This is a genomic window from Microbacterium sp. W1-4-2, assembly GCF_058349885.2.
Map to the genome: position 1 here is coordinate 57,268 of NZ_JBYRJC020000004.1, position 90,277 is coordinate 147,544.

General features: G+C 71.2%; 67 protein-coding genes (1 of these 67 cut by a window edge). 40 read left to right on the top strand and 27 right to left on the bottom strand.

The annotated features are described in order from the left end of the window. Positions 1-863 carry the 3' portion of an amidase gene (locus AC3RX0_RS15590; protein ID WP_491506919.1) on the top strand. 823 nt of this gene lie to the left of the window's left edge, so only the last 863 of its 1,686 coding nucleotides appear in the window; its start codon lies off the left edge, out of view; the stop codon is at positions 861-863. A gap of 79 nt (positions 864-942) precedes the next feature. Beyond that, complete coding sequence (locus AC3RX0_RS15595; protein ID WP_491506920.1) at positions 943-2,340, top strand: APC family permease; 1,398 nt, start codon at positions 943-945, stop codon at positions 2,338-2,340. A gap of 31 nt (positions 2,341-2,371) precedes the next feature. On the opposite strand, the gene AC3RX0_RS15600 is transcribed toward AC3RX0_RS15595, so the two are convergent. The 10 genes from AC3RX0_RS15600 to AC3RX0_RS15645 all read right to left on the bottom strand — a co-directional run bounded on the left by AC3RX0_RS15600 (position 2,372) and on the right by AC3RX0_RS15645 (position 17,185). Then, positions 2,372-3,211: an EamA family transporter gene (locus AC3RX0_RS15600; RefSeq protein ID WP_491506921.1), complete on the bottom strand. Its 840-nt coding sequence runs from the start codon at positions 3,209-3,211 to the stop codon at positions 2,372-2,374. A gap of 355 nt (positions 3,212-3,566) precedes the next feature. Beyond that, positions 3,567-3,905: a cupin domain-containing protein gene (locus AC3RX0_RS15605; RefSeq protein WP_491506922.1), complete on the bottom strand. Its 339-nt coding sequence runs from the start codon at positions 3,903-3,905 to the stop codon at positions 3,567-3,569. A 2-nt stretch (positions 3,906-3,907) separates the two neighbouring features. After that, the gene (locus AC3RX0_RS15610; protein ID WP_491506923.1) at positions 3,908-5,344 is read right to left on the bottom strand and encodes an NAD(P)/FAD-dependent oxidoreductase; all 1,437 of its coding nucleotides are present in this window, start codon (positions 5,342-5,344) and stop codon (positions 3,908-3,910) included. Between the two features lie 45 nt (positions 5,345-5,389). Continuing rightward, positions 5,390-7,036 (bottom strand): amidohydrolase, encoded by a 1,647-nt coding sequence (locus AC3RX0_RS15615; protein ID WP_491506924.1) that lies wholly within the window; start codon positions 7,034-7,036, stop codon positions 5,390-5,392. Between the two features lie 3 nt (positions 7,037-7,039). Further along, complete coding sequence (locus AC3RX0_RS15620; protein WP_491506925.1) at positions 7,040-7,993, bottom strand: ABC transporter permease; 954 nt, start codon at positions 7,991-7,993, stop codon at positions 7,040-7,042. Further along, positions 7,990-8,880: an ABC transporter permease gene (locus AC3RX0_RS15625; protein ID WP_491506926.1), complete on the bottom strand. Its 891-nt coding sequence runs from the start codon at positions 8,878-8,880 to the stop codon at positions 7,990-7,992. The genes AC3RX0_RS15620 and AC3RX0_RS15625 overlap by 4 nt, the downstream gene beginning before the upstream one ends. Further along, on the bottom strand, positions 8,873-10,060 hold the full coding sequence (locus tag AC3RX0_RS15630) for a polyamine ABC transporter substrate-binding protein (protein ID WP_491506927.1): 1,188 nt from the start codon (positions 10,058-10,060) through the stop codon (positions 8,873-8,875). The genes AC3RX0_RS15625 and AC3RX0_RS15630 overlap by 8 nt, the downstream gene beginning before the upstream one ends. A 27-nt stretch (positions 10,061-10,087) precedes the next feature. Beyond that, positions 10,088-11,266, bottom strand: a complete 1,179-nt coding sequence (locus AC3RX0_RS15635; RefSeq protein ID WP_491506928.1) for an ABC transporter ATP-binding protein — start codon at positions 11,264-11,266, stop codon at positions 10,088-10,090. A gap of 200 nt (positions 11,267-11,466) precedes the next feature. Next, entirely contained in the window at positions 11,467-12,240 is a 774-nt protein-coding gene (locus AC3RX0_RS15640) for a DNA-formamidopyrimidine glycosylase family protein (RefSeq protein ID WP_491506929.1), read from the bottom strand. Continuing rightward, the gene (locus AC3RX0_RS15645) at positions 12,233-17,185 is read right to left on the bottom strand and encodes an Lhr family ATP-dependent helicase (protein WP_491506930.1); all 4,953 of its coding nucleotides are present in this window, start codon (positions 17,183-17,185) and stop codon (positions 12,233-12,235) included. Before AC3RX0_RS15645 ends, AC3RX0_RS15640 begins: the two co-directional genes overlap by 8 nt. Before the next feature lie 85 nt (positions 17,186-17,270). Here AC3RX0_RS15645 and AC3RX0_RS15650 point away from each other — a divergent pair, with 85 nt between their 5' ends. From AC3RX0_RS15650 to AC3RX0_RS15660, 3 genes are all read left to right on the top strand, one after another. Further along, positions 17,271-17,672 (top strand): GreA/GreB family elongation factor, encoded by a 402-nt coding sequence (locus tag AC3RX0_RS15650; protein WP_491506931.1) that lies wholly within the window; start codon positions 17,271-17,273, stop codon positions 17,670-17,672. 155 nt (positions 17,673-17,827) lie between these two features. Next, on the top strand, positions 17,828-19,675 hold the full coding sequence (locus AC3RX0_RS15655) for a PAS domain S-box protein (RefSeq protein ID WP_491506932.1): 1,848 nt from the start codon (positions 17,828-17,830) through the stop codon (positions 19,673-19,675). Continuing rightward, the gene (locus AC3RX0_RS15660; protein ID WP_491506933.1) at positions 19,672-21,348 is read left to right on the top strand and encodes an NAD(P)/FAD-dependent oxidoreductase; all 1,677 of its coding nucleotides are present in this window, start codon (positions 19,672-19,674) and stop codon (positions 21,346-21,348) included. Before AC3RX0_RS15655 ends, AC3RX0_RS15660 begins: the two co-directional genes overlap by 4 nt. A gap of 60 nt (positions 21,349-21,408) precedes the next feature. On the opposite strand, the gene AC3RX0_RS15665 is transcribed toward AC3RX0_RS15660, so the two are convergent. After that, positions 21,409-23,061: an ABC-F family ATP-binding cassette domain-containing protein gene (locus AC3RX0_RS15665; protein ID WP_491506934.1), complete on the bottom strand. Its 1,653-nt coding sequence runs from the start codon at positions 23,059-23,061 to the stop codon at positions 21,409-21,411. Between the two features lie 246 nt (positions 23,062-23,307). Next, the gene (locus tag AC3RX0_RS15670; RefSeq protein ID WP_491506935.1) at positions 23,308-23,994 is read right to left on the bottom strand and encodes an alpha/beta hydrolase; all 687 of its coding nucleotides are present in this window, start codon (positions 23,992-23,994) and stop codon (positions 23,308-23,310) included. Between the two features lie 85 nt (positions 23,995-24,079). On the opposite strand from AC3RX0_RS15670, the gene AC3RX0_RS15675 reads away from it, so the two are divergent. Together AC3RX0_RS15675 and AC3RX0_RS15680 are read left to right on the top strand one after the other, a co-directional pair. Then, on the top strand, positions 24,080-24,727 hold the full coding sequence (locus tag AC3RX0_RS15675; RefSeq protein WP_491506936.1) for an NUDIX hydrolase family protein: 648 nt from the start codon (positions 24,080-24,082) through the stop codon (positions 24,725-24,727). Positions 24,728-24,928: 201 nt separating this feature from the next. After that, positions 24,929-26,521, top strand: coding sequence for a DivIVA domain-containing protein (locus AC3RX0_RS15680; RefSeq protein ID WP_491506937.1), 1,593 nt, complete (start codon positions 24,929-24,931; stop codon positions 26,519-26,521). A 61-nt stretch (positions 26,522-26,582) separates the two neighbouring features. Here AC3RX0_RS15680 and AC3RX0_RS15685 read toward each other — a convergent pair whose 3' ends face one another. The 3 genes from AC3RX0_RS15685 to AC3RX0_RS15695 all read right to left on the bottom strand — a co-directional run bounded on the left by AC3RX0_RS15685 (position 26,583) and on the right by AC3RX0_RS15695 (position 30,113). Next, entirely contained in the window at positions 26,583-27,650 is a 1,068-nt protein-coding gene (locus AC3RX0_RS15685; protein ID WP_491506938.1) for a threonine aldolase family protein, read from the bottom strand. A 147-nt stretch (positions 27,651-27,797) separates the two neighbouring features. Continuing rightward, entirely contained in the window at positions 27,798-28,499 is a 702-nt protein-coding gene (locus tag AC3RX0_RS15690) for an SDR family NAD(P)-dependent oxidoreductase (RefSeq protein WP_491506939.1), read from the bottom strand. A gap of 192 nt (positions 28,500-28,691) precedes the next feature. After that, positions 28,692-30,113: a DUF6421 family protein gene (locus tag AC3RX0_RS15695; protein WP_491506940.1), complete on the bottom strand. Its 1,422-nt coding sequence runs from the start codon at positions 30,111-30,113 to the stop codon at positions 28,692-28,694. A gap of 101 nt (positions 30,114-30,214) precedes the next feature. On the opposite strand from AC3RX0_RS15695, the gene AC3RX0_RS15700 reads away from it, so the two are divergent. The 4 genes from AC3RX0_RS15700 (at position 30,215) to AC3RX0_RS15715 (ending at position 35,519) form a co-directional block, all read left to right on the top strand. After that, a complete protein-coding gene (locus AC3RX0_RS15700) occupies positions 30,215-30,706 on the top strand; it encodes an Lrp/AsnC family transcriptional regulator (protein ID WP_491506941.1) in 492 nt (163 codons plus the stop codon). Between the two features lie 108 nt (positions 30,707-30,814). After that, on the top strand, positions 30,815-33,616 hold the full coding sequence (locus AC3RX0_RS15705) for an aconitate hydratase (protein ID WP_491506942.1): 2,802 nt from the start codon (positions 30,815-30,817) through the stop codon (positions 33,614-33,616). 53 nt (positions 33,617-33,669) lie between these two features. Beyond that, the gene (locus tag AC3RX0_RS15710; protein WP_491506943.1) at positions 33,670-34,851 is read left to right on the top strand and encodes a sensor histidine kinase; all 1,182 of its coding nucleotides are present in this window, start codon (positions 33,670-33,672) and stop codon (positions 34,849-34,851) included. Between the two features lie 11 nt (positions 34,852-34,862). After that, the gene (locus tag AC3RX0_RS15715; RefSeq protein ID WP_491506944.1) at positions 34,863-35,519 is read left to right on the top strand and encodes a response regulator; all 657 of its coding nucleotides are present in this window, start codon (positions 34,863-34,865) and stop codon (positions 35,517-35,519) included. Positions 35,520-35,651: 132 nt separating this feature from the next. On the opposite strand, the gene AC3RX0_RS15720 is transcribed toward AC3RX0_RS15715, so the two are convergent. The 6 genes from AC3RX0_RS15720 to AC3RX0_RS15745 all read right to left on the bottom strand — a co-directional run bounded on the left by AC3RX0_RS15720 (position 35,652) and on the right by AC3RX0_RS15745 (position 41,098). Next, entirely contained in the window at positions 35,652-36,110 is a 459-nt protein-coding gene (locus tag AC3RX0_RS15720) for a hypothetical protein (RefSeq protein ID WP_491506945.1), read from the bottom strand. Between the two features lie 174 nt (positions 36,111-36,284). Further along, positions 36,285-36,764 (bottom strand): hypothetical protein, encoded by a 480-nt coding sequence (locus AC3RX0_RS15725; RefSeq protein ID WP_491506946.1) that lies wholly within the window; start codon positions 36,762-36,764, stop codon positions 36,285-36,287. Further along, a complete protein-coding gene (locus tag AC3RX0_RS15730; RefSeq protein ID WP_491506947.1) occupies positions 36,761-38,131 on the bottom strand; it encodes a dihydrolipoamide acetyltransferase family protein in 1,371 nt (456 codons plus the stop codon). Before AC3RX0_RS15730 ends, AC3RX0_RS15725 begins: the two co-directional genes overlap by 4 nt. Before the next feature lie 17 nt (positions 38,132-38,148). Further along, on the bottom strand, positions 38,149-39,171 hold the full coding sequence (locus AC3RX0_RS15735; protein ID WP_491506948.1) for an alpha-ketoacid dehydrogenase subunit beta: 1,023 nt from the start codon (positions 39,169-39,171) through the stop codon (positions 38,149-38,151). After that, positions 39,168-40,556 carry a thiamine pyrophosphate-dependent enzyme gene (locus tag AC3RX0_RS15740; RefSeq protein WP_491506949.1) on the bottom strand — a complete coding sequence of 463 codons (1,389 nt, stop codon included), beginning with the start codon at positions 40,554-40,556 and terminating at the stop codon, positions 39,168-39,170. The genes AC3RX0_RS15735 and AC3RX0_RS15740 overlap by 4 nt, the downstream gene beginning before the upstream one ends. Positions 40,557-40,603: 47 nt before the next feature. Beyond that, complete coding sequence (locus tag AC3RX0_RS15745) at positions 40,604-41,098, bottom strand: CBS domain-containing protein (protein ID WP_491506950.1); 495 nt, start codon at positions 41,096-41,098, stop codon at positions 40,604-40,606. A 156-nt stretch (positions 41,099-41,254) separates the two neighbouring features. Between AC3RX0_RS15745 and AC3RX0_RS15750 the strand changes: the two genes are divergently transcribed. From AC3RX0_RS15750 to AC3RX0_RS15765, 4 genes are all read left to right on the top strand, one after another. Further along, positions 41,255-41,701, top strand: coding sequence for a carboxymuconolactone decarboxylase family protein (locus AC3RX0_RS15750; RefSeq protein WP_491506951.1), 447 nt, complete (start codon positions 41,255-41,257; stop codon positions 41,699-41,701). Positions 41,702-41,820: 119 nt separating this feature from the next. Next, the gene (locus tag AC3RX0_RS15755; protein WP_491506952.1) at positions 41,821-42,714 is read left to right on the top strand and encodes an ABC transporter ATP-binding protein; all 894 of its coding nucleotides are present in this window, start codon (positions 41,821-41,823) and stop codon (positions 42,712-42,714) included. A gap of 38 nt (positions 42,715-42,752) precedes the next feature. Then, a complete protein-coding gene (locus tag AC3RX0_RS15760; RefSeq protein ID WP_491506989.1) occupies positions 42,753-44,135 on the top strand; it encodes an FtsX-like permease family protein in 1,383 nt (460 codons plus the stop codon). A gap of 120 nt (positions 44,136-44,255) precedes the next feature. Then, positions 44,256-44,849 carry an NADPH-dependent FMN reductase gene (locus AC3RX0_RS15765; protein WP_491506953.1) on the top strand — a complete coding sequence of 198 codons (594 nt, stop codon included), beginning with the start codon at positions 44,256-44,258 and terminating at the stop codon, positions 44,847-44,849. Positions 44,850-44,855: 6 nt separating this feature from the next. On the opposite strand, the gene AC3RX0_RS15770 is transcribed toward AC3RX0_RS15765, so the two are convergent. Next, positions 44,856-45,347 carry a hypothetical protein gene (locus AC3RX0_RS15770; RefSeq protein WP_491506954.1) on the bottom strand — a complete coding sequence of 164 codons (492 nt, stop codon included), beginning with the start codon at positions 45,345-45,347 and terminating at the stop codon, positions 44,856-44,858. A gap of 21 nt (positions 45,348-45,368) precedes the next feature. Between AC3RX0_RS15770 and AC3RX0_RS15775 the strand changes: the two genes are divergently transcribed. Further along, positions 45,369-45,998 (top strand): 2-phosphosulfolactate phosphatase, encoded by a 630-nt coding sequence (locus AC3RX0_RS15775; protein ID WP_491506955.1) that lies wholly within the window; start codon positions 45,369-45,371, stop codon positions 45,996-45,998. A 43-nt stretch (positions 45,999-46,041) separates the two neighbouring features. On the opposite strand, the gene AC3RX0_RS15780 is transcribed toward AC3RX0_RS15775, so the two are convergent. The 3 genes from AC3RX0_RS15780 to AC3RX0_RS15790 all read right to left on the bottom strand — a co-directional run bounded on the left by AC3RX0_RS15780 (position 46,042) and on the right by AC3RX0_RS15790 (position 48,106). Beyond that, positions 46,042-46,530, bottom strand: coding sequence for a SprT-like domain-containing protein (locus AC3RX0_RS15780; protein ID WP_491506956.1), 489 nt, complete (start codon positions 46,528-46,530; stop codon positions 46,042-46,044). Positions 46,531-46,569: 39 nt separating this feature from the next. Continuing rightward, on the bottom strand, positions 46,570-47,097 hold the full coding sequence (locus AC3RX0_RS15785) for a hypothetical protein (protein WP_491506957.1): 528 nt from the start codon (positions 47,095-47,097) through the stop codon (positions 46,570-46,572). A 142-nt stretch (positions 47,098-47,239) separates the two neighbouring features. Next, the gene (locus AC3RX0_RS15790; protein WP_491506958.1) at positions 47,240-48,106 is read right to left on the bottom strand and encodes a spermidine synthase; all 867 of its coding nucleotides are present in this window, start codon (positions 48,104-48,106) and stop codon (positions 47,240-47,242) included. Positions 48,107-48,367: 261 nt separating this feature from the next. Between AC3RX0_RS15790 and AC3RX0_RS15795 the strand changes: the two genes are divergently transcribed. The 8 genes from AC3RX0_RS15795 (at position 48,368) to AC3RX0_RS15830 (ending at position 61,973) form a co-directional block, all read left to right on the top strand. Then, the gene (locus AC3RX0_RS15795; protein ID WP_491506959.1) at positions 48,368-49,123 is read left to right on the top strand and encodes a 5-oxoprolinase subunit PxpA; all 756 of its coding nucleotides are present in this window, start codon (positions 48,368-48,370) and stop codon (positions 49,121-49,123) included. Between the two features lie 9 nt (positions 49,124-49,132). Further along, positions 49,133-50,722 carry a 5-oxoprolinase subunit B/C family protein gene (locus AC3RX0_RS15800; RefSeq protein ID WP_491506960.1) on the top strand — a complete coding sequence of 530 codons (1,590 nt, stop codon included), beginning with the start codon at positions 49,133-49,135 and terminating at the stop codon, positions 50,720-50,722. A gap of 305 nt (positions 50,723-51,027) precedes the next feature. Then, positions 51,028-51,537, top strand: a complete 510-nt coding sequence (locus AC3RX0_RS15805; protein WP_491506961.1) for a hypothetical protein — start codon at positions 51,028-51,030, stop codon at positions 51,535-51,537. 22 nt (positions 51,538-51,559) lie between these two features. After that, the gene (locus AC3RX0_RS15810; RefSeq protein WP_491506962.1) at positions 51,560-52,795 is read left to right on the top strand and encodes a sensor histidine kinase; all 1,236 of its coding nucleotides are present in this window, start codon (positions 51,560-51,562) and stop codon (positions 52,793-52,795) included. Then, positions 52,792-53,454 carry a response regulator transcription factor gene (locus AC3RX0_RS15815; RefSeq protein ID WP_491506963.1) on the top strand — a complete coding sequence of 221 codons (663 nt, stop codon included), beginning with the start codon at positions 52,792-52,794 and terminating at the stop codon, positions 53,452-53,454. Before AC3RX0_RS15810 ends, AC3RX0_RS15815 begins: the two co-directional genes overlap by 4 nt. A 303-nt stretch (positions 53,455-53,757) precedes the next feature. After that, entirely contained in the window at positions 53,758-57,252 is a 3,495-nt protein-coding gene (rpoB, locus tag AC3RX0_RS15820) for a DNA-directed RNA polymerase subunit beta (RefSeq protein WP_491506964.1), read from the top strand. Between the two features lie 44 nt (positions 57,253-57,296). After that, positions 57,297-61,208, top strand: coding sequence for a DNA-directed RNA polymerase subunit beta' (locus tag AC3RX0_RS15825; RefSeq protein WP_491506965.1), 3,912 nt, complete (start codon positions 57,297-57,299; stop codon positions 61,206-61,208). Positions 61,209-61,361: 153 nt separating this feature from the next. Next, positions 61,362-61,973, top strand: coding sequence for a hypothetical protein (locus AC3RX0_RS15830; RefSeq protein ID WP_491506966.1), 612 nt, complete (start codon positions 61,362-61,364; stop codon positions 61,971-61,973). A gap of 7 nt (positions 61,974-61,980) precedes the next feature. Here the strand turns inward: AC3RX0_RS15830 and AC3RX0_RS15835 are convergent, their stop codons facing one another. Further along, positions 61,981-63,456 carry a glutamate-cysteine ligase family protein gene (locus tag AC3RX0_RS15835; protein WP_491506967.1) on the bottom strand — a complete coding sequence of 492 codons (1,476 nt, stop codon included), beginning with the start codon at positions 63,454-63,456 and terminating at the stop codon, positions 61,981-61,983. 204 nt (positions 63,457-63,660) lie between these two features. Between AC3RX0_RS15835 and AC3RX0_RS15840 the strand changes: the two genes are divergently transcribed. Then, entirely contained in the window at positions 63,661-64,914 is a 1,254-nt protein-coding gene (locus AC3RX0_RS15840) for an amidohydrolase (RefSeq protein WP_491506968.1), read from the top strand. A 67-nt stretch (positions 64,915-64,981) separates the two neighbouring features. Here AC3RX0_RS15840 and AC3RX0_RS15845 read toward each other — a convergent pair whose 3' ends face one another. Further along, positions 64,982-65,557: a hypothetical protein gene (locus tag AC3RX0_RS15845; RefSeq protein WP_491506969.1), complete on the bottom strand. Its 576-nt coding sequence runs from the start codon at positions 65,555-65,557 to the stop codon at positions 64,982-64,984. Positions 65,558-65,721: 164 nt separating this feature from the next. Here AC3RX0_RS15845 and AC3RX0_RS15850 point away from each other — a divergent pair, with 164 nt between their 5' ends. The 15 genes from AC3RX0_RS15850 (at position 65,722) to AC3RX0_RS15920 (ending at position 89,873) form a co-directional block, all read left to right on the top strand. Beyond that, positions 65,722-66,819 carry a prolipoprotein diacylglyceryl transferase gene (locus tag AC3RX0_RS15850; protein WP_491506970.1) on the top strand — a complete coding sequence of 366 codons (1,098 nt, stop codon included), beginning with the start codon at positions 65,722-65,724 and terminating at the stop codon, positions 66,817-66,819. A 3-nt stretch (positions 66,820-66,822) separates the two neighbouring features. Next, a complete protein-coding gene (locus AC3RX0_RS15855; protein ID WP_491506971.1) occupies positions 66,823-67,323 on the top strand; it encodes a DUF6121 family protein in 501 nt (166 codons plus the stop codon). Between the two features lie 39 nt (positions 67,324-67,362). Next, the gene (locus AC3RX0_RS15860) at positions 67,363-68,007 is read left to right on the top strand and encodes a spermidine/putrescine ABC transporter substrate-binding protein (protein WP_491506972.1); all 645 of its coding nucleotides are present in this window, start codon (positions 67,363-67,365) and stop codon (positions 68,005-68,007) included. Between the two features lie 163 nt (positions 68,008-68,170). Further along, entirely contained in the window at positions 68,171-69,307 is a 1,137-nt protein-coding gene (locus AC3RX0_RS15865) for a serine/threonine-protein kinase (RefSeq protein ID WP_491506973.1), read from the top strand. 1 nt (position 69,308) lies between these two features. Then, positions 69,309-75,509, top strand: coding sequence for an Ig-like domain-containing protein (locus tag AC3RX0_RS15870; RefSeq protein WP_491506974.1), 6,201 nt, complete (start codon positions 69,309-69,311; stop codon positions 75,507-75,509). A 67-nt stretch (positions 75,510-75,576) separates the two neighbouring features. Beyond that, complete coding sequence (locus tag AC3RX0_RS15875; RefSeq protein ID WP_491506975.1) at positions 75,577-76,542, top strand: AAA family ATPase; 966 nt, start codon at positions 75,577-75,579, stop codon at positions 76,540-76,542. Further along, positions 76,539-77,996, top strand: a complete 1,458-nt coding sequence (locus AC3RX0_RS15880; protein ID WP_491506976.1) for a DUF58 domain-containing protein — start codon at positions 76,539-76,541, stop codon at positions 77,994-77,996. Before AC3RX0_RS15875 ends, AC3RX0_RS15880 begins: the two co-directional genes overlap by 4 nt. Then, positions 77,993-80,521: a transglutaminase-like domain-containing protein gene (locus AC3RX0_RS15885; RefSeq protein WP_491506977.1), complete on the top strand. Its 2,529-nt coding sequence runs from the start codon at positions 77,993-77,995 to the stop codon at positions 80,519-80,521. The genes AC3RX0_RS15880 and AC3RX0_RS15885 overlap by 4 nt, the downstream gene beginning before the upstream one ends. After that, on the top strand, positions 80,518-82,080 hold the full coding sequence (locus AC3RX0_RS15890) for a DUF5684 domain-containing protein (RefSeq protein ID WP_491506978.1): 1,563 nt from the start codon (positions 80,518-80,520) through the stop codon (positions 82,078-82,080). The genes AC3RX0_RS15885 and AC3RX0_RS15890 overlap by 4 nt, the downstream gene beginning before the upstream one ends. After that, positions 82,080-82,928, top strand: a complete 849-nt coding sequence (locus AC3RX0_RS15895) for a hypothetical protein (RefSeq protein WP_491506979.1) — start codon at positions 82,080-82,082, stop codon at positions 82,926-82,928. The genes AC3RX0_RS15890 and AC3RX0_RS15895 overlap by 1 nt, the downstream gene beginning before the upstream one ends. A 434-nt stretch (positions 82,929-83,362) precedes the next feature. Then, complete coding sequence (gene rpsL, locus AC3RX0_RS15900; RefSeq protein ID WP_116241735.1) at positions 83,363-83,731, top strand: 30S ribosomal protein S12; 369 nt, start codon at positions 83,363-83,365, stop codon at positions 83,729-83,731. A 5-nt stretch (positions 83,732-83,736) separates the two neighbouring features. After that, on the top strand, positions 83,737-84,207 hold the full coding sequence (gene rpsG, locus AC3RX0_RS15905; protein ID WP_275278761.1) for a 30S ribosomal protein S7: 471 nt from the start codon (positions 83,737-83,739) through the stop codon (positions 84,205-84,207). A gap of 109 nt (positions 84,208-84,316) precedes the next feature. Then, a complete protein-coding gene (fusA, locus tag AC3RX0_RS15910) occupies positions 84,317-86,431 on the top strand; it encodes an elongation factor G (protein WP_491506980.1) in 2,115 nt (704 codons plus the stop codon). A 195-nt stretch (positions 86,432-86,626) separates the two neighbouring features. Continuing rightward, on the top strand, positions 86,627-87,820 hold the full coding sequence (gene tuf, locus AC3RX0_RS15915) for an elongation factor Tu (protein ID WP_491506981.1): 1,194 nt from the start codon (positions 86,627-86,629) through the stop codon (positions 87,818-87,820). An 865-nt stretch (positions 87,821-88,685) separates the two neighbouring features. Then, complete coding sequence (locus AC3RX0_RS15920; protein WP_491506982.1) at positions 88,686-89,873, top strand: glycosyltransferase; 1,188 nt, start codon at positions 88,686-88,688, stop codon at positions 89,871-89,873. The last annotated feature ends 404 nt before the right edge of the window (positions 89,874-90,277 follow it).

The window sequence follows — 90,277 nt, forward strand, 5'->3', positions numbered from 1 at the left end:
ACCTGCGCGGCAAGCGGTTCGGCGTGCCGCGGATGTATATCAACGCCGACCCCGACGCGGGCACCGGCACGTCCATCGGCGGCGCGACCGGGCAGCGGATCGACACCCGCGACTCGGTCATCGCGCTGTGGCAGGCCGCGCGCGCCGACCTCGAAGCGGCGGGTGCCGTGGTGGTCGAGGTCGACTTCCCCGCGGTCACGAACTACGAGGGCGACCGGGCCGGCGCGCCGACGATCGCGACGCGCGGGCTGGTCTCGCCGGAGTTCCTGCACAGCGAGATCGTCGACCTGTCGGCGTGGGCCTGGCAGGACTTCCTCGCCGCGAACGGCGACCCGGCGTTCGACACCCTCGTCGGGGTCGACGGCGCGCAGATCGAGCCGGCGCCGCCGGGGGCCCTGCCCGACCGGTACACGGGCTTCGACGACGACATCGCGAGCTATCCGGCGCAGGTGCGCGAGCATCCGTACGGCTCGTTCACCGACATCCCCCACCTCGACCAGGTGCGCGGTCTCGAGCAGACGCGGCGCATCGACCTCGAGGAGTGGATGGATGCTCTGCAGCTGGACGCGGTGGTCTTTCCGGCGATGGCCGACATCGGCCGCGCCGACATGGATGTGAACCAGGCGTCGGCCGAAGCCGGCTGGCGCAACGGCGTGTGGGTCGCGAACGGCAACCTCGTTCCGCGGCACCTGGGGATCCCGACCGTCACGGTGCCGATGGGCACGATGGCCGACATCGGCATGCCGGTGGGGCTGACGTTCGCCGGCCGTGCCTATGACGACACGGCGCTGCTCGCGCTCGCCGCGGCGTTCGAGGCGACCGGCGACCGCCGCACGGCTCCGCCGCGCACACCCCGGCTGTGACCTGCCGCGCGCGCCGCGGCATCCCACTCATTCCGTCCCCGAGCGGGACGCACCTTTCGGAGAACGAGGAGGTCTCTCCATGAGCACATCGACCCCTGCGACCCTGCACCGGTCGCTCAAACAGCGCCACGTCGTGTTCGTCGGCCTGGCGTACATGTCGCCGTTCGCGGTGTTCGACACGTTCGGCATCGTGTCCGAGGCGACCAGGGGCCACGTGCCGATGTCGTACATCATCGTCACGGTCGCCGTGCTGTTCACGGCGTTCAGCTACGCCAAGATGGTGCGCGTGTATCCGTCGGCCGGCTCGGCCTACACGTACACGCGGCGCACGATCGCCGCCCCCGTCGGCTTTCTCGTCGGGTGGGCCGCCCTGCTGGACTATCTGTTCCTGCCGATGATCAACGCGCTGCTGGCGAAGATCTATCTGTCGGCGGAGTTCCCCGACGTGCCCGGATGGGTGTGGATCGTCGGGCTCATCGTCATCATCACGGCGCTGAACATCGTCGGCGTGCGCATCAGCGCGGTGGCGAACATGATCATGGTCGTGTTCCAGGCGCTGCTGGCGATCGTGTTCGTCGTGCTGACCGTGCGGGCGATCCTCTCCGACAACGCGCTGGCGTTCTCGCTTGCGCCGTTCTACTCGGTCAACGAGGACGTCGCAAGCCTGGTCGGCGGCGCGTCGGTGCTCGCGCTGGCATTCCTCGGGTTCGACGCGGTCACGACCCTGTCGGAAGAGGCGGTCGAGCCCCGCAAGACCGTGCCGCGGGCGATCATGTGGGTCGCGGCCCTCGGGGCAGCGTTCTTCATCAGCGTCACGTACGTCATGCAGACGCTGGTGCCGGATCTGGATGCCCTGAAGGCGATCACGCCCGACATCGAGGGCGCCTCGCCGTACATTGCGCTGTTCATCGGCGGGATCGTCTTCCAGACGATCTTCCTGGTCGGGGCGACCGTGTCGGTGCTGTCGTCGGGCCTGGCGTCGCAGCTGAGCGCATCGCGGCTGCTGTACGCGATGGGACGCGACGGGATCCTCGCGCGCAAGCTGTTCGGCTATGTGCACCCGCGGCTGGGCACGCCGATCGTCAACATCCTCGTGGTCGGCGCGATCGCGCTGACCGCGCTGCGGCTCGACCTGAACGCGGCGACCTCGCTCATCAACTTCGGCGCGTTCACGGCGTTCGCCTTCGTGAACCTGTCGGTCGTGGCGTACTGGCTGCGGCATCGGCGCAGCGAGGCGCTGCACGGCAGCGTGCTGGCCTGGACGGTCGTGCCCGGGATCGGGTTCTTGATCAACGTGTGGCTGTGGATCAGCCTGGATCAGCTGGCGATGACCGTGGGGCTCATCTGGGCGGGCCTGGGTGCGGTGTACCTCGTGTGGCTGACCCGCGGCTTCAGGCGCCCCACCCCCGAGGTCGCGTTCGACGAGACCGACGAGCCGATCCTCGCCCGCGAGCCGGCGGGTTCCCTGCCCGGGTGACGGCGGTGGATGCCGGGGTGGATGCCGGGGCTCAGCCGATTCCGATCAGGACGACGGCCGCGATCGCGCAGACGAGGCCGACCAGCTGCAGGCGTGCCCAGCGCTCGTGCTCGATGAAGCGGGCCATCAGCACCGTGACGGCGGGGTAGAGCGCCGTGATCACCGCGACGACGGCGAGCTGGCCGAACCCGGTCGCGAAGAGGTACGCGAGCGCGGCCCCGCCGCCGAGCACGCCCGAAAGCAGTCCCGGCCGCACCGAGGGGATCCACGCTTCGCGGGCCGGGCGGCGGGTGCGCGGGATCGCCGCGGCAACGACCACGACCACTGATACGGCCTGGGTGGGAACGAGCGGCCAGGCTCCGGCATCCGTCCCCGACTGTGCCAGGGCGATGAACAGCACGGCGAAGCCGATGCCGGCGATGATGCCCTCGGTCACGCCGCTGTGCCGGGCACGGCCGTCGGCGCCGGGATGCAGCGACACGAGCAGCGCCGCGGGCACGGCGATCGCGACGCCGACCCACGCCAGCCACGGCAGGCGGTCGCCCAGCAGGGCGCCGACCACGACCGGGATGGCGGCGGTGAGCACGCCCGACAGCGGCGCGACCACGCTCATGCGGGCCGTGGCCAGGCCCCGGTAGAGGGCGAGGGTGCCGATGCCGCTGCCGATGCCGGCGGCCGCGCCCCACCAGAGGGCGTGCGCGGTGGGGGCGGGCGGCGCGGCGATCAGCACCGCCGCCACGGCGGCGAACAAGGTCAGCGGCTGCGCGACGATCGCGACCGCGCCCGCGTCGCCGCGGCGCCCGCCGATGCCGGCCGCGAAGTCGGACGTGCCGTAGCAGACGGCCGCGACCAGACTCAGCAGCACCCCCACGGGCCGAGCTTATCGGGCAGCGGCGGCGGGCCCGGTTCAGAACTCATCCAATCCATCGGGGTGCGTGCACATCTGCCGCGTGTTTCCGCGGCTCCGCCCCGCTGCCGGCCGCTGCAGGCTGCGGAGTGGATGAGTTGTGAACACACCAATCGGCGGCCGGGCGGTGTTCGAGCGCCGAGTACCCCCGTCGGCGCAGCCCGTCCTCGCTTGACGCGAGGAGATCTGACGAAACGAGGGGCGAAAGCGCGACGCCGGCCCTCGCTCGGTGAGATCCCCTCGCCTCGAGCGAGGGCGGTCAGGGCGAGAGGCCGGGCCGTTCGTCGGGTCGCGGACTCTCGCCGAGCGACCGGGCGCATCAGGCGATGTAGACCTTGCGGAGGGTCTCGCGCACGGTCCAGACGGTGTGCATCCCCTCGGCCAGGCGCACGATGGTGCCCGGACGCAGCTCGACGGGCGGCAGCGCCGGCTCGGTGAACTCGAGCAGCCCGGTGCCGGCGACCACGACGAACACCTCGTCCGATTCCACGTCGGTCGAGGTCCCGGGCGAGTGCTCCCACACGCCGATCGTGCGCCCGTCGGCGTCGTCCAGGTCGACGAAGCCGGTGCGCGGCGATCCGGTGCGCACGTGGGCGGCGTCGATCGGCTCGTCGTCGATGACGAGGGATGCCGCGACGACGGCGGCTCCGGCATCCATTCTCATGAGTCGAACCCCAATCCCATGGCATCCAGCGTCTTCAGCAGCAGGTTACGCCGGCCTTCGCGATGGTCGGCGCGGTCCAGCGACCAGCGGGTCGCGTTGATGCCGATCGCGGCGGCAGGTTCGGGCGGGAACGGCAGCGGGCGCTTGCGCACCATCTCGAGCGACGTGCGCTCGGTGCGCGCGCCGTCGAGCAGGTCGAGCATGACCTCGCCGGCGAACCGGGTCGAGCCGACGCCGAGCCCGGTGAACCCGGCGGCGTAGGCGACCCGTCCGCGGCGCGCAGTGCCGAAGAACGCCGTGAACTGCGTACTCGTGTCGATCGCCCCCGCCCACTGGTGCGAGAAGCGCAGGCCCTCGAGCTGCGGGAAGGTCGTGAAGAAGTGGCTCGCGAGCCGGCGCCACGTCTCGGGCCGGTTCTCGTAGCGATCGCGCACCTTGCGGCCGTAGTGGTACACGGCGTCGTAGCCGCCGAACAGGATGCGGTTGTCTCTCGAGAGCCGGTAGTAGTGGAACTGGTTGGCCATGTCGCCGAGGCCCTGGCGGTTGCGCCAGCCGATCGCGGCGAGCTGCTCGCCGGTCAGCGGTTCGGTCATCAGCACGTAGTCGTACACCGGAACGGTCATCAGGCGGTTGCGCGACAGCAGTGACGGGAACACGTTCGTGGCGAGCACGGCGCGTTCGGCGCTCACGCTGCCGCGTTCGGTGATCACCCGCACCCCGCCGGCATCGGTGCGCAGATCGCGCACACGCGAGCGCTCGAAGATCTGCACGCCGCGCTCTTCGGCGACGCGGGCGAGCTCGGCGGCGAGGCGGGCGGGGTGCAGCATGCCGCACGCCCGCTTCTCCCAGATCCCGGCGAGGAACGTGGGCGAGTCCACCTCGGCGCGCACGGCATCCTGATCCAGATACACCAGGTCTTCGTGATCGGATGCCTCGTCCCGCCACTCCTCGAGCCACGCGACTTGGTGCGGCTCGAGGGCGGGGGAGAGCTCGCCGGTGCGCTCGAAGTGGAAGTCCATGCCGTACCGCGCCTGGGCCGCTTCGATCGCGTCGAGGTTCTGCATCCCGAGCCGGTCGAGCACAGGCATCTCGTCGGGCCAGCGCGACAGCCCGTTCTCGCGCCCGTGCGTGAGGCTCGCTTCGCAGAAGCCGCCGTTGCGGCCGGAGGCGGCCCACCCGACGCGCTGCGCCTCGACCAGCACGATGCGGGCATCGGGCATGCGTTCGGTGGCCAGCAGCGCGGTCCACAGCCCGGTGTAGCCGCCGCCGACGATCACGAGGTCGGCGGTGACGGCGCTCGTCAGCGCCCCGCGGTCGGGCTTCAGCTGCGCCGGCAGGTCGTCGCGCCAGAACACGGCGTGCGCGGTGCCGGCCAGGGCGTGGTCGACGACGGAGGGCGAGGGACGGTGCCGTTCGAAGACCGTGGTTCCCACGGGTATCACTTCCTGTTCGAGGTGGTGGGGCGGGCGGGTGCGCCGCTAAGGCGCCGCGTACACGCGCTCGCCCTCGACGAACGTCTGCTGGACGGTCGTCGCGCCGATCTCGTCGGCGGGGCCGGCGAACGGGTCGCGGTCGAGCACCACCAGGTCGGCCAGCTTGCCCTCTTCGATCGTCCCGGTCGTGGCGTCCAGATGGTTCACCCACGCCGACCCGGCCGTGTAGGCGACCAGCGACGTGCCGAGGTCGATCGCCTGCTCGGGCAGGAACGCGTCGTACTCGCCCTCCGCGTAGTCGGGCGCGGCGGTGCGGTTCACCGCGGTGTGGATCGCGGCGAGCGGGTTCGGACTCGAGACCGACCAGTCGCTGCCGGCCGCCAGCACCGTGCCCGCGCGCAGCAGGTCGCCGAACGGGTACTGCCACGCCGAGCGCTGCTCGCCGAGGAACGGCAGGGTGAGCTCGACCATCTGCGGCTCGAGCGTCGCCCACAGCGACTGCATGTTCGCCGCGACGCCGAGCTCACGGAATCGCCGGATGTCGTCGGGGTGCACGACCTGCAGATGGGCGATGTGATGCCGGTTGTCGTTGCGACCGTTGCGCCGCACCGCGTGGGCCACGGCATCCAGGCACTGCCGCACGGCACGGTCGCCGATCGCGTGGAAGTGCACCTGGAAGCCGAGGGCGTCCAGCTGCGGCACGGCCGCGTTCAGGATCTCAGGGTCGACGAACGAGATGCCCGAGTTGTCGGTCGGGTGCCCGTGCCCGTCGCAGTAAGGCTCGAGCATCGCGGCCGTGAAGTTCTCGGCCACGCCGTCCTGCATGACCTTGATGCTGGTGGCGGCGAAGCGCCCGGCGCGGTAGCGGTCGCGGCGCTCGAGGAGCGACGGGATCTGCTCGAGGCCCGCCGTGCGGTCCCACCACAGGGCGCCGACCACCCGGGCGGTGAGACGCCCGTCGGTGCCGGCGGTGACGTATGCGGGGCCCGGGTCGCCGGCATCGCCGTACGAGCCGACGATCGCGTCCTGCCAGGCGGTGACGCCGTAGGAGTGCAGATAGCGCTGGCCCTCGAGCAGCGCCTCGACCAGCCGTTCGGGTGGCTCGGTCGGCAGCAGGCGGTTCACGAGCGTCATCGCACCCTCGTGCAGCGTACCGGTCGGGATGCCGTCGGCGTCGCGCTCGATGCGCCCGTCTGCGGGGTCGGGGGTGTCGCGATCGATGCCCGCCAGGCGCAGCGCCACCGAGTTCACCCACGCGCCGTGTCCGTCGCGGTTGGGCAGGAACGCCGGCCGGTCGGGCACGACGGTGTCGAGGGCGGCGGCGGTCGGCGTGCCGCCGGGGAACGCCGACATCGCCCATCCGCCGCCGAGCACCCAGGCGTCGTCGAGATGCGCGGCGGCGTACGCGCCGAGCGCCTCGAGATACTCCGGCTGCGTCGAGTACGGCGACAGGTCGCAGCGCAGGATGTCCAGGCCGCCCCACAGGGCGTGCACGTGCGCGTCCTGAAAGCCGGGCACCAGCATCCTGCCCCGCAGGTCGACCACCTCGGTGCGCGGTCCGACCAGGTCGCTGAGGTCATGACCGACCGCGACGATGCGGCCGCCCGAGACGGCCACCGCGGTGGCGCGAGAGCGCACGGTCGTGGCGGTGAAGACCGGCCCGCCCGTGAAGACGAGATCAGCGTGGGTCATGGGTCAGCCTCCGGCCATCGTGCGGGCGATGTCGGCCGCCGAGTCGCCCGCCCGCTTCAGGACGATCGCGACCACCGACAGCGCGAGCAGGGTCACCACGAGCATGATCGTGGACACGCCGGCGATCTCGGGACGCAGCCCGCTGCGCAGCGAGCTGAGCACGTACACCGGCCACGGCGTCGAGCCCGACACCTGCACGAACGCCGAGACGATCGTGTTGTCGAGGCTGAACGTGAACGAGAGCAGGAGGCCGGCCAGCACGGCCGGCATCGCCAGCGGCAGCGTCACCTTGCGGAAGGTGCGCAGCGGCGTCGCGTACAGGTCGGCCGAGGCCTCTTCGAGGTTCGCGGGCAGCCCGACCAGGCGCGCCCGCACGATGTAGGTGACCACGGCCACCGAGAACAGCGAGTGGCCGATCACGAGACGGAAGATGCCGTTGTTGAAGAACGACATCCCCATGTCCTGACCGAGGAACACGAGCCACGGCAGCAGCGACACGGCGTCGACGATCTCGGGCGTGACGGCCACCAGCAGCAGCATCCCGACGAACCAGAGCGTCCACTTGCCTGGCCGGCGGGCCAGCGCGATGCCCGCGAGGGTGCCCAGCAGCGACGCGAGCACCGCCGCGATCGCGCCGGTGCGCACCGAGACCATGACGGCGTCGGCGATCGCGGGTTTGCGGAACAGCGCGAGATAACCGTCGATGCCGAAGCTGTCGAACGCGACGAGCAGCCGGCCGTTGTTGAACGAGTAGATGACGATCACGAGGATCGGAGTGAACAGGAAGACGTAGACCAGCACGCTCCACGCGGTCAGCAGCCGATCGCTCAGCGGCCGCCGCTGCCGGTGCTGCGGCGGGGCCGGGCGGTCGGCGGCGGACTGCGCGGCCTCGACGCCCTCCTCGAGATCGACGGCCAGCGAGGGCAGGGTGCCCAGTCCGGGCTCGACGGGCGTCATGACGCGAACTCCTCGACGGTGATGCGATTGCGCAGGCGGAACGGCAGCGACACGAGCCACAGCAGACACGCGAACACGGCGACCGAGGCGAGCGTGATGAGGATCAGCATCACCGCCATCGCCGAGCCCAGCGCCCAGTTCTGCGCGGTCTGGAACTGGGATGCCACGAGCTGGCCCACCATGTTTCCCTTCGCGCCGCCCAGCACGGTCGCGGTGATGTAGTCGCCCATCAGCGGGATGTAGACCAGCAGTGCGCCCACGACGATGCCGGGCCGGGCCAGCGGGAACGTGATGCGGGCGAACGTGCGCCAGCGGTCGGCGCCGAGGTCCTTGGATGCCTCGCGCACCGACAGCTCGACGCGGTCGAACGCCACGAACAGCGGCAGGATCATCAGCGGCAGATAGTTGTAGACGACTCCGAACAGCACCGCCGGGCGGGTGTAGAGGATGTCGAGCGGAGCGAGCCCGATCGCCTGCATGGCGTGCGAGATCCAGCCCTCGGGCGAGAGCACCACCATCCAGCCGATCGTGCGCACGAGGAAGTTCGTCCAGAACGGCACGAGCACGAGCGCCAGCAGCAGGCCCTTCATGCGTGCGGGGGCCTTCAGGGCCATCCAGTACGCGACCGGCGCGCCGATGACGAAGCACAGCAGCGTGCCGGCGACGCCGATCCACAGGGTGTTCCAGAACGTGTCGAAGAAGGTCGGCGTGAGCACCTCGGCGTACCGGTCCAGCGACAGCCTGTCGTTGGCGTGGGTGCCGAACAGTCCCGGCTTGTAGCCGAAGCTGTACCAGAAGACCACGAGCACGGGCGCGACGAAGAACGCCAGCAGCCACAGCCACGCCGGTACCGCCAGGACGAAGCCGGGCAGGCGCGCCCTACGCACCGGCTGCGGCCTTCGCCTTGTTGTAGATGTCGACGGTGCGCGTCTGCGCCTCGTTGACCGCGCCGTCCTTCATCGTCGCCAGCTGGTCGGGCGTGAAGAAGACCAGGTCGAGCATCTCGAGCCCCTCCTTGCGGGCGGTGGCCTCGATGTCCTTCGCGCCGGTGTGGTAGCCGATGTAGTCGACGTTCTTGATCTGGTTCTCAGGCGTGAGCACGAAGTTGATGAACGCGTGCGCGGCTTCGGGATGCGGGGCGGTGGACGAGATCGCCCAGTTGTCCATCCACAGCTCGGTGGTGGGCGAGCCGAGCACCCACTGCCACTTGTCGGGCTGGTCGGAGTTGAGGATGCCCTGGCGTGCGTCGCCGTTCCACACCTCGATGAGCGTGTGGGCGCTCTGCGGGATCGCGCCGCTGCCGGGGTAGGAGTCGAACGCGGCGATGTGCGGTGCGAGCTTCTTGACGATGAATTCCTCGCACTTGTCGATCTCGGCGTTGTCGGTGGTGTTCCAGTCGATCCCGTTCGCCCAGTAGTACATGCCGGTGATCTCGGCCGGGTCGTCGAGCACGCTGGTCTTGCCGCTGGCCTCGTTCTGAGCGCAGTCGAGGAAGTCGTTCCACGTCTTCAGCTCGCGCTTGATCTGGGTCTTGTCATACACGAAGCCGGTCGTGCCCCAGGCCTTGCAGATCGAGTAGTCGTTGTTCTTGTCCCAGTCGCGACCGAGGTAGGCGGGGTCCATGTGCTTCAGGTTCGGGATGAGGTCCTTGTTGAGCTTCATCAGCAGCTTGTTCTGGACCATCTGCGGGATGTACACGCCGGTGGGGACGATGATGTCGTAGCCACCGGTGCCCTTGGCGGCGACGAGCTTCGCGATGAGCTCTTCGTTGGATCCGAACGAGTCCACCGTCAGCTTCGGACCCAGCTGCTTCGTGAACGCGCTCAGCACCTCGGGGGCGTCGTAGTCGCCCCACGAGTACATCGACAGCGAGCCTTCGAGCTTTCCGCCGGTGGCCTTCGGCGCGGGCTGGCCGGCGCCGGCGCCACCGGGTGAGCAGGCGGCCAGCAGGGCGGTGCCTCCGACCACGCCGACGAGGGAGAAGAAGCCGCGTCGCGTCATCTCCGAGACGATGCGGTTCGCCGAGCCCTGGTCGGCCAGAACGCGGACGGTGTCGTGTACAGCCATGGGTGTTCCTCTCGCGGGGCCGAGTCGTCAGCGGGTGCGGACGGTGGCGGTGGTGGGTGGCTCGACGAATCCGCCGTGGGCGGCCGAGTCGTCGACCGGAAAGATCTGCACCGATTCGGGTCGCCACGTGCACCACACGGTGGCGCCGACCGCGACGCGTGGAGCGTCGGGGGTGGGGCGCCGCGAGATGATCGACATCTCACGACCGAACTGGACGAGGAACTGCATGGTCTCGCCCAGGTGCGAGACGCCGATGATCCGGCCTTCGGCGATGTTCGCATCGGATGCCGGGCGCTCGGCGGCGATGTCGACGAACTCCGGTCGCACCGCCGCGCGGGCGCGCATGCCGGGGGCGATGCCCGAGATCGGCTGTGCGGGTCGCAGCAGCGCGTGCGGGCTCTCGATGGCGCGGCCGTCGGCCGAGACCGACCCGTCGAAGAAGTTCTGCTGGCCGACGAACGCTGCGACGTACGCCGAGGCCGGGGCGCTGTAGATCGTGTCGGAGTCGGCGAGCTGCTCGATCCGGCCCGCGCGCATCACGGCGATCCGGTCGCTCATCGACAGCGCCTCGCCCTGGTCGTGGGTGACGAAGACGAACGTGATGCCCAGCTGCGACTGGATGAGCTTGAGCTCCAGCTGCATCTCCTCGCGCAGCTTGCGGTCCAGGGCCCCCAGGGGCTCGTCCAGGAGCAGCACGGCCGGGCGATTGACCAGGGCGCGGGCGAGGGCCACCCGCTGCTGCTGCCCACCCGACAGCTGCGTGGGCTTGCGGTCGGCGAAGCTGCGCATCTGCACCATGTCGAGCGCCGACGACACCCGCTCGCGGATCTCGGCTTTCGGCGTGCGCTTCTGCTGCAGGCCGTAGGCGACGTTGTCGGCGACGGTCATGTGCGGGAACAGGGCGTACGCCTGGAACACCGTGTTGACGTTGCGCCTGTACGGCGGGAGGTTCAGGACGGAGCGTCCGGAGATCCGGATGTCGCCCGCGTCGGGGTGCTCGAACCCGGCGATCATGCGCAGCGTCGTCGTCTTGCCGCAGCCCGACGGCCCCAGCAGGCTCAGGAACTCACCGGCCTGGATCTCCAGCGACAGATCGTCCACCGCGACCTGTCCGCCGTAGGCTTTGGTGACCCGATCGATCACGACGGTGCCGTCGTCCAGCGTGCGTGCGGCGGCTTCTGCCGGGCCCGTTGTCGTCAATGCCACCTGGGACCTCCGTATCGGGGCCGCTGCGCCCTCGGGCGGGCGGCGTCGCCCTCGTCCCGAGATTCAATCCAACCAGCGCCGCCAGAGCAAGACGAGCGGGCCGGAAACGGACGGATTCGCCTACCCGCCGCGGCCGGTCAGACACTCTGTCCGGCCGCGGCGGCGGTGGACTCGTCGGTCGGCTCCTCGCAGGATGAAGCTCAGCGCTGGCAGCGCGGGCACCAGAACACCGTGCGTGCGCGCGTCGGGTCGGCGCCCAGGTCCATGCGCCGGATGAGCGTGCCGCATCGGCGGCATGGCCGGCTCTCGCGTCCGTACACCCAGCGCTCCTGCCCGCGGCGGGTGTCGCCGGTGAACGTGCGGATCGGCCGGTCCCGGTTGGCGCGCAGCATCCGCGCCCCGGTCTCGACGAGCGCTGCGATGTCGGTGTCGGCGGCGGGCGTGGTCGGCAGGATGCCGCGGACGAACAGCAGTTCGTTCGCGTACTCGTTGCCGAGCCCGGCGAGGTTGCGCTGATCCAGCACGGCGACGTGCACCGGGCGGGTGTCGCCGGCGAGGCGCCGGGCGGCTTCGGTCGGGTCCCAGTCCGGCTGCAGCGGATCGGGGCCGAGGTGGCCGATGAGCTTCTGCTCGTCGGACGTGGGCACGACGGCGATGTCGGCGAGATCGAACCCGACGGTCTCGACGCCGGCGGCGCCCACGATCGCCCGCGCCGTGTGGGCGGGCCGCGGCCAGCGCGCGCCGGACCGCACCACGACCCACAGGCCCTCCATCTTCAGGTGCGAGTGCAGGGTCCACTCTCCGATGCGGTGCAGAAGGTGCTTGCCCCGCGGCACGACCTCGCGGACGGTCTGTCCGGTCAGGTCGACCAGCGCCTCACGCGGCACACGCAGCTCGAACCGGGTCAGCTCGCGCCCGGCCAGTGCCGCGTTCAGCCGGTGCGCGGTCTGCCAGACGGTGTCGCCCTCAGGCATGGGCGGCCTTGCGCAGGGTGAGCCCGCGCGTCGACTCGACGAAGCCCGCCGCGCGCAGGGCGCGCCCGACCGGGCTGCCGAACACGACCTGGCCGTTGACCTGCTGGATCGTGAGCGTGTCGAGCCGGCGCGTGCGCGACGTGTCGGCGAGGCTGCGGCATCCCGCAGCCAGCACCTCGTCGTCGTCGGTGAACGCGAGCGCGGTCTTGCCGCCGCGCTCGAGGTAGAGCACGAGCGCGCCGTCGACGAGCACGACGAGGGCTCCGGCCTTGCGGCCGGGCCGGTGCGTGCTGCCCTCGAGCGCGGGCCAGCCGAGGGCCGCGCCATACGGATTGGCGGGATCGGTGGCCGCGAGGGTGATCGCATCGCGCGGCGGCGGGTCGGCGAGTCCTGCGAACTCGCGCAGCCGGTCGACGGTGGCAGATGCCGCGAACTGCGCGGCCCCGAGCTTCTCGATGACGTAGCCGCGGCGGCAGTGCCCGGCCTCTTCGAATCCGGCCAGGATCCGGTACACCTGCGCGAATCCGCCCGGGGTCTGCTCGGCCTGCACCGAGCCGCGGGTGACGACGCCGTAGCGGTCGAGCAGCAGGCTCGCGTTCGCGGTCGCCCGGATCGCGGGATCGTCTTCGGGGTCGGGCAGCAGCGACCAGCGCCCGCCGATGGCGGGCGGTCGGGGCGGGGCCGCGGGGCGCGAGAGCGACATCCCGCGATAGAGGCGCGCGCGGGGGGTGCGCCGGCTGACCTTGTGCGCCTGCGAGCCGCCGCCCAACAGCGTGCGGATCGGCGCGAACGTGTCGTTCGTGACGCGGCCGGCCCAGGTCAGCGCCCACAGCGCCTCGATCACCGACTGCTCGTTCTCGGCATCGGCGAGCGTGCGCAGCTGCCCCGCGAAATAGGCGCCGCCGGCGCCCAGGATGTTCACGAGCCGCTGCTCGAGCGAGTCGGGCGCGAGCTCGTCGACCGGGTCGGGAAGGGTGAGGGATGCCGCGTCCGTCGGATGCAGCGCGATCCAGCCGTCGCGTCCTGGCAGCGCTCCGTGCCCCGACCAGACGACCTCTCCGGTCGCGGTCAGCTCGTCGAGCATGCCGGGGGAGTAATCGCGCACCCGCGCGGGGAGGATCAGAGATTCCCACGCGCTCGCGGGGATCGGCACTCCGGCGAGCTGCTCGACGACCGCGGCGACGCCGTCGATGCCCTCGAGCGGCCGGGTGAGGTGCTGCCACGCCGGCAGGAACCGCGCGAACGCCTGCGGCGAGACCGGCTCGACGCTGCCGCGGATCGCCGCGAGGCTGCGCATGCGCAGACGCCGCAGCACCTCGGCGTCGCACCACTCCGTCTCATCGGCTCGGCCGGCGGCCTCGGGGAGGAAGAAGCCGCTTGCCAGTCGCCCCTGGCCCTCGAGGCGCTGCAACGTGTGGCGGGCGACGGCCACACCCAGGCCGAGACGCTCGGCGACCGCTTCTGCGCGGAACGGGCCGTGCGTGCGGGCGTGGCGGGCGACGAGGTCGCCCAGCGGGTCGGCCACCGGCTCGAGGAACGCCGTCGGGATGCCGACCGGAAGGGCAGCGCCCAGCGCGTCGCGCAGCCGCCCGGCGTCTTCGATCGCCGCGACCCGCGCGGCGCCGCCGATCGTCACCGGGATCGCCCGGTGCGTCGCGACGAGCTCGTCGAGGTGGGTCTTCGCCGCGGTCGCACAGCGGGCGGTGTCTGCTTCGCTCGTTGAGCGTGCGGTGTCTGCGTCGCTCGTTGAGCGTGCGGTGTCTGCGTCGCTCGTTGAGCGAGCGGAGCGAGTCGAAACGACGTCGTCTGTCTGGTCGGTCCGTTTCGGCTCGGTCGCGCTGCGCGCCTCCTCGCTCAACGACCGGGGGTCGTCCTGGAGGCGGGCGGCGACCTCGGCGGCGTCGAGCGGGCCGAGCACGCGCAGCAGGTCGGCCACCCCCTCCACGCCGCGCGCACGGCGCTCGGGGTCGAGCCGTTGCACCTCGCGCTCGAACTGCGCGATCACGTCGGGGTCGAGCAGCTCGCGCATCTCGACCTTGCCCAGCAGCTCGCTCAGCAGCGCGGGGTCGACCGACAGTGCGGCCGCACGACGCTCGGCCAGCGGCGAGTCGCCCTCGTACATGAACGCGCCGACGTATCCGAACAGCAGGTCGCGGGCGTACGGCGAGGGCTGGCTCGTCGTCACCTCGACCAGGCGGATCCGGCGCTCGCCGATCGCCCGGATCACGCGCAAGAGGGCGGGCAGGTCGTAGACGTCCTGCAGCACCTCGCGCAGCGTCTCGAGGATGATCGGAAACGTCGGGTACCGCCGGGCGACCTCCAGCAGCTGCGCCGCGCGCTGCCGCTGCTGCCACAGCGGGCTGCGTCGGCCGGGATTCAGGCGGGGCATGAGCAGCGCCCGGGCCGCGCACTCGCGGAATCGCGAGGCGAACAGGGCCGACCCGCCGACCTCGTCGACGACGAGCTGGTCGATCTCGTCGGGTTCGAACACGAACAGGTCCGCCCCGGGCGGCTCGGCCGTGGCATCCGGAATCCGCGCGATGATCCCGTCGTCGCTGGCGACCGCCGACCCGTCGACCCCCAGCCGCTCGCGGATGCGGGCGTTCACCGCGAGCGCCCACGGTGCGTGCACCTGCATGCCGTAGGGGGAATGCAGGATGACGCGCCAGTCGCCGACCTCGTCGCGAGAGCGCTCGACGGTCAGCGTCTTGTCGGTCGGCAGCGTTCCGGTCGCCTCGCGCTGCTCGGCGAGGTAGGCGAGCAGGTTCGCGATGGCACGGGCATCCAGCCCCGATTCGGTCAGACGCGCCTCTGCCTTCTCGCGCGGGGCGGCTGCGACATCCCGCGCGAACCTCCCGAGCGCCTCGCCGAGCTCGGCGGGCCGGCCGATGCCGTCGCCGTGCCAGAACGGCACCTTGCCGGGCTGCCCGAACGCGGGCACGACGTTGACCCGGTCATGCGTGATCTCGACGATCCGCCAGCTCGTCGTGCCGAGCGTGAACACGTCGTTCACGCGCGACTCGTAGACCATCTCCTCGTCGAGCTCGCCCACGCGCGCGCCGACGGTCTCGCCTGCGACGAACACGCCGAACAGGCCGCGGTCGGGGATCGTTCCGCCGCTGGTGACCGCGATGCGCTGCGAGCCGGGGCGGCCGGTGAGGATGCCGGCATCCCGGTCCCACACGACCCGCGGGCGCAGCTCGGCGAACTCGTCGGACGGAAAGCGCCCCGACAGCAGGTCGAGCGTCGCCTCGTACGCCGAGCGAGGCAGCGTGCGGAACGGCGCGCTGCGGCGCACGGTCTCGTACCAGCCCTCGACGTCGAGCGGGACGAGTGCGCACGCGGCGATCGTCTGCTGCGCGAGGATGTCGAGCGGGTTCTGCGGCACCGCGATCGCCTCGATCTGCCCGGCGAGCATCCGCTCGGTGACCACCGCGGTGTGCAGCACGTCACTACGGTGCTTGGGGAACAGATCGGCCTTGCTGATCTCGCCGACCTGGTGGCCGGCGCGCCCGACGCGCTGCAGTCCCGAGGCGGCCGACGGGGGAGCCTCGACCTGGATCACGAGGTCGACCGCGCCCATGTCGATGCCCAGCTCGAGGCTGCTGGTGGCGACCACGCAGCGCAGTGCGCCGCTCTTGAGCTCGTCTTCGACCTGGGCCCGCTGCTCCTTCGAGACCGACCCGTGGTGGGCCTTCGCCAGCACCGGGGCGACCCCCGTGGTGGATCCCGCCTGCGCCATCTTCGCTGCCGGAACGGTCTGCGCGGGCACGTCGAGCCCCAGCCGGTCCGCGTAGATCTCGTTGAGCCGCCCTGTCAGGCGCTCGGCGAGCCGCCGCGAGTTCGCGAACACGATCGTCGAGCGCTTCTGCAGCACCCGGTCGACGATCGCCTCTTCGACGTGCGGCCAGATCGACCCGGTCATCTCGGTGTTCTCGCTCGGCGAGGCGAACCAGTCGTCGTCGGCTGCGGCATCCTCGCCCGGAGCCGCCTCGCGATCGCCCAATCCATAGGGATTCGGCGAATCAACATGCTCTGGGCTATGGACTCGCCCAGTCCCTGTGGATTCGGCGTCGGTGGTGTCGAGGGTTGAGCGGCGTGCGGTGGAGGAGCCGGCCGTCGGCGGCGGGTTCTGCATGTCGTCGACGGGCACGACCACGCTCAGCTCGAACGTCTTCGACGCGCGCGGTGCGACGATCTCGACCGGGGCTGCCCCGCCGAGGAACCGGGCGACCTCGTCGATCGGGCGCACGGTCGCCGACAGGCCGATGCGCTGCGCGGGGCGCTCGAGCAGGTCGTCGAGGCGTTCGAGGCTCACGGCGAGGTGCGCGCCGCGCTTGGTGGCCGCGACCGCGTGCACCTCGTCGACGATCACGGTGTCGACCCCGCGCAGCGTCTCGGCCGCCTGACTCGTGAGCATCAGATACAGCGACTCGGGTGTCGTGATGAGGATGTCGGGCGGGTCGGTGAGCAGCTTTCGGCGATCGGATGCCGGGGTGTCGCCGGAACGGACGCCCACGGTGACCTGGGGCACCGGCACGCCGAGGCGGCGCGCCTGCTGAGCGATGCCGACCAGGGGGGAGCGCAGGTTGCGCTCGACGTCGACGCCGAGCGCCTTGAGCGGTGAGATGTAGAGAACCCGGGTGCGGTGCGTGTCGGCGGGGGGCGTGCCGCGGCGCCGACCCTTCGTCCCGGTCCCCGTGCGGTCTCGCTCGGGGACCTCGGTCTTCGCCCGGGCTGCGGCATCCTGATCGTGGAACACCCGGTCGATCGCCCAGAGGAACGCCGACAGCGTCTTGCCCGACCCGGTCGGGGCGACCACGAGCGCGTGCTTGCCCGCGGCGATGGCCTCCCACGCGCCGCGCTGCGCGTCGGTCGGGCGCGCGAAAGCACCGCGGAACCACTCCCGCGTCGCGGCGCCGAAGCGGTCCATCACGTCGCTCACCCTCCCATCTTCGCCGGTGCCTGCGACATCCGGGATAAGCTGGAGCTTCTTTGCCACCTGCAACCGAGTGGGGAAGGAGCAGGTCATGAACCTGACAGGACCCGTGTGGATGACCCCGGCCGCCCTCGCGGCCCTCGAAGCCGAGCTCGCCGAGCTCACCGCGAACCCTGACGAGGCCGCACAGCCGCGCATTCTCGAGCTGCGCGAGCTGATCCGCCACGCCGAAGTGGGCACGAAACCCGACGACGGACTCGTCGAGCCGGGCATGCGCATCACGGTGAAGTTCCACAGCGACGACTCGGTCGAGACGTTCCTGCTGGGCAGCCGTGACCTGGTGCAGACCGGTGCCGACATCGACGTGTACTCGCCGACCTCGCCGCTGGGATCCGCGATCGACGGGCACCGCGTCGGCGACGAGGTCAGCTTCGCCGCCCCGAACGGCGCGACGCTCACCGTCACGATCGTCGCGGCCACGCCCTTCGCCTGAACCCCGCCGTTCCCCGCCGTCTGCTTGTAGAATCGGCGTGACCCGTTCCGGCGCATGCCGTCACGGGCCCGGCCGCTCGTCGCAGAGCGACCGCACGGGGGCGGCCGCATCCGCGGCACTCCTCCGACGTCTCGCGTCTTTTGGGGAGGACGACGATGGCCGCATCGGGACTGGGGCTCGAACGGTGGCCCGAAGGAGTGGCAGCCCAGCTGCTGAACCTGTCGGTCGACCTGACCTGCGTGGCGGGGTTCGACGGTCACTTCCGTGAGCTCTCCGACGGATGGGAGGCGCTGCTCGGCCGTTCGCTCGCAGAGCTGACGGCGCGCCCGCTGCTCGATTTCGTGCACCCCGATGACCGGCCCGCGACGATAGCAGCGCTCGACCACGCCCGTCGCGGCGGCGACGTGACCCGCTTCGAGAACAGGTTCGTCGCCGCGGACGGCACGACCAGATGGCTGCAGTGGACGGCGATCGGCGTGCCCGCCGAAGAGGGCTACCGCGCCGTCGCACGCGACCTCACGCCGCAGCGCTCGGCCGAGCAGGCCGCGGGCGACAGCGAGCGGCGCTACGCCGACCTCATCCAGTCGTCGCACGACATCGTGCAGTCGATCGCCCCCGACGCGCACTTCATGTTCGTCAACCGGGCCTGGCACGAGCATCTGGGCTACACCGCCGAGGAGCTCCCCGGGCTGACCCTGTTCGACATCGTCGTCGAAGCCGACCACGAGCACTGCTCACTGCTGATCGCCCAGCTGATGCGCGGGCAGTCGTTCGACCACATCGAGGTCACGTTCGTCGCCAAGGACGGGCGGACCTTCCCGGTCGAGGGCAACGCCACCGGGCGGTTCCGCGATGGGGAGTACGTCGCCACGCACACGTTCTTCCGCGACGTCACCGACCGCAAGAAGGCCGAGGCCCTCGCCGCCGCCTACCAGCGCGAGCTGGAGCACGACGTCGCCGAGCGATCGGCCGCGCTCGTGCGCAGCGAGAAGCTCGCGACCCTCGGGCGCCTGAGCGCCGGCATGGCGCACGAGCTGAACAACCCTGCCGCCGCCGCCCGCCGCGGCGCGGCCCAGCTGCGCGAGGCGGTCACCAGCACCTACACGGGCCTTGCCGCTCTGGCCGCCGAAGGCCTCGACGCCGACGCGGCGACGCGACTGGCCGGACTCATCCGGTCGGTCGGCGACGAGGTGGGGCCGGGCGCCGCCCTCGATCCGCTCACCCGCAGCGACCTCGAAGACCAGGTCGAGCAGTGGCTGAGCGCGCACGGCGTCGACGACGCCTGGGCGCTGGCCGGTCCCCTCGTGGCGCACGAACTGCGGCCCGAGACCCTCGCCGGGATCGCGGCATCCTTCCCTCCGTCCGCCCTGCCGACGGTGCTGACGTCGCTCGCGAACGCGTACTCGACGGCCGCGCTGCTCGAGCAGATCGGGCACGGCGCGCACCGCATCTCGCAGATCGTCGGTGCGCTGAAGGACTACAGCTACATGGACCGGGCGCCCGTGCAGGACGTCGATGTGCACGACGGCCTCGACAGCACGCTGGTCATGCTGCAGTCCAAGCTCAAGAGCGGGATCATGGTCGACCGGCAGTACGGCCAAGATGTTCCGCACATCGAAGCGCCCGGCAGCGAGCTGAATCAGGTCTGGACGAACCTCATCGACAACGCGATCGACGCGATGGGCGGCAAGGGCCGCCTCGTGATCCGGACCGCGGCCGCCGACGGCGGCGTCCAGGTCGAGATCGAGGACAACGGCCCCGGCATCGCGCACGACGTGATCGACAAGGTGTTCGACCCGTTCTTCACGACGAAGGGCCCGGGCCGCGGCACCGGACTGGGCCTGAACATCACGTTCAACATCGTGCGCGGCTGCGGCGGCTCGATCGACGTCGATTCGCAGCCGGGGCGGACCGTCTTCCGGGTGCGACTGCCGCTGCGATTGCCATTGCCATCGCAGGGCGAGCATGAAGAGGATGCCGCAGCCCAGGGAGATCCGGCGTGAACGCCGCAGCGCCCGAGGCATCCGCCGTCCGCCGTCCCGTGATCCTCGCCGTCGACGACGACCCGGCCGTGCTGGCCGCCGTCCGCGCCGACCTGCGCGGACGCTACGGGAACGACCACCGGGTGATCACCGCCGACGGCGGGCCGCAGGCCGTCGAGGCGCTCGGACAGCTGGCGGTGCGCGGTGACGAGGTCGCGGTCGTGGTCAGCGATCAGCGCATGCCGGATCTGTCGGGCACCGACGTGCTGCGCGAGGCGTCGCGCCTGTTCGAGGGCGTGCGCACCGTGCTGCTGACGGCGTACGCCGACACCGACGTGGCGATCGGCGCCATCAACGAGCTGCACCTGGACTACTACATCCTCAAGCCGTGGGATCCGCCCGAAGAGCGGCTGTTCCCCGTCATCGACGATCTGCTGGGCGACTGGCACGCCGCCCACCCGCCGAAGCAGCAGCTGACCCGTGTGGTCGGCAGCCGCTGGTCGCAGGCAACGCACCGGGTGCGGGACTTCCTGCAGCGCAGTCAGATCCCGATGGTGTGGCTGGACGTCGACACCGACGAGCAGGCGCGGGCGCTGCGCGATGCCGCCGGCGACGGCGAGCTGCCGCTGGTGATCACGCCCGACGGCACGCGGCTGTCGGCCCCCGGCATCCCGGAACTGGCCGCGGCCCTCGGCCATCCGGCCCCGTCGGACGCGCAGACGTTCGACCTGGCGATCGTCGGGGCCGGTCCCGCGGGCCTGGCGGCGGCGGTGTACGGGGCGAGCGAGGGGCTGCGCACCGTGTGCATCGAGCAGCTGGTCGCCGGCGGGCAGGCCGGGCAGTCGTCGCGCATCGAGAACTATCTGGGATTCCCGAACGGCATCGCCGGGGCCGACCTCGCCCGTCGCGCCCTCACGCAGGCACGCCGGTTCCTCGTCGACGTGATGGCGCCGCAGACCGTCGCCTCGGTCGACGTGTCGGGCCCGTACCCGCAGCTGCGGCTGGCCGGCGGGCAGACGGTCAGCTGCGGTGCGCTGATCCTCGCGTGCGGCGTGGCATACCGGAGCCTGGACGTGCCCGGCAGCGACCGGCTCGAGGGCCGTGGTGTGTACTATGGCGCGGCCCTGAGCGAGCGCGACACCGTCACGGGCGAAGACATCGTCGTCGTGGGCGGGGCGAACTCGGCGGGGCAGGCGGCGGTCTTCTTCTCGGCGTTCGCCCGGTCGGTGACGATCCTGTGCCGTGCGAGCGAGCTCGGAGCGAAGATGTCGCAGTACCTGGTCGACCAGATCGAGGCGCTGCCGAACATCTCGGTCGAGTGCGGCACCGTCGTGCGCGAGGTGGCCGGTGCAGATCATCTCGAGCAGGTGATGGTGGATGCCGTCGCCGGCGGCGCGGTGCGCACTCTGGCGGCGAGCTCCCTGTTCGTCTTCATCGGTGCCTCGCCGCGCACCGACTGGCTGCCGCCCCAGATCGTCCGCGACGAGCGCGGCTTCGTCGTGACGGGTTCTGCCCTGGGCGCGCAGCGCCACCGCACGGCCGACGGCGAGCGCGACCCGTTCCTGTACGAGACGAGTGTGGCGCGGGTGTTCGCCGTGGGCGACGTGCGCGCCCAGTCCGTCAAGCGGGTCGCCTCGGCCGTCGGGGAGGGCTCGGTCGCGGTGCAGTTCGTGCACCGCGTGCTGCACGAATGAGCCCCGATCGTCGTGCTGCGCCGCCCCGCTGAGGCCCTGCTCAGCGGCGCTCGGCTCTGCTCAGCGGCGCTCGGCCAGTCCCTCGTGCGTGAGCTCGAGCGTCGTGTCGACGCCGAGCCGGGCGAGGAACGCGTCGTCGTGGCTGACCACGAGCACCGCGCCACGGTAGACCGACAGCGCCTCGACGACCCGATCGACCGTGTCGAGGTCGAGGTTGTTCGTCGGCTCGTCGAGCACGAGCAGCTGCGGCGGCGGATCGGCCAGCAGCAACTGCGCCAGCGCCACCCGGAACCGCTCGCCGCCCGACAGCGACGCGACCGGCCGGTCTACGGCATCGCCGCGGATCAGGAAGCGGGCCAGCCGGTTGCGGATCGCGGCCGGTGGCACGCCGGGCGCGGCCGCGCGCACGTTCGCGAGCACGCTGGCGGTCTCATCCAGGCCGTCGACGCGCTGCGGCAGGTACCCGATGCGGTCGGTGTGCGCCTCGGCGTGTGCAGAACTCATCCAATCCGAGCCCGAAGGGCCGGAATCGGCTCGTCTCGTGCTCGAATCGTCGAGATCGACGGAGTTCTGAACGCCCGACGCGACCAGCCGCTCGAGCAGCGTCGTCTTCCCCGCGCCGTTCGGGCCGATCAGCGCCACCCGCTCGGGCCCCTGGACGATCCACGCGTGCTCGGCATCGCCGATCGTCGCGATCCGCCGCCCGGCGGGCACTCCCGGATCGGGCAGGTCGATCACGACCCTGTCGTCGTCGCGCACTCGCCGCTCGGCGACATCGAGCGCCGCTCGGGCCGTCGCCTCCTTCGCTCCGACCTCGGTGCGCAGCTTGCCGGCCGACACCTGGGCGGCGCGCTTGCGCCCGTTCATGATGATCTTCGGCTCGCGCTTCTCGGCATAGGCCTTGTTGCCGTACGCCGCCCGGCGAGCGATCTTGGTCTCGGCCTCGATGCGCTGGCGCTTCTCACGCGCGAGCACCTGGGTCGCGGCGCGCTCGGCCTGACGCGCGGCGGACTGCTCGGCATCCAGCCATGCGCGCCACTCGGAGTACGGCCCGCCGAACACGCTCAGCTCGTTGCCGTACAGCTCGGCGGTGTCGTCCATGAGCTCGAGCAGCGCGAGGTCGTGGCTGACGACGACCAGCGTTCCGCGCCATCCGCGCACCAGGTCGTACAGCCGCGCTCGCGCGTCGCGGTCGAGGTTGTTCGTCGGCTCGTCCAGCAGCGTGATGGGCGCATCGCGCAGCCGGATGCCCGCGACGGCCGCAAGCACCGCCTCGCCGCCGGAGAGCTCGCCCACGCGACGCCCGAGCGCCCCTTCGGGCAGCCCTGCCTCGGCGAGGGCGGCCGCGGCCCGGGCCTCGATGTCCCAATCGGCGCCGACCGTGTCGAAGTGCCGCGGGTCGATGTCGCCGGACTCGATCGCGCGCAGCGCGGCGATCGTGTCGGCCACGCCCAGCAGCTCGGCGACCGGTCGGTCGACGCCCAGGGTCAGCTGCTGGGGCAGCAACGCGATGTCGGATCCCGCGGACACGCGTCCGGCGGTCGGGGCGAGGTCGCCCGCGATGACGCGCAGCAGGGTCGACTTGCCGGATCCGTTGCGGCCGATCAGGCCCGTGCGCCCGGAGCCGAACGCGCCCGAGACGTCGTCGAGCGCGAGGGAGCCGTCCGGCCAGGCGAGCGTGACGCGGTCCAGGACGATGGGGGTGTCGTGCATGAGGTCCTCCTCGGTGTCGGGTGCGCCGACACCGATGCCCGAGGCATCCCGCACAGTGCGGGAGGGGAGATCGACGGTCGGCGCGCGAACGTGCTGCAGAGGCAGCGGATTGTTCGGTGACGGCGCGACACGTCGAAGGTTCGACGGATCAGCGCAACGTCAGCACGCGGCGGCGATCTCGGTCATTCCATTCCTCACACTCGGGACAAAGACGTCACACTCTAGCAGAGGGCGACCCCGACGGTGCTAGAGGTTCGCGATCTGCTTGTCGAGGAACGCGCGGACGTCCGCGAGCTCGTCGTCCGACACGCTGTGCGTCAGTCCCGCGTACACGCGGCCCGACAGCTCGCTGTGCGCAGGCAGCCACTCGGTGGTGTGGGCGATGAGCCCCGGCGGGATGACGTCGTCCTGCGCGCCTCGGCCCCAGAACACCGGCACGGTCCGCTCCGCCAGTTCGACATCGCGCGGCAGGTCGCCCGGCGTCGCATAGCCGCTGAGGTTCACGACGAAGGCGAACGCGTCGGGGCGCAGCCGCAGCGCCTGCACTGCGACGGACGCGCCCTGCGAGAAGCCGAGCAGCCCGATCGGCGCCGACGGGTCGGCCACGGCATCCAGCCACTCGAGAAAGATGGATGCCGCAGCCGTGACGCGCGCGGGATCGCGGCCGGCGAGATCCCGATCCATGACGTCTTCGATCGGGTACCAGGAGTACCCGGGCGCGGGCCACGGCGGCGCCTGAGGCGCGCGCAACGCCGCGACGACGAACTCGTCGGGCAGGAACGGCACCAGGGCGAACAGGTCGCGCTCGTCGGCGCCGTAGCCGTGCAGCAGCACCAGCAGCGGCCGGCCGGCGCGATCGGCCTCGGGCGCCGACCACAGCACGGCGTCGGCGTCGATGGGCGCGATGGGGGACGGGGCGTCTGCGGAGTCCATGGGCCCCATCCTGCCAGCGGCCGCCGACAGCGGGCGAGCGCGGATGGTGCGGGCGGGCGCGGGTGGCCTGGGGTATACAGGAGTCATGCCGGTCCGCACGCCCGACCCCGATCCCGAGCCCGACGACGCCTCAGGGCCGGTCCCGGGCGAGGGCGCGAACAGGGGCGGCCCGTTCGTGCCCGGCTCGCTGAGCGGGTTCGGCGGGCCTCCCGGGGCCAACCCGGGATGGCTGAGCGACATCGAGCTGGCCGAGGCGCGGCGCCGCCTGCCGATGCTGTACGTCGAGGCCGTGCCGGTGCGGGTCGACGGCATGGGCGTCGTGACCGAGGTGGGACTGCTGCTGCGCGCGACGCCCCTGGGCGAGATGACCCGCACGATCGTCTCGGGGCGCGTGCGTTACGGCGAGACGATCCGCGACGCGCTCTTCCGGCACCTCGAGAACGACCTCGGGCCGATGGCGTTCCCGCTGCTGCCGGCGCAGCCGACGCCGTTCACGGTCGCCGAGTACTTCCCGCTGCCCGGGGTCTCGGCGTTCCACGACGACCGGCAGCACGCGGTCTCGCTCGCCTACGTCGTGCCGGTGACCGGCACGTGCGACCCCCGGCAGGATGCGCTGGAGGTCACGTGGCTGACGCCGCAGGAGGCGGCGTCCGAGGCCGTCGCCGCAGACATGGAGGGCGGTCGCGGCACGCTGATCAGACTCGCGCTGGCCAGCGTCGGCGCCCTTCCCTGAGAGCCTCCCTGAGGACGCGCCTGAGAGCGGTGCTGAGACCCGTGATCACGGGTTAGAAGCGCACAGCCAACCGGGGTATCCTGCCATCATCTGAAGCATCCTGCGGCGACGCATTCTGCACGCCTACGCGCCGTCGTACCCCACGATCGTCCCATCGACGGATCGATCGCGTACGCCCCTCGCCCGATCCGAAAGAAGACGATGCCCGACACCTTCGGCTCCGCCACCGGCACCACCTCGTTCGACAGCCTGCTCGGCGGCACCGGCGCCACCGAGCAGACCTTCACCACCGCCTTCCGCGGCTACGACAAGGACGAGGTCGACGCCGCCCTCGACGACCTGCGTTCGCGCGCCGCCGCGGCGCAGGACGAGATCGCCAAGCTCAAGGACGACCGCCACCGCGCGGCATCCGCACTCACCGAGGCCAAGCGTCGCACGAGCGAGCTCGAAGAATCGCTCGCGTCCGCCCACGATCACGAGAGCGACGAGCTCGTGCAGCTGCGCGCGCAGGTGGCGGATGCCGAGGCCGCCCGTCGCGAGGCGGTCGAGGCGGCCCGCGCCGAGCAGGATGCCGCGCACGAACAGCTCGTCGCGCAGGTCGCGAAGCTGAACGACGAGCTGACCGCCGCGCACACGCAGACGGCCGAGGCGCACAAGCAGGTGCAGGTGCTCACGGACGAGCTGACCGGGGCGGGCGTCGACACCCCGAACCGGCCGCAGTTCGAAGAGATCCTGCGCGTGGCCGAAGAGCAGGCGTCGACCCTGATCCGCAACGCGTCGGTGCAGGGCGACCGGCTGCTGCAGGCGGCTCGGGCCGAGATCGAGAACAGCCGTGCCAACGCCCAGGCCGACGCCGAGGCGATCCTCGCCCAGGCCCAGCACGAGGCGCAGCAGGCCCGGCTGCGGATCGAGACCGAGCTCGCCGCGCACCAGGCGCTGCTCGAGCGCGAGGCCGCCCGTTCGTCCGAGAAGGTCGAGCAGGCCGAGCAGGAGGCCACGGCCATCCGCTCCGAGGCAGAGAAGGGCGCGGCAGCGCTGCGCGCCATGGTCGCCCGCGAGACGAGCCGTGACCGCGCCGAGGCCGAAGAGGCCGTGCGCGAGCTGCGGGTGCGCACCCTCGAGTTCGAGGAGTCGCTGACCCGGCGGCAGGACGACGCGCACCAGGAGTTCCTGGTGCTGCACAACCAGGCCGTCGCCCACGCCGAGCGGATCACGGCGGACGCGAACGAGCAGGTCGCGGCATCCCTCGAGCACGCCAAGCGCGTGTCGGGCAAGGCCGACGACTACGAGCGGCTCGCCCGCGCGCAGGCGCAGCAGATCGAGGCCGACGCGCGCGTGCGCGCAGCCGACCACCTCGACAACGCGCGCACCAAGGCGCAGAAGATCATGGACATGGTGACCTCGAACGCGCAGTCGGTGCTGCACGACGCCGAGGACCGCACCCGTCAGCTGCGCTGGCAGCAGCACCAGCTGACGAGCTTCATGGCCGAGGTGCGCGAACTCATCCGTCCCGAGGGCCTCGGCCCGGCGGCTGCCATCGAGACCGGGGTGGATGCCACGGCCGACGGTGCTGCTCCCGCCGAGGAGGCCGCTGAGGTCGAGGGTGACGCTGAGGTCGAGGGTGGTGCTGAGGCCGAGGACGACACTGAGGTCGAGGACGAGGCGTCGCTGGACGCGGGCGCCGAGGCTGATGTCGAGGCGAGTGCCGAAGAGGACGACGAGCCCGAGCAGCCGACCGACGGCGACATCGCAGCCCTCATGGATGCCGACGCCGACGAGTCCGTCAGCGCCTGACCCCTCACAGAGGCCGAAGCCCGGTGCGCTCTGCGGTCGCACCGGGCTTCTTCTCGAGGTCTCAGGCCGTGGTCTCACGCGCGATCGCTGCGACGAACGCGTCGATGTCGTCCTCGGTGGTGTCGAACGAGCACATCCAGCGCACCTCGTTGCGCGAGGCATCCCAGTCGTAGAACCGGAACGACGCGCGCAGCCGGTCGGCGACACCGTCGGGCAGCGTCGCGAACACGCCGTTGGCCTGCGTGAGCTGGGTGAACCCGACGCCGCGGATCGAGCCGTCGGCAAGTCCCGCCTCGACCCCCGAGCGCAGGCGCTGCGCCATCGCATTGGCGTGGCGGGCGTTGCGCAGCCACAGGTCGCCGTCGAGCAGCGCGACAAGCTGCGCCGAGACGAACCGCATCTTCGACGCCAGCTGCATGTTGAGCTTGCGCAGATAGATCAGGCCGGTGGATGCCTCGGGGTTCAGCACGACGACCGCTTCGCCGCCCATCGCCCCGTTCTTTGTGCCGCCGAAGCTCACGACGTCGATGCCGACGTCACGGGTGAACGCCCGCAGCGGGAGGTCGAGGGATGCCGCGGCATTCGACAGGCGCGCGCCGTCCATGTGCACGTGCATGCCGCGCTCGTGCGCGTGGTCGGCGATCGCGCGCAGCTCGGTCGGCGTGTACAGTGTGCCGAGCTCCGTCGACTGGGTGAGCGAGACCACGAGCGGCTGCGCGCGGTGCTCGTCGCCCCAGCCCCACGCCTGCCGGTCGATGAGCTCGGGGGTGAGCTTGCCGTCGTCGGTGGGCACCGTCAGCAGCTTCATGCCGCCGACGCGCTCGGGCGCGCCCTGCTCGTCGACGTTGATGTGCGCCGTCTCGGCGGCCACCACGGCGCCCCACCGCGGCAGCATCGACTGCAAGCCGGTCACATTCGCGCCCGTGCCGTTGAACACGGGGAACGCCTCGGCGCCCTCGCCGAAGTGGTCGACCATGACCTCTTGCAGACGGGCCGTGTAGGCGTCTTCGCCGTAGGCGATCTGGTGGCCGTGATTGGCCTGTGCGATCGCGTCGAGGATCTCGGGGTGGATGCCGGAGTAGTTGTCGGAAGCGAAGCCGCGGACGTTCGGGTCATGCAGAGTGGTCACGGATATCCAATCTAGTTCGTACGCGTTCGGTGCTCTGTCGCCGCGGGCGGGCGGCTCGTGTGCAGTGAACAGGCTGAGCTGGGCCGTGGGGAGGCGCCGGCCCCCTGCGCGCACCCTTGAGCAGGTTTTCGGCTCGCGTGCGCCGGCCTAGGCTGCGGTCAGGTCGACGATCGTGCCGTTGACGTCGGCGGCCTCGGCGTCCCAGAGGGCGACGAACCGGTCGGCGAGAGTCTGCTCCAGACCCGACAGGGACCTGACGCGGAAGACGACGGATGCCGCGGCCAGCGGCCGCTCGGCGTCCCGGGCGGTCTTCGCGAAACCCTGGCCCACGGCACGCGCCCAGGTCTCGCTCGCGGCCTTGACCGCCGCGTAGTTCGCCCCGCCGGCCAGCGGCCGCTCGACCGACACCGACGAGACGATGGCCAGACGTGCGGCCGCCGAGGCGTTCAGATCGTCGTCGAACGCGCGCGTGACGTGCCGCAGCGCCGCGAACGACTGTGCGAGGAACCGGAAGTCGTCGTCGGTCTGCCCGGCAAGTCCGCCGCCGCCGCGCCAGCCGCCGACCAGGTGCAGCACCCCGTCGACGCGGATGTCGTCGCCGTGCAGCCGCACGGCCATGTCGAACACGGCCTTCTCGTCGGACAGGTCGCAGGCTTCGACCGTCCACCCTCCGCCGGCGCCCGCCCGCGCGTCGTCGCGCAGCTGCTCGGCGAGCCGTTCGAGCTTCGCGGGGTCGTGGCCGACGGCGATCACGTGGGCTCCGGCATCCCGCAGCGTCTGCGCCGCGACCCGCCCGCTCTCGCTCGTGGCGCCCGCGACGAGCACCGTCCGTCCGTTCAGATCCGTCATCTCAGGTGCTCCTTCGCAGTGACGCGGCTCACAGGGTTCGGAAGATGAGACGAATCTCGGATCTTTCCAGCGAAATCGTCCGAGATTCGCGCGACCCTCCGAACCCTGTGAGCGTAGCAATGCCACCGCAGGTCAGGCCCGCTCGGCGCAGGTCTGGCTTACGCGGGGCAGGTCAGGCTCACGCAGCGCGGGTCAGGCGTCGCTCGCGCGGATGCCCGTGGTCGACTCGATCACGGCGCGCATCTTCTTCTCGAGCGCCTCGTAGAACATCGACAGCGGGAACTCGTCGTCCAGCACCTGGTCGGTGTAGCCCTTGGGCGGTCCGGCGAGGACCTCGTCCGACAGCCCGCGCGCCCACACCGACGCCGGGTTCGGCGTGAGCACCGAGCGGATGAGCTCGTACGCGGCGAGCCAGTGCGCGGTCTTGGGCCGGTCGATCGACTTCCAGTACAGGTCGTCGATCGCGTCTCCGAGCGCCACGACGGCGGCCGGGACCTCGGCCCAGTCGAACGCGAGCGCGGTGTCGGTCCAGTGCAGCACGCCGCGCTGGTGCAGCCACGCGAACAGCAGCTGGCCGCCCAGCCCGTCGTAGTTGCGCACACGGGTGCCGGTGATCGCGAAGCGGAAGATGCGGTCGAAGATCACGGCGTACTGCACGAGCTTGGCGTGCTCGAGGATCTGCTTCTCGACATCGCTGAGCTCGGCCGGCGCCGCCTCGAGCCGCCTCTGGATCGCCACCGACTCGCGGAACGCGGTCATGTCGCAGCGCATCTCTTCGAGCGAGTACAGGAAGAACGGCATCCGCTGCTTGATCATGAACGGGTCGAACGGCAGGTCGCCGCGCATGTGCGTGCGGTCGTGGATGATGTCCCACATCACGAACGCCTCTTCGGCCAGTTTCTGGTCGTCGAGCATGCGGGCGGCGTCGGCGGGCAGATCGAGCTTCGTGATCTCGGATGCCGCGCGCACGACGCGACGGTAGCGGGCGGCCTCACGGTCCTGGAAGATCGCGCCCCACGTGAACGCGGGGATCTCGCGCATCGCCACCGTCTCGGGGAACAGCACCGCCGAGTTCGTGTCGTACCCGGGCGTGAAGTCGATCAGCCGCAGCGAGACGAACAGCTTGTTGCCGTAGTCGCCGGCCTCGAGCGCGGCGACGAACTCGGGCCAGATGACCTCGACCACGAGCGCCTCGACGAAGCGGTTGCTCGAGCCGTTCTGCGTGTACATCGGGAACACGACCAGGTGCCGCAGCCCGTCGACGCGGTGCTGCTCGGGGTGGAACGCGACGAGCGAATCGTAGAAGTCCGGCACGCCGAAGTCCTCGTCGGCCCAGCGACGGAAGTCCGTGATGGATGCCGCGAGGTACGCGTCGTCGTGCGGGAAGAGCGGCGAGAGCTCGGCGATCGACGCCGTGATCGCCTCGACCAGTTCGGCGGCGCGGGCCTTCTCGTCCGGCACCGAGCCGTCCTTGACCTGGATCGCCTGCAGTGCGGTCGCGGCATCCTTCAGCGTCAGCCAGGCGGCGCTCGTCTCGACGTCGCGAGCGTCCTCGAGGACCTCGGGCTCGCCGACGACGGTCTTCTGCGCGCGCTCGGCGTGGACCTGACTCATGGACATGGGAACCTCCGATCCTGGTGGTGTCATGCCGCGAAGGCGGCGACGTGCCGTAAAATTTACGGCAAGACATGCTGTCTACCGGTAATCTTACGCTGATGTCCGATGTGATTCCCACTCCCGAGGCGCGACTGGATGCCGCCGACACCCGCATCCTCGCCGAGCTGTCGCGCGACGCGCGCGCGACGCTGACGCATCTCGCCGACCACGTGGGGCTCTCGGTCTCGAGCGTGCAGGCGCGGCTGCGCCGGCTCGAGGCGCGCGGCGTCATCGCGGGCTACCGGCCGATCCTCGACGCCGAGGCCGTGGGTCGGCCGCTGTCGGCGTTCGTCGAGATCACGCCGCTGGATCCGGCCCAGCCCGACAACGCGCCCGAGCTGCTCGAGTCGCTGTCCGAGATCGAGGCCTGCCACTCGATCGCGGGGGATGCCGCGTACATGCTGTTCGTCCGGGTCGCCTCGCCGCGTGAGCTCGAGCGGCTGATCCGCGACATCCGGCTCGCGGCGAACGTGCGCACGCGCACCACGGTCGTGCTGCAGACCTTCTATGAGCAGCGTCCGATCGTCTCGGAGCCGCCCGTCGGCCGCTGAGCGAGGAGAAGCCCCCGCCCGCGCCACCCGAATCTGCGGCAGGATGGCAGGCAGAGGGCGTCGCAGGGGCCGTCTGCGGCGTCCCATTCGTGCCGGGAGGCGATATCGATGGCGAACAGCTTCGGTGCCAGGGACACTCTGACCGTCGGAGACAAGCAGTACGAGATCTTCAGACTCGACAGCATCCCGAACACCGGCCGATTGCCGTACAGCCTGAAGATCCTGCTCGAGAACCTGCTGCGCAACGAGGACGGCAGGACCGTGACCGCGGACCAGGTGCGCGCGCTGGCCGCGTGGGACGCGAAGGATGTCGGTCACACCGAGATCCAGTTCACCCCGGCGCGCGTGCTGCTGCAGGACTTCACCGGCGTGCCGTGCGTGGTCGACCTCGTCGCGATGCGCGACGCGATGGACGAGCTGGGCGGCGACCCGCAGCAGGTGAACCCGCTGATCCCGGTCGAGCTCGTGATCGACCACTCTGTCATCGCCGACAGCTTCGGTCGTCCGCAGTCGGCGAAGATCAACGCCGACCTGGAGTTCGAGCGCAACCGCGAGCGCTACCAGCTGCTGCGGTGGGCCCAGCACGCGTTCGACGACTTCGTGGTCGTGCCGCCCGACACCGGCATCTGCCACCAGGTGAACCTCGAGTACCTCGCGCGCGTCGTGTTCGGCGCCGACGACAAGGGCGACGAGGTGCCGCAGGCCTACCCCGACACGCTCGTGGGCACGGACTCGCACACCCCGATGGTCAACGGGCTCGGCGTGGTCGGCTGGGGCGTGGGCGGCATCGAGGCCGAGGCCGCGATGCTCGGCCAGCCCGTCTCGATGCTGCTGCCCGAGGTGATCGGGCTCAAGCTCACCGGCGAGCTGCGCGACGGCGTGACCGCGACCGACATGGTGCTCACCGTCGCCGAGCTGCTGCGCAAGACCGGAGTGGTGGGCAAGTTCGTCGAGCTGTTCGGGCCGGGGGTGGCGAACGTGCCGCTGGCCAATCGCGCCACGATCGGCAACATGAGCCCGGAGTACGGATCGACCGTCACGATCTTTCCGATCGACGACGAGACGCTGGACTACCTGCGGTTCACCGGGCGCAGCCCCGAGCGGGTGGCGCTGGTCGAGGCGTACGCGAAGGCCCAGGGGCTCTGGCACGACCCCGACCGAGAGCCGGACTACTCGCACGTGGTCGAGCTCGACCTGGGCTCGATCGAGCCGTCGATCGCCGGACCCAAGCGGCCGCAGGACCGCATCCCGCTGGCGCGCGCGCAGCGCACGGTGGAACGACTGCTGGCCGACCCCGCCGCCGACGTCACGACGCTGACGGCCCTCGACGACGCGATCGACGACACGTTCCCCGCTTCGGACCCCTTCCTCGGCGAGGCCGACATGTTCGAGCCGACGGCGGCCTCGGTGGCAGAGCTGATCGACGAGAGCGCGGCCGTGGAGTGGCCGTCGCATCCGCAGACGCTGACCGTCCGCGACCAGGACGTCACGCTCGACAACGGCGACGTGGTGATCGCGGCGATCACGTCGTGCACGAACACGTCGAATCCGTCGGTCATGATCGGTGCCGCGCTGCTCGCGCGCAACGCCGTGCAGAAGGGCCTGAAGACCAAGCCCTGGGTCAAGACCTCGCTCGCGCCCGGCTCGCGCGTGGTCACCGACTACTTCGAGCGCTCCGGCCTCACTCCCTACCTCGACGAGCTCGGCTTCAACCTCGTCGGGTACGGCTGCACGACCTGCATCGGCAACTCCGGCCCGCTCATCGAAGAGGTCGGCGCCGCCGTCGACGCCGGCGACCTGACCGTGGCATCCGTCCTCAGCGGCAACCGCAACTTCGAGGGCCGCATCCATTCCCAGACGCGCATGAACTTCCTCGCCTCGCCGCCGCTCGTCGTGGCGTACGCGCTCGCCGGCTCGATGCACGTCGACCTCGACCGCGACCCGCTCGGCGATGGCGAGGACGGGCCGGTGTACCTGAAGGACATCTGGCCGAGCGCCGCCGACATCAAAGAGGTCGTCGACTCGTGCGTCGAGGCGCGCATGTTCACCGAGGGGTACTCGGACGTGTACGCCGGCGACGAGAACTGGAACAGTCTGCCGGTGCCCGAGGGCGACCGGTTCGACTGGCAGGACGACTCGACCTACGTGCGCCGTCCGCCGTACTTCGATGGGATGGGCCCCGAGCCCGACATCCTGCACGACATCACGGGTGCGCGGGTGCTCGCCAAGCTCGGCGACTCGGTGACCACCGACCACATCTCGCCCGCCGGCACGATCAAGCGCGACTCGCCCGCCGGCGAGTACCTGACCGCGCACGACGTCGAGCCGCGCCAGTTCAACTCGTACGGCTCGCGCCGCGGCAACCACGAGGTCATGATCCGCGGTACGTTCGCGAACATCCGGCTGCGCAACGAGCTCGTGCCCGGCGTAGAGGGCGGGTTCACGCGCGTGCTGCCCGGGCAGGAGCAGACGACGATCTTCGCGGCATCCGAGCAATATGCCGACGACGGCATACCGCTGATCGTGCTCGCCGGCAAGGAGTACGGGTCGGGTTCGTCGCGCGACTGGGCGGCCAAGGGCACTCTGCTGCTGGGGGCGAGGGCCGTGCTGGCCGAGTCGTTCGAGCGGATCCACCGGTCGAACCTCATCGGTATGGGCGTGCTGCCGCTGCAGTTCCGCACAGGCGAGACGGCCGAGTCGCTGGGCCTGGACGGCACCGAGACGTACTCGATCGCGGGTCTCGAGGGCGCGAGCGAGGTGCCGCACGAGGTCACCGTGCGGGTCGAGCCCGACAGCGGCGAGGCTCGGGAGTTCACCGCGACCGTGCGCATCGACACCCCGACCGAGCGGGAGTACTACCGGCACGGCGGCATCCTGCAGTACGTGCTGCGCCAGCGCCTGCACGCATAGGAATACATCGCTGGGCGGATGTCGCAGCCGGGCCGCTCCCGTAGCGTGAGAGGGTGTTCCGGCGGCTTTCGACCCTGCAGCTCGTCATCGACGTGACGGTGGCGGTGCTGTTCGCGCTTGCGAGCCTGCCGACCGAGCTCGCCTCGACGTTCGGCGGGCCTCTGATCGGTCCGTTCAACAGCGCGGTCGGCCTGCTCGTATGCGTGATCTTCGGGGGAGCGCTGGCCGTCCGGCGCCTGTCGCCGCCGGTCGCGCTGGGCCTCGCGTGGGCGGGCGCCGTCGTGCAGATGTCGTTCGGGCGCTCTCCGGGGCTCGCCGACCTCGTCGTGTTCGCGGTGCTCTACACGGCGGCCGCGTACGGCTCGCGGCTCGTGCTGTGGATCGGATTCTCCTCGGCGATCGTCGGGGCCGCCGTCGCCACGAGTTACCTCTACCTCGTGCTCGGCGCGCCCGCCGACCTGTCGTTGAGCAGGCTGACCACGGCGGTCGCGGTGCTGATCGCGGCGACGTTCGCGTTCCTGCTCGCCTGGACCGCCGGGGCCCTCGCGCGCACCGCCCGCCGTGCGCGCACGACGCGAGCGGCCCAGCAGCGCGCCGAAGCCGAGACCGCGGCCGAGGCCGAGCGCGCGCGGATCGCGCGCGACATGCACGACGTCGTCGCGCATTCGCTCGCCGTCGTGATCGCGCAGGCCGACGGCGCGCGGTATGCCGCGGCATCCACCCCCGCCGCGGCGGACGACGCGGGCATGGCGCAGACCGCCGCCCTGGCGACGATCTCGTCGACCGCGCGGGCGGCGCTGGCCGACGTGCGGGTGCTGCTGGCGCAGCTGCGCCATCGGCAGGAGGACGGTCCGCAGCCGACCGTGGCCGACCTGGACGCCCTGTTCGCGCAGATGCGGACGGCGGGGCTCGAGCTGCGCGTCGACATCGATCCGGCGCCGCGATCCGATCCGCCGGTCGCGGTGCAGCTCGCCGTCTACCGCATCCTGCAGGAGGCGCTCACCAACGCGCTGCGGCACGGCACCGGTCCGGTCGACGTCGCCCTGGCCTGGCGCCCCGAGCATGTCGACGTGTCGGTGCGCAATCTGCTCGGGCCCCCGTCGGATGCGCCGCGCGGGCATGGCCTGATCGGCATGCGCGAGCGCGCGCTGCTGGTCGGCGGCACGCTGGATGCCGGAGCCGACGGCGACGCGTTCGTCGTGCGCGCGCGGCTGCCGATCGGTGCCGCGGCATGACGAGCGGCCGCATGACGAAGGGGAACCGGGTGATCCGTGTGGTGCTCGCCGACGACCAGGCGCTGTTCCGCGCGGGGATCCGCATGGTGATCGAATCGCAGGCCGACCTCGAGGTCGTGGGCGAGGCATCCGACGGCCGCCAGGCCATCGACGTCGTGCGTGCGCAGCGCCCCGATGTGGTGCTGATGGACATCCGCATGCCGGTCATGGACGGCCTGGCCGCCACGGCCGAGCTGCTGCAGGATGCCGATGCCCCGCGCATCCTCATGCTCACGACGTTCGACCTCGACGAGGCGGCGGCGCGGGCGATCCGGCAGGGCGCCAGCGGGTTCCTGCTCAAAGACGCCGACCCCGAGTTCCTGCTCGCGGCGATCCGCACCGTGCATTCCGGAGCGGCCGTCATCGCGGCATCCGCCACCCGCGACCTGTTCGCGAGCACGATGGATGCCGCGCCTCGGCCGGTTCCGGACGCCTATCGCGAGCTCACCGAGCGCGAGCGCGAGATCTTCGCCCTGGCCGCACGGGGCCTGTCGAACGCCGAGATCGCCGCCCGGGAGTACCTGTCGGAGGCGACCGTGAAGACGCACATCAGCCGCATCCTCGCCAAGCTCGCCCTGCGCGACCGGGTGCAGCTGGTGGTGTTCGCCTTCGAGCACGGCCTCGCGTGACGCGGGCGACCGCTCGCCGCGCCCACCGCCCCTCGCTGCGCCCCCACCGCGAGAGTGCATCTGACCGCTGAGGGGCGGGGAAGCAACCGCTCCTCGTCCGGGAGATGCACCCTCGCGGGTCCGGCGTGCCGGTCAGCGCCCCTTTGCGCCCCAGGGCCGGTCGTACACCGCGGCCAGTCGCGACAGCGCAAGGGCGGCCACGAGCAGACCGAAGTCACGCAGAGCGACGTCGTAGAAGCCCGAGTACGTCAGCAGGTCGACGACGATCCCGGCAAGCCACAGCGCGACGACGTAGCTCGCGTAGCGGGGCTTGATCGCGATCGCGATCCCCGCGATGATCTCGATCACGCCGACGACGTACATCGTCCCCTGTGCCGAGAAGGGCGACAGGCCGACGATCCACGGCGCGAGATAGTGCGGCCAGTAGGTCAGGCCGTTCACGAACTTGTCGATGCCCATCCACAGCGGCAGCACCACGAAGCCGACCCGCAGGATCCAGAATGCGGCGAACGCCGGCTCCTCCTTCAGACGGTCCCAGAATGCAGGACCGGTTCCCACCCTGCTCGATGCGCCCAACGCTGACTCAGCCATCACGGCCTCCCTCTAAAAGCAACTTCAGCCGCTCTTAGAATCCACCCGTGCGATTCTTCTGTCAAGATCCACTTCATTAGAATCGGACCGCGCCCATGCCCTCGGCGAAGGGGGAGAGGGAGGACGCTGCGGCGGGCGGCGGTCGGCGGTCGGCGGTCGGCGGTCGCGGCGCGCTCAGCGACCGAGGGCGGCGAGCACCAGGCCGACCGGGATGCTTACGGCGAGCAGGATCACGATCGCCCGGAACGTCCAGAGCGCGAGCGGGTGGGCAGGCGCGGTGTCGCGGTGGGTGGCGACGACGATCAGCACGAGCGAGATCACGAGCATCGCACCGCCGACGAAGGTGATGGCGATCAGACCCGCGAGCTGGCCGGCGACCACGCCCACGTTGCCGAGCGTGAACAGCACGAACGCGATCCACGTGATGACCTGCCCCGCGCGCGGGGCGAGCCAGCCCATCGCCGCGCCCAGGACGGCCTGGGCGACGCCGCAGACCAGCACGATGTAGGCCGTGGCCCACGCGGTCTTCTGCGTCGTCACGTACGCCGTGGCCGCCGCCAGCAGCCCGCCGGCGACCGTGCACACGAGCGCAGAGATGAAGAAGGGGAGCGCCCGGCGCAGCGCGCCGGACACTCCCCGGACGGAATCCGTCACACCAGGATCCGCAGCGGCTCGGCCAGCAGATCGGTGAGATCGCGCAGGAACGCGGCGGCGGACGCGCCGTCGAGCACCCGGTGGTCGACCGTGAGCGTCAGGCGCGTGCGCGGGCGCACCTGCACCTCGCCGTCCACGACGACCGGCTCGTCGACCGTCGATCCGACCGCGAGGATCGCCGCCTCGGGCGGGTTGATCACGGCGGTGAACGCGTCGATGCCGAACATGCCGAGATTCGACACCGAGAACGTGCCGCCGGTCATCTCGTCGACCTTGAGCCGGCCCGCACGGGCGCGGGTGGCGAGGTCCTTGACCTCGGCGCCGATCGCCGAGACCGACTTGCGGTCGGCGTCCTTGATGACCGGGACGACCAGGCCGTCCTCGAGCGCGACCGCGACGCCCACGTTCACGTGCTTGTGGCGCAGGATCGCGTCGCCGCCGAACGAGGCGTTCACCTCGGGGTGGGCGGCCAGGGCCACTGCCACGGCGCGCACGATCAGGTCGTTGACGCTGACCTTGACACCCGAGTCGGCCAGGCGGGTGTTGATGTCGCGACGCACCTCGGTCAGGCGCGAGGCATCCAGCACCGTCGTCAGCTGGAACACCGGCACGAGGGCCGCCTCGGTCAGGCGCCGCGCGGTGACCTTGCGGATCTGCGACATCGGCACCCGCTCGTCGTCGTCCAGCGGCGTGGCGACCGGAGCGGCCGACGCGGCGGGCGCCGCCGGGGCCGCGGGGGCTGCCGAAGCGGGGGCGGATGCCGCAGCCTGCGGCTTCTGCTCCTGCTCGCCCAGCAGCTGCTCGACGTCGGCGCGGACGATCCGGCCCCCGGGGCCGGTGCCCTTCACGGTGCCGAGATCGATCCCGTGCGTACGGGCGAGCGAGCGCACGAGCGGCGTCGCCTTGATCTTCGACCCGGACGACGTCGGAGCCTCGGACTCGTCGGCGGCCGTCTCGGCCTCGGCCTTCGGCTCGGCTGCGGGCCGCTCCTCAGCGTGCTCGTCGGCGGGCTTCTGCTCCGCCGGCTCCTCGGCGGTCTCGGGCTCTTCGGTCGCCGGCTGCTCGGCAGGCTCCGCCGCCTCGGCGGACTCGTCGGCCGGGGCTGCGGCATCCTCTCCGCCACCGGAGCCGGATCCGTCGCCGATCACGGCGATGCGGGCGCCGATCGCGACGTTCTCGCCCGGCTGCACGAGGATCTTCTCGAGCACGCCGCCCTCGTAGGCCTCGAGATCCATCACGGCCTTGTCGGTCTCGATCTCGGCGAGCACGTCGCCGCGCTCGATCGTGTCGCCCTCGGCCTTGAGCCACTGGGCGATGGCGCCTTCGGTCATCGTGTCCGACAGGCGCGGCATGAACACATCAGGCATCGCTTACGGTCCTCCTCTTAGCGCGCGAACCGCGTCGCATCCAGCTGTTCGTTGATGACCCGGATCAGCGCATCGGCGTCCGGGAGTGCGATCTTCTCGAGCGACTTGGCATACGGCAGCGGAATCTCCGCCGCCGCGACCCGCCGCACGGGGGCGTCGAGGTAGTCGAACGCGCCCTCCTGGATCGTCGCGGCGATCTCGGCGCCGATCCCGTAGGTGAGCCAGTCGTCCTCGAGCACGACGGCCTTGCCCGTCTTCATGACCGAGCGGCAGACCGTCACGCGGTCCAGCGGCCGCAGGCTGCACAGGTCCACGACCTCGACCGAGATACCCTGCGGCGCGAGACGCTTGGCGACGTCCGCGGCGATCACGGCCGAGCGGGAGTAGCCGATCACGGTGATGTCGGTGCCGGGCACCGCCACCTTGGCACGGCCGAGCTCGGCGACCTGCACGCCCTCGGGCACCGGGCCCTTCGTGTTGTACAGCGACAGGTTCTCGAGCAGCAGCACCGGGTCGTCGTCGCGGATCGCCGCGGTCAGCATCGCCTTCGCGTCCGCCGGCGTCGACGGGGCGAGCACCTTGAGCCCCGGGATGTGCGAGTACCAGACCTCGAGGTTCTGCGAGTGCGTGGCCGCCAGCTGCTGACCGCCGCCGCCGGGGGTGCGGATCACCATCGGCACGGCGGTCTGCCCGCCGAACATGCCGTAGATCTTCGCGGCGTGGTTGACGATCTGGTCGATCGCGATGAGCGAGAAGTTGATCGTCATGATCTCGACGACCGGGCGCATGCCGAGCATCGCGGCGCCGATCGCGGCGCCCACGAATCCCTCTTCGGCGATCGGGGTGTCGCGCACCCGCTCGGGCCCGAACTCCTTGAGCAGTCCGGCGGTGATCTTGTACGAGCCTTCGAACAGCCCGATCTCCTCGCCGAGCAGGATGACGCTCTCGTCGCGCAGCATCTCATCGCGCAGCGCGTCGTGCAGGGCCTGGCGATACGTGATCTCGGGCGTGGTCTTGTCGTTGTCGGCCATCGCCGTCATGCCTCCTGCTTGTCGTCGGCGCGGTCCCAGCCGGCCGCGAGCACCGGGTCGCCCGGCATCAGCCGCGGAGCGTTCGGGACGTCCGTCGCGTACGTGTAGTCGAACAGCGTGCTCGGAGCCGGCTCCGGGCTGTTGTCGGCGAACGCGATGGCGTCGGCCACCTCGGTGACAGCGTCGGCCTGCAGCCGGTCGGCCTGCTTCTCGTCGAGGATGCCCTCGGCGATCAGCTGCGCGCGGTAGGCGGGCACCGGGTCGAGCTTCTTCAGCGCTTCGGTGTCCTCCTTGCTGCGGTAGCGGGCCGGGTCGACGACCGAATGCCCGCGCAGGCGGTGCGACATGACCTCGAGCAGGCCGGGCTGGCGCTTCTCGCGCGCCGCCGTGAGCATCTCTTCGGCGGCCTGGCGCACGACCTCGGGGTCGTCGCCGTCCACGCGCCGGCCGGGGATGCGATACGACGCGCCGCGCTTGTACAGGTCGGGCTCGCCCGAAGCGGCCTCGACCGTCGTGGCCATGCCCATGCCGTTGTTGATCACGACGTACACGATCGGCAGGTGCCAGATCGCGGCGAGGTTCAGCGACTCGTGGAACGCGCCGATGTTGGTCGTCCCGTCGCCCATCTGGCACATCACGGCCTCGGCGTCCGGACCCGGCTTGCCCCGGTAGGTCAGTGCGAGCGCGGCCCCGGTGGCCAGCGGCAGCTGACCGCCGACGATGCCGTAGCCGCCGAGCATGCGCTTGTCGGTGTCGTACATGTGCATCGACCCGCCCAGGCCGTGCGAGACGCCGTCCTGGCGGCCGAACAGCTCGGCCATGACGCGGCCGGTGCCCATGTCGCGCGCGAGCGCATAGCCGTGGTCGCGGTAGTTCGTGAACAGGTAGTCGTTCTCGCGCAGCGCCGACATCAGCCCCACGACCGTCGGCTCCTCGCCGAGGTTCAGGTGGCAGTACCCGCCGATCTTGGCGCGCGTGTACATCTCACCTGCGCGCTGCTCGAACTCGCGGATCAGCAGCATCTCGCGCAGGTAGTCGATCCGCGTCGCGGCATCGGGCTGGGTGACCGTGGATGCCGCGTCCGCCCCCTTCGCCGCCGCACCGCGCTTCGCAGCCGGCGCGCTCTTGGACGCGCTGCGGCTCTTGGGCGCGGCTGCCGCCGAGCGCGGCTTCGCGGGCGAGCCCTTGGCGGGCGCACCCTTCGCGGACGACGCCCCGCTCCCGGCGGCGCTGCGCGGAGCGGATGTCGCGGTCGCGGCATCCTTCTTCGCGCGAGCGCCCGCCGTGCGGGCGGGCGTCTTCTTCGATCGTGTCGACGTTGTCGCACCATCCGAGCGCGCGGCGCCGCCGGCGGCGGCCTCCTTGCGCTTCGGATCCTGCGTTCGTCCGGCCATAGTGAATCCCTCTCACCGAACAACGCGGCTTGTGACCGCGTGCCTCGTCACGGTCCGGGCGGCTGCTCCTGCAGCGTGAACCGGTCCTCGCTTGCTCCGCACTTCGGGCACACCAGCGGCCGGTGCGCGCCGCGGACGGTTTCGCCGCAGACGCTGCATGCCCATTCCACCATCCGGCCGACCAGGTCGTGCCGACTGAGGATCCCGACCAGGCGGCCGGAAGACAATACGGGGACGCGCCGGATCTGCGAGCCCACCAGAATGCGCCGCACCTGTTCGATGTCGGTGTCGCTGGTGACGCTGATCACGGCGGTGGTCATGACATCCTTCGCCGTCCGGCCCTCGCGTGCGAGCAGATCGAGCTCGCTGACCAGGCCCAGGACGGTGCCCGAGGCGTCGACCACGGGCACGGCGCTGATGCGCGACGACGTGAGCGTCTCGGCGATGTACGCGACCGTGGCCTCCGGACCGACCGTGATCACCGGAGCCGTCATCACCTGACCGGCCGTGATCCCCGCAGCCGCGCGCGCTTGAGTTGTCATCGTCCCACCTCTGTCCCTGCATCGCAGGTTATCAGGGGACGGCATACCGCGGCGAGACGTGTCGCCGCCGCCCGCCCGCCGGAGCCGGGGGCAGAGAGCGGGTGTAGACCGGAAGAGGCGGCGCAGGCCGCCGGGACGACATGAGGAGTGACAGACGTGACCGTTCAGCGGATGCAGTTCAACCAGGCGTTTCCCGAGGGTTTCCGGGCCGTGCTCGGGCTCGAGAAGGCGATCGGGACCGGCGAGCTCGAGCAATCGCTGGTGACGCTCGTGAAGCTTCGGGCATCGCAGATCAACGGGTGCGCGTACTGCCTCGACATGCACGCACGCGAAGCGCGCGAGGCCGGCGAGACGAGCGCGCGGCTCGACGTCGTGGGCGCCTGGCGCGAGGTCGACGACCGGTTCACGCCGCGCGAGCGTGCAGCCCTGGCTCTCACCGAGCAGGTGACGCTGATCTCGCTGGACGGAGTGTCCGACGCGGTCTGGGCCGACGCGAACGCGGCGTTCACCGAGCGCGAGCTGGGAACGCTGATCACCGTGATCGCCGCGATCAACGTGTGGAACCGCATCGCCATCGGAACCCACCAGCAGCCCGAGAGCTGATCGGCCCCCGGCCCCCGGCGGCCGGGCCGCGGCATCCGTCTCGAATCATCCTTGCGATGGAGCAACAGCCATCTGCAGACCGATGTGGGGCTGGATGCCGCGTCCCTAGCGTCGATGTCATGCACATCACATCGACAGAACTCGGGCTCGCCGCACGCGTGCAGGGCATGACCAAGACCTACGGCACCGGCGCAGGCCGCGTGCAGGCGCTGGACGGCGTGAGCGTCGGGATCCGTCGCGGCGAGTTCACGGCGATCATGGGACCGTCCGGGTCCGGCAAGTCGACCCTCATGCACATCATGGCGGGGCTGGATGCCGCGACCTCGGGACGCGCGTGGATCGGCGACACCGAGATCACCGGGCTCGGCGACCTCGACCTGACGCTGCTGCGCCGCCGCCGCGTCGGGTTCGTGTTCCAGGCGTTCAACCTCGTGCCGACCCTCGACGTGACCGGCAACATCCTGCTGCCGTTCGACCTGGACGGGCGCACGCCGTCCGCACGGGAGCGCGCCCGGATCGACGGCCTGATCGTCTCGCTCGGCCTCGCCGACCGGCTGGCGCACCGGCCGCACGAGCTCAGCGGCGGGCAGCAGCAGCGCGTGGCGATCGCCCGGGCCCTGGCCACCGCGCCCGACCTGGTGTTCGCCGACGAGCCGACCGGCAACCTCGACTCGCGCTCGAGCCGCGAGGTGCTCGCGCTGCTGCGCGCCGCCAGCGCCGAGCACGGACAGTCGATCGCGATGGTCACGCACGATCCGGTGGCCGCCAGCCACGCCGACCGGGTGCTGTTCCTCGGCGACGGCCGCATCGTGGCCGACAAGCCGCGACAGAGCGCCGAGAAGATCTCGGCCTATATGCTCGCCGCCGAGCTCGGCGGCCAGTCCTCGCCCGAACTGTCGCGTGTGCCGTCCTCGCGCGAAGCGAGGGGATCTCACGAAACGAGGACCGGATCGGCGGTTTCGGTCCTCGCCTCGGCAGATCCCCTCGCCTCGGCCGAGGAGGTGTCGGCGTGAGCGTCGGAAAGGGCGCGCACTGGCTGCGCGAGCGGGGGATGGGCGCGAGCATCCTCGTCTCGGCCATCTCGACCGCGTTCGGCGTGATCCTGATCGCCGCGACCGGCTACATCGCGGCGATGCTGCGCGCGAATCCCTACATCGGCGACAGCCGCACGCTGGCGTTCGTGCTCGGCTTCCTCACGTTCGTGCTGGTCGGCGTAGCCGTCTACGTCGCCTCGATCGTCACCGCGAACACGTTCTCGACGGTCGTGGCCGGGCGCACGCAACGGATCGCGCTGCTGCGGCTGATCGGCGCGACCGCGCGTTCGCAGCGCGCCGAGGTCGCCCGGCAAGGGCTCGTGGTCGGCATGATCGGGGCTCTGGTGGGCCTGGTCGCCGGGGCCGCGGCATCCATCGTGGGCGTCGCCCTGGCCGACAGTGCGCTGCGGCTGCCGGACCTCGGGTACGTCGCCGTGCAGCCCATGCTGGCCGTGCCCGCCGTGATCGTGGCGCTGACCACATGGGCGGCCGCCTGGGCGGGCTCCCGCCGGGTGCTGACGGTCACACCGCTGCAGGCGCTCGGCTCGGCCGCCGAGGCGAGCCGTGACCAGGTCGCGCGCCGCTCGGTGCGCAACGGCTTCGCGATCGCTCTGTTCGCCGCGGGCGCGCTGCTTCTGGCCGGCGGGGTCGCGATCGGGCTGATCACGCCGCTGGGCGTCATCGTGTCGTTCGCCGGCGGCATCCTGTCGTTCACCGGCATCGTGCTGGGCGCCGCGCTGGTGATGCCGCCGCTGCTGCGGCTGGTCGGCCGGCTGTTCGGCCGATCGGCGGTGGCGCGCCTGGCCGCCGAGAACGCGATGCGCCATCCTGAGCGCTCGAGCCGCATGGCCATCGGCGTGGTCGTCGGGGTGACGCTCGTGACGATGTTCGCCGTGGCGATGGAATCGGCCAAGGCGGTGATGGCGGCCGCGGCCGGAGGCACGCTGCCGCCCGAGATGAGCTCGGTGATGGACGGGTTCGCCGGCGTCATGATGGGCCTCGTCGCCGTCTCGGCCGTGATCGCCGCCGTCGGGCTCGTGAACCTGCTGACCCTCGGGGTCGTGCAGCGGCGCCGCGAGCTCGGGCTGCTGCGGGCGCTCGGCCTGTCGACCGGTCAGGTGCGGCGGGTCGTGCTGCTCGAGGCCGCGCACATCTCGATCACCGCGGTGGTCACCGGCGTGGTGCTGGGCATCGCGTACGGATGGGCCGGGGCGCAGTCGGTGCTCGGCTCGATCGCCGCCGATCCCCACGGGGCCACCGCCGGGCTGGTCGTGCCCGCCGTGCCGGTGGCGCTGCTGGTCGTCGTCGTGGCGGCGACCGCGCTGCTCACGCTGGCCGCCGCCGTCACCCCGACGCGCCTGGCCACCCGGGTCACCCCGGTCGAGGCGCTCGCCGCGTAGAGATGGGATGCCGCGGCCCGACCGCGCTGTCGGGCCCGCGGCATCCCTCTTCCCTCGACGTCGATGCGGGTGCACGCTGTTACCCACCGGATCCAGGCCCGGTGCGAACGAGGAGGAGCCATGCAGATCGACATCATCGAACACGAGCCGCCTTACCGGGTCGGCGTCATCGTCGGCAGCCTGTCGCGCGAATCGATCAACCGCCGCCTCGCCGACGCGCTGGCCAAGCTCGCACCGCCGGAGTTCGCCTTCGAAGAGATCCCCTATGCAGATCTGCCCCTGTACAACCGGGACTTCGACGCGGACTACCCGCAGGTGGCGCGCGACTTCAAGGCGGCGGTGGATGCCGTGGATGCCCTGCTGTTCGTCACCCCGGAATACAACCGGTCGATCCCCGGCGCCCTGAAGAACGCCATCGACTGGGGCAGCCGGCCGTGGGGCCAGAACGTGTGGCACTGGAAGCCGGCCGCCGTGATCGGGGCGTCGGCGGGGCAGATCGGCACCGCGGTCGCGCAGCAGACGCTGCGGGCGACGCTGAGCTTCTTGAACGTGCGGCAGATGACCACGCCCGAGGCGTACATCCACTTCACGCCGGGGCTCGTGGACGACGACGGCAACGTGACCGTGCCCGGCACGGAGCAGTTCCTGCGGAACTTCGTCGCCGAGTTCTTCGACTACACGATGCGCGTGCTGGCGGTCGTGCCGCAGCGCTGAGGCTCGTCACTCGTGCTCGGGATCGTGCGCCCACGACGGGGCGAGCGCGCGCAGGCGGGCGGCCCGCCACTGCCACACCGACCACAGCACCGGCCACAGCACGGGCGCGGCGGCGCCGCCGATCACCAGGCGATCGCGCCAGAGCGTTCGGGTCGGGTCGCCAGGGGCCGGGCTCACGGCCATCTGGTGATCCCACACGTCGAGCGCGGCGAGGGGACCGGAGATCGGGATGCCGGTGTCCCGCAGGATCCGCACCCGCTGGCCGCGGTGCTGGCGTTCGCTGTCGCTGACGTCGATGAGCTGCCGGCCCAGCGGCACCGGACCCAGCGACAGTCCGACGATGGCCTCGTCGCCCGGCGTCCACGACGTCGGGAGGTCTGCGAGGGCGTCGGGGGTGACGAACGGACCGTCCAGCTCGGCGAGGGCCCGAGGCGAGTGCAGCGCGCGCCACGCCGCATCCGCGTCGCAATCGATCACGAGCTTGAGCAGGATGCGCATACTTCACCGTAGGCTTTCGGCGTGCCGCCTGCAGTCTCGCCGTTCGATCAGTCCTTCTTCCAGGTCAGCCTCGAGTCGGGGCGCGACGGCCTCGCACGGCTGGCGCCGGCCGACATCGTGGTCGTCGTCGACGTGCTGCGATTCAGCACGCAGGCGGTGGATGCCGCAGCCGCCGGACGCACGCTGGCCCTGGCCGGCGGCGAGTCGGTCAACGGCGCACCGGTCGCGGCTGCGGCATCCGGTGCCGTCGTCCTGGCCGGGTGCCTGCGGAACGCGCGCGCCGTGGCCCGGGCGATCGTCGACGAGCAGCACCGCCGGGGCGACCGGGTGCGCATCGCGGTGATCGCCGCGGGGGAGTCGAGAGATGCCTCGACCGTCCGCTTCGCCGTCGAAGACCAGCTGGGAGCCGGCGCGATCGTCGCCGCGCTCGGCGACCTCGGCATCGATCACACGTCGCCCGAGGCGGCGGTGGCGGGCGAGATGTTCCGGGCACTGCGCGGCGCCGTCCGGCACATGCTGCTGGCGAGCGGATCGGGGCAGGAGCTCGTCGATCGCGGGCTGCGCGGCGACGTGGTGCATGCGGCCGAGATCGACGCCGACCACACCGTGCCCGTGCTGCGCGACGGGGGATTCGTGCGGTTCGACCGCTGAACGATGTCTGCGCGGCCTCGCTCGATGTTCGGTGATCGGCGGGTCAGCGCGGCGTCATCGCGGCGAGGCGGGCGGCGGGGCTGATCTCGCGGCGGGTCCATGTGAACAGGTAGCGCGCGTCGAATCGGGGTGCGCACTTGACGCACGAGGTCTGGCGGGTCGGGCGCCGGTGCCGGTAGGCGAGGTGGCCCGCGGGGCACACGCCCACCCACGGCGCCAGCTCGGTCGCGGTCTCGCCGTCATGCGTCGTGCCGCCGACGTAGCCGAGCTCGCGGGCCACCCGCTTCCACGCCGGTCCGTGGCCCGCCGTCGGCCCTGCCAGCGCGTGCGCGACCTCGTGCAGCAGCGTCTGATGGTTGGCGTCGTCGTCGTATCGTGCCGCGAGGTATCGAGACACGCTGATGCGCTTATGCGTGTAGTTGCACAGTCCGGCCCGGCGCTTTGCGCTGTCGAACGCGAACGACCACGAGGCGTCAAGATGAAGGGCGATCAGCGCGTCCGCCCACCCGCGCACCCTCTGCAGTTCAGACATGAGCCGAGATTAGAACGTACCTACGACACCGTGCGCCGGTCAGACGGCGACCGACGACTCGAGATGGCGCCGTTCTGCGGCATCCACCGCCTGCAACGTCGATTGCAGCTGCTCTTCGGTGGCGCCGGCGTCCTGGCGGAGGAACAGTTCGCGCTTGAAGTCCTTGCGCGCGGCCTCGAAGTCACCGGCGTCGAAGTGCGTCTTGCCGCGATGCTGGTAGGCGAACGCGGCGATGCCGGGCCAGCCCTGCCCCTCGGCCTCGGCGGCGCAGGTCGTGATCTCGGCGATCGCCGCCGCGTAGGATCCGCGGTACTGCAGCACCGTCGCGTGCAGGATGCGTGCGCGCAGCAGGTCTTTGCGCGTGCCGGCCATGCGCGCCTCGCGCACCGCGTGCTCGGAGACGTCGAGCGCCTCGTCGAGCCGGTCGAGCACCTTCAGCAGCCATACCCGCTCGAGCAGATCGGGAAGGCTCCGCTGCCCCTCGATCTCGCGCAGCCGCTCCTCGCAGTGGCGGGGGTTGACGATCTCGCGCAGTGTCTGGGGGTCATACCCCTGGATAAAGCTCATCGTCCACTCCCTTCACGCATGATCCTCATCCAGTGTGCCTGACCTCGCTGTGGCGGAGCGCCGGACGCGCCGCGCTGCGCTTGCCCCGCGCCCGTCCCCGAGGCATCCCTCGTCTTCTCGAGGGGGAGGGCGAGGGGCGGGGTCAGCGCTCGAAGAGGGAGGAGCTGGGCTTCGGGGAGGGTCGGGACGTGGCATCCGTCACCGGTGGCGTGGAACCGGCGAACTCGTCGATCTCGCGGCCCTCGGCCACCTTCGCCGGGTGGGGGCCCGCCGCCATCAGCCGGGGCAGCCACTGCGTCGGCAGGGGCGCGGCCGACGCCGCGACCACGAGGTTGCCGAAGCGTCGGCCCTTCAGGGTCTGCACCTCGGCGAGCACGATCACGTGCTCGAGCACCGCGCGCACGGTCGCGACCTGGCCACGGGCGAACGCGAGCCCGGCGCCGTCGGCGACGTTGACCAGCAGCACTCCCTCGGGAGCGAGAAGACGGGATGCCGCGGTGTAGAACTCCACGGTCGTCAGATGCGCGGGGGTCTGGGCTCCGGCGTAGACGTCCGAGACGACGAGGTCTGCGGCGCCCGCAAGACTGGCCGGCAGCCGGCCGAGGCCCTCGCGCGCATCGCCGATGCGGACCCGGATCGCCGCCCCGCGCGGCAGCGGCAGGTGCTCGCGGACGAGATCCCACAGGGCGGGCTCGAGCTCGATCACCTGCTGCCGCGACCCGGGCCGCGTGTGCGCGACGTAGCGCGGGATCGTGAGCGCTCCGCCGCCCAGATGCACCGCCGTGAGGGGCTGTCCGGGCAGGCGCAGCTGGTCGATGACCGCGCCCATCCGGGCGACGTACTCGAAGTGCAGGTGCGTCGGATCGTCGAGGTCGACGTGCGACTGCGGCGTCTCGCCGACCATCAGCTCGGACCCGCTCGTGTAGGCACTGGGCACGACCCGGGCGATCGTGCCGTCGCTCAGCCGCGCCTGGGGCGCGTCGTCGTCGCGCTGCCTGGTCCTGCCCACGAGGCAACCGTACCGGGGCGGGCCGTGCCGCGACTCGGAGCGGGCCGCTGCGCAGTGGCCGCGATCCACCGTCCGCGGCGGCGTATCCGCCGATCCGCGTCCACTCGGTGCCGCGGCATCCATCCACCCGGCGCGGTCTGTTCAGAACTCCGCCAAAACCGGCCGCCGAGAGCCCCGATCGAGCGTTTGCGCGTCGATCGTGTCGATATCGGATGAGTTCTGAACCGAACGCGGCACGCGCCCGCGCGTTACCGTGGGCGTATGGACGTCATCGACCTGAACGCCGACCTCGGCGAGACCGTCGACGGGGTTCCCACCGCCGACGACGAGGCGATGTTCGCCGTGATCTCGAGCGCGAGCATCGCGTGCGGCGGGCATGCCGGAGACGCGGCGTCCATGCACGACGCCGCCGAGCGGGCCGCGCGCACGGGCGTCGCGGTGGGGGCGCACCCGTCGTATCCCGACCGGGCCAACTTCGGCCGCGTGGTGGTGACGCTCGAGCAGGCGGCGCTGCACTCGACCGTGACCGAGCAGCTCGACGCGCTCGCCGGGGCGGGCGCCGACGTCCGCTACGTCAAGCCGCACGGCGCCCTCTATCACCGCGCGGGGTCGGACGCCGAGACGGCCGAGGCCGTCGTGCAGGCGGTGGCCGAGCTCAGCGAACGGGCCGGCCGCGCCATCCCGATCCTCGCGCAGGGATCGGCGCTGGCCGAAGCGGCCGCCGCGACCGGCCTGCCGTTCTTCGTCGAGGCGTTCCTCGATCGCGGCTACCTCGCCGACGGCACCCTCGTCCCGCGCGGCGAGCCAGGCGACCTGCTGCACGATCCCGCCGTGGTCGCCGCCCGCGCGGTGCGCCTCGCGCGCGACGGCGAGGTCGAGGCCGTCGACGGCTCCGTGGTGCGGGTGGATGCCGCCTCCCTCTGCCTGCACGGAGACACGGCCGACGCGATCGCCATGGCCCGCGCCGTGCGCGCCGCGCTGGACGCCGCGGGGATCGCGGTGCGCGCGCCCTGGTGAGCCGGTGACATGATGCGCATTCTTCCGTTCGGCGATCGGGCCCTGCTGCTCGAGATCGAGGGCCCGGAGGCGCCCGGCGCCGACGCGATCGACGCGGTGCTGGCGCTGCACGCGCGGGTTGCGGCATCCCGAATCCCCGGCGTGGTCGACGTGGTGCCGGCGGCCCGCACGATCCTCGTGCACACGGCGCCCGGCGCACTGACCGAGGTGCGCGCCGGCATCGAACGGCTCGGCGCCGGGGAGGGGAGGGATGCCGCGGCCCCGGCGCCCCGCGAGGTCGAACTGGGCATCGTCTACCACGGGCCCGACCTGGCCTCGACCGCCGAACTGCTCGGAACGAGCGTCGAGGCGCTCGCGCGACGGCATGCCGCCACCACCTGGACGGTCGCGTTCACCGGGTTCGCGCCGGGCTTCGGCTATCTCGTCGGCGACGACTGGCCGTTCGACGTGCCTCGGCTGGAGAGCCCCCGCACCCGCGTGCCGGCAGGGTCGGTGGGCCTGGCGGCCGGCTTCTGCGGCGCCTACCCGCGGGCGACGCCCGGCGGCTGGCGCCTGATCGGCACGACCGACGCGCCCCTGTTCGCCCCCGACGCCGTCGAGCCCGTGCTGCTCGCGCCCGGTACCCGGGTGCGGTTCGTCGACCGCGGCGATGGCCGGGCGACGGCACGCGACGGTGCGGTCGCCGCCCCGCCCACGGCGGGTCGGGCCGAGAGAGTGTCGGCGGGCGATGGCGCGATCGACGTGCTCGAGCCGGGCCTGCTCGCCACGGTCCAGGACCTCGGCCGGCCGGGCCGGGCGAGCCTCGGCATCGCCGTGTCGGGGGCGCTCGACCGGGCGGCGCTGCGCGCCGCGAACCGCCTGGTGGGCAACGACGAGGATGCCGCGGCGCTGGAGATCACCATGGGCGGGTTCCGCGCCCGGGCCCGACGCGATCTGTGGATCGCGGTGACCGGCGGGTGGGGCACGATCCGCGTGGGCGGGCGGGAGGTCGACCCCGACGAGGCGGTCGCGTGGCCGGCGGGCGCCGAGCTGCACATCGACTGGTTCGCCCGCGGCGCCCGGGCGTACCTCGCCGTGCGCGGCGGCATCGACGCACCGGCCGTCGCAGGATCGCGTGCGACCGACACGATGGCCGGCCTCGGCCCCGCGCCGCTGCGCTCCGGCGACGAACTGGCCACGGCGGACGCGGCATCCACCCCCATTCCGCCGGCGGAGCCGGTGATGGCCACCGCCCCATCCGACGAGCTCGAGATCGTCGTGGCGCCCGGTCCGCGCGCCGACTGGTTCGCCGACGACGCGCGGGCCGCCCTGTTCGACACGGTGTGGACCGTGAGCGACCACGCCGACCGGGTCGGCATGCGGCTCGACGGCCCGCCGCTCGCGCGCGCCGCCGGGAGCGCCGACGAGCTGCCCAGCGAGGGCATGGTGCCCGGCGCGATCCAGGTGCCGCCGGGCGGCGCGCCGGTGATCCTGCTCGCCGACGGCCCGGTCACCGGCGGCTATCCCGTCATCGGGATCGTGGTCGACGCGGCGCTCGATCTGCTCGCACAGGCCCGGCCGGGCACCGTGATCCGGTTCCGCCACGCGCACCCGTTCTGACCCGGGCCGACCGGCGTGAGGTGCGCGCCCCGGCGCTCGGCGGTGAACTCGTCGGGATGCGCCGCGCGCAGCTCGTCGAGCAGGGCCGGGTGCACGGTGAACGCGTCGAGCTGACGAACTCGGACCCGCTGACCGGGTGTGCGGATCACGGACGTCTGTTCGGTCATGAATCCCCGTCACGATTCCCCCGGCGGGCGCCACGTTCTTCTGCGGGCACCGCGGTGCGGCCGTGCGCGGCGGATCTCCACCCGCGTCTCCACCCGTGGGTGGTGGGCAGGATGCTGCCGCCTGCCGACGCTGAAGACATGAACCTTCAACTCATCGGAGACATCGCCCTCGCGGCCATCCTGCTCGGATGGATCGGATACCGTCAGACGACCTGGCGACCCGTCTCGACCGCGGGGATGCTGCGCATGGCGGTGATCCTCGGCGTCGTCGGCGTCGGCCTGCTCGCACCGACGACGGCCGGTATCGGCGGACTCGACATCGCCGTCATGCTGGTCGAACTCGTGATCTCGCTCGGGATCGGCGCCTGGATGGGGGCGCTGGCCCGCTTCCGTCCGCTGGACCCGCCGGTGCCGGTCGGCCGATCGGGCCGGCTCGCGACCGTCGAGTCGCGCACCGGCTGGTGGGGGCTGGTCCTGTGGCTCGTGATGATCGCCGTGCGGATCGGGATGGATGCCGGGGCCGCCGCGCTCGGCGCCCACATCGCGAGCTCGACCGGCGTGATCCTGCTGATGCTCGCGGCCAACAGGCTGGCGCGCGGCGCGGCGATCGCGGCACGCGTGCAGCGCCTCACCGCCGTCGAGGCGTGAGCGGAACGAGGATGATGGAGCCATGAACGCTCGGCCGACGGGCCTCTCGGTCGCACTGACCGGCGTCGGGGTCGCTCTGCTGTCGTGGTGGCTGATCGCGATCGCCCGCCAGCATGTGCCGTCCTGGGCGACGGTGCTCGCGGCGATCGCGGTGGCCGCCTGGCTCGCCCGCACGCTGTGCGCGGCGCTCGCCGCGCGGCGCACAGCGCTGGCGGCGGCCGGGATCGCGATCCTCGCGGGCGCGCTCGCCGCAGCGGCGACGGACGGCACCGCGATCATCCCGGCGGCCGTATGCCTGCTGGTCGTCACGGCCGACGAGACGGTGCCGGCGCCCGTCGCGATCGGCGCGACCCTGGCGGCGATGGCAGCCGCCGCCGTCGGCGTCGTCCCGGCCCCGGTCACCGTGCCGGTCGTGCTGAGCATCGTGGGCGTTCTGGTGCTGTGCTGCCTGGGCGGGTTCAGCCGCCGGCAGGCGCGCACGGCGCAGCGGCAAGCCCAGGCGCTGCACGAGCGCGAGGTCGCCGCGCGTGAAGAGGCGGGGCGGGTCGCGATCGCGCGCGACCTGCACGACGTGCTGGCCCACAGTCTCGGGGGCCTCGTGGTGCAGCTGGACGCCGTCGACGCCCTGCTCGAAGCGGGGGATGCCGCAGCCGCCCGCCGGCGTGTCGTCTCGGCGCGTGCCCTGGCCGGTGCGGGCCTCGACGAGGCGCGGCGTGCCGTGGCGGCGCTCCGCGGTCCACGGACCGCGGCGTCGGCTCCGGTGGCTCCGGAAGAGCTCGCCGCGACCCTGGACGAGCTGCGGCGGGCGCACCGCTCGCTCGGCGGACGCATGACGTGGCACGAGACCGGACACCCGCGGCCGGTTCCGCAGCCGGTCGCCGTCGCGGTGGAGCACGCGCTGCGGGAGGCGCTGAGCAACGCGCGACGCCACGCCCCGGGAAGGCCGGTCGAGGTCCGGCTGGACTGGCGCGGTGAGGGTGAGGACGCGAGCCTGACCCTGACCGTCGTCAACGACCTCGCAGACGCGCTGGCGCCGGTGGCGACATCGGCGGCGGGCGGCGGCTACGGGCTCGTCGGCATGCGCGAGCGGTTCGCCGGGCTGGCCGCAGGCTCCGGTGCGGGCTCGGTCGAGTCCGGCGTGCGCGACGGACGCTTCACGGTGCGGGCGCACGTGCGGCTGGGCGCGGTGGATGCGGCCGGCCCAGGCGCGTCCGGCGCGTCCGGCGCGCGCGGCGCGAGCGAGGAGCGCCGCCCATGACCGATGCGCCCATCCGCGTGCTCGTCGCGGACGACCAGGCCATCGTCCGCGACGGGCTGGTCACCGTGCTCGGCCTGCTGCCGGACGTCGAGGTCGTGGGGGCCGCGGCCGACGGCGAGGAGGCCGTCGCGGTCGCCGTGGCACAGCGCCCCGACGTGGTGCTGATGGACCTGCGGATGCCGAGACTGGACGGCGTGGCGGCCACCGCGCGGATCACCGCCGACGTGCCCTCGGCGGCCGTGCTGGTGCTCACCACCTACGCCGACGACGAGTCGATCGTCGCCGCGCTGCGCGCCGGCGCGAGGGGATATCTGACGAAGGACGCCGGCCGGGTCGATCTGGCGGCGGCCGTGCGGGCCGTCGCGCACGGGCAGTCCACGTTCGGCGCCGACATCGGGGCGAAGGTCATCGGCGTGGTGACCGCCGCGGCCGCGGCATCCACCCCCGTCACCCCCGCGGGTGCACTCGAACGACGCTTCGCACAGCTCACCCCGCGCGAGGCCGAGGTGCTCGCGCTCGTGGCCGACGGACTCGACAACGGCGAGATCGCCGCGCGCCTGTACATCGGCCGGTCGACCGTCAAGACGCACATCAACGCGATCTTCGCCAAGCTCGGAGTGCGCGATCGGGCGCAGGCGATCGCGCTGGTCCGCTCGTGATCCGCGTCGACGGGATGCCGGGGCCGCGCCGACGGGTTATACCGCAGGAAGAGAAACTCGTCAAGAATCCAGCTGGACATGGCGCGTCGCACGACGTATAGTTGGTAGTTGCGCTCTGGTTCCCCCTGCCTTCATATGGTGGTCGGCTGTGCCTGTGTGCCCCCGCTGTGTCCCGAGGGATCCGTTTCCGGCGAAACGTGCTCCGATGGGCGGCGACGCGTGGCGCGCAGGGTTCGGGTACGAGAGCACGCCACCTGTCGACAAGGAACCGAAGCCCGCACCGGGCTCATGGAGGTTATCCCCTTGGCTGCTGCGCCCAACGCATCCACCACCACCCCCAAGAACGGACGCGGAGCTTCCCGCCTCTCGTTCGCCAAGATCTCCGACACGCTGACCGTCCCGGATCTGCTCGCCCTGCAGACCGAGTCGTTCGACTGGCTCATCGGCAACGACGCGTGGAAGGCGCGCGTGACCGAGGCCAAGTCCACCGGTCGCACCGACGTGCCCGAGTTCAGCGGCCTCGAGGAGATCTTCGAGGAGATCTCCCCGATCGAAGACCTCAGCGAGACCATGCAGCTGAGCTTCACCAACCCGTACCTCGAGCCCGAGAAGTACTCGATCGAAGAGTGCAAGGAGCGCGGCAAGACCTACGCCGCCCCGCTGTACGTCGAGGCCGAGTTCATGAACCACCAGACCGGTGAGATCAAGACCCAGACGGTCTTCATGGGCGACTTCCCGCTGCAGACCGACAAGGGCACGTTCATCATCAACGGCACCGAGCGCGTCGTCGTCTCGCAGCTCGTGCGTTCGCCCGGCGTCTACTTCGACAAGACGCCCGACAAGACCAGCGACAAGGACATCGTCTCGGCGCGCATCATCCCGAGCCGCGGTGCGTGGCTCGAGTTCGAGGTCGACAAGCGCGACCAGGTGGGCGTGCGCATCGACCGCAAGCGCAAGCAGTCCGTCACCGTGTTCCTGAAGGCACTGGGGCTGACCAGCGAAGACATCCTGAACGAGTTCGCCGGCTTCGAATCGATCGAGGACACGCTCAGCAAGGACACCGTGCTGACGCAGGAGGACGCCCTCCGCGACATCTACCGCAAGCTGCGCCCGGGCGAGCAGGTGGCCGCCGAGGCCGCCCGCAGCCTGCTGGACAACTTCTACTTCAACCCGAAGCGCTACGACCTCGCCAAGGTCGGCCGGTTCAAGATCAACCAGAAGCTGGGCCTGGAGGCCCCGCTGAGCGACTCGGTGCTGACCAAGGACGACATCGTCGCCACGATCAAGTACCTGGTCCGGCTGCACCGCGGCGACGTGACGTTCGAGGGCCGCCGCGGCGGCAAGGACGTCGAGATCCGCCTGGACGTCGACGACATCGACAACTTCGGCAACCGCCGCATCCGCGCGGTCGGCGAGCTCATCCAGAACCAGGTGCGCACCGGCCTCTCGCGCATGGAGCGCGTGGTCCGCGAGCGCATGACCACGCAGGACATCGAGGCGATCACCCCGCAGACCCTGATCAACGTGCGCCCCGTCGTGGCCGCGATCAAGGAGTTCTTCGGCACGTCGCAGCTGTCGCAGTTCATGGACCAGAACAACCCGCTCGCGGGCCTGACCCACAAGCGCCGCCTGTCGGCGCTGGGCCCCGGCGGTCTGTCGCGTGAGCGGGCCGGCGTCGAGGTCCGCGACGTGCACCCCTCGCACTATGGCCGGATGTGCCCGATCGAGACGCCGGAAGGCCCGAACATCGGCCTGATCGGCTCGCTCGCGTCGTTCGCCCGCATCAACGCGTTCGGCTTCATCGAGACGCCGTACCGCCGCGTCGTCGGCGGCAAGGTCACCGACCAGATCGACTACCTGACCGCCAGCGAGGAGAACGACTACATCGTCGCGCAGGCCGGCGCCGCGCTGAACAAGGACGGCTCGTTCGTCGAGGAGCGCGTGCTGGCCCGCCGCGGCCAGGGCGGCGAGGTCGACCTGTTCCACGCCGACGACATCGGGTACATGGATGTCTCGCCCCGCCAGATGGTGTCGGTGGCGACGTCGCTCATCCCGTTCCTCGAGCACGACGACGCGAACCGCGCGCTCATGGGCGCGAACATGCAGCGACAGGCCGTGCCGTTGCTGCGCAGCGAGTCGCCCGTGGTCGGCACCGGCATGGAGGGCTACACCGCGATCGACGCCGGTGACGTCATCACCGCGCAGAACGCGGGCGTGGTCTCCGAGGTCTCGGCCGACAAGGTGACCGTCCAGCTCGACGAGGGCGGCATCCAGGAGTACTACCTGCGCAAGTTCGACCGCTCGAACCAGGGCACGTGCTACAACCAGCGCGTGGTCGTCTCGGCGGGCGAGCGGATCGAGGCCGGCGAGGTCATCGCCGACGGTCCCGCCACCGAGAACGGCGAGCTGGCCCTGGGCAAGAACCTGCTCGTCGCGTTCATGACGTGGGAGGGCTACAACTACGAGGACGCGATCATCCTGAGCCAGAACCTGGTGAAGGACGACACGCTCTCTTCGATCCACATCGAGGAGTACGAGGTCGACGCCCGCGACACCAAGCTCGGCAAGGAGGAGATCACCCGCGACCTCCCCAACGTGAGCCCCGACCTGCTGAAGGACCTCGACGAGCGCGGCATCGTCCGCATCGGCGCCGAGGTGCGTCCCGGCGACATACTCGTCGGAAAGGTCACCCCGAAGGGCGAGACCGAGCTGTCGGCCGAGGAGCGCCTGCTGCGCGCGATCTTCAACGAGAAGAGCCGCGAGGTGCGCGACACGTCGCTGAAGGTGCCTCACGGTGAAGAGGGCACGATCATCGCGGTCAAGGAGTTCAACGCCGAGGACGGCGACGACGAGCTCGGCAGCGGCGTGAACCGTCGCGTCGTGGTCTACATCGCCCAGAAGCGCAAGATCACCGCGGGCGACAAGCTCGCCGGCCGCCACGGCAACAAGGGCGTCATCGCTCGCATCCTGCCGGTCGAGGACATGCCGTTCCTCGCCGACGGCACGCCGGTCGACGTCATCCTCAACCCGCTGGGCATCCCGGGCCGCATGAACTTCGGCCAGGTGCTCGAGACCCACCTCGGCTGGATCGCCAAGACCGGCTGGAAGGTCGAGGGCAACCCCGAGTGGGCCAAGGAGCTGCCGGAGTCGGCCCGCGAGGCGGCGCCCGGCACCAAGGTCGCCACCCCGGTGTTCGACGGTGCGCACGAGGAGGAGATCGCCGGTCTTCTGGACTCGACGCTCGTCACCCGCGACGGCGACCGCCTGATCGACGCGTCCGGCAAGACCACGCTGTACGACGGCCGCTCGGGTGAGCCGTTCCCGGCCCCGATCTCGGTCGGCTACATGTACATCCTGAAGCTGCACCACCTCGTGGACGACAAGATCCACGCGCGCTCGACGGGTCCGTACTCGATGATCACGCAGCAGCCGCTGGGTGGTAAGGCGCAGTTCGGCGGTCAGCGTTTCGGTGAGATGGAGGTGTGGGCCCTCGAGGCCTACGGCGCCGCGTACGCGCTCCAGGAGCTCCTGACGATCAAGTCCGACGACATCCTCGGCCGCGTGAAGGTGTACGAGGCCATCGTCAAGGGCGAGAACATCTCCGAGCCCGGCATTCCCGAGTCCTTCAAGGTGCTCATGAAGGAGATGCAGTCGCTCTGCCTGAACGTCGAGGTGCTCTCGGCCGACGGCACGGCGGTCAACCTCCGTGACACGGATGACGAGGCCTTCCGCGCAGCCGAAGAGCTGGGCATCAACATCTCCAGCCGGTTCGAGTCGTCGTCGATCGACGAGATCTGAACCCGGTCAGGCAAACGCAAGATTCAAGGCACACAGGAGAACTAGTGCTCGACGCAACAACTTTCGATGAGCTTCGCATCGGCCTGGCCACCGCCGACGACATCCGTCGTTGGTCCTACGGCGAGGTCAAGAAGCCCGAGACCATCAACTACCGCACCCTGAAGCCCGAGAAGGACGGTCTGTTCGGTGAGCAGATCTTCGGGCCTTCCCGCGACTGGGAGTGCGCGTGCGGCAAGTACAAGCGCGTCCGGTTCAAGGGCATCGTCTGCGAGCGCTGCGGCGTGGAGGTCACCAAGTCCTCCGTCCGCCGTGAGCGGATGGGCCACATCGAGCTGGCCGCCCCGGTCACGCACATCTGGTACTTCAAGGGCGTCCCGTCGCGCCTGGGCTACCTGCTGGACATGGCTCCGAAGGACCTCGAGAAGGTCATCTACTTCGCCGCCTACATGGTCATCTCGGTCGACGAGGAGGGCCGCCACCGCGACCTGCCCACGCACGAGAACAACCTCCGCCTGGAGATGAAGACCATCGCGGACCGTCGCGACTCGCGCGTGGCCGCCCGTCTGCAGAAGCTGGAAGAGGACCTCGCGGCCCTCGAGGCCGAAGGCGCCAAGGCCGACCAGAAGAAGAAGACGAAGGATGCCGCCGAGAAGGAGATGGCATCCATCCGCAAGAACGCCGACGAGCAGATCGCCAAGCTCGAGCGCGTGTGGGAGGACTTCCGCACGCTCGAGGTGGGCGCCCTCAAGCCCGAGGACGACGTGTTCCACGAGCTGCAGGACCGCTTCGGCCAGTACTTCGAGGCCTACATGGGCGCCGAGTCGATCCAGCGCCGCCTGCAGGCGTTCGACCTGGCCGCCGAGGCCGAGAGCCTGCACCTGCAGATCGCCGAGGGCAAGGGTCAGCGCAAGATCCGCGCGATCAAGCGCCTGAAGGTCGTGAACTCGTTCCTGTCGACGGGCATGAGCCCGGCATCCATGGTGCTCGACGTCGTGCCGGTGATCCCGCCGGAGCTGCGCCCGATGGTGCAGCTGGACGGTGGCCGCTTCGCGACCAGCGACCTGAACGACCTGTACCGCCGCGTGATCAACCGCAACAACCGCCTGCGTCGCCTGATCGACCTCGGTGCCCCCGAGATCATCGTGAACAATGAGAAGCGGATGCTGCAGGAGGCCGTGGACGCCCTGTTCGACAACGGCCGCCGCGGCCGCCCGGTCACCGGTACCGGCAACCGCGCGCTCAAGTCGCTGTCCGACATGCTCAAGGGCAAGCAGGGCCGGTTCCGTCAGAACCTGCTCGGCAAGCGCGTGGACTACTCGGGCCGTTCGGTCATCATCGTCGGCCCGACGCTGAAGCTGCACCAGTGCGGTCTGCCCAAGCAGATGGCCCTCGAGCTGTTCAAGCCGTTCGTGATCAAGCGCCTCATCGACCTGGGTCACTCGCAGAACATCAAGGCAGCCAAGCGCGCCGTCGAGCGCACCCGCCCCGAGGTGTGGGACGTGCTCGAGGAGATCATCCGCGAGCGCCCCGTGCTGCTCAACCGTGCCCCCACGCTGCACCGCCTGGGCATCCAGGCCTTCGAGCCGCAGCTGGTCGAGGGCAAGGCCATCCAGCTGCACCCGCTCGTGTGCGCGGCGTTCAACGCCGACTTCGACGGTGACCAGATGGCCGTGCACCTGCCGCTGTCGGTCGAGGCGCAGGCCGAGGCCCGCATCCTCATGCTGGCGTCGAACAACATCCTGAAGCCGTCGGACGGCCGCCCGGTGACCCTGCCCTCGCAGGACATGATCATCGGTCTGCACCACCTGACGACGATCAAGGAGGGCGCGGCCGGTGAGGGTCGTGTGTTCGGCTCGGTCGGCGAGGCGATCCTCGCCCGCGACGAGGGCACGCTCGACCTGCAGGCCAAGGTCCGCATCCGCATCCCGGGTCTGACCTTCCTCGAGGGCGAAGCCCCCGAGGGGTATGGGGACGTCCTCAATGGTGACGGGACCATCGATAAGAAGGGCCACGGACTCGTGGACGCCTCGCTCGGCCAGGCGATCTTCAACGACACCCTGCCCAAGGGGTACCCGTTCGTGCGCGAGCAGGCCGACAAGGGCAAGCTGTCGCAGATCGTCAACAAGCTCGCCGAGGAGTACCCGAAGGTCGTCGTGGCAGCCGCGCTCGACGCGATCAAGGACGCCGGCTTCTACTGGGCCACCCGCTCGGGTGTCACGGTCGCGCTGAGCGACATCCTGACCCCGCCCACCAAGGGCGAGATCGTCGCGAAGTACGAGAAGCAGGCGGCGAAGGTCCAGGGCCAGTACGAGAAGGGTCTGACCACCGACGCCGAGCGCCGGCAGGAGCTCATCAAGATCTGGACCGAGGCGACCGACGAGGTCCAGAAGGCGATGCGCGACAACTTCCCGGCCGACAACACCATCAACCGCATGGTGTCGTCGGGTGCGCGAGGCAACTGGCTGCAGATCCGCAACATCGCGGGTATGCGCGGCCTGGTGAACAACCCGAAGGGTGAGATCATCCCGCGCCCGATCATCTCCTCGTACCGCGAGGGGCTGAGCGTCGCCGAGTACTTCATCGCGACCCACGGTGCCCGCAAGGGTCTGGCCGACACCGCTCTGCGCACGGCCGACTCGGGTTACCTGACCCGACGTCTGGTCGACGTGTCGCAGGACGTCATCATCCGCGAAGAGGACTGCGGCACGACCAAGGGCCTCGAGTTCACGATCGCGACCCCCGACTCGTCGGGCGCGCTCGTGCGCGACGCGAACGTCGAGAACTCGGTGTTCGCGCGGACCCTCGCCACCGACGTGGTCGCCGAGAACGGCGACGTCCTCGCCGAGGCCGGTCAGGACGTCGGCGACGTGCTGATCAACCGCCTGGTCGAGGCCGGCGTCACCACCATCAAGGTGCGCTCGGTGCTGACCTGTGACTCGGCAGTCGGCGTGTGCGCGAAGTGCTACGGCCGCTCGCTCGCCACCGGCAAGATCGTCGACATCGGCGAGGCCGTGGGCATCATCGCGGCCCAGTCGATCGGCGAGCCCGGCACGCAGCTGACGATGCGTACGTTCCACACCGGTGGTTCGGCCTCGGCGGACGACATCACGCAGGGTCTGCCCCGCGTGCAGGAGCTGTTCGAGGCGCGCACTCCGAAGGGCGCGTCGCCGATCGCCGAGAGCGACGGCCGGATCACGATCGACGAGACGGAGAAGACCCGCAAGGTCATCCTGACTCCCGACAACGGCGACGAGCCGCACGTGTACCCGGTGCTCAAGCGCGCGACGCTGCTGGTCGAGGACGGCCAGCACGTCTCGGTGGGCCAGCCGCTGCAGGTCGGCACGCTCGACCCGAAGGAGATCATGCGCGTGCAGGGTGCGCGCGAGGTGCAGAAGTACCTCGTGGGCGGCGTGCAGGGCGTCTATCGGTCGCAGGGTGTGCCGATCCACGACAAGCACATCGAGGTCATCGTGCGCCAGATGCTGCGCAAGGTCACCGTCGTCGACCACGGCGAGACCGAGCTGCTGCCCGGTGAGCTGGTGGACTCGCGCCGCTTCATCGACATCAACCGTGCGTCGGTCGCCGAGGGCAAGCGTCCCGCGTCGGGCCGCCCGGAGCTGATGGGCATCACGAAGGCGTCGCTGGCGACCGAGTCGTGGCTGTCGGCCGCGTCGTTCCAGGAGACGACGCGCGTGCTGACCCAGGCCGCGATGGAGGGCAAGAGCGACCCGCTCGTGGGCCTGAAGGAGAACGTGATCATCGGAAAGCTGATCCCCGCGGGCACCGGACTGACCAAGTACCGGAACGTGGTGGTCGAGGCGACCGAAGAGGCCAAGAGCGAGCGGTACCCCAACCGCATCTTCGCCTCGGACGGCGCGTACAGCGACGCCGACCTGAGCTATGTCGACTTCGACAGCTTCTCGACGGACGACTTCACGCCCGGCCAGTACAACTGACAGGTGACGGGATGCCTCGACTCGAGGCATCCCGTCATCCGAAGGCCCTCGGCATCGCGCCGGGGGCCTTCGTCGTCGGTGCAGGTGCGGGCGGGTTGCTCAGCGCCACGGCCCGGTGGTGGACGTACCGTGGAACCAAGGGGGTGAACGGGGATGATCGGGGGTCGTTCAGGCTGGATCGCCTGGCCGGCGGGGGTGCTGTGCCTGGGCGTTGTGGCGGGACTCGTGTGGCTGGCCGCGCCCGGTGTGCCGGCCGCCGTGCAGTTCGTCGGCGACGTGCTGCGCTCGGCGTCGCAGCCCCGCTCGGACGCGGCATCCTCTCCCCGTCCCATCGAGAGCATCGGCACCGCGCTGACCGACGACTGCCGGTCGTTGTACCCCGACGGACTGTGGTCGCAGCTGACGTGGCAGCCGCACGTCGTCCTGAATCAGACGCAGGATGCGCCCGACACCTCGGCGGCCACCGTCCGCGATGCGCTCCAGCCCGACGTGCTCATGACCTGCACCTGGCGCGAGTCGGGCGGCGGGACGGTCACGACGACGCTGGCGCGGGTGGATGCCGAAGCCGCCGCGATCGCGCAGCCGGGCTTCGCCGGCCAGGGCTTCGTCTGCGCCGGGTCGGGCGACGGCGTGCAGTGCACGAAGACCGCGGGCGAGACCGCCGAGGTCGAGATCGTGCGCGGCGGCATGTGGCTGTCGACGATCGAGCGGCAGTGGCATCCCGCCCGATACACCGAGCAGCTCGTGCAGCGACTCTGGCCGTGACCGGGGGCTACGGCACCTCCCACGTGTGCACGGGCGCGTTCGCGTGCATGCCCTCGGTGTAGCGCACGAGCATCTCGGCCAGCGCGCGGTCGCGGCCCATGCCGCGGTTCTCGAGCGCCTGCACGGTCGCGACCTGCCACGAGGCGCCGTTGACGCGGCGCTTCGCGCGCTCCTCGATGATCGACAGATACCGGTCGCGTACTGCCGCCGAGACGTTCCAGCGCGACAGGCCCTCGTCGGCCAATGGCAGCAGGCGCCGCAGCAGCAGCTCGTCCCAGGGCACCGCCCCGATCCCCGGCCAGTAGAACACCGAGTCGATGCCGCGCCGGGCGCCCTCGGTGAAGTTCGAGTGCGCGGCGTCGAAGCTCATCTTCGTCCAGATCGGGCGGTCCTCGGTGGCCAGCATCCGCACCACGCCGTAATAGAAGGCTGCGTTGGCCATGACATCCACCACCGTCGGCCCCGCCGGCAGCACGCGGTTCTCGACCCGCAAGTGCGGTCGGCCGTCGACCACGTCGTAGATCGGCCGGTTCCACCGGTACACCGTGCCGTTGTGCAGCCGCAGCTCCTGCAGCCGCGGCGCACGGCCGGCGGCGAACTCGGCCTCGGGGTCCTCGTCGGTGGTCTCGGGCAGCAAGGCCGGAAAGTACCGCACGTTCTCTTCGAACAGGTCGAAGATGCTCGTCACCCACCGCTCGCCGAAGAACACCGGCGGGCGCACGCCCTGGTTGCGCAGCTCGGGCGAGCGCGTGTCGGTGGCCTGCAGGAACAGCTCGGTGCGCGTCTCGGCCCACAGCCGCTTGCCGAACAGGAACGGCGAGTTCGCGCCCAGCGCCAGCTGGGGTCCGGCGATCACCTGGGCGGCGTTCCAGTACGCGGCGAACTCGGCCGGCGCGACCTGCAGATGCAGCTGCACCGAGGTGCACGCCGATTCGGGCGCGATCGTCGGCGAGTACATCCGCAGCGACTCGGCGCCGGCGATGTCGAGCTCGAGGTCCTCGCGCCGTGCGGCGAACACGGCGTCGTCCAGGGCGGCGTACCGGGGATTCGCGCTCATCCAGTCGCCCTGCAGGTGCTCGGGGCGCAGAGTGGGCAGGATGCCGATCATCACGATGCTCGCATCGGCCTCGCGGGCCCGCTTCTGGGCCTGGTTCATCGAAGAGCGCAGCAGCTCTTCGAGATCCAGGGCGGAGTCGCCCGGCAGCGGCCGGGGCGGCACGTTCAGCTCGATGTTGTAGCGCCCGAGCTCGGTCTGGAACGCGGGGTCGGCGATCGCCGCGAGCACCGCGGCGTTGGCCATCGCCGGCTGCCCGTCGCGCCGAACCAGGTTCAGCTCGATCTCGAGGCCCGTCAGCGGCCGCTCGAACTCGAACGCGTGGCCGCCCAGCATCTGCTCGAACACGTCCAGGCAACGCTGCACCTTCGCGCGGTACTGCTTGCGCTGCTCGCGCGTGAAGATCGGGGAGGCGATGTCATCACCCATGGCGACTCCCTTGCTGCGATGCCGTGGCCGAAGCCGCGGGCCGGGCGCCTGCAGCGGCGCGGATTTCGTGTGGCATGAGCTAAGCACAACGCCGCCCCACGCGACAGACCGCGTTGGCGGCGGGGCGGTGTCGGCCGCGGTCACCGTCTACGCTGGGGCACAGGGCTGCATGCGCAGGCCGTGCGCCCGGGAACGACGACGCAGATGACCACAACGCCTTCGGGACAGGATGCCGCGGCCCTCGCGGCTGCTCCCGCCAGTGCCGTCGACCCCGGGGCCGGTCATGGGCCGGCCTGGCTGGACGCGGTGCTCGCAGAGCATCTGCCCGCGATGATCGCGCTGCGCCGCCGTCTGCACTCGCACCCGGAGCTGTCGCGGCACGAGATCGAGACGACCGCCCTGATCCACGACACCCTCACCGTGGCCGGGATAGCGTCGCAGGTGCTCCCCGGGGGCACCGGCCTCGTCGCCGACGTCACCGGGGGCGCCCCGGGGCGGGTGGTCGGCCTGCGCGCCGACGTCGACGCGCTGCCGGTGACCGAGGCCAGCGGCCTGCCGTTCGCCTCGACGGTTCCCGGGGTCGCGCACGCGTGCGGCCACGACGTGCACACGACGGTGCTGCTGGGAGCGGCCCTCGCGCTGCGCGCGGCACCCCGGTTCGCCGGCACGGTGCGGCTGCTGTTCCAGCCGGCCGAAGAGGTCATGCCCGGCGGCTCGCACCAGCTCGTCGCCAGCGGCGCGATGCAGGACGTCGACTGCGTGTTCGCGTTGCACTGCGACCCGCGGGTGCCGGTGGGGCAGCTCGGCCTGCGGGTGGGCCCGATCACCTCGGCGTGCGACGTGATCGAGCTCGACGTGCAGGGCCCCGGCGGGCACACCTCTCGCCCGCATCTGACCGTCGACGTCGTCGGCGCGCTGGCGGCGGTCGCGGCCCGGCTGCCGATGCTCGTGAACCGGCGGCTCGACCCTCGATCGGGTGCGCTGCTGGTGTGGGGAGCAGTCCGGGCGGGCGAGGCATCCAACGTCATTCCCCGGCAGGGCTCGCTGCGGGGAACCCTGCGGATCATGGACCGCGCGGCCTGGGACCTCGCCGAGCCGATCGTGACCGAGCTGGTCGGGCAGATCCTGGCGCCGAGCGGCGCGCAGTACCACCTGACCTATGTGCGCGGCGTGCCGCCCGTGGTCAACGACGCCGCGTCGGTCGACGTGCTGCGGCGGGCCATCGGCGCCGCCGTCGGCGAGGGGGCGATCGTCGAGGCCGAGCAGTCCACCGGCGGCGAGGACTTCGCCGTGCTGCTCGACCACGCGCCCGGGGCCCTCGCCCGGCTCGGGGTGTGGGACGGGCTCGAGCCGCGGGTCGATCTGCACTCGGCCGAGTTCCGCGCCGACGAGCGGGCGATCCCGGTCGGCGTGCGCACGCTCGTGCACACCGCGCTGGCCGCCCTCGCCGGCGCTTGACCCGGCCTGGTCGGCCCGGCCGGCCGCTGTGGGCCGTTGTCGGCGTGCAGAACTCCGGTGCGACGCGTCAGCCGAACAGATGCGAGACGATGCTGGCGGTGTACCCGTTGGGGGCGAGGTTCGAGTAATGGGTGTCGATGACGATGTCGTCGCGCCAGAACCAGGTGCGGCCGTCGGTGACCGGATAGGTCTTGTTCGGCCAGGTCTTCTCGCATCGCGTGCCGCTCTGCGAGTCGTAGCATCCGTAGCCGTTCGTGCGCAGGCCGCCTTCGACGGTCGCCGCGCTCTCGCGATCGGTGCGCGAGATCTGGGTCCACAGGCTCGTCGTGTCGGCGACGGGATCGGCCCAGACGCAGATCAGTGACCCGTCCGGCTGCACGCCGGTGGCACCGCCGAACGCCGGGTCGTTCAGCGGCACGCCCTTCAGCTGCAGCAGCACGTCGGGTGACAGGATCGCCCGGCAGTCGGTCGGCAGAGCCACCGGCTCGGCGGTCGGCGTGGGCCAGTCGGTGGGTGCCGGGGTGGGCGAGACGCTGGTCGTCGCCGCGCTGCGAGGGGCGGCGTCGGGAGCGCATGCCGCCAGCGGCATGACTCCGAGAAGAAGGGATGCCGCAACCCCGGCGACGATGGCGAGCCTGCGCATGCAGACACTCTAAGTCGGGCCCGACGAGGCGGCGGGAGCGACCCGGTGACGATCGGATGACGATCCTGCGAGGTCGGCGAAAACCGGCATGGCTGCGCCCTCGGGTCGGAGCCCGAGGGTAGCCTCGCACGTGTGGGGACCGTCCCCGTGTGAGGAGTCCGACCATGAGTGATCCCCAGGAGCCGGTCGGCGAGCCCGTCGAAGAACCGACGCCCGTCGGCGACATGGTGAGTCAGGCGCACGAGGGTCTCGCAGACGCCGAGGCCGCCGGCCGCGACGCGGTGGATGCCACGCCCGCATCGTCCGCAGACGATGCGGCCTCGAACGGCACCGCCGACGGCGCTTCCGCAGCCGACACCGCACAGTCCGCAGAGCATGCGCAGTACGCAGAACACGGCGAGTACGCGGTGCCGGAGTCTGCCGGATACGACGGGCCCGCCGAGAGATACAACGGCGTCGCAGGCGAGGCCGAGACCTCTGCCGGCGAGCCCGCGTTCACCACCCCCGGGCTGAACGACGCCTACACGGCCGACCAGCAGAACGCGTACGCGGCCGAGCATGAGAACGTCTCCGCGACTGATCGCGAGGCGCCGGCGACCGAGCCCGTACAGGACGACTATGCGGCAGCGACCGCGGCCGGCGCCGCCGGTGCGGCTGCGACGTCCACTCCCGCCGGGTCGCCGACGCTGAACCAGGGGCAGCCGATCTTCGTGCAGGCGCCCGAAGAGCCGCGGCCCCGCGGCAACCGTGCCGCCGCGGGCGGCATCGGGGTGATCGCGGCGATCTGCTTCGCGGCGCTCTACCTCGCCGCGGACCTCGTGATCGCGATCGTCCAGGGCAAGGTCGGGGGCGCGGCGGCCGGCACCTGGCTCATCGACCAGCTCGGCACGTGGAGCCTGTGGGTGCCCACCGCGGTGTTCTTCCTCGCGTTCTGGCTACTCGGGGCCATCGTCAACCGCGGCCGTTGGGGCGTGTGGGTGATCTTCGGGCTGCTCGTCGGGCTCGCCGCCTACGGCGGGCACATCCTCGGCCAGCTGTTCGAGGCGCCGTTCTGGAACGTCACCGTCGACGAGGGCGTCAAGATCGCCCAGGACCAGCTGTTCGCCCCGCTGGCGATCGCCGCGTTCGTGATCGGCCGCGAGCTGACGATCTGGTTCAGCGCGTGGGTCGCCGCGCGCGGCAGGCGCATGACCGAGCTGAACCTCGAGGCGCAGCGCGAGTACGAGCGCACGATCGAGGCGGGTCCGCAGCTGGCGCGCTGATCCATGTCTGACACGCCGGGCGGACCCGGCCGCGGCGCGAGCGGCGGCCGGGTCCGACCTGTCGTGGCGCTGGCGTTCGCGACCGTGCTGTTCGCGGCGCTCGTGATCGGCGGCGTCGGCGTGCTGAGCCTGTACAGCGACCAAGAGCCCATCTCGGCGCCCGGGTTCGGCATCCTTCCCGGTGTCATCGGAGTGCTCATCGCGGCGGCGGCGTTCGCCGGGGTGCTGTGGCCGGCGGTGCGCCGCGAGCGGCCCTCGTTCTGGGGCGCGGTGTGGACGGCGGCCGCGAGTTTTCTGGCGTACCTCGCCGCCGTCGCGTTCGTCGGCGCGCTCGGCACCGACGACCCCCTGCTGGCCGTCGCGGTCGCCGGCCGGCTGGTCACCCGGGGCTTCGCGCTCGTCGTCGCGGCCTCGGCCCTGGTGAGCGGGTGGGGTGCGATCGCGCTCGTGCGCACCCGCGGCAGTCGCCCCCGCTGGCCGTGGGAGGACAAGAACGACGTGTAGTCCGCACCGCGCAGGTGTGCGGGCAGTACGGTGGTGTGCGTGGAGCGGTCGCTCGAAACCCAGGTCAGCCAGGCAGTCGACGCCTGGTTGCGGTGGCTGCCGCGGTGGGAGCCGGCGACCCACAAGGGGCGGGTCGCGGTGTGCCGCCGGTGCTTCGGGTCGCCGGTGCTGTCGGCGGCCGGGCTGGGTGCGGATGTGCCGCACGCCGTGCAGCACGGACTGTCGACGCGGGTCAAGGCGATCATCGACCATTCCGTGGCGGAGTACACGGCCCGGAACCTGCCGATGCTGCAGGGCGAGCTCGATCAGCAGGCCGCGCGCAACCGGGCCCGCAGCTACCGCCCCACCGAGGGACTCGACCCCGAGTTCGAGGGCCTTCCGCTCGATCCCGACCCGGTGCCCGGCGCCCCGTTCCTGTTCACCCTGTCGGGCATGGCCGACGAGGCGGACGCCGAGGTCCCCGCGCTTCCGCCGCTCACGGACGAGGCCAAGGCCGCCTTGCGGCAGGAGGTGGGACTGGCCGACGAGTACGCGAACATGGTCGGGCGCGAGGTGTGCTCGATCCTGCTGCACCATCGCCTGCGCATCCAGGGGGCGGTGGCCGAATTCGTCGAGCCGCAGATCGCGGCGATGCTCGAGGACCTGACCCGGTCGCTGGACTCGCCCTTCGATCCGCTGGACTGATCCGCTTCATCCGTCGCCTGGCCTCGTCGAGCCGCTCGACCGATGCGAGCAGATGCCCGGCATATTCAGGGCGGTTTGCTAGCATGGCCGGGCCAGACCGTAGGAGGCGCGCGCCGCGGAACGGTGCGGTGACCGTGCGCGCCAGGCTGACCAGGGGGTGGGGATGCCGAAGCGGCTGCCTGCCGACCCTCCGGTGCTGGCCGGGCTGACCTACATGCGTCCCCTCGGGTCGGGCGGCTTCGCCGACGTCTTCCTCTATGCGCAGGACATGCCGCGCCGTCAGGTCGCGGTCAAGGTGCTTCCCACGGGCGTGAACGACGCCGAAGTGCTGCGCATGTTCAACGCCGAAGCCGACGTGCTCGCGCACCTGTCGGCTCATCCCTCGATCGTGACGGTGTACCAGGCCGGCCTGTCGGCCGACGGCCGCCCCTACATCGTGATGGAGTACTGCCCCGGCTCGCTCGCCCAGCGCTACCGGCGCGAGCGCATCCCGGTCGACGAGGCGCTGACGATCGGCGTGAAGATGGCGAGCGCCCTGGAGTCCGCACACCGCGCCGGCCTCGTGCATCGCGACATCAAGCCGAGCAACATCCTCATCACGACGTTCGGCTCGCCGGTGCTGGCCGACTTCGGCATCTCGTCGTCGCTCGCGCCGCGCACGGGCGACGAGGTGCTCGCGATGAGCGTGCCGTGGAGCGCGCCCGAGGTGATCAGCGAGCAGAGTGCGGGCACGGTCGCCAGCGAGGTGTGGGGCCTGGGCGCCACCGTCTACTCGCTGCTGGCCGGGCACAGTCCGTTCGAGCGGCCCGAGCACGGGCAGAACAGTCGCGAGCAGCTGCGCCGGCGCATCCTGCGCGCCGCCTATCCGCCGATGAGCCGCCCCGACGTGCCCGCCGGCGTCGAGCAGGTGCTCGCCGTCGCGATGGCCCGCGACCCGAAGGACCGCTACCCGAACGCCCTCGCGTTCGCGCAGGCGCTGCGCGACGCGCAGCACGCGATGGGATTCCCGCCCACGCCGCTCGAGGTCGCCGTCGACGAATGGGTGCCGGGCGATGAGGCGGTGGACTTCTCGGATGCCACGTCCCGCGGCATGCAGGTCACCTCGGTGCCGCACGAATCGCGGCGCCGCCAGACCGAGCACGCGTCGCTGACGTCGCGCGCACGCGAAGAAGACACCGACATCTCGGGCCCGGCCGTCGCGCCGGTCCGGCGGGTCTGGCCCTGGATCGTGGTCGCGGCCGTCGTCGTGACCGCCGCGGTGCTCGCGGTGGCCGCGTTCATGACCGGGGGCCTGGTCTGACGTGAAGCGCCGGTCTGTCATCGCGACGCTCATCGCCGGAGCGGCGGTCGTGGCATCCGTCATCGCCGTCAGCATCGTCTGGCCGGGGCTGGACGCGCGCGAGACGCCGCCCGAGCAGACCTCGGCGTGGGCGCTGCAGACGGGGGAGGGGCGCCGCTACGCGCGGGTGAACACGGCCATCGGCGAGCTCGACACCGTGCGCAGCGTCGCGAACCCGTCCGCGGTCGCCGAGACCGCCGACGGCGCGTACCTGTTCGCCGAGAGCTACGGAAAGCTCACCCGCATCGACGAGGCGATGCCCGCCGACCTCGACGACACGGCGCTGCGCGAGGCGCCGTCGACCCCGGCCGGCACCGTCGAGGTCAGCGTGAACGGCGACGACGTCGCCTACCGCACCGACGCCGGCGCCGTTTTCGCGGGGATCCTGGGCGCGCAGCCGGCGCAGATCAACCCCGACGGCGCCAAGCCCGATGCCCCGCAGTTCACGGCGCAGGCGATCGCGGTGGACGACGCGGGGGTTGTGTACGCGTATTCGAGGGATGCCGCGACCATCGTGCGCTACCGCATCTCGGACGGCGCCGTGCTCGGACGCGACGCCGTGACCAGCGCGCCGCGTGACGGTGCGCTGGGGCTGACCGCGGTGGGCGGCAGATGGTTCCTCGTCGACGCCGACAGCGGCCGCATCTGGACCAAGGGCGCCGCACCGCGCACCGTCCCGCTCGTCGGCGACGTCGCATACGGCCTGGCCCGCGCGAAGGGCGACGCGGCCTGGATCGCCGACGACACCGGGCTCGTGCGCCTTCCTGCCGACGGCTCGGCGCCCGAGCGCGCGGTGGGCGGTTCCACGCGAGACCTGGGCACCCCGACGGCGCCGGTGGTCGACGGCGGCGTCGTGTACGCGGCGTGGCTCGGCACCGACAGCGGCACGATGTGGCGTTCGGACGGCGGCGAGCAGACGCTCGACTACGGGAGAACGGCCGACGGTCCGGCCACGCTCGGCGACGAGCGCCGCCCCGTGTTCACCGGCAGCGGGTCGAGCCTGATCCTCAACGAGACCCGCAGCGGCTGGGTGTGGAACGCGCACACCGGGGCGCTGCTGCCGTCGAGCCAGGACTGGTCGCTCGACGATCGCACGGCGCCGCAGACCTCCGAGAGCAACGAGCAGGCGCAGGTCGTGATCGACCCGAAGCCGCCGGTCGCCGAGCGCGACGCATTCGGCGTGCGGGCCGGGAGCCTGGTGAGCCTGCCGGTGCTGCTGAACGACCACGATCCCAACGAGGACGTGCTGAGCATCGACCCGTCCAGCCTTACCGGGCTGGATCCGGCCTTCGGCAGCCTGTCGGTCACCGACAACGGCCAGCGCCTGGCCGTGCACGTGGCCGCCGACGCGCACGGCACCGCGACGTTCCGCTACCGGGTCACCGACGGCACGGCCGCGAACGGCCTGTATTCGAAACCGGCGACGGTCACCCTCACCGTGGCGCCGGCGGCGCACAACAGCGCGCCGAAGTGGTGCGGAGTGACCGGATGCCTCGCCCGCTGGCCGTCGCCGCAGGTGGCCCCCGGCGGGACCCTCACGATCCCGGTGCTCGACGGCTGGGTCGACCCGGACGGCGATCCGCTCATGCTGCTGTCGGCCGTGGACACGAGCGGCGTCGGGTCCGTGGCATCCACCCCTGCCGGCGCCGTGGTGTATCAGCACTCCGACGCGTCGGTGTCGGAGCCGCAGATCGTGCAGCTGCAGGTCACGGTCGGCGACGTGCGCGGGGCGACCACGACCCGGTCGCTGAACGTGCGCATCACCCCCTCGCCCAAGCTGACCGCCGAGTCGTTCACCGAGATCGCGGCGCAGGGGTCGGGGCTGACGGTGGATGTCGCGCCGCACGTGTCGGGGACGCAGGGCCGGCTCGCCCTGACCGCGGTCCGCGTGCTCGATGAGGCGGGCGCCGACGCGGTGGCCGCCTCGGGTGGCACCGCGTTCGACTTCACGGCGCGGGCGCCGGGCGTCTACCGGGTCGCGTACACCGTGACCGACGGCAACAGCGACGCGTCGGCGACCGCGCGGATCACGATCCTGCCGAAGGACGCCCCGGCGCAGCTGGCCACCGCCCCCGTGGTGGCGTTCGTGCACCCGCAGCAGGATGTCACGCTCGACGTGTTCACCGCGGTGAGCAATCCGACCCGGCGTGTGCTGCTGCTCAGCGATGTGCAGCCGCAGGCCGCCTCGGGCGCCACGATGTCGGTCGACGTCGTGGGGCAGAACTACCTGCGCATCTCGGGCAGCACCGCAGACGGGCAGCCGGGGCGTCTGGGCACCGTGCGCTACGTCGTCTCGGACGGCACGAACGACGCCGGCGCGCGCATCACCGGCGAGGCGAGCGTCTACCTGCTGCCCGCGAGCGCCGAGCTGGCGCCCATCGCCGTCGACGACAGCGTCGTCGCACGGGTGGGGGCTCAGGTCGACATCCCGGTGCTCGACAACGACGTCGCCACGTCCGGCGGGGCGATCACGCTCGACCCCGCCAGCGTGCACTCGTCGGCAAAGGGGGCGCTGGCGTTCGCATCGGGTCGGATGCTGCGCTACCTCGCGCCGAAGAAGCCCGGCGACTACCGCGTCGAGTACTCGGTGTACACGGCGGGCGCGCCGTCGCTGGTCGACACCGCCGTGGTGCGCATCAAGGTGATCTCGGACGAGTCGAACCGTCCGCCGCGGCCGCGCACTCTGAGCGGGCGTGTGCTGACCGGCCAGACGACGACGATCCCGTTCCGCTCGTACGGGGTCGACCCCGACGGCGACGACGTGTCGCTCGATCGCGTGCTGACGCAGCCGGCCAGCGGGTCGGCCACGATCTCGGCGGACGGCGAGTCCATCACCTACACGAGCGTGCCGGGGTTCCACGGCCAGGTGTCGTTCACCTACCGCGTCGTCGACGCCTTCGGCGCGACCGGCACCGCCACGGCCCGGGTCGGCGTGCTCGACGAGCAGGCGAACCCGAGTCCGGTGACGTTCACCGACTACGTGCAGATGCAGGTCGGCGCCGACAACTCGGTGAAGGTGAGCCCGCTGGCCAATGACGTCGACCCCACCGGCGGCACCCTGTCGCTGACCGGGGTGCAGCCCGACGCGGTCCAAGAGCTCGCCGACGGCACCCCGAACCCCGAGTACCAGCGACTGAAGGCGCTGGTGTCGGATGTCAAGGACGGCGAGGTCGAGATCCACGCCGGCGCCGACCCGGGCACGATGTCGTTCCTGTACGACGTGACCAGCAGCACCGGCAACACCGCCCGCGGCCTGATCGTCGTCCGCGTCGTGCGCGAGGCGGTGCCGGACTACCCGATCGTCACCGACACGGTGCTCACCGCGCAGACCCGCGAGCAGTTCCCCGACGGCATCGACGTCATCAGCGGTCACGTCAGCTGGACCGGCGGCGACATCGCCGGGCTGAAGCTGAGTCTGTGGGGCAGCCCCGCCGGGGTGCACGTCGACGGCGCCCGGCTGAGCGGGTCTCTGCCCGAGCATTCGCGGATCATCCCCTTCGCCGTCACCGGCACCTCGAACACGGGCGAGAAGGTCACGTCGTACGGGTTCCTGCGCATTCCCGGGCAGGACGACCTGACCCTCGCGCTGAAGCCGGACCTGAAGCCCCAGCAGGTCGAAGAGAAGCAGTCCGTCACGTTCGACATGGCCAAGCTCGTCTCGCTGCCCAGCAACGCGATCCTCGAGGTCGGCGACAAGGTCAGCGCCTCCAAGGCGCGCAAGCAGGCGACCTGCACGCGCGCGTCGGGCACGAAGGTCACGTACACCGCCGGCGAGGGCGCGCCGTGGACCGACGCGTGCGTCGTGTCGGTGCGCCTGTCGGGGCAGTCCGAGTGGACGACGCTGTCGGTGCCGATCGCCGTGTCCGCGTTGGCGCCGGTGCCGGTGCTCGCTCCGGCCTCGATCACCGTCAGCCCCGGTGACACGGCGACCTACGACCTGAAGAAGCTGACGACGTGGCAGGGGCGCCCGGACTGGGAGCGCATCGCCTATTCGACGCAGTACGCCGGTCGCGACTTCACGATGCAGCACAGCGGCGCCGAGGTGACCGTGCGGGCCGAGGACGTCGCCGTCCCCGGGTCCGAAGAGGTCGTCGTGGTCGGCGTCACGAGCCACCCCGGTGTGGCACCGGCCCGGTTGATCCTGCGGGTCGGCCCCGCGCCCAGTGCGCTGCCCAAGGCCGGAACGGTCTCGAAGACGTGCTCGCAGGCCGACGGCTCGTCGTGCACGATCGCCGTCATCGGTGCGGCGGGCGAGTCCAATCCGCTGCCGAAGACGCCGATGACGGTGGCCGGTGTGCAGACGGCGGGAGCGTGCACGGGGGTGACGTTCGCGGTGGCGGATGCCTCGCACGTGCGCGCATCGTGGGTCAAGGACGCGCCCGGCCAGACCTGCACCGCGTCGTTCTCGGTGCGCGACGCGCAGGGCCGTGTCACCGCCGGCGACCGCGACGGTCGCGTCATGCTCGACCTGCAGGGCTACCCGAAGGCGCCGGTGGCCCTCGTGCAGTCCGACTACGGCGACGGCACGATCACGCTGCGGGTGGATCCGGGCGACGCGCGCCTGGCCTACCCCGCCCTGAACGGCTTCCGCATCCGCTACAACGGGTCGGTGGTCGCCACCTGCGACGCGAACGGCTCGTGCCCGACGATCGGCGCGCCCAACGGCGAGGCGCGCCGGTACGAGGCGAAGGCGTTCAACGCGGTCGGCGAATCGGCGGGGTCCGCCTCGACGCTCGCGTGGGCGTACGACGCTCCGCCGACGCCGGGCTCGGTGACCGCGACGCCGATCGTCACCAGCGGCGACGGCGGTTACGTCTCGATCCGCGTGGACGGCATCGACGCGGCCAAGACGGCGCAGCTGCGCATCAGCAGCGACACCGGCGATACGGTCGACGTGAACGTCCGGCGCTCGTCGCTCACGATCCCGAGCTACCGGATCGGCAGCAACGACCCGACGCCGCTGACGGTCACCCCGATGTCGCGGTTCACCCTGCCGCCCGGCTTCGACGGCTCGACCACCGGGCAGGCCAGGACGATCCTCGCCAACGGCGTCGGCGCCCCGAAGAACCCGAACCTGACGCTCACCTCCAAGGCGAAGGACGACAGCACGGCCACGATCACCGCGAACGGCTCGGCCAGTCCGAACGGCGCGGGCTCCACGCTGCGGTACGGCATCGTCGAGGACGGCCAGCGGTGCGTGGCCGACAGCACCGACGCGTCGGCGACATTCGACGTCAACGTCGGCCAGACGTACACCTATCGGCTGTGCGTCGAATCCTGGGTCGACGGCCAGTCGTTCGGCCGCGCCGAGACGACCGCGCAGGTCGTCGCACGCCCGAACGACCGCGGACCGCAGGGGTACACATTCCTCGTCGACAGCAAGCCGACGACCGACAGCGGGCGTGCCGAGTGGAGGATCGACGACCAGCCGACGACGACCGGCGATGCGCCGCCGCGGTGGGCGAAGGTCGCCTTCAGCGGGTACCCGTCGGACGTCTTCGACCGCGATCCCGGCATTGAGGTCTGGTACGACTACGGTGTGATCGACGGTGCGCACAGCGCGGTCACACCGCGCGCCGGCAGCGCGCCCTACCAGGTGTGGGCCGACGTCAACGAGAGCGCGTACGTGTGCAAGGGCGGGTCGGCGCTCAGCCTCACGGCCGCGTCGTCGGACGGCTCTGTCACCATCACCGCCGGCACGATCACGTATCAGCTGACCACGGGCGGTTCGAAGAGCCTCTCGATCGGCGACCCCGTGCCCACCGGCGCGCTCTCGGCGACGGGCTCGGTCACCCTGCACTGGGGCAAGTGGGGGCTGAACGACGCGACGATCCCGTTCAGCCTGAGCAGCTGCGACCCGAACCTCCCGCAGCTCGACGCACCCACGGGCGTGACCGCCGAGAAGTCCGGCAACGCCATCCAGATCACCTGGACGGCCGTTGCAGACGCCACGGGCTACGAGGTGCAGCGGGCCCCGGCCGCCGGCGGCGACTTCGTGAAGGTCGACACGACGAGCAGGCTCACGCTCACCGACACCGCTGCGGATCCGTCGTCGTCGTACCGGTACCGCGTGGTCGCCCTGAGCGACGACGGCACACACGCCCCGTCCGACCCTTCCGCTCCGGTGACCTACACGCCGCCGAACGACCCCGGCGGCGGCTGACCGACCGCCCGCGCCGAGCCCCGGCATCCCCTGCCCAGCACCCACCGATCCCCGACAGGAAGACCCCATGACGATCCCCCAGGAACAGGCCACGTGGTTCGCCGACACGTTCCGGCTGCTCGCCGACAACGTCGAGCATGCCGTCCTCGGCAAGCGCCACGTGATCGAACTGGTGCTCACCGCCATGCTCAGCGAGGGCCACGTCCTGCTCGAAGACGTGCCGGGCACCGGCAAGACGTCGCTGGCACGGGCGCTCGCGCAGTCCGTGCAGGGCACGAACACCCGCATCCAGTTCACGCCCGACCTGCTGCCGGGCGACATCACCGGCATCACGGTGTACGACCAGAAGACGGGCGCATTCGAGTTCCACGCGGGTCCCGTCTTCGCGAACGTCGTGCTGGCCGACGAGATCAACCGGGCCAGCCCCAAGACCCAGTCGGCGCTGCTGGAGGTCATGGAAGAGGGCCGCGTCACGATCGACGCCGTCACGCGTCCGGTGGGCGTGCCGTTCCTGGTGATCGCGACGCAGAACCCGGTCGAGCAGGCCGGCACCTATCGCCTGCCCGAAGCGCAGCTCGACCGGTTCCTGCTCAAGACGTCGCTGGGCTACCCCGATCATGCCGCCACCGTCCGCATCCTCGACGGGGCCGCGGTGCCCACCGACCGGCTCGACCCCGTCATCACCCCGCAGGCGCTCGTGCACATGGCCGACCTCGCCCGCGAGGTGTACGCGAACGCGCTCGTGCTCGACTACATCGCGCGAGTGGTGGATGCCACGCGCTCGGCCGAGCAGGTGCGGCTGGGCGTCAGCATCCGCGGCGCGCTCGCCCTGACCCGCGCCACCCGCACGCGGGCGGTGTCGCAGGGACGCACCTACGCCACCCCCGACGACGTGAAGGCGCTGGCCGTCCCGGTGCTCGCGCACCGGCTGATCCTGCACCCCGAAGCCGAGTTCGACGGCGTGACCGCGGAGGCCGTGGTCGGCCAGGTGCTGCTCGATGTCGCACCGCCCACCCAGCGCGAGGCCGTATGAGCAGAGCGCCCAGCCCGCTGACCCGCGCCGCGCCCCGGGACCTGACCGAGGGCGGCACCTTCACGGCCGGCCTGACCGCGCCGGACGGGTCGACCACGTTCATGACCCGCGTCGCCGAAGAGCGCCGCGGGTGGATCGTGCGCGCCGTGATGGCTCTGCTGCGCGCCGCACGCAGCGTGCGCACCGCGACGACGACCGCCGCACAGTGGCTCGCTGAGACGGTGAACCCGGCCGGCTGGCTCGTGCTGGCGCTGGCCACGGTGGGTCTCGTCCTGGGCTGGAGCCTCGGCTGGGTCGAAGCGCTGATCGCCGGATTCGCCTCGCTCGCGCTGGCCCTGATGAGCGTGCCGTTCCTGTTCGGCGCGCGCGGCTACGACGTCTCGGTGCGGCTGGAGCACGAGCGGGTGGTGGCGGGAGATCCGCTGCACGGCGAGATCCTGATCCGCAACGTCGGCGCCCGCACGGCGCTGCCCGGCCGGCTCGACCTGCCGGTCGGCCCGGGCCTGGTCGAGCTCGGGGTGCCACTGCTGCGCCCCGGGCACGAGGTCGCCCGCCCGATCGCGATCCCCGCGTTGCGCCGCGGTGTGGTGACGGTGGGCCCGCCCACGGCGGTGCGCAGCGACCCGGTGGGGATCCTGCGCCGGGAGCACGAATGGGACGAGCGGCACGAGATCTTCGTGCACCCGCGCACCACCGCGGTGCCGGCCACGAGCGCGGGACTCGTGCGCGACCTCGAGGGCAGCCCCAGCCGCCGGGTCGTCGACGCCGACATGTCGTTCCATGCGATCCGCGAATACGTGCCCGGCGACGCACGCCGCCAGATCCACTGGAAGTCGACGGCGAAGACCGGGCGCCTCATGGTGCGCCAGTTCGAAGAGACCCGCCGGTCGCGCCTGGCGGTGGTGCTCAGCGTCGCCGGCACCGACTACGCCACCGACGACGAGTTCGAGCTCGGCGTCAGTGCCGCCGCATCCCTCGCCGTCCAGGCGCTGCGCGACGGGCGCGACCTCGACGTGGTCACCGGCGCCGAGATCCCGCGCGTGGTGCAGAACCGCATGCGCTCGATCGAGGTGCTGCGCGCCGGCACCCCGCGCGGCATGCTCGACGGCTTCTCGCGCCTGAACGCCCTGGAGCACACGATGTCCCTCGCCGACGTGTGCCGGCTGGCCGTCGAGGCATCCGACGCGCTCTCGCTCGCGTTCGTGGTGTGCGGGTCGCAGACCACGCCGCTGCGGCTGCGGCAGGCCGCCCTCGGCTTCTCGCCGGCCACGGCCGTGGTCGCCGTCGTCTGCGATCAGAAGGCGCACCCGCGCGTGCAGCCGCTGGGGGAGCTGACCGTGCTGACCATCGGGCTGCTCGAAGACCTCACCGCGCTGCTGCTGCGCAGCGCCCAGGCCGGCGCGCACACGGGCACGCAGACCGGCGCCCGGGCCGGAAGCGAGGCCGTGGCATGAGCACCGGCGCGACGGGCGTCGGCAAGGCGTCGAAGAAGGATGCCGTGACCCTGCGTTCGCCCGAGGTCCCGACCGGCACCGCCTACGTGGCGGCGATGGCCGTCGTCGCGGCCGTCGCCGCGTGGCCGATCTATGCCGATGCGCGCATGCTCGTCCTCGCCGGCATCGCGGCTGCCGCGGCGCTCGCGATCTCGGTCGCCGCCACCGCCACACGCTGGCCCGGGTGGCTCACCGCCCTGGCGGCCCTGGTCGCCTTCACGGCGATCGGCGTTCTCGTCGCGGTGCCGCCGAACGGGATCGGCGGAGCCGTGGCATCCCTTCGCGACGTGGGCCTGGGCGCGGTCACCGGGTGGAAGGACCTCGTCACGGTCGAACTGCCCGTCGGCACGTACCGCAACCTGTTGGTGCCCGCGCTCGTCGTGTTCCTGGCGGGCACGCTGGTCGCCCTGCGACTGGCCTGGCGCCACGAGCGCTGGGGCGGGTGGGCTGCGGCGATGACGATCGCCATGACCGCGTTCGGCCTGCTGTTCGGCCGCACGGTCACCAGCGCGCCGGTCGCCCTGGGGCCGCTCGTGATCTCCGCGCCGCGGGAGCTGGCGTGCGGCGCGGCCGCGCTCGTGCTGTCGCTGGCGTGGCTCGGCTGGCGCACCGCCGCGCGGCGGCGACGTGCGCTGCAGCGTGCGGCCGACGTCAGCGGGGTGCGGCTCGAGCACCGTCGCAGCGGATCCGACCGCCGGCGCGGCGCCCTCGCGGCGGCGATGGTGGTCGTCGCGGTGGCCGCCGCAGCAGTGGTCACGCCCGCCGTGGCCGCCGGCCGCACCCGCGACGTGCTGCGCAGCGCCAGCGGACCCGAGCAGGCGATCAGCCGCGCGATCACCCCCCTCAGCGACTATCGCGGCAACTTCGCCGACGGCGCCGCGGACGCGACCCTGTTCACGGTGACCGCGGTCTCGGGCGCCCTGCCCGACCGCATTCGGCTGGCCACGCTCTCGGACTACGACGGCACGGCCTATCGCGTCGCCCCCGAGACCGCCGGCGCCGGCTTCGTGCGCGTGCCGGCGCGCCTGCCCGGCGCGCCGGGCACGTCGGCGACCGTTCGGGTGACCATCGACGGACTGCGCGGCATCTGGATGCCGACCTTCGGGTCACTGCAGCAGGTGCGCTTCACCGGGGCGGGAGCGGCGGCGGATGCCGGCGCGTTCTACTACGACGCGAGCGCCGAGGCGGGCGTGCTGACGGCGGGCCTGGGCGCCGGCGACGTGTACGAGGTGACCGCGACGACGGCGACGCCCCCGGGCCTCGAGACGCTGCGGGCGCCGGGCACGACGCCGACGGTGGCGATCCCCGACAGCGTCAAGGCCTGGATCCAGAAGCAGGATGTCGGAACCGGCGGTGCCGCGCTCGCCACCCTCGTGCAGCGACTGCGCGAGCGTGGATACCTCAGCCACGGGCTGACGGTGCCCGCCGGGGGAGCGGAGTGGATGCGTCCGCTCGGCGCGTCGTACGTGTTCCAGCCGAGCGCCTCAGGACACTCGCTGGCGCGCATCGACACGATGTTCCGCAGCCTCCTGGCGCGGCAGGCCGAGGATCGCGCCGGGTCGCTCGTGGCCGCCCCCGGCGACGACGAGCAGTTCTCTGTGGCCGTCGCCCTGCTCGCCGAGCAGCTCGGGTTCCCCGCGCGGGTCGTCGTCGGCGCGCGCCTGACCGCGGGCGGCGACGACGGGCCGAACGCCACGCCCACCTGCACCGACGGCGCGTGCACCGGCGATGACATCATCGCGTGGGCCGAAGTGCGCTCGACGTCCGGTGCGTGGGTGCCGGTGGATGCCACGCCACAGCACACCGAGGGTGCTGAGAACGTCGTGACCAAGCAGCGCGACCCTGAGAACCCCACCGAGGTGCGAGCGCAGAACGCCCAAGAGGTCGACCCGCCCGACCCCACCCGCCAGGACTCCGGGGACGCCGCGCCGCGCCGCGCCGACGACGAGCAGGCGAATGGGATCTGGGGCGTTCTGCGCATCGTGGGCGTGTCGGGACTCGGAGCGCTCGTCGTGTGCGCGCCGTTCGCCGCGATCGTCGCCGCCAAGGGCGTACGTCGGCGCGGCCGCCGCACGGACGCGACGCCGGCCCGTCGCTTGGTCGGCGGCTGGGAGGAGTACGTCGACGCGGCCGTGGACCACGGCTTGGCGGCGCCCGGCCTGCGCACGCGAGCCGAGCTCGCCGCGGCCCACGGATCCGCGGCCGCGCAGGCCCTGGCCGTCGAGGCCGATCGGGCCGTGTTCTCGGACGCGGCCGCCACCGACGGCGACGCCGACCGCTGCTGGACGATCGTCGACGACGAGCGGCGCCGACTCGCGGCATCCCTTCCACTATGGCGCAGGGTGCGCGCCGCCCTATCGTTGAGATCGTTCGCTCGGGGCCTGGGGCCCCGAGCCGCGCATGGCCGCGTCCGCGGTGCTGCGCGTACCATGCCCGGTACCGAGAGGAGAGGGCCCGCACCCCACGCGGCGCCCGCTGAGACATGACCGACAGCGCCATCGCAGCCGCCGTCACCAGCACGCTGGTGTCGCTGGTGTTCACCGTGGGGTTCTACCTCTGGACCTCGCTCGCCCTGCAGGCCGTGTTCCGCAAGACGGGCGAAGAGGGCTGGAAGGCCTGGGTGCCCGTCTACAACGGCGTGATCCTGCTGCAGCTGGGCGGGCAGAGTCCGTGGTGGATGCTGGGGCTGATCGTTCCGGGTGGCGCGATCGTGGTCTTTGTCGTGCTCATCATGGCCTGCCACCGCATCAACGCCGGGTTCGGATACGGAGCCGGGATGACGGTGCTGGCGGCGCTGCTGTTCCCGGTTTGGGCGAGCGTCGTGGGCTGGTCGAGCAACCGCTGGGTGGGCGTGGCCCGCTCGTCCGGCCACGGACCGGTGCGCACGGGATCGACCGGACCGGCTGTGACCGACGCCGCCGCACTCGGATGGCTGGCGAATTCGGCCGCGCCCGCCGCCGCTCCGCAGCGCGCCGGGGTGCAGGCTGTCGGGGTGCGGGGTGCCGGGGTGCTGGGATACGGCGCGCCGAGCTACGACGCGCCGGGCTTCGACGCGCCGGCATATGACGCGCCGGATTATGACGTGCCGACACCGGCCGCGCCGCCGACGGTCGCCGTGCCGATGGCCGCGGCGTCGTCGCTGCCGCCGCTGCCGCGGCCGGCTGCGCCGGAGGCCCCGGCCTCGGTCGCATCGACCTCCGACGCCCCCGCGGAGCCGATCTCGTCGGCGCCCGTCTCGGCCGTTCCCGTGACGTACGAGCCTGTCACGCCGCCTCCGGCGCCGCCCGAGTCCACGGTGCCGCTGTCGCGTCTGCCCATCGAGATCTCCCCGACCGGCTACGTGCCGTTCGACGAAGAGGACGAAGACGATGACGTGTCGTCGGGGATCGTCGTGGATCCGTTCCCGGCCCCGGCGCCCGCTGCACCCCCGATCGCGCCGCGGCGCACGGGCTCGTTCCCGCCTCCCACGCCCGCCGCCGCAGACGATCCCAGCCCGTGGGCGCCGCCGGCCGCCACCCGGCCGCCGCTGCGATCGCCCGAGCCGAACGGACTGTTCTCCGACACCTCGGGTGAAGTGTCCGCCGTGGCCGGCGCCCCCGCCCTGGGTGGTCCGATGTCGGCGCGGTCGTCGGTGTCGGCGCAGCGCTCGGCGCCCGAGATCCCCGACGCCGACGACGTGTTCGACGAGACGATCGTCGCACCGCGCAAGCGCACGCCCTGGATCCTCGTACCGCCGCTGGGCGCGCCCATCGCCATCACCCGCGACGTGCTCGTCATCGGACGCCGCCCGAACGCCGATCCCGCCAATCCTGACGCCCAGCTCGTGCCGATCGCCGACGAGACCCGCACGATGTCGAAGACGCACGCCCGCCTCGAGCTGCGCGACGGCACGTGGGTCATCACCGACCTGGACTCGACGAACGGCGTGGCACTGATCGACGTCGACGGCGGCGAGATCGAGGCGGATCCCGGCCGGCCGCTGCCGGTGATCGAGCGCTTCCTGCTCGGCGACGCCGAGCTGCGGCTGTTGCGCGACGAGGTCTGATGTCGCGCGAGGACGACGATCTCGACGACACGGTGATGTCGGCGCGGCGTTCCGATCCCGGTCAGGATGACGACCTCGACGACACGGTGATGTCGTCGCGGCGTTCGGACCCGGGTCAGGACGACGACGTCGATGAGACCGTCATCTCGGCGCGGCGGCACGGCGGCGACATGATCGTCGTTCCCGGGTTCGCGGACTCCGATGCGGATGCGGCCATTGCGTCGCAGCCGGTCGACGACGAGGAACAGGCGCCCGGGCGCCGTCGGGCGTCTTGGACCGCCGCCGACGACGTGCCGCTGGTTCTCGCCGACGGTCCGGACGACGACGCGCCGGACGACGATGCGGATGACACCCTGCTCTCGCCCCGCGGGGCCGCGGCCGCGGCGGATCTCGATCCGGACGACACGCAGATCTCGTCCCGTCGCTCCGCCGGGGTGGACGACCCTGCCGACGACGACACCCTGCGCGCGCCGCGGCGTCCGGTCCGCTCCCTGCCGGGAGCCGTCGCCGCCACAGCGCTCCCCGAGCCCTCGCGCCCCCGCCCGCCGGCGCCGCGGTCCCCGTCCGAGCGCGGGCAGTCGCGCAGCCGGATCGTCGGGGCCGCCCCCACACGGGATCAGCGCCGCGCGACCGACGGAACGGCCGAGAAGGCGATCTACCGGCCGCGTCCGCCCGAGCCCACCCGGGTCGCCCGCGCGGCCCCCGCCTCCCCGCCGGCCACAGCTCCCGCCCCGGCACCGCCGTCCGCGCCCGTACGCCGTCGCCGGCTCGCCCCGCTGATCGTCCTGGTGGCCTCGCTCGTGGTGGCAGCCGGCGCCGCGACCGCCCTGTTCGTCCTGCTGACCTGACCACCGCCCGCTCGCCTCGCGCACCCGCGCTCCCTTGCACTCTCCTGCACTTCTTTCCGACGATCCGTGCAGTCGTCACCTGTGACGATCGGAGGGCGATGGGACCGGTAAGAGGTGACGACCGAACGTGGGGAGCCCCGGCATCCCCCGCCGTTTGACCGGCCCCACCCGCGGCGCGTATCATTGACCGGGTGTGCGCTCATGCGCGCTCTGTGTTGCGCCTCGGCGCTGTGCGAGCGAGCCGGGGCGACACCGCTCAGGGATCGGCCTGCGAACAGGTCACCCCCACGGCATATCCACCACACAACCGTACGTCGCACTCGCGGCGTGCCGGTGGATCCATGTCCGTCCGCGGCGAGCGGATCGAGAGATCCGGGATGCCGGGGGCCGAACACGAACGCTGTCACCGTGCAGCACTACAAAGAAGGAAGAACGTGCCAACCATTCAGCAGTTGGTTCGCAAGGGGCGCTCGCCGAAGGTCAACAAGACCAAGGCTCCCGCGCTGAAGTCGAACCCGCAGCAGGCCGGCGTCTGCACCCGCGTCTACACGACGACCCCGAAGAAGCCGAACTCGGCGATGCGCAAGGTCGCCCGTGTCAAGCTCCGCAACGGCACCGAGGTCACCGCCTACATCCCCGGCGAGGGCCACAACCTGCAGGAGCACTCGCTCGTGCTCGTCCGCGGCGGTCGTGTGAAGGACCTTCCCGGCGTGCGCTACAAGATCGTCCGCGGTGCCCTGGACACCCAGGCCGTCAAGAACCGTAAGCAGGCGCGTTCCCGCTACGGCGCGAAGAAGGGTTGAGATAGATGCCTCGTAAGGGTCCCGCCCCCAAGCGCCCCGTCGTCAACGACCCGGTCTACGGCGCGCCCGTCGTGTCGCAGCTGGTCAACAAGATCCTCGTCGACGGCAAGAAGTCGCTGGCCGAGTCGATCGTCTACGGCGCCCTGCAGGGCGTCGAGGCGAAGAACGGCCAGGACGCCGTCGCCACGCTCAAGAAGGCGCTCGACAACGTCCGCCCCACCCTCGAGGTCAAGAGCCGCCGCGTCGGCGGTTCGACCTACCAGGTGCCGGTCGAGGTCAAGCCGCACCGTGCGAACACGCTGGCTCTGCGCTGGCTCGTCAGCTACGCCAAGGGTCGTCGCGAGAAGACCATGACCGAGCGCCTCCAGAACGAGATCCTGGATGCCTCGAACGGCCTCGGCGCCGCGGTCAAGCGCCGCGAAGACACCCACAAGATGGCTGAGTCGAACCGCGCGTTCGCGCACTACCGCTGGTAACAACTACCCCCGGTCGTTGAGCGAGGGCCGAAGGCCCGGGTCGAACCGCGTTTTCGACCCGCGGCCGTGCCGCTCGCTCAACGACCGAGACAGATAAGGAAGACACCCCGTGGCACAAGACGTGCTCACCGACCTCAAGAAGGTCCGCAACATCGGCATCATGGCGCACATCGATGCCGGCAAGACGACGACGACCGAGCGCATCCTGTTCTACACGGGCGTCAACCACAAGATCGGCGAGACGCACGACGGTGCGTCGACCACCGACTGGATGGAGCAGGAGCAGGAGCGCGGCATCACCATCACCTCCGCCGCGGTGACGTGCTTCTGGAACAGCAACCAGATCAACATCATCGACACGCCCGGCCACGTCGACTTCACGGTCGAGGTCGAGCGGTCGCTGCGCGTCCTCGACGGCGCGGTCGCCGTGTTCGACGGCAAGGAGGGCGTGGAGCCCCAGTCCGAGACCGTGTGGCGCCAGGCCGACAAGTACGACGTGCCCCGCATCTGCTTCGTCAACAAGATGGACAAGATGGGCGCCGACTTCTACTTCACGGTCTCGACGATCGTGAACCGCCTGAAGGCCAAGCCGCTCGTGCTGCAGCTGCCCATCGGCGCCGAGAGCGACTTCGTCGGCGTCGTCGACCTGGTCGAGATGCGTGCCCTGGTGTGGCCCGGCGACGCCAAGGGCGACGTGACCATGGGCGCCAAGTACGAGGTGCAGGGCATCCCGGCCGAGCTTCAGCAGAAGGCCGACGAGTACCGTCAGCAGCTGCTGGAGACGGTCGCCGAGTCCGACGAGCACCTGCTCGAGAAGTACTTCGGCGGTGAGGAGCTCACGGTCGCCGAGATCAAGGGTGCCATCCGCAAGCTCACCGTCGCGGGCGAGCTGTACCCGGTGCTGTGCGGCTCGGCGTTCAAGAACCGCGGCGTGCAGCCGATGCTCGACGCGGTCGTGGACTACCTGCCCTCGCCCGAGGACGTGCCGGCCATCGAGGCGCACGACCCGAAGGACGAAGAGAAGATCATCGAGCGTCACCCGAGCAGCGACGAGCCGTTCGCGGCGCTCGCGTTCAAGATCGCGGTGCACCCGTTCTTCGGCCGCCTGACCTACGTCCGCGTGTACTCGGGTCACCTCGACTCGGGCGCGCAGGTGCTCAACGCGACCAAGGGCAAGAAGGAGCGCATCGGGAAGATCTTCCAGATGCACGCCAACAAGGAGAACCCGGTCGACCACGTCACCGCGGGTCACATCTACGCCGTCATCGGCCTGAAGGACACCACCACCGGTGACACCCTGGCCGACCTGGCCGCCCCGGTGGTGCTGGAGTCCATGACGTTCCCCGAGCCCGTGCTCGAGGTCGCCATCGAGCCGAAGACCAAGGCCGACCAGGAGAAGCTGGGCATCGCGATCCAGAAGCTGGCCGAAGAGGACCCGACGTTCCGCGTCGAGCAGAACGCCGAGACCGGTCAGACCGTCATCAAGGGCATGGGCGAGCTGCACCTCGACATCATCGTGGACCGCATGAAGCGCGAGTTCAAGGTCGAGGCCAACGTCGGCAAGCCCCAGGTCGCGTACCGCGAGACGATCCGCAAGACCGTCGAGCGCCACGACTACACCCACAAGAAGCAGACGGGCGGCTCGGGCCAGTTCGCGAAGGTCCAGTTCGCGCTGGAGCCTCTCGAGGTCACGGCCGAGAAGACGTACGAGTTCGAGAACAAGGTCACCGGTGGCCGCATCCCGCGCGAGTACATCGAGCCGACGAACCAGGGCTTCCAGGACGCCATGCAGGTCGGCGTGCTCGCCGGCTACCCCATGGTGGGTGTCAAGGCGATCCTGCTCGACGGCGCGTCGCACGACGTCGACTCGTCCGAGATGGCGTTCAAGATCGCGGGCTCGATGGGCTTCAAGGAGGCCGTCCGCAAGGCGAACCCCGTCATCCTCGAGCCGCTCATGGCCGTCGAGGTGCGCACGCCCGAGGAGTACATGGGCGACGTCATCGGCGACCTGAACAGCCGCCGCGGACAGATCCAGGCGATGGAGGATGCGCAGGGCGTGAAGGTCGTCCGCGCGCTCGTGCCGCTGTCGGAGATGTTCGGCTACATCGGCGACCTGCGGTCGAAGACCTCGGGCCGTGCGGTGTACTCGATGGAGTTCGACAGCTACGCCGAGGTCCCCAAGGCCGTCGCCGACGAGATCATCCAGAAGACCAAGGGCGAGTGATCGCCTGGATGCCGCGGCCCGTCCGGCTGCGGCATCCACCCGGTTCCTGAGCGAGGCGCGCAGCGCCGAGGCGTAGGACTCACAACTTCACACAAATCACCCAAACCCTCTCTACTACACTGAGAGAAATCCCGTAGTGAGCCGGTCGCAATCCAGTGCCCGGAATCTCTACACGACCGTCCTGAGGAGGACCCAGTGGCTAAGGCCAAGTTCGAGCGGACCAAGCCGCACGTGAACATCGGAACGATCGGTCACGTCGACCACGGCAAGACCACGCTCTCTGCCGCGATCTCGAAGGTGCTCGCTGACAAGTACCCGTCGGACGTCAACGTCGTCCGCGACTTCTCGTCGATCGACTCCGCTCCCGAGGAGCGCCAGCGCGGTATCACGATCAACATCTCGCACATCGAGTACGAGACCCCGAAGCGTCACTACGCCCACGTCGACGCCCCGGGTCACGCCGACTACGTCAAGAACATGATCACCGGTGCTGCTCAGATGGACGGCGCGATCCTCGTGGTCGCCGCCACCGACGGCCCGATGGCGCAGACGCGCGAGCACGTGCTGCTGGCCAAGCAGGTCGGCGTGCCGTACCTGCTGGTCGCGCTGAACAAGTCGGACGCGGTCGACGACGAGGAGATCCTGGAGCTCGTCGAGCTCGAGGTCCGCGAGCTGCTGTCGAGCCAGGGCTTCCCCGGCGACGACGCCCCCGTCGTGCGCGTCTCGGCGCTGAAGGCGCTCGAGGGCGACGAGAAGTGGACCCAGTCGATCCTCGACCTCATGCAGGCCGTCGACGACAACGTGCCGGACCCGGTGCGTGACCGCGACAAGCCCTTCCTGATGCCGATCGAGGACGTCTTCACGATCACCGGTCGTGGCACCGTCGTCACCGGTCGCGCCGAGCGCGGCACCCTGGCCATCAACTCCGAGGTCGAGATCGTGGGTCTGCGCCCGACGCAGAAGACGACCGTCACCGGTATCGAGATGTTCCACAAGCAGCTCGACGAGGCCTGGGCCGGCGAGAACTGTGGTCTGCTCCTGCGCGGCACCAAGCGTGACGACGTCGAACGCGGCCAGGTCGTCGCCAAGCCCGGTTCGGTCACCCCGCACACCGAGTTCGAGGGCACCGCGTACATCCTGTCCAAGGACGAGGGTGGCCGCCACAACCCCTTCTACACGAACTACCGTCCGCAGTTCTATTTCCGCACCACCGACGTCACCGGCGTCATCACGCTGCCCGAGGGCACCGAGATGGTCATGCCCGGCGACACCACGGACATGAAGGTCGACCTGATCCAGCCGATCGCCATGGAAGAGGGTCTCGGCTTCGCGATCCGTGAGGGCGGCCGCACCGTCGGCGCCGGCACGGTCACCAAGATCGTCAAGTAAGCGGTCGTTCGCGACACACGTCAGGGGCTGGATCCTTCGGGGTCCGGCCCCTTTCGCATGCCCAGTCGGCGACACCCGACCTCTTCTTCTGTCGCACCAGCCACACGGGTCACAGCAGTGTCGCCGAACTCGTGGACCGGGCGTGAGAGTTGGCCGGAACACTTGCCTCAGGGGAGGCTGCGGGTAGACTGACCACCACGAGTCGCCGCCGCTGTGGGAAGCGGAAGGCACTCGGCAGGCGTGATGGTGTGTGACCGGATCGCCTGACCGCTGGGGATTGCAAGACCGACGGCTTGGGGAGTCGGAAGATGGTGTTTCACGCGTCTGGGGACGCGCGTTTCCGGAGCATGCAGAACGTCGCTGCTCCGCATTCTGCGCACTGCGCCGCTTGTGCGGCCGGTCTCTTCCGCGCGCGTCTTGTGCACGCGCGCCTTCAGCGTGCCCGTCTTGTGCGTGCCGGTCTTCAGCGTGCCCGTCTTCTGGGCGCGCGTCTCTGGCGTGCCCGGTATCGCGGCACCTGTCCTCGTCTCGCCGACGCCGGTGGTCCCCGGTGGCAGCGGTGCGATCAGCCTCGAAACGTTCCGCTCCACGGCATCGAACGCCGGGCAGCGGCTTCTGCAGACGAAAGGGGAACAAGACCGGGAGCCGGCGCATCGCCGATTCCCGAGAAGCCGGGCACCACCGGCTTGTGGGTGAGCGGTCGGCCGTCCTTGTCGTGGGACACAAGGGTGCGGCTCGGCCTCTCTGATGTGAAGAACCATTCGGTCGTGGGCGACTTCGTCATCTGGGCAAGACGGCGGGGGCCGTCCATCTGCCTGGCGCGGACGCACATTGACGTACACGGAGTCTCTGGGGGAGTCCGAACATGTCGATCCTGGCATCATCAACACCGATCAGCGTCCGGCCGGCGGCGGCGCGCAGTTCCGCGCAGCCGCTCCGGCCGGCAGGGGGATTCGTTCTCGCGCACGACTATCTGACGCAGCGCGGCGGGGCGGAGCGCGTCGCGCTCGCGCTCGCCGAAGGGCTCGATGCCCGACGCATCGTCACGTCCGTGTACGACGCGGACGAGACTTTCGACGGGTTCCGCGACTTCCGCGTCGTCGACAGCGGTCGGCCGTTGCTCGATCACTTCCGCAAGGACGTGCGCCGGGCGCTGCCGCTCCTGAGCTCCGTCTGGTCGCATATGCAGCCCGTGCGCGCGGATGTTCTCGTGTGCAGCAGCTCCGGCTGGGCGCACGCGCTGCCGGCGGCCCCGCACACGACGAAGATCGTCTACTGCCATAACCCCGCCCGCTGGCTGTATCAGCCGGAGGACTACCTGCTGCAGGCGGGGCTGGCCACCCGCACTGCGCTGAAGGTGCTCTCGCCGGGGCTCAAGCGGTGGGACCGGCGGGCGGCGGCGACGGCCGATGCGTACATCGCGAACTCGACCAGCGTGGCGCGGCGGATCGCCGGCACGTACGGCATCCGCGCGCAGGTCATCCATCCGCCGGTGGCCGTCGACACGCACGGCCCGCAAGAGGCCGTCGACGGTGTCGCCCCGGGCTACTTCCTGGTGATCGGCCGGGCACGCGGCTACAAGGGCACCGACGCGCTCGTCGAGGCATTCGCGGGGATGCCGAAGCACCGGCTGGTCGTGGTGGGCGGCGCCGTGCCCGAAGTGCTGCCGCCCAACGTCGTCTCGCTCGGACGAGTGAGCGAAGAGCGGCTGCGCTGGCTCTACGACAACGCCCGCGCCCTCGTATCGACGTCGCACGAGGACTTCGGACTGACGCCGATCGAGGCGAACGCGTTCGGCACGCCGGCGCTCGTCCTGCGCGCCGGCGGCTTTCTCGACAGCACCGCAGAAGGAATCTCGGGGGCGTTCATCGAGGACGAGACGGTCCAGGCCATCCGAGCCGCGGTGCACGCCTTCCCCGACGAATGGGACGCCGGCGCCATCCGCCGGCACGCCGCCCGATTCTCACCCGCGGCGTTCATCAAGAACCTGGCCGACTTCGCCGAGTGCACGCGGGCGGAGAAGCGCGAAAGGCTGTCGCACACGGCGGAGTGATCCGGTCCCATCGGCGGGGAGGATGGTCGGCACCCGCCCCGCTGTATGCGGGTGATCCAACCGCATCAGAGCCGACACGCCCGGGATGCGCGCTCGATTCGTGCCGCGCCGCGGATCGTCGTAGAGTATTACTCGTTCGCCCCAAAGGGAAGAGCTGGGAGGCCGAGAGGTCCCGCCCCCCTCAAGCAGCGAACCGCCTCCCGCAACGACGATCCTTCCGAGGATTCATCGCGCGGAGGAACTTGCCTGTTCCGCCTCGGTTCGAGACGGGATGCCGCGGCCCCCGGGCTCGCGGGATCACGGTTTGACGAGCGGCGCGGGCAGGGCTATGATTGTGAAGTTGCCCTGCGACGATGGCCTGTGGGTCTGGTTTGTGGGTGTGTCCGATCCTTGAGAACTCAACA

Excerpts from the sequence above, each read along its gene's own strand:
- AC3RX0_RS15595 (WP_491506920.1), top strand. The coding sequence starts at position 943 with ATGAGCACATCGACCCCTGCGACCCTGCACCGGTCGCTCAAACAGCGC.
- AC3RX0_RS15605 (WP_491506922.1), bottom strand. The coding sequence starts at position 3,905 with ATGGATGCCGGAGCCGCCGTCGTCGCGGCATCCCTCGTCATCGACGAC.
- AC3RX0_RS15615 (WP_491506924.1), bottom strand. The coding sequence starts at position 7,036 with ATGACCCACGCTGATCTCGTCTTCACGGGCGGGCCGGTCTTCACCGCC.
- AC3RX0_RS15620 (WP_491506925.1), bottom strand. The coding sequence starts at position 7,993 with ATGACGCCCGTCGAGCCCGGACTGGGCACCCTGCCCTCGCTGGCCGTC.
- AC3RX0_RS15630 (WP_491506927.1), bottom strand. The coding sequence starts at position 10,060 with ATGGCTGTACACGACACCGTCCGCGTTCTGGCCGACCAGGGCTCGGCG.
- AC3RX0_RS15640 (WP_491506929.1), bottom strand. The coding sequence starts at position 12,240 with ATGCCTGAGGGCGACACCGTCTGGCAGACCGCGCACCGGCTGAACGCG.
- AC3RX0_RS15650 (WP_491506931.1), top strand. The coding sequence starts at position 17,271 with ATGAACCTGACAGGACCCGTGTGGATGACCCCGGCCGCCCTCGCGGCC.
- AC3RX0_RS15655 (WP_491506932.1), top strand. The coding sequence starts at position 17,828 with ATGGCCGCATCGGGACTGGGGCTCGAACGGTGGCCCGAAGGAGTGGCA.
- AC3RX0_RS15665 (WP_491506934.1), bottom strand. The coding sequence starts at position 23,061 with ATGCACGACACCCCCATCGTCCTGGACCGCGTCACGCTCGCCTGGCCG.
- AC3RX0_RS15670 (WP_491506935.1), bottom strand. The coding sequence starts at position 23,994 with ATGGACTCCGCAGACGCCCCGTCCCCCATCGCGCCCATCGACGCCGAC.
- AC3RX0_RS15675 (WP_491506936.1), top strand. The coding sequence starts at position 24,080 with ATGCCGGTCCGCACGCCCGACCCCGATCCCGAGCCCGACGACGCCTCA.
- AC3RX0_RS15680 (WP_491506937.1), top strand. The coding sequence starts at position 24,929 with ATGCCCGACACCTTCGGCTCCGCCACCGGCACCACCTCGTTCGACAGC.
- AC3RX0_RS15690 (WP_491506939.1), bottom strand. The coding sequence starts at position 28,499 with ATGACGGATCTGAACGGACGGACGGTGCTCGTCGCGGGCGCCACGAGC.
- AC3RX0_RS15695 (WP_491506940.1), bottom strand. The coding sequence starts at position 30,113 with ATGAGTCAGGTCCACGCCGAGCGCGCGCAGAAGACCGTCGTCGGCGAG.
- AC3RX0_RS15700 (WP_491506941.1), top strand. The coding sequence starts at position 30,215 with ATGTCCGATGTGATTCCCACTCCCGAGGCGCGACTGGATGCCGCCGAC.
- AC3RX0_RS15705 (WP_491506942.1), top strand. The coding sequence starts at position 30,815 with ATGGCGAACAGCTTCGGTGCCAGGGACACTCTGACCGTCGGAGACAAG.
- AC3RX0_RS15715 (WP_491506944.1), top strand. The coding sequence starts at position 34,863 with ATGACGAAGGGGAACCGGGTGATCCGTGTGGTGCTCGCCGACGACCAG.
- AC3RX0_RS15720 (WP_491506945.1), bottom strand. The coding sequence starts at position 36,110 with ATGGCTGAGTCAGCGTTGGGCGCATCGAGCAGGGTGGGAACCGGTCCT.
- AC3RX0_RS15730 (WP_491506947.1), bottom strand. The coding sequence starts at position 38,131 with ATGCCTGATGTGTTCATGCCGCGCCTGTCGGACACGATGACCGAAGGC.
- AC3RX0_RS15735 (WP_491506948.1), bottom strand. The coding sequence starts at position 39,171 with ATGACGGCGATGGCCGACAACGACAAGACCACGCCCGAGATCACGTAT.
- AC3RX0_RS15740 (WP_491506949.1), bottom strand. The coding sequence starts at position 40,556 with ATGGCCGGACGAACGCAGGATCCGAAGCGCAAGGAGGCCGCCGCCGGC.
- AC3RX0_RS15745 (WP_491506950.1), bottom strand. The coding sequence starts at position 41,098 with ATGACAACTCAAGCGCGCGCGGCTGCGGGGATCACGGCCGGTCAGGTG.
- AC3RX0_RS15755 (WP_491506952.1), top strand. The coding sequence starts at position 41,821 with ATGCACATCACATCGACAGAACTCGGGCTCGCCGCACGCGTGCAGGGC.
- AC3RX0_RS15760 (WP_491506989.1), top strand. The coding sequence starts at position 42,753 with ATGGGCGCGAGCATCCTCGTCTCGGCCATCTCGACCGCGTTCGGCGTG.
- AC3RX0_RS15765 (WP_491506953.1), top strand. The coding sequence starts at position 44,256 with ATGCAGATCGACATCATCGAACACGAGCCGCCTTACCGGGTCGGCGTC.
- AC3RX0_RS15770 (WP_491506954.1), bottom strand. The coding sequence starts at position 45,347 with ATGCGCATCCTGCTCAAGCTCGTGATCGATTGCGACGCGGATGCGGCG.
- AC3RX0_RS15780 (WP_491506956.1), bottom strand. The coding sequence starts at position 46,530 with ATGTCTGAACTGCAGAGGGTGCGCGGGTGGGCGGACGCGCTGATCGCC.
- AC3RX0_RS15785 (WP_491506957.1), bottom strand. The coding sequence starts at position 47,097 with ATGAGCTTTATCCAGGGGTATGACCCCCAGACACTGCGCGAGATCGTC.
- AC3RX0_RS15795 (WP_491506959.1), top strand. The coding sequence starts at position 48,368 with ATGGACGTCATCGACCTGAACGCCGACCTCGGCGAGACCGTCGACGGG.
- AC3RX0_RS15800 (WP_491506960.1), top strand. The coding sequence starts at position 49,133 with ATGATGCGCATTCTTCCGTTCGGCGATCGGGCCCTGCTGCTCGAGATC.
- AC3RX0_RS15805 (WP_491506961.1), top strand. The coding sequence starts at position 51,028 with ATGAACCTTCAACTCATCGGAGACATCGCCCTCGCGGCCATCCTGCTC.
- AC3RX0_RS15810 (WP_491506962.1), top strand. The coding sequence starts at position 51,560 with ATGAACGCTCGGCCGACGGGCCTCTCGGTCGCACTGACCGGCGTCGGG.
- AC3RX0_RS15815 (WP_491506963.1), top strand. The coding sequence starts at position 52,792 with ATGACCGATGCGCCCATCCGCGTGCTCGTCGCGGACGACCAGGCCATC.
- AC3RX0_RS15830 (WP_491506966.1), top strand. The coding sequence starts at position 61,362 with ATGATCGGGGGTCGTTCAGGCTGGATCGCCTGGCCGGCGGGGGTGCTG.
- AC3RX0_RS15835 (WP_491506967.1), bottom strand. The coding sequence starts at position 63,456 with ATGGGTGATGACATCGCCTCCCCGATCTTCACGCGCGAGCAGCGCAAG.
- AC3RX0_RS15840 (WP_491506968.1), top strand. The coding sequence starts at position 63,661 with ATGACCACAACGCCTTCGGGACAGGATGCCGCGGCCCTCGCGGCTGCT.
- AC3RX0_RS15845 (WP_491506969.1), bottom strand. The coding sequence starts at position 65,557 with ATGCGCAGGCTCGCCATCGTCGCCGGGGTTGCGGCATCCCTTCTTCTC.
- AC3RX0_RS15850 (WP_491506970.1), top strand. The coding sequence starts at position 65,722 with ATGAGTGATCCCCAGGAGCCGGTCGGCGAGCCCGTCGAAGAACCGACG.
- AC3RX0_RS15855 (WP_491506971.1), top strand. The coding sequence starts at position 66,823 with ATGTCTGACACGCCGGGCGGACCCGGCCGCGGCGCGAGCGGCGGCCGG.
- AC3RX0_RS15865 (WP_491506973.1), top strand. The coding sequence starts at position 68,171 with ATGCCGAAGCGGCTGCCTGCCGACCCTCCGGTGCTGGCCGGGCTGACC.
- AC3RX0_RS15875 (WP_491506975.1), top strand. The coding sequence starts at position 75,577 with ATGACGATCCCCCAGGAACAGGCCACGTGGTTCGCCGACACGTTCCGG.
- AC3RX0_RS15880 (WP_491506976.1), top strand. The coding sequence starts at position 76,539 with ATGAGCAGAGCGCCCAGCCCGCTGACCCGCGCCGCGCCCCGGGACCTG.
- AC3RX0_RS15885 (WP_491506977.1), top strand. The coding sequence starts at position 77,993 with ATGAGCACCGGCGCGACGGGCGTCGGCAAGGCGTCGAAGAAGGATGCC.
- AC3RX0_RS15890 (WP_491506978.1), top strand. The coding sequence starts at position 80,518 with ATGACCGACAGCGCCATCGCAGCCGCCGTCACCAGCACGCTGGTGTCG.
- AC3RX0_RS15895 (WP_491506979.1), top strand. The coding sequence starts at position 82,080 with ATGTCGCGCGAGGACGACGATCTCGACGACACGGTGATGTCGGCGCGG.
- rpsG (WP_275278761.1), top strand. The coding sequence starts at position 83,737 with ATGCCTCGTAAGGGTCCCGCCCCCAAGCGCCCCGTCGTCAACGACCCG.
- AC3RX0_RS15920 (WP_491506982.1), top strand. The coding sequence starts at position 88,686 with ATGTCGATCCTGGCATCATCAACACCGATCAGCGTCCGGCCGGCGGCG.